Genomic DNA, 115343 nt, shown 5'->3' with positions numbered 1-115343 from the left:
GGACGAATACGTCCGCACCGCCGGTATCCGGCTGAATGAAACCAAAGCCCTTGGTCGTATTGAAGAATTTTACAACGCCGGTCGTCATGGCGATTTCCTTTCAAAGGTAACTTATAAATGCGCGCCGGAGCGCAGGGTCCGCCAAAGGCGGTTGAGTTCGATTTTGAAAGAGGAAGATCGCCGAGCGCGCATTCGCGCCAAAAACAAAGTCCGACAAGCAAGATCGATAGGCCCAATATAGGCCGTGAGCGCCTTCAGGACAAGCCATGGATGGAATCGGCATGGAGACGATGGAATGCGAGTGGCCGCGGTTCGTTTTCTCAGCCCGTTCCGTGCCCGCTCAGAGTACTGCGCAGTTCCGCGACGAATGCGTCCGACCGGGCCGTCATCAGCGTGTGCATTCCGCCCGAATGTGCCACGCGCAACTTTTCGGAGGCGAAACCGGGCGCGACCGTCAGATCGGTGATTTCACTGAGCGGAACCGACCATTCCTCCAGTACCGGTGCTTTCGTCTTGATCGCCTTCGACTGGATGAAATGCAGATTTCCATCAGTAAGAGTTAGCGTTCCGCCGATCCATGCGCCGCCGTCGCGCTTGAGCATGAGAGCGGTCGCGGGGATCAGGAGCCAGCGCCAGAGCGGAATCTGGTAGCCCTCGGGAAGGGGCTTCAGCCAGGCGGCCGGGATGGACGATGCGGACTGCTTGCGGTTCATCGAAGTTCCGTCGGGCGTCAGCCCGTCTGGCCGAGCTTCAGGCCGAGATAGCGGTCAAGCGTCGCGCTGTCGTTCAAAAGATCGACGGACGGCGCGCGATGGGTGATCTCGCCGCGCTCGATGATGACGGCATCGCTCGTCAGTCCAAGCGCGACCTGCGCGTGCTGTTCGACGAGGACGAGAGCGATACCTTCATCCTGCGCCATTTTCCGCACCGCTGCCGTCAGTTCCTCCACGATGATGGGGGCAAGACCTTCGAGCGGTTCGTCGAGAAGCAGGACGGACGGATTGGTCATCAGCGTGCGCGCGATGGTCAGCATCTGCTGCTCGCCGCCGGAAAGCTGATTGCCCATATTGGCGCGCCGTTCCTTCAGGCGCGGGAAGAGGCCATAGATGGCTCCGAGATCCCAGCGGCCGGGCCGTGCAGCGACGGTGAGGTTTTCCTCGACAGAAAGCGAGGGGAAGATGTCGCGCTCCTGCGGCACCCAGCCGAGACCAAGCCGCGCGCGCTTGTGTGGGGCAAGCTTCGATATATCCTGACCGCCGAGGAAGATCGAGCCGCGTATCAGCCGCACGAAGCCCATTGCCGTCAAAAGCAAAGTCGTCTTGCCGACGCCGTTGCGCCCGAGCAGGGCAAGGCTGCCATTCGCGGGCAGGGCAAGCGAGATGCCGTCGAGGACTACGGCATCGCCGTAGCCGGCACGAACGTCGCGGAATTCGAGAAGAGGTTCAGCCATGATGCGCCGCCTGTCCGAGATAAACCTCGCGCACGCGCGGATCGTTGCGCACCGCGTCCGGCTCCGCCTCGACGAGGATGCCGCCGGCGACCAGAACGATGATGCGCGTGGCAAAGCGGAACACGATGTCCATGTCGTGCTCGATGAACAGCACCGAGATATCGGACGGCAACGCGGCGATAACCTCGAACAATGCCGCGCTCTCATCCTTAGGGACGCCGGCTGCCGGTTCGTCCAGAAGCAGAACCTTCGGACGCGTCGCCAGCGCCAGTGCGATTTCGAGCAGGCGCTGCTGGCCATAGGCGAGCGTGCGGGTTTCGCGGGTCGCCACATCGGCAAGGCCGAGTTGCTTCAGAATCGCGAAGGCTTCGTCGATCGCTTCGGTATGGGAGTGCAGGCTTCGCCAGAACTGCCCTGACTTACCCTCGCGCTCGATGACGGCGAGCGTGGCGGATTCGATCGGCGTCAGGTCCGGAAACAACTGGTTGATCTGAAACGTGCGCGTCAACCCGCGCCGAACCCGATCGGCCGACGGCAGTCGCGTGATGTCTTCGCCTTCCAGCATGATGCGACCGGAGTCAGGCTTCAACTGGCCGTTGATCAGGTTGATCAGCGTGGTCTTGCCAGCACCGTTCGGGCCGATCAGCGCGTAGCGGCAGCCGCGCGGCAGCGAAATGGAGATGTCGCGCGCGACCTCCAGCTTGCCGAAGCTTTTTTTGAGCGCTTCCGTGCGCAAGGCGAATTCGGGATCAGCCATCAGCCGTTCCTGCCTGCAATGCGGGTAAGGAAGCCCAATATGCCTTTCGGCATGAACAGGACGACGACCATCAGGAGCATGCCGATCCAGAAATACCAGTATTGCGGGTTGACGCCCGAAAGCTGGTCGCGCGCGACGAGGAAGATGATTGCGCCGAGGATCGCGCCGTAAAGTCGGCCCGTACCGCCGAGGATCAGCATGACGACCACATCGGCCGAGCGCTGGAAGGAGAGCGAATCCAACGCGACCGTGTTGGTGGTTTGCGTGAGCAGAGCGCCGGCGACGCCCGCCATCGCGGCCGAGATCGTATAGACCTTGCGTAGATGGAACTTGTAGTCGGAGCCGATGGCCGGCATGCGGGTGACGTTTTCGCGAATGCCGCGCAGCGACAGGCCGAAGGACGAATTCACGATCCGCCGCGAGATCAAAAAGCCGACGAAAAGCGCGATCAGCGAATAGGAGTAGGCCGTATAGCCCCAAAGGTCGAAGCGGAACTGGTTGAAGATCGGCCAGGTGCTGACACCGCGCAGACCATCCGCGCCGCCCGTCAGCCACGACATCGAATTTGCCAGTTCGAGCGTTAGAAAGCCGAGCCCGAGCGTCACCATGATGAGCGCCAGATGCTGGACCCGTACGATCAGGAAGGAGGCGATGAAGCCGACCAAACCAGCAAACGCGCCCGCGAAGATGAGCCCGGTGATTGGTTCGCCCCAGCCATAAACGCTGATGATGCCGGCCGCATAGGCGCCGAGGCCGAAGAACATGGCATGGCCGAGCGTGACGATGCCGGCATAGCCGAGCACCAGATCAACCGAGATGGCGAAGAGCGCCACGATGGCCACCTGGCTTGCGAGCGTCAGATAGGTCGGGAAGAAGAAGAACGGGATCAGCGCGGCCAGCCAGAAGAGGATTTCGAACGGCGACCAGCGGCTTTGCCGTTTCAGCCAGACATGCGGATCGTTGAGCGTCGGGGTTGCAGCGGTCATGGCGATCACCGTTTGCCGAAGATGCCGCGCGGGCGCACCAGCAGGATCGCCACGAGAAGCAGGTAGATCTGGAACGATCCCAGATGCGGGAAATAGTACTTGCCGGCGACGTCTCCGATGCCGAGCAGGGCCGCGCCGACGAACGAGCCGGTGATAGAACCGAGCCCGCCAACCGACACCACGATCAGCACATAAACGAGGTAGTGAAACCCGAAGGACGGATCGAGACCGACGATCTCGATGGCCAGCGCACCGCCGAGGCCGGCGAGCCCGCTGCCGAGCGCGAAGGTGATCGCAAACGTGCGCTCGACATTCATGCCGAGACCCTGCGCCACGCGCTGGTTGTCGACCGAAGCGCGGATTTGCGCGCCGAGCCGGGTGCGCTCCAGTCCGAAGACGAGGATTGCGGTGACGGCAAGTGCGACCAGAATGATGAAGATGCGGTAGACGCCGAAGCGCATGCCGGCAAATTCGACCGAGCCGCGCAGCCACGACGGCAGGGGAATGACCTGCTGCACCGTGCCGAAGAAATAGGTGGCGAGCGCGGCGGCCACGAACACCAGACCAATGGTGAACAGCACCTGGTTGAGTTCGCCGGCCTTGTAGAGCCTGCGAAACAGCGTGCGTTCGAAGACCACCGAGACGAGCGCAGCCGCAAGGAAGGCGGCCGGCAGCGCGAGCAGGAAGGGCAGGCCGAGCTGGCGCATGGTCAGGACGGCGATATAGCCGCCCAACATGCCGAATGCGCCATGCGCCAGATTGATGAAATTCATCAATCCGAGCGTGACCGACAGGCCCACCGACAGGACGAACAATAGCATCCCGAAGGCGAAACCGTCGAACAGGACGATAACGATCTGGTTGATCACGATCCGGTTCTCACTCCTGCTCGGCCGTCAGTTTCAGTTCGCGCCGTGCAGCGGGTCTTTTACGTCCGGGATTTCCTCGATGATGACGTTCTGCAATTCGCCGTCCACCTCCTGAACTTCACGGATATAGACGGTCTGGATCACGTCACGCGTTTCGGGATCGATCGACATCGGCCCGCGTGGGCTTTCCCACGACATGCCCTTGGCAGCTTCGACGAGCGCGTCGCCCGACGCATCGCCATCGGTCGCCTTCAGCGCCTCGTAGATCAGGTGCATGCCGTCATAGCCGCCGATCGAAAAGAGGTCGGGCTCGCGGCCATTATTGGCGGCTTCATAACCCTCGACATATTCGTTGTTGAGCGGATCGTCGCGCTCGAGCGTGTAGTGGAAGGTCGTAATGATGCCGCGTGCCGTCTCGCCCATGCCTTGCAAAGCTTCGGGGTGGGTGAGTTCACCCTGCGCGAAAATTTTCGTGTCGGGCGGCGTCAGGCCGCGGTCGGAAAGCGCCTTGCCGATTGCCGCCGGCTGCGCACCACCGGGAACGAAGATGTAGACGGCTTCGGGGTTTGCATCGCGCACGCGCTGCACGTAAGCCGAGAAGTCGGGATTGGCGACCGGTGTACGGTCCGCGCCGATGATCTCGCCGCCTGCTTCCGTGAAGCCCTTGGCGAATGAGCTTTCCGCGTCGTGGCCGGGGCCGTAGTCGGAGACGAGCGTATAGGCTTGGCGGACGCCACTTTCGTAAGCCCACTGGCCGAAGGCGTAGTTCACCTGCGGGATGGTGAGCGAGGTGCGCACGATGTAGTCGGACTGCTCGGTGACCATCGAGGTCGCCGCATTCATCACGACCATCAGCTTTTGCGCTTCCTGCGCGATGGGAGCCGCGCCGAGGGCTTCGGGCGTCAGAGCGAAGCCGGCGAGGATGTCGACGCCTTCACGCACCACGAGTTCCTGCGCCATGCGCTGGGCGACGTCGGGCGCCGGGCCGCCCGTATCGCGGCGCACGATCTCGATCTTCTTGCCTGCGACTTCATCGCCATGCTTGGCGATGTAAAGATCGATGCCTGCCTGAAGCTGGTTGGCGGCGTCGGCGAACGGGCCCGAATAGGGCAGGATGACGCCGATCTTGACCGTTTCCTGCGCATATGCGCCGGTGGACAAGGCGGTGCCGAGTCCCAGAATTGCGATTGAAGCTGCTCGTGTGAACATGCGAATTCCTCCCGTTGCCTTTCGGCCTTGTTGCCACGGCGACGCAGGATACGCAATCACGCTTCGCAGGGCAGTTCCTCCAGGATCAAAGTGTATACATGGTTTTGCCATCCGCAAGAGGGTGCTGATCAATAAACGTCCTGATTTCAGAGATTCAGATTGAGCGGATGACGGGCATGCGTCTTTAGAATGTATACTTTCGTACCGCGCTGACATCGAGATTTCAGTTACTAGTGTCGGCGGACGCCACCATTCCTGCCTTCGGGGGATTGCACGAGGCGTGTGCTATAAAGGCGCGGCATAGCTTGTCAGCCTAAATGCTATTCGAAGAAACTGTATCGATACGGTAATCCTTGTCCGCACCAGCGACGAGGATCGTAAAAATGGCGAGTGCGAACGCGACGGCGGGCAACTGGCAGCGAGCGCTTGGCCTGAATTCAGGGTGAGGACGAACTCCCCCCGATCCTGCAGTCGGGCATCGATGCGCCATCGATGATGGCCTATCTTCTTAATGTCGCCATCGTTTTGAAAGGAAATATCAGGCGGATTCGCAAATTTTTATCGTTAGGGGGCGATTTGAAGTCATCAATGAATATAAATCAAGAAAAATCATATAATAATACATCATTTAAGCGTTCTGAAACTCATCAATTAGCGTTTGATGGACATAGCACTGTTCATCATACCAGTGAAAATGCGCTGTGGGACTTTGCGTATTTGTCACGCCAGTCGGAAAAGCCTTATCAGGGCCATTATTCGGCAGTGCCTCACCCGATGATTGGTCTGGTATTCGACAGCAGCGCCGCTGGCTCTCTTCAGACGGCGAACTGGTCCGGCAGCGGTGAGATCACGCCAGGTGCGTTTGCGATAATTCCAAAAGGTAGGGAATTTGAAGGAACGCTGGAGAGTTCTTCGGAAACGCTATTAATATACATACACTCTAGGATCATCGATCAAGTCGTCGAGGATTTTTCCATAAAGGGTTCGACGGCAACGGATCTCCTGCCCGTTTTCAACGCCAAGGATCCCTTTATCGAGTATAGCGCTCGTGCCCTGCTTGATGCATCTCTGCATCGAGGCCCTTTGAGTTCGCTTTACGCCGAGCAACTGACACGATCGCTGGCGGTGCACCTGGTCCATCACCACTCCGACTGCGATGTGCCAAGGCAGAATTCCGGCTATCGAACGCCGTTCGACCGTAGAAAGATGAACGCCCTTCGCGAGCATATCGAGTCCAATATCGGTGGACCGTTATCGATCGAGCAAATGGCGCGTGAAATGGCAATGTCGCCGGTTCAATTTCAAAGGGCTTTTAAGCGAGCTTTCGGACAAACTCCCTACCAGTATGTTCTCAAGCTGCGTGTCGAGCACGCCCAGCGCATGCTCGCCCAGATCAGCGCACCGATTTCCGTTATCGCCGACGAATGCGGATTTGCAAACCAGACGCATTTTTCAAGGGTCTTCAAGCAAATGCTTGGGGTCGCTCCCGCGGCCTATCGAAAAGCCAATTCGCCAAGATGAGCGGAGCATGTTGATCGGAAGCTCCGTCGTTGGCGGGAATTGGTTATTTCTAGGACAAAGATTGTCACAAATGGAGGAGATTTCAGAGTTTCATTATGCGTGAATGTGCTTGGATGAGTTGCTTTGTGTTGTTTCGACAAAAAGCTCGCTTGTTCCGGATATTTGGGGGTGCCGTGGTGTTTGTTGAGAGGCGATCGCTGCGAAGCATGAATTTCTGACCTGGCGAACTGTTGGCGGCAGCTTTCGCTAGATCTAACGGGGGCACGCATATGAACAGCACGGCTATACGGTCGAACCACCCATCATCGCGACGGAACTTCGTGGAGAACTGGCTTCGCTTTACAGATGATCGCCGCAATGTCCGGCGTCGTCTCATGGCCGTGCTTCGCAAAGCCCACATGTCACTTGGAATGGGTCGCAAGCGCTTGGGAATCGGCTTTTGTGGGGTCGCAACATCGAGTTCGCTCGCGCTTGGGCTTGCACTTCCCTTGGCAACCGTAACGGGTGCATCGGCGCAGACCTATAGCGCAGGCGGTGGCGTTGCCAATGAAAGCCGTTCAATCGCGATCGGGATAAATGGCGGAACTGCGCCAATTGCATATTATAACAGTATAGCGATCGGCAACGCGGCCAATGCCGATCCGACAGCCAGCACTGGCGCACAAAACGGGGCGATTGCGATTGGCGATACCGCCCGGGCGCAAGCAAACCAGGCCCTGGCACTGGGTGTGGTTTCAAATGCCACCGCTATCGGCTCCACCGCCATCGGCCACATGGCAAAAGCCACGAACATTTACGCTACGGGGATCGGCCACAACGCCAATGCGGCAGGTGAGTTCAGCTTCTCAGGCGGCGCCAATTCGGCCGCGGCAGGGAATTTCAGTACCGCTGTTGGCAACCTCGCGAATTCGGCAGGAGTTTCATCGTCCGCCTTTGGCCGACAGTCCCAGGCACTTGGAACCAGTTCCGTCGCAATCGGGCACGGGGCGGTTGCTTCGGCCGCGAACGGGATCGCCATTGGCCGTGGCGCGTCTTCCGGAGCCAATGCTCCAGGACAGACCGATGGCGGCATGGCTGTGGGTTACAACGCATCTGCCGTGGCCAACAGTACCGCACTGGGTGCTGGCGCGCGGACAACAGCGGCCAATGCGATCGCCATCGGAAGCCGGGATATCGGTGTGAGCCTTGCTTCCGGCGATGGTGCGATCACGCTGGGCAACAGCACGACCGCAACCGGACAAACCTCTATCGCGATCGGGCGGCAGACGACATCCACGGCAGACGGCGCCGTGGCTGTGGGGCAGAGCGCCCAAGCATCCGGGGTCGGGTCGGTTGCTCTGGGCGGCTCCATCGGTGGGTTCGACGGTACGGGAGGGGCGGTGGCATCGGGCCGTATCTCAGTGGCGATCGGCCCGAATGCGTCGGCGGTTGGAAGTAGTAGCGTCGCGATCGGCTCGGATGCCTCCTCGCTTGCCAGTGGTGGCACGGCTGTCGGCCCGGGAGCCAGGGCAGCTAACAACTCGTTTGCCGGGGCCTATTTGGCCAGCGCCGAGGGCCAGTTCGCCGTGGCGCTCGGTACGCGGTCGCAGGCGAACGCTGTGGACGCTTTGGCGTTCGGGCGGCAGGCCGAAGCGGGCACCTCGGCAATCGCGATCGGGTTCGCTGCCAGCGCGATGGAGGAGGATGCGATCGCGATCGGGCGAACGGCGACGGTCGATCATGCCGGTGGCATCGCTCTCGGTGCAGGATCTATGGCCAACGCACCGACCGGGATTGGTTACGGGACCGGCACGGCGGCACCGGCTTCGGCGGTTTCCATCGGAAGCGAGACGGCGCAACGGCGCATCCAGAACCTTTCGGCAGGTTCGGCAGCAACCGACGCCGTGAATGTATCCCAGCTCGACGCGATGGGACAGAACATCGTGGATTCGCTGGGCGGTGGTGCGCAGATCGATGCGGCGACGGGTGCCTATACCGGCCCGACCTATGTGATCGGCCAGAGCGACGGCACCACCTTATCCGTAACGAATGTCGGGGATGCTGTTACCGCGCTCGACGATCGGGTCAACACGCCGATCACCTTCGCCGGCAATTCCGGCTCCTCGGATCGCCTTCTCGGCGACACGCTGATCATCCAGGGCGCAGCGTCGCGCCCTGGCCCGTATTCCGGGCAGAACCTGTCCACCACGGTCGACAGTGCGGGCATTATCAACCTCGAAATGTCCGACCAGCCGCAGTTCGGCGACGTCATCATCAATGCTGGCGGAACGGGTCGGATCGCCGGTGTTGCGGCCGGTGTCGCTGGTACGGACGCGGTGAACAGGGACCAACTCGACGCCGTTGCCGATGCTGCGAATGCCGGCTGGAACCTTACTGCCCAAGGCGCGAACGGCTCGAACGTCGCGCCGGGCGACAGCGTCGATCTGGCCAATACGGACGGCAACATCGTCGTGTCGAAGGATGCGGCGGGCAACGACGTGACGTTCGATCTGGCCGACGACATCGCCGTGGATTCGGTTACGGCCGGAAACACCACGATCAACAATGACGGCCTGACCATCATCGGTGGTCCGAGCGTGACAGCAGGCGGCATCGATGCGGGCGGTGCGCCGATCACCAATGTCGCCGCCGGCACCGCGCCGACCGACGCCGCTAATCTCGGTCAGGTCAACGATCTGGTGGGCGGTGTGGCCAACACGCCGATCACCTTCGCCGGCAATTCCGGCTCCTCGGATCGCCTGCTCGGCGACACGCTGACCATACAGGGTGCGGCGTCACGTCCCGGGCCGTATTCCGGGCAGAACCTGTCGACCACGGTCGACAGTGCGGGGATCGTCAACCTCGAAATGTCCGATCAGCCGCAATTCGGCGACGTCATTATCAATGATGGCGGAACGGGTCGGATCGCGGGCGTCGCAGCCGGTGTTGCGGGCACCGATGCGGTGAACAGGGACCAACTCGATGCCGTTGCCGATGCTGCGAATGCCGGCTGGAACCTCAGCGCCCAGGGCGCGAACGGCTCGAACGTCGCGCCGGGCGACAGCGTCGATCTGGCCAATACGGACGGCAACATCGTCGTGTCGAAGGATGCGGCGGGCAACGACGTGACGTTCGATCTGGCCGACGACATCGCCGTGGATTCGGTCACCGCCGGAAACACCACGATCAACAATGACGGCCTGACCATCATCGGTGGTCCGAGCGTGACAGCAGGCGGGATCGACGCGGGCAATGCGCCGATCACCAACGTTGCAGACGGCACCGCGCCGACCGACGCTGCAAATCTCGGTCAGGTCAACGATCTGGTGGGTGGTGTGGCCAACACGCCGATCAGCTTCGCCGGCAATTCCGGCTCCTCGGATCGCCTGCTCGGCGACACGCTGACCATACAGGGTGCGGCGTCGCGCCCTGGCCCGTATTCCGGGCAAAACCTGTCCACTACGGTCGACAGTGCGGGCATCATCAACCTCGAAATGTCCGACCAGCCGCAGTTCGGTGATGTCATCATCAATGATGGCGGAACGGGTCGGATTGCAGGCGTGGCGGGCGGTGTCGCGGGCACGGATGCAGTCAATGTCAGCCAGTTGACCACGCTCGGCAATTCGATGGCGGACTCGTTTGGCGGCAATACGACTTATAATCCGGTAACGCAGACGATCATTGCCGACCTCAGCGTCGGAGGCACGAGCTACACCACCATTCAAGACGCTCTAGATGCCATCGATGCGAGCGCGATGGCCGGGTTCAGCCTGACGGCTCAAGGTGCCAATGCCACCAATGTCGGCCCCAATGACAGCATCGATCTCGCCAACGCCGACGGCAACATCGTCGTATCCAAGGACGCCGGCAGCAATGATGTCTCGTTCGATCTGGCCGACGATATCGCCGTCGATACGGTGACGGCAGGCAATTCGGTACTTTCGAACGCTGGCCTTACGATTGCCGACGGTACGAACACGACGACGATCGGTGCAGACGGCATGACCATCGCGAGCGGCCCGAGCGTCACGAGCACAGGCATCGATGCCGGTGGCAGCGTCATAGCGAATGTCGCCGCCGGTGTGGCGGCGACCGACGCGGTCAATGTCAGCCAGTTGAACCTCGCCGAAGAACAGATCGACCAGAACGCCGAGGACATCACGGAACTGGACGAGACGATCAACGACGTGGCCGGCGACACCTCCGACACTTACGTCACAATCAACGGGCGTGGCATCCGCTATGCCCGCACCAACGAAGAGGGCCTCGACGAGATCGATGCCTATGCGCAAGGCGTCGGTTCGACGGCGCTCGGCCACAACGCTGTCGCGGAGGCGGGCGACAGCGTTGCCATCGGCCGCGACAGCCGCTCGCTCATCGATACGGGCGTGGCGCTGGGCAGCGGCGCCGTCTCGGATCGCGCGATCGTGGGCGAACAGGGGGAACTTGCCGGCGGTCTTGTCACGTTCAATACCACGGATGCGACGCTTCTCGGTGCCGTTTCGCTCGGCAACTCGGAAGATGGAACACTCCGTCAGATCACCAATATGGCGGATGGCACCCAGCAGCAGGACGCGGTGACATTACGCCAGCTCGCAAACTCCATCGGCGCGGTTTCCGCAACGAGCACGATGTACTTCCATGCCAACCCAGGTGAAGACCCTCTCGATCCCGACGCGGATTCGGTTGCCGGGGGTTTGCGTTCGATCGCGGTCGGTCCGAACACGGTCGTCAATGCCGACAACGGCATCGGCATCGGCAACGGCGCCATCGTCAATCAGAATGCGCCAGGCGGGATCGCTATCGGCCATCTTGCGCAAATCCAGGGTGCGGAGGCGATGGCCTTCGGTTCCAACGCCGTCGCCAATGCCGGGGAAGCCATCGCAATCGGCGCAGGTGCAAGCGCAACGCAGGTTGCAAGCCTTGCGCTGGGTTCGAATGCGACCACGGAAAGGGGGCCACAATCTGGTTATTCGGCCTATGGTCTTGACGATCCGCAAAGCTCAGTCGGTGAAGTCTCGTTCGGCCGAGCCGGGCAAGAGCGTCAATTGACCAATGTCGCGGCAGGGTCGGCCGATACCGATGCTGTCAATGTCTCGCAGTTGCGCGCCGTGGATGAGGGATTGGAAGACCTCGCCGACCGTGCCGTGACCTATGACGGCGCGCCAGGCGATCCGCGTGACACCATCACGCTTGCCGGAGCGGATGGCACGACGATTACCAACCTCGCGGATGGCGCGATCAACGCCGGGTCTTCCGATGCGGTGAACGGGTCGCAGATCGCGGCGCTGTCGCAGAGCATCGCCGATAATCTTGGCGGTGACTCGACGGTCAATCCCGATGGTACGGTGAGCGCCCCGACCTATGTGATCCAGGGAAACACCTATAACAGCGTCGGCGGTGGCTTTACCGCGGTCGATCAGAGCCTGACCAATATCAACAACCAGCTGAACGACATCAGCACCGGCGGCGGCATCACGTATTTCCGTGCCAACTCGTCGCTTGCCGATGCGTCGGCGAACGGGTTGAACAGCGTGGCGATCGGGCCGGAAGCCGTCGCCAACGGCGAAAACAGCTTTGCCGCCGGCAACGGAGCTGCCGCCGGCGGCACCGGAGCGGTGGCACTGGGGCAGGGCGCACAAGCGAACAACGCCAACGACGTGGCTTTGGGAGCGGGCTCCGCTACCACGGAAGCGGTAGGCACCTCGGGCACCACCATTCTCGGTTCTAGCTACGACTTCGCCGGAACCACTCCGGTCGGCACGGTCAGTGTCGGCGCTTCGGGATCGGAACGCACGATCACGAACCTTGCCGCCGGCCGGGTTTCGGCCGACAGCACGGATGCTATCAACGGCTCCCAGCTTCACGCAACAAACGTGGCGCTTGAAGAACTGGCGACCGAACTCGGGAATGTCGGTGGCACCGCCCAGAACGCCGTGCTGTACGACACGAACGCGGATGGCAGCCGCGCCAACAGCATCACCCTGCAGGGAGGCGACCCGGACGCGGCCGTGCAGATTTCGAATGTCGGCCGGGGTGTGCGCGAAACCGATGCCGTCAACGTTGCGCAGCTCGACGAAGGGTTGACCGATGCAAGAACCTACACAGACACACGCGTCGATTTCGCCATAGAAACGTCGAACGCCTATACCGACCGAGTTGCAGAAACGACCTTGAATCAAGCCAATGCGTATACGGACCAGCGCTTCGACCAGCTTAATCAGGACATCGGCGGCATTCGGCGAGAGGCTCGTCAGGCCGCGGCCATCGGCATCGCGGCAGCGTCCCTGCGATATGACGACCGGCCGGGCAAGGCGAGCGTCGCGCTCGGCGGCGGGCTGTGGCAGGGCGAGGGCGCGTTCGCATTCGGCGCAGGCTACACAAGCGAGAACGGACGGTTTCGTACCAATTTGAGCGGTACCACTGCTGGAGGCGACTGGGGCGTCGGTGCCGGTCTCAGCTTCACGCTCAATTAGTGATGCCGTCCCTCAACGTAACCATGCTGACGCGCAGGATCGCTCTGTGCGTCGTCATGAGCTTCGTAACGCCGGCAAGCCTTGGGTCACAGGAATTGGCCGGGCCGCCATACACGGTTACCCCGTCCGACGTCAGGGTTCCGCAGGGCGTCGAAATCGGGCAGTTTCAAAGGACGATCCGTCCTTTCGGCGATTGGACGCTCATATGCGACGACAATCTCGCGGCGCAGTCGACCGTTTGCAATGTCAGGCAGACTATATCGGATCGAGACGGAACGCTCGTCTTCAGCTGGGCACTGGCGGTCACGACCGAAGGCGATCCATACATGCTTTTGCGCACATCGCCGGTTGCTGACAGCGAAGGCTTCATCTCGCTGAAATTCGAAGGCCGCGCCGAACCCGTCGATGTCTATTTCGACGGGTGCAATCAGGTCGTCTGCGTCGGGATGCTGCCGGTCGGCCCCATCATGCGCGGGCAGATCCAGAACGGGTCCTCCCCGACGATCTCCTACCCGACGCGCAATGGCGACGACGTGACCTTCAACGCGACCCTTGCCGGGCTCGCATCCGCGCTCGAAGCAATCGAATGACCTCGTTCCCAGAGACTGAAAATGACGCACGAAGATAAAACGATGACAAACTCCGAAGACACGTCCCGCAACCATCGTGCATCGCGTGGAGGGCGTTCCGGCCTTCTTGCGATCGGCACGCTCGGGCTTGCGGTAGGCATCGGCGCGGGTATCTACCACGGTGAGTTGGTCACGATTGCGAGCAACCTCTTCGGCGCCGGATCGACAAGCGCGCAGGAAGCGCAGACGATCGCTCCGCCTGAGCGCCCGGACGAACTTGCGCAAGACGGTGAGGTCGAAACGGGAGTCGCCCAGAGCGAGGGCATGAACTCACCGAGCATCTCGGATGCGTCGGCATCGCGAGGCACGACGAGCAGGCTTTCAACCAATCCGTTCGAACAGCACATCGAGCAATCCGGTATTCAGACCTGCTCGGCTCTGTATGCAGCTCTGGGAGACAGTCTGACCGGAGGGTCGAGCTACGGCATCCAGTCGTTCTGGAATGAGAGCAATCCCGACGCAAATGCGATCGAGGGCATCGTCGGCCTCGACTATCAAAGCGAGCATTATGCCGGCCCGGCCGCAGGTTACGTTTTCGCCAGTCCAAATGGAGCCGGCTGTAATGGAGCAATGGTTCGCGTCGCATCGTTCCAAGCACCTTGCAGCGAAATACCGAACATTCTTCCCGAGGGAAGCACGCCATTGAGCGATCTGGGGCAGGTTGGTGCATATCGGCTCTCGACCGGCGGCCAAGCGCTTCTGCTTCCCATCGGCAACGGCTGCGCGGTTGTTTCAGTCGTTTCGGGCGTCGATCAAGGCAACAATCGGGAGGGGCAGGAATGAACACGGTCAGAACGGCTCTGGTTGCTCTCGGTTGCCTGCTCGTCGGCCCTTCAATGGCAGCCGATCCAGTCGGCGTGCCGACGGCGCCACCCGCTATAGAGCAGTCCGGAATATGGGCCGCCATCGCCTATTCGGAACCGAAGTCCCGATATGGGTTCTTCTGGGGTGCCGACCAGCGCGAGGAAGCGGAGCGGAGCGCGATGGATCATTGCGAAAATGACGGCGGCGAAAATTGCGAGGTGGTTTCCACGTTTCGCAATCACCGTCACTGGGATGATGACGACCAAAGTGGATTTCCATACCATCCGTGCGGAGCTTTGGCGGTGGGGGAAAAATCCGCAACACTTATGACGCCATGGTCCGCGAAGTCTGCTCGGACACGCCGTGAGGCCGAAGACGCCGCGCTCGAGGCATGCGAGGCGAGCGGCGGGTCCTGCAAAATTCGCGAGTGGGTTTGCACATGAAAAAGAAACACGAAGCAGTAAACAGGGGCATTGGCTTGTTGACACCAAGGTTTGCGGCGGCGCTGTCGGGATTGATCTTGTCGAGTTCCCTTGCCTTCGCGCAGGAGGAAAATACCGGCGTCACCGAAGAGTTTCAGGATTGGCGATTGCAGTGCAGCCAGGCGGACAACGCTTCGCAGACCTGCCTGCTTCGCCAGGAGCAAACCCGCGAGAACGGTGAGCGATTGTTGGTCGTCGAAATCTCCAAACGCGAGGGCAGCACGATCCGCGGGACGGCACTTCTGCCCTTCGGCATATTGTTCGACCGCGGCGTCGTCCTGCAAATCGATGATCGGGCGGAAATGGACCCGCTATCGTTCCGAACGTGTCTGCCGACCGGTTGCATCGCCACCTTCGAGATCGACCAGTCCATGCTTGGTCAGTTGCGGATGGGAACCGCATTGGCCGTCAAGGTCATGACGGTCAACGGTCAGGAAATGAGCTTTCCGGTCTCGCTCAGCGGCTTTACGTCGGCGACAAACAGGCTCAGCCAATTGACCGGATTGTAGTCACTGCTGTTGCGCTGATGTATCTGGAGCATGCGACGAGCATCTCGCCGAGTTTTTGGCGTATGTCGTCGGGATTGCGATCAACCAAAGAAGAAGCCATTGCCGCCCTCGCTGTCAGTCCAACTGCTGCAAGGCAGATCGTTCTCATTCGCCCTAGCACGAATATTTCCGGACCAAACAACGTCACGGAAAACTTGTAGATCAAGGTTAAGGAGCAGGGCGTTTCTGTGGGGCGGTCGTGAATTGAAACTCACAAGCCCTTGAAAGTCTTGGTCGGAGTGGCAGGATTTGAACCTGCGACCCCCTCGTCCCGAACGAGGTGCGCTACCAGGCTGCGCTACACTCCGCGACCAGACGGCGGTGATATAACCGGCGATGCGGTGCCTCGCAAGGCCCACGCCCACCTTTCGCCGGAAAAGCTTGCGTCAGTAAGGTGACGCAACGTTCCCCGTTTCGACATAGACCGACTTGATCTGGCTGTAATGGCCGAGCGCGGCGAGCGCGTTCTCGCGGCCGACGCCGGATTTCTTGTAGCCGCCGAAAGGCATCTCGACCGGCGTGAGGTTGTAGGTGTTGATCCAGCAGGTGCCGGCCTGAAGCTTCGAGACGACGCGGTGGCCGCGCGCAAGATCGGCGGTGAAGACACCCGCGGCAAGTCCGAACTCGGTGTCGTTGGCGCGGGCGATGACCTCTTCTTCGCCCGAAAAGCGCAAGACGCTCATGACCGGGCCGAAAATCTCCTCGCGCGCGATGCGCATGTCGTCGGTCACGTCGGCGAAGACGGTCGGCTCGATGAAATTGCCGTTGTCGAAGCCCTGCATCTTCGGGGCACTGCCGCCTGTCACGAGACGCGCGCCGTCTTCCTCGCGGCCGATGCGGATATAATCCATGACCTTGTCGTGCTGCGCGCGGCTGACGATCGGTCCCATCTGGACATCCTCATCGAGCGGGTCGCCCATGCGGATCGTCTTGGTGCGCTCTGAAAGGCGGTCGAGGAAGCGGTCGTAGACGGCGTCCTCGACGAAGACGCGGGTGCCGTTGGAGCAGATCTGGCCTGACGAATAGAAATTGCCGAGCATCGCGCCGCCGATGGCGTTTTCGAGATCGGCATCGTCGAAGACGATCAGCGGCGACTTGCCGCCAAGCTCCATCGTCGCGTGCTTCATGTGCTGGCCGGCGAGCGCCATGACCTTCTGGCCGGTCGGGATGGAGCCGGTGAGCGAAACCTTGTCGACATGAGGATGGGCGGTCAGTGCCGCGCCGACATCGCCATAACCCTGCACGACATTGAACAGGCCGGCGGGAAGGCCCGCCTCGATGTAGATTTCGGCAAGGGCGAGGGCCGAAAGCGGCGTCGTTTCGGACGGCTTGAAGACCATCGCGTTGCCCATGGCGAGCGCCGGCGCGGATTTCCATGCAGCGATCTGGATCGGATAGTTCCACGCGCCGATGCCGACGCAAACGCCGAGCGCCTCGCGACGGGTGTATGCAAAGGGGCCGCCAAGCTCGATGAACTCGCCGTTGAAGCCAGCGACGACGGAGCCGAGATATTCGAGCGCGTCGGCAGCCGATGCCGCGTCGGCGACGAGCGTTTCCTGAATGGGCTTGCCGGTGTCGAGCGTTTCGAGGCGCGACAGCTCGTCATTACGCTCGCGCAGGAGATCGGCTGCGCGACGCAAAATGCGGCCGCGCTCGATGGGCTTGAGCGCGGCCCATTCGGCCTGTGCCCCGCGTGCGGCTTCCACCGCAAGCTCCACGATGTTGGGCGTTGCCGAATGGAGCTTTGCGATGGTCTCGCCGGTCGCGGGATAAAGCACGTCGATGGCGCGGCCCCCTTCGTCCTCGACGAATGAGCCGTTGATGAAATGGGATGCCTTCGGCTGTGCTTTCATGAGATCTTCCTTTGCCTAGTTTTCCTCGACCGAGACGCCGCTCTCGTTGATCTGGATTTCGACGCCCGATGGCTGGCTTTCTTCGCGGTAGATGTAGAGGCCCAAAACGAGGGCGACGACGGCGAGGCCGCCAATGATGATGTAGAGCTTGTCGCGGGTCATGATGTCCGTGCCTGAGTGGAATGACGATACGTTGCGTTTAGCGTTGTTCGTCTGCCGAGGCTAGCGGTCCGATGTTTCCCAGCGCGGGTTGATCCACGGTTCCTGATTGGAGGGACTGAGAGGCTGGCGACCGAGAATGTGATCGGCCGCCTTTTCGCCGACCATGATCGACGGCGCATTGAGATTACCGTTGGTGATGCGCGGAAAGATCGAGGAGTCGGCGACGCGCAGACCCTCGACACCGATGACGCGGCACTCGTGATCGACGACGGCCTGAATGTCATCCGCACGGCCCATTTTGCAAGTGCCGCAGGGATGATAGGCGCTTTCGGCATGCTCGCGAATGAAGGCGTCGAGCTGATCGTCGCTCGTCACATCCACGCCTGGCGAGATTTCCCGACCGCGATAATCGTCGAATGCGGACTGGCCGAAGATCTCGCGGGTCAGGCGGATGCAGTGGCGAAACTCTGCCCAGTCGTCGGGATGCGACATGTAGTTGAAGCGAATGACGGGCTTGTCCTTCGGATCGGGGGAGCGCAGCGAAATCTCTCCGCGCGATTTCGAACGCATGGGTCCGACATGCGCCTGAAAGCCGTGCGCCTTGGCGGCGGCCTTGCCGTCATAGCGGATCGCGACGGGCAGGAAATGATACTGGATGTCGGGATAGTCGATGCCGGCTTTGGATCGGACGAATGCCGCCGCCTCGAAATGGTTCGACGCGCCGAGGCCCGACTTGAAGAACAGCCACTCGGCGCCGATCAACGCCTTGGAGAACAAGTTGAGCTTGGAATAGAGCGTGATCGGCTTCGTCGATTCCTGCTGGATATAGAGCTCCATATGATCCTGCAGGTTCTGACCGACACCCGGCCGGTCCGCGACTACGTCGATGCCGTTGTCGTGAAGATGTGCGGCCGGACCGATGCCAGACAGCATCAAAAGCTTGGGCGAGTTGATCGAGGACGCGGCGAGGATGACTTCTCGCTTCGCCTTAACGAAGCGGATCTCGCCACGCGCTTCATATTCGACGCCGGTTGCGCGTTGATTCTCGATGACAATGCGGCGAACGAAGCCACTGATCAGATTCACGTTCTTGCGCTTGAGAGCAGGGCGCAGATAGGCGTTGGCGGTAGACCAGCGACGGCCTTGATGGATGGTCTGCTCCATCGCCCCGAAGCCTTCCTGCTTGGAGCCATTATAGTCGTCCGTCGTCTCGAACCCGGCCTGTTTGCCTGCATCGACAAAGGCCGCGTAAAGTGGATTGGCGCGCGGGCCGCGCTGGACGTGCATCGGGCCGTTCGTGCCGCGCCAGCCGGCCTCGCCGCCATGCGAGGTTTCGAGCCGCTTGAAGTAGGGCAGCACGTCGGCATAGGCCCAGCCCGCCGCGCCTTCTTCTGCCCAATGGTCGAAATCGCGCGCATGGCCGCGCACATAGACCATGCCGTTGATGGAGGACGACCCACCGATGACCTTGCCGCGCGGCGTGGCGAGGCGGCGACCGCCCAGATGCGGTTCCGGTTCGCTTTCAAAGCCCCAGTCGTAGCGGCTCATATTCATGGGAAAAGAGAGGGCCGCGGGCATCTGGATGAACGGCCCGATATCGGTGCCGCCGAATTCCACGACGGCGACGGAGTGCTTGCCGTCTTCCGACAGGCGATAGGCAAGCGCGCTGCCGGCCGAGCCGGACCCGACGATGACGTAATCGGCTTCGAGCATGATCATTCGCCTCGCGGGAAACGCTGGCGATCTTCCAGCACATTGAGGTCCATGTGGTTGCGCATGTAGCGCTCGGACGCCTTTTGCAGCGGCTGGAAATCCCACGGGTAATAGGAGCCGTTTCGCAGGGCGGGATAAACGACCCAGCGCCGCGCCTGGCTCTCGCGCACTTCGGCGTCGAAGCGCGCCATGTCCCAGCACTCGCGAACGCGCGAGGCAAAGCCGGCAACGAGTTGTTCGTTGGCCGGGTCTTCGGCAAGGTTGGTCAATTCGGCCGGATCGGATTCAAGATCAAAGAGTTGCGGCGGGTCGATCTCGCAATGCACGAACTTGAAGCGGCCGTGGCGGATGGCGACCAATGGCGTGTAGGAGCCTTCGGCGGCGTATTCCATCAACACCGGCTCGTGCCGCTCCGTCCCGTCGATCATGGGGCGAAGCGAGGTGCCGTCGGTCCATGGCATGATCGCTTCCATGTCGATGCCGGCAAGGTCGCAGAGTGTCGGGCAGATATCGAGATTGGAGGTCGGCGTCGCGTGGTTGCCGGCCTCGATGCCGCGTCCGGCGATCATCAGCGGAACGCGCGAGGAGCCATCGAAGAATGACATCTTGAACCAGAGGCCACGCTCGCCGAGCATCTCGCCATGATCGGAGCAGAAAACGATAATCGTATCGTCCGCCATGCGCGTGCGCTCAAGCGTGTCGAGAAGCTCGCCGACCTTGTCGTCGATATAGGAGATATTGGCGAAATAGGCGTGGCGCGATTTCCGAACGTCGTCCTCAGTGATGTCGAACGAGGCGTAATCGCTGGCGTGATAGAGCCGCTGCGAATGCGGGTCCTGCGCGTCGGCAGGGATGAAGCCGACTTCCGGCTGGAGCTTGTCGCAATCCTCGTAAAGATCCCAGTATTTGCGCCGAGCTACGAACGGGTCGTGCGGATGGGTGAACGAGACCGTCAGGCACCAGGGGCGACGGTCATCGTCCTCGCTTTCGCGGGAGAGCTGATAAAGCTTCTGGTTGGCGAGGAAGGCGACCTCGTCGTCATATTCCATCTGGTTGGTGATTTCGGCCACGCCCGCGCCGGTGACGGAGCCGAGATTGTGATACCACCAGTCGATGCGTTCGCCGGGTTTGCGGTAATCCGGCGTCCAGCCGAAATCGGCCGGATAGATGTCGGTCGTCAGCCGTTCCTCGAAACCGTGAAGCTGGTCCGGGCCGACGAAGTGCATCTTGCCGGACAAAGCCGTGTAGTAGCCGGCGGCGCGCAGATGATGCGCGAAAGTGGGGATCGACGAGGGAAATTCGGCCGCGTTGTCGTAGACACGCGTGCGCGATGGCAGCTGGCCGCTCATGAAGGACGCGCGGGCAGGCGCACACAGCGGCGAGGCGGTGTAGTTGGCTGCAAAGCGCGCAGAACGTGCAGCCAGCGCCTTGAGATGCGGGGCATGCAGGAAATCGGCCGGGCCGTCCGGAAACAGCGTTCCCGTCAACTGGTCGACCATGATGATGAGGATGTTCGGCTTCAATTCTTGTCCCCCCGGACGGAAAGCTGGAGATCGAGATAGTCGTTGACGAGCGCGATGGCGGACCCCGCATCCGGCGCGCCGTCTTTCAGCGCGCGGCGGATGTAGAGACCGTCGATCATGGCGGCGATGCCCTCGGCGGTCTTTTCGGCATCGCCGACGAGTGGGCGCAATCCGCTCATGAGGTTGGAATGAAGGCGGCGCGCATAAATGCGCAACAGGCGGCGCATCGGCTCGGAGCGCTGCGCGAAGACATAGAAGGTCAGCCACGCGGCGATCGTCTGCGAGGTGAACTGGGCCGGCGAGAAATTCACTGCGATGACGGCGCGGATGCGTGCTTCGGGCGTCGGAGCCCTGGCCAGCGCCTCGCGCGCGTCCCGGCCGAGTTCGGCGAGGATGTGGCGCATCGTGGCGTGGAGAAGGTCGTCCTTGGCACCAAAATAATGATGGGCGAGCGCGGACGACACGCCCGCGCGCTGCGCGATCTGCGCCATGGTGACGTCGAGCGAGCCGCGCTCGCCAATAGCGGCGATCGCAGCGTCGATCAGGGCCTTGCGGCGCAGCGGTTCCATTCCCAGCTTTGGCATGAAGATACGTCTATCTTTAATTGACTGGTCAATCAAGAACCTGTGCATGGCTGTTTTTCAATCCTGGCCCACCGTTTTCGGGTTCCGGCGCGCAATTGACGCATGGTAGGATCGGCCAGCTTATGGAGGATTTTCAGAAATGACTGCATGCATTGTCGGCTGGGCGCATTCGGCGTTCGGCAAGTTGCCCGACGAGACCGTCGAGAGCCTGATTACCAAGATTGCCATGGACGCGCTTGACCATGCCGGGATCGGTCCCGAGGACGTGGACGAGATCGTGCTCGGCCATTTCAATGCGGGCTTCACGGCACAGGATTTCACGGCCAGCCTGGTTCTTCAGGCTGACGACCGGCTGCGCTTCAAACCGGCGACGCGCGTGGAAAACGCTTGCGCGACCGGCTCGGCTGCGGTGCGGCAGGGCATTCGCGCGATCGACGCCAACGCTGCGAAGATCGTGCTCGTCGTCGGCGTTGAACAGATGACCACGACGCCGGGACCGGAGATCGGCAAGAACCTGTTGAAGGCGTCCTATCTGCCAGAGGAAGGCGACACGCCGGCCGGTTTCGCGGGCGTTTTCGGCGGCATCGCGCAGGCTTATTTCCAGCGCCATGGCGATCAGTCCGACGCGCTGGCGATGATCGCGGCGAAGAACCACAAGAACGGCGTCGAAAACCCTTACGCGCAGATGCGCAAGGATTTCGGCTTCGATTTCTGCCGGCACGAGAGTGAGAAGAACCCGTTCGTTGCCGGCCCCCTCAAGCGCACGGATTGCTCGCTTGTTTCGGATGGCGCTGCGGCGATCGTGCTCGCCGACACAAAGACCGCGCTGAAGATGAAGCGTGCCGTCGCTTTCCGCGCCAACGAGCATGTGCAGGATTTCCTGCCGTTGTCGAAGCGCGACATCCTGCTTTTCGAGGGCGCTGAAGAAGCATGGGCGCGTGCCTTGAAGACGGCTGGCGTATCGCTCGACGATCTCTCGCTGGTCGAGACGCATGACTGCTTCACCATCGCCGAACTGATCGAATACGAGGCGATGGGACTGGCCAAGCGTGGCGAGGGCGCGAAGATCGCGCTCGAAGGCCAGACCGAGAAGAACGGCCGCCTGCCGGTGAACCCGTCGGGAGGGCTGAAGTCGAAGGGCCATCCGATCGGCGCGACGGGCGTGTCGATGCATGCGCTTTCGGCCATGCAATTGACCGGCGAGGCGGGCGGCATACAGGTGCCAAACGCCAAGCTCGCGGGCATTTTCAACATGGGCGGCGCGGCGGTCGCGAACTACGTGTCGATCCTCGAGCGCATCAAGTGAAGCGCCCGGCCGTCGTCACCGGCGGCGCATCCGGCATCGGTCTCGCCGTTGCCGAGCGTCTGCTGGATGACGGTTGGCCGGTCGCGATCATGGATGCTGACGCGGAAGCGCTCGCCGAGGCGGAAGACCGTCTCGGCGACGAGGACGCGATCTTCATTCGCGTCGACCTGACCGACGAGGACGAACTCTCGGAAGCGTTCGACCAGTGCGTCGACGCACTTGGACCAGTCGCCGCACTGGTCAATGCCTTACCAGGCGATGGCGCTACTTCGCCGGAAGACGTTTCGGCCGAGACGCTGCGGCAATCTCTCGAATTCGGATTGATCGCGGTGCAAAGCACATGCCGGGAGGCCATCGAGCGGCGCGCAGACGAACTTGCCGTCGTCAACATGCTGGCCGAGAGCGAAGCGGGGATCGCCGCATCTGTGGCCCGCGCCGGGCTGAAGGCGCTGAGCGACGGGCTGGCGGTGGAACTTGGACCGAAGGGCGTGCGGGTAAACTGCGTGTCGTGGCGCCGTAACGCCGCGATCGAGAACGTTCCGCTGCGCCGCCCGTCCGAAGCGGATGAAGTTGCCGCAGCCGTCGCGTTTCTGCTGTCACCCGAGGCGAGTTATGTCAGCGGTCACACGCTGATGGTGGATGGTGGGCGTTCGAAGGCGGGTCAATAAAGCGACACCGTCCCGTATCCCGGTACCTTGATGCCCCAGCGTTGGATGTCGATACCGGCGACGAGGCCGAGCAGATGGAACTCGATGCCGCTCGATGCGCCGATGGTGACGCCCGCATAGCCGCCGAGATTGATGCGGAAATCGCGCCGGTCCGGCGTCAGGCCGAATGCGCCAAGACCCGCTACATAGTCGCGCCCCACCGCGTTGGACGGAAGGCGGCCGCCGAAATCTGGCACGGCATCGAGCACATTGGCGACGAAGCTGTTCGAGTTCGGCCCCGGCCAAATGCGATAGCCGCCCGGCTGCGAATAGGGGTAGGCGGCGATCGCGCTATCGAATTGCGGCAGCAGGCGCTCGGCAGCCTCACCCTCGACGGCGTGAACGACATAGGGCGGATTCGAGTACCAGTAGCCGTCCGCGTCGCGATGGTTGCGGCGGATCGGGGAGCCCCAGCCGACCTTGTCGTAACGCTCATAGCTCGTCTCTCCGGGGCGCTTCAGGACGATCCAGCTATGCACCGAAAGCGCGCCTTTCAGCCCTCCCGTGCGCGCCGCCAGCACATAGATTGCCGCGTTATCCGCTGAAGGCGGTGGCAAGAGGCCCGCCGAAGACCAGTTGGCGATCCGCCATGTCTGGGGGCGGTCGGCGAAGGTCCACCAGCCGAGCGTCGCCAGTGCCGGAAGGATGAAAACGAGAAAGACGAGGCCGGACAGACGCAGTGCGATCGACAATTGGCGAGCTTCCTTTCGGGGGCGGGACAGAGTATTGGCGGGCAGTTTCATGAGGACAGATAATGGCAAATCCGGTTCTGGTCGAAGTCACCCGCGCAAATGTGATCGAAAGCCGCCATCGCGGCGCGGTCAGCGTATTCGATGGCGATGGAGTCGAGGTGCTGTCGATCGGCGATGTCGCGCGGCCCGTCTTTCCACGCTCGGCGGTGAAGTCGATCCAGGCGCTGCCGCTGGTCGAGAGTGGCGCGGCCGATGCGTTCGGGTTTTCGAAGGCCGACCTCGCGCTCGCCTGCGCCTCGCATTCCGGCGAGGCCGCCCATGCCGAGCGATCGGCATCGATTCTGGCGCGAGCGGGATTGTCCGTTGCCGATCTGGAGTGTGGGACGCATTGGCCGACCCGTCAGGAAGCGACGATCGAACTGGCGCGCTCGGGTGCATGGCCAAGCGCGTTGCATAATAATTGTTCGGGGAAGCACTCTGGTTTCGTGTGCACCTGCCGGCATCTCGGCATCGACCATCATGGATATGTGAAGGCCGGGCATCGTTCGCAGGAGATGGTGCGCGAAGCGATGGAAGCGGTGACCGGCGCGGCCCATGGCGTGGACATGTGCGGTACGGACGGCTGTTCGATCCCCACCTATGCGGTGCCGCTGTCTAGCCTCGCGAGAGGCTTTGCCCGCATGGCGACGGGGCAGGGGCTGGGCACCGAACGCGCGAAAGCGGCCAAACGCATTTTCAAGGCATGTATGGCCGAGCCGTTCTATGTCGCCGGGACCGACCGGGTGGACACGAAGCTGATGACGCTCGGGGCGGGCCGGCTATTCGTGAAAGTCGGGGCCGAGGGTGTCTATTGCGGCGCGCTGCCGGAACTGGGACTTGGCTTTGCCCTGAAATGCGACGACGGCGCGGTGCGTGCGGCCGAAACGATGGTCGGCGCCCTGATCGGCCGCCTTGCGGACGATGCACTCGGCGAAGAAGTCGCCGCGCTTTCGCGGCAGGTGATGACGAACTGGAACGGGATCGACGTCGGTGTCGTGCGTCCTGCCGGCGAACTCGCGTAAAGATCGCGCGTTCATGCTATGCTGGATGAACCGGCATGAGCGGATGATATGGCGAAGCTTTTCTTCGGACTGAACCAGTCACTGGACGGATATGTCGATCACGACGGATTCGCACCGGATGCGGTCCTTTTTCGCCATTTCATCGAGGAAGTTGGCGGGCTGAGCGGCAGCCTTTACGGTCGCCGGCTCTACGAAGTGATGCGCTATTGGGACGAAGACCGACCCGAATGGACCGCCGACCTGCGGGAATTCGCCGGGGTCTGGCGCGGCCGGCGTAAATGGGTGGTTTCCCGAACACTGAAATCGGTCGGCCCGAACGCCGAACTCGTCGACGGTGATGTCGAGGTGTTCGCCCGGCGACTGAAAGACGAGTTCGATGGTGAGATTCAGGTCGGCGGGCCGGAATTGGCCCACGGCCTGACGAAAGCGGGCCTGATCGATGAATATCGGATTTGCCTGCATCCGGTCGTGCTTGGGTCCGGCAAGCCGTTCTTCGCCGGACCGCGCCCACTATTGCGTTTGACCGCGCATGACGAGGTCGGGAACGCGCTCAGATTGACCTACGTTCCGGCCGGGTAGCGAGCCGATCGCTTATCCGACAACATCCTGTTCCAGCCGTCGCGGCAGGAGCTTTTCGCAAAAGACAGTGCCGGTTTCGGGCAGCGGCTTGACCGGCGCGTCGAGCGTGGCCTGCGAAACGGGAACCGGCGGCTCGAACACGGTCGCACCGACGATGACGTTGTGTCCGCCGCGCACGCTTTCGATGCGCGCCTGCCGCGCCTCCAGAACGCGCTCCTGAAGTCGCCCATCGAGAAGCGAGCGCAAAAGCCCGCCTTCGTTTTCGATGCGGCGGAATTCCTCCCACGCCGTTTCGCACAAAGATGCAATGAGTTGATATTGAAGGTCGGGCGAAGGCGTCGGATTGGAGATCGGGCGCAACTGCACTTCGCGCTTCATCACCGTCTGGCACGACAGCGCCATGCGCCGCGCAGCCTTTTCGGGCAGGCCGGCCGGCACGGTGTGCGGCAGGATGGAAACCGAATTGGCCGTGCCGCCAATGGCGCCGGCTGCGGCGAGCGTGTTGCGGGTCAGGTTCGTTTCCGGATCGCGCCGGCTCATCATGCGAAACGAGGTTTCGGCATGGATCGTGGCAGGCTTCGGCGGAAGCGACGAATGCTCCTCGACCGCCGCCCACAATTTGCGAAGGGCACGGATCTTCACGATGGTCGACAGCGGGTCCTGACCGACCGCGAGTGCGAAGCCCATATGCGGCGCGGCATAGACGACCGGCTGGCGGGCTTCCTCGAACATGCGCAGATGGCTGACTGCCGCCGCGAGCATGACGCCGAGTTCCTGCGCGTCCGTCGCGCCGGCATTGTGGACGACGCGTCCGTCGGCCTCCAGAAGAACGGCCGGCGCGCCGACCGAGAAGAAGTGCGCAAGCGATTGCGGCATCGATGCCTGCAACGCCTCGATCGACATGTGAAGGCGGCCCGTCCCGGCGAAGATCGCGCCCGGATCGACGCCGAAGGCGAGGCTGAGCTTGGCCGGATCGACATTCGGCCAGCGCGCAAAGATGTCGACCATCCAATCGACCGACGTGCGGCTCATCGGATGGGCGTCGATGCGCAGGTGAATCTTGTCGAGCGGGACGCCCGCAAGCACGGTGCGCAACGCATCGGGCGAGGCCGGCAGCCCGTAGCCGAATGAATTGGGCGCGCCTTCGAAGACCAGTGCGAGGCCGTCCGCGCCGTTTTCCAGATCGGTCAGCGCCTGCGCGTTCGCGCGCACCGGATCGGGATCGTCGACGCGCTGCAGGATTTTCCAGTCTGCCGCGCCGCCCGCGCGCGCTTGGAGGCCCGACGCATCGACCTCGTAGTGGAGACGTTCCGTACGTGCCGGCTCCGCCGCCAGCCGTTCCAGCCAGGCTTCCCGCTTTATCGCGGAAAACGATCTGGTGCCGACACTTGCTGCTTCCATTTCAAACCTTCCTCCGGCCGCCTCGCCGCAGCCTTTGGGCAGAACTTAAGGCGGCTGGCAGGCGCACGCAACGCGCCGCTGGCCGCATGCGAACTTTTTGCATCATCTTGTTGCGTACACGCCTATTGACGCTGGCACAGGTTCGGTCGAATCTCGCACCAAATTTGGATAAGCGCAGGGGGCATCATGTGGCAGGCTGAGAGCATTTTTCTGGGCGCAAGCCGCAAACCGGACGACAGCTATCAGCGGCCCGAGGAACTGCTTCTCAAATACGGCAACCGCCACGGGCTGGTGACGGGCGCGACCGGCACCGGCAAGACGGTGACGTTGCAGATTCTTGCCGAAGGCTTCTCCGAAGCCGGCGTTCCGGTCTTTTGCGCCGATATCAAAGGCGACGTGGCCGGACTTGCCGCCAAGGGCGAGCCGAAGGACTTTCTGACGAAGCGCGCGGAACAGGTCGAACTGAAGGACTATCAGTTCACCGAGTTTCCGGTGGTGTTCTGGGATCTCTTCGGCGAGCAGGGGCATCCGATCCGCGCGACGGTTTCGGAGATGGGGCCACTTCTCCTGTCGCGGCTGCTGAACCTGACAGAGGCGCAGGAGGGCATCGTCAACATCGCTTTCCGCCTCGCCGACGAGGAAGGTCTGCTTCTTCTCGATATGAAGGATCTCCAGTCGATGCTCGCCAACATGTCGGAGCGGGCAAGCGAACTGTCCGGCCGCTACGGCAATGTGACGAAGGCGTCTGTCGGTGCGATCCAGCGTGCGCTTCTGGTGCTGGAACAACAGGGCGGCGACCATTTCTTCGGCGAGCCGGCGTTGCGGATTGCGGATCTGATGCGCACCTCGCGCGACGGACGCGGCGCGATCAACGTGCTTGCAGCCGACCGGCTGATGATGAACCCGCGCCTTTACGCGACATTCCTGCTTTGGCTGATGTCCGAACTTTTCGAGGAGCTTCCCGAGATCGGCGACCCGGACAAGCCGCGTCTCGTCTTCTTCTTCGACGAGGCGCATCTGCTTTTCTCCGACGCGCCGAAGGTGCTGGTCGAGCGGGTGGAGCAGGTGGTGCGCCTGATCCGTTCAAAGGGCGTCGGTGTCTATTTCGTGACGCAAAATCCGCTCGACGTGCCCGAAACCGTTCTGGCGCAACTCGGCAATCGCGTCCAGCATGCGCTCCGCGCGTATACGCCGCGCGAGCAGAAGGCGGTAAAGACGGCAGCGGAAACGTTCCGGCCGAACCCAGATTTCGATTGCGCCGTTGCGATTACCCAACTCGGCACGGGCGAGGCGCTGGTTTCGACGCTTGAGGACAAGGGTGTGCCATCGATGGTGCAGCGGACGCTGATCCGCCCGCCATCGTCGCGGCTAGGGCCGTTGACGCCCGAAGAACGGCGCGCGGTCATCGCGCAAAGCCCGGTCGCTGGCCAGTACGACACGGCGGTCGACCGCGAATCGGCGCATGAAATGCTGGGTAAGCAGGCCGAGGCGAAGATGCGCGCGGAAGAAGACCAGCGCCGCCGCGAATCCGAGCAGAAGGAAGCCGCAAAGCGTACGCGCTGGACGCTGCCGGACGGTATGGAAGAAGCGCCGCGCCAGCGCCGGCAGCCTGCGCCGCGCGCCTCGAACCGGCAGACGGTCACCGAGGCTGCGATGAAGTCGGTCGTCAGATCGGTGGGATCGTCGGTCGGCCGCGCACTCGTGCGTGGCATATTGGGAAGTTTGAAAGGCGGCCGCTAAAGAAATTCCAGCCGCCTTTTCAATCAGACGGTCGCGAGGCCCGACGTAACGAGGATCGGCGACTTGGCAGGCACGCGCTCGTAGAGATCCATCACGTCCTGATTGATGAGACGCACGCAGCCGGACGAGACCGACAGGCCGATCGACCACCATTCGGGCGAGCCGTGCAGGCGATAGAGCGTGTCCTTGCCGTCCTGATAGATGTAGAGCGCGCGCGCGCCGAGCGGATTGCCGAGGCCGGGCTGCATGCCGCCGTCCCAGGAGCGGGTCGAAGCGTTGTATTCGGCGCGATAGGGTTCGAGCTCGGGCTGCCGGTCGATCATCTCGTTCGGCGGGAACCAGCGCGGCCATGTCTGTTTCCAGTCGATCTCGCCGCGTCCCGACCATTCAAAGCCGGCACGACCGAGACCGACGCCATAGCGCATCGCGCGGCCACCGCCCTCGACGACGTAGAGGTAATGGTTGCCGACATCGACGACGACAGTGCCCGGCGCCTCACCTGTCGGGTCGGGCACGCTGCGGCGCAGAAGACGCGGATTGATGCGTTCGACCGGGACGGCGGGAATTTGGTAGCCTTCGTCGAAGACCGTCGCGTAGGCCTGCTGATAGTAGGCCATGGAGTAATCGGGTTCCGGCGGCATGGGAGCGAAACTCGTCGTCGTGGGCGATGAGCCACCGATGGTGTCGCGACGCGGAACGCTGGTGCAGGCCGAAAGCGCGACCGAAGCAGCGCCGGCGGCTGCCACGCCGAGAAACCGGCGGCGGGATACAGGCTCAATCATTTCAAAAATCGGGCTCCAATGCGGATCTTCGCGTCAAACGCAAGATCGTCCGGCTGGTTCCGACCAGTCAAGGACGGGTGATGTCCCCGAGTTACCCGATATGCCGTAAAGCGGGAAGTTTGAAGCCTGTTTTATGCCGACTTGCCGTCTTTCTGTGGCGTTGCGGCCACATTGGTCGCGAAGTCAAGAAGCTGTGATGAGACCTTCGAGCGAGGGAAGAACGAGCTTTGCGGGATGGTCGGCGTACTCGTTCGGCTGGCCCGTTCGGTTGATCCAGATGGTGCGAAAGCCGAATCGCGCCGCCCCGGCCGCGTCCCAGCGGTTCGACGACTGGAAGGAGACTGCACCCGGATAAAGCCGCCACTGCGTCGTGACCATGTCGTAGACATCCGGGTGAGGCTTGTAAAGACGGATGCGATCGACCGAGAAAATCTCGTCGATGACGGTATCGAGCGCGGCGTTCCTGACAGCCGATTCCAGCATTGCGGGCGAACCGTTCGACAGGATTGCAAGGCGCGCCCCGCTCGACTTCAGTTCGCGCAGCACCTTCGGCACTTCCGGGTAGCAGTCGAGCTTCCAATAGGCGTCGAGAAGAGGTTGTCGCAACGCCTTGTCGGCCGATGGCACAAGCGCGAAGGCGGCATCGAGCGCGCGTTCGGTCAGTTCCCAAAAATCGCGATAGTCTCCCATCAGCGATAGCGTCCACGAATATTCGAGCTGCTTCGCGCGCCAGATTTCCGAAAGCTTTTGACCTTCCGGGCCGATCTCGCCGGCATGGCGACGCACGGCGGCGTGTACGTCGAAAAGCGTACCGTAGGCGTCGAAGACGTAAGTTGCGTATTTCATTAACGAGCCTCTTTGGCCCGGACTTGACCGAAAAGGTGATTTCCGGTCAAGCAGAACCCGTGCTGGACCGATGGTTTGGCCGATCTGCCGGTTGACCCGGCGCTTCGGTCGATCTTGCATGCGCGCGATAAAAAGAAGAACAGGACGATCCCATGACCCTTTCCGTACCCGCTCAGTCTTTGACCTGGACCTTCGTCGATGGTGAATGGCACGAGGGCAACGTCGCGCTGATTGGACCGCGCAGCCACATCATGTGGCTCGGCTCCTCCGTATTCGACGGTGGCCGCTGGTTCGAGGGCGTTGCGCCCGATCTCGACCTTCACGCCGCCCGCGTCAACGCATCGGCAAGCGCGCTCGGGCTGAAGCCGACCAAGGAAGCCGGCGAGATCGTCGATCTGACCTGGGAAGGCCTGAAGAAGTTCGACGGCAAGACGGCCGTCTATATCCGTCCGATGTACTGGGCCGAACATGGCGGCTATATGGGCGTACCCGCCGATCCGGAATCGACGCGCTTTTGCCTTTGCCTTTACGAATCGCCGATGCAGACGCCGGAAGGCTTCTCCATCACGGTTTCGCCGTTTCGCCGCCCGACGATCGAGACGATGCCGACCAACGCCAAGGCCGGCTGCCTCTACCCGAACAACGGCCGCGCAATCCTCGAAGCCAAAAATCGCGGCTTCGACAACGCGCTGGTGCTGGACATGCTCGGCAACGTCGCCGAGACCGGTTCGTCCAACATCTTCATGGTCAAGGATGGCGAGGTGCTGACGCCCGTCAAGAACGGCACGTTCCTGCCGGGCATCACGCGCTCGCGCACAATGGGTCTTTTGAAGGATGCGGGCTATGCGGTCTCCGAGCGCACGCTGAGCGTGAAGGACTTCATGGAAGCCGACGAAATCTTTTCGACCGGCAACCATTCGAAGGTCATTCCCATTACCAAGATCGAAGACCGCAATCTGCAGCCCGGCCCGGTCGCCGCGAAGGCGCGAAAACTCTATTGGGATTGGGCGCACGCCTGAAAATGAGCGGAAATGTCCGGCCGCCCCGGTTGCGGGGCGCGGACGGTCGCCTATGTAAGCAACTATCGATTTTCATTTCTCGAGAGGGAGACAGACATGGCTTTCGAACTGCCCGCACTGCCTTATGATTATGAGGCGCTCCAGCCCTATATGTCCAAGGAGACGCTGGAATATCACCACGACAAGCACCACAAGGCGTATGTCGACAAGGGCAATGAACTCGCCAAGGAAGCCGGCATGGACGGTCTCTCGCTCGAAGAGATCGTCAAGCAGAGCTACGGCAAGAATCAGCCGCTCTTCAATAATGCCGGCCAGCACTACAACCACATCCATTTCTGGAAATGGATGAAGAAGGGCGGCGGCGGCAAGAGCCTGCCGGGCGCGCTGCAAAAGGCGATCGACAGCGATCTGGGCGGCTATGACAAATTCCGCACGGATTTCGTCAACGCAGGCGTCGGACAGTTCGGCTCGGGCTGGGCATGGCTTGCCGTCAAGAACGGCAAGATCGAGATCCAGAAGACACCGAACGGCGAGAACCCGCTCGTCCATGGTGCAAAGCCGATCCTCGGCGTCGATGTGTGGGAGCATTCCTATTATATCGACTACCGCAACGCGCGGCCGAAATATCTGGAGGCCTTCGTCGACAACCTCATCAACTGGGACCATGTCCTGGAAATGTACGAGGACGCGACGCGCTGAGCGACGCCAGATTTTCGAAAAGCCCGGCCTTCGCGCCGGGCTTTTCTTTTGCGCTGTCACGAAAGCTTTATCGCAATATGGTCGGAACGTCGTATCGCGCGGAACATTGATTGCTAATGTTCGCATCCCAGCCAGACAGCCCGGAGAGCCAGATGAAATTGATCCTTCCAGCCACCCTTGCCATCGCATTGTTTGCACCGGCCGCCTTTGCCCAGCCCATGGAGGAGCGTGAGCAGGTCATGAAGGAACGGTCGCAGATTCTGCGCACACTTGGGCCGATCGCGCAGGGCAGGGCGCCTTTCGATGCCGATACGGTTATGGCTGCGCTCGAAGAACTCAACGCCAATGCCGAGGCGCACGATATCGCGGCGCTCTACCCCGAAGGCAGCGAAGGCGGCGATGCGACCGAGGCTGTGTGGAGCGACCGTGACGGCTTCGTCGAACTCGATGCCGAATATCGCGCTGCAGTGCAGGCGGCAGTTGCTGCTGCGCCGGCGGACGAGCAGGTATTCCGGGCCGTGTTCCAGCCGATCGGCGCAAGCTGCGGGACCTGCCACGAGACCTATCGCGCGGACTGACCATTCATGGGCGCGCTGTCGAAAATCGCGATCGGCGCAACGCTGACGGTGGCAATCGGCGGCGCGGCATTCTGGTATTTCACCGAACCCGTTCGCCTCGATGCGGCCGAGATCGCTGCATTGCCGCAAGGAAATGCGGAGGCCGGCGAGCGCATCTTTTGGGCAGGCGGTTGCGCCTCTTGCCATGCAGCGCCGGGCGCGCAGGGCGATGCGATGCTCCAACTTGCAGGCGGCGTCGAACTGGAAAGCGAGTTCGGCACCTTCGTCGCGCCGAACATCTCGACCGATCCGCAGCACGGCATCGGTGGCTGGACGGTCGGCGATTTCGCCAACGCCGTGAAGCGAGGGGTGTCGCCCGGCGGGCGGCATTACTACCCGGCATTTCCCTATACGTCCTACAGCCGCATGCGCGACGAGGACGTCGCGGACCTGTTCGCCTTCATGCAGACGCTGCCGGCCGTCGCATCCGACGCGCCGGAACATCAGGTCTCGTTCCCTTTCAATTTGCGGCGCGGTCTCGGGCTCTGGAAACAGCTTTATCTGAACGATGATCCGCAGGTCGAAATCGCGGATGCGAGCGATCAGGTGCGCGCAGGACAATATCTCGTCGAGGCGCTCGGCCATTGCGGCGAATGCCACACGCCGCGCGCGATCACCGGCGGGCTGGAGACGGAACGCTGGCTCGGCGGACGACCCAACATCACGCCGGGCGGCGATATTGCGGGTTGGAGCGAAGACGACATCGCCTATTACCTCGAAAGCGGCTTCACGCCCGACTTCGATTCAGCAGGCGGGCGAATGGCGGCAGTTGTGCGCAACATGGCGCAACTGCCGGCCGAAGACCGGCAGTCGATCGCGGCCTATCTCAAGGCGGTACCGGCGGTCGAGTGACCGCCGGGAAACCGCTTCAAGCCTTGCTGACCGTCTTCAGCGCAAATGCGTAGACATAGGCGATCTCTTCCAGCCGCGAGAAGCGCCCCGATGCGCCGGCATGGCCTGCATCCATGTTGATCTTGAACAGGACCGGGTGGTCGTCGGTTTTCAATTCGCGCAGGCGTGCGACCCATTTGGCCGGTTCCCAATAGGTCACGCGCGGGTCGGTGAGGCCCGCAAGCGCCAGGATCGGCGGATAGTCCTGCGCGACGACATTGTCGTAGGGCGACCATGAAGCGATGCGCTCGTAATCCTCGGCTGAAGCCAGAGGATTACCCCATTCGGGCCATTCCGGCGGGGTGAGCGGTAAAGAGGCGTCAAGCATCGTGTTGAGAACGTCGACGAACGGCACTTCTGCGACGATGCCGGCAAATGCCTCCGACGCGATGTTGGCGACCGCGCCCATCAGCATGCCGCCAGCCGATCCGCCCTGAGCGATGATGCGGTCATGCGCGGTGTAGCCTTCCGCAACGAGATGGCGCGCGGCGGCGACGAAGTCGTTGAACGTGTTCGCTTTGTGCTCGCGTCGGCCCTGCTCGTACCAGGCAAAGCCCTTGTCCTTGCCGCCGCGCACATGAGCGATGGCGTAGACGAATCCGCGATCGGCGAGCGACAGGCAATTGGTGTTGAAAGACGCCGGAATGGTGATGCCGTAGGAACCGTAGCCGTAAAGAAGGCAGGGTGCCGAACCGTCGAGCTTCGTGTCCTTGTGATGAAACAGCGAGACGGGCACCAGTTCGCCATCCTCGGTGGGCGCCATCAGGCGACGGGTGACATAGTCGTCGGGATCGTGGCCTGACGGCACTTCCTGCGTTTTCAGGAGCGTGCGTTCGCGGGTTTTCATGTCGTAGTCGAAAAGCTGCGATGGCGTCGTCATCGACGAATAGGAAAAGCGAATGACATCCGTGTCGTATTCGAGCGAACCGCCAAGCCCGAGCGAATAGGCTTCCTCGTCGAATGCGATCACGTGTTCGTCGCCGGAAGCGCGCTCGCGAATGACAATGCGCGGCAGGCCGTCCTTGCGCTCCAAACGCACGAGATAGTCCTTGAAGCCCATGATCGACAGGATCAGCCGGCCGGGTTCGTGCGCGACGAGTTCGCTCCAGTTTTCAGGACGCGGATCGGCGACGGGCGCCGTCATGATCCGGAAATCCCTGGCACCTCCGGAATTGGTCAGGATGAAGAAGACATCGCCGCCTTCCTCCAGTTCATATTCGACGCCGGTCTGCCGGGCCGCGACGAGGCGCGGTTCGGCAGTCGGATCGTTGGCGGGCAGGATGCGATATTCGGTGGTCTCATGATCGTTGATGCCGATGAAGATCCAGTCGCCCGAACGCGTGCCGCCGACATTCATGAAGAAGCCCGGATCGGTTTCCTCGTAGATCAGGCGGTCGTCCGACTGGACGTCGCCAAGACGATGGTGGAAGATCTTCGAGGGGCGATGGTTGTCGTCGAGGCTCGTATAGAAAAAGCCTGTATTGGCGGCGTCCCAGTCACCCGACCCGCCGGTATTGGCGACGACGTCTGAAAGATCGTCGCCTGATGCGATGTCACGGACCTTGAGCGTGTAGAACTCCGAACCCTTGTCGTCGAAAGACCAGATCAGTCGCGCATGATCGCTGGAATGATCGACGCCGCCGAGGCGGAAATAGGCGATGCCTTCCGCTTCCCTGTCGCCGTCCAGCACGATCTCCTGTAAACCGCCAGCACGGGGCGTGCGGAAAAAGCGCGGCTGTTCACCGCCCTTTTTAAAGGATGAACCATAGGCGAAGGGGCCGTCCGGCATGGGCACGGACGAATCGTCTTCCTTGATGCGCCCTTTCATCTCGGCGAAGAGCGTGGCGCGCAGGTCTTTGGTGTCGGCCATCAATTCGGCCTGGTAGGTGTTCTCCACTTCGAGATGGACGCGGATATCGGACGCCAGCGTTGCCGGGTCCTTGAAGACTTCCTGCCAGTTGTCAGCGCGTAGCCAGTGATACGGATCGGAAACGGTGATGCCGTGATGGGTGTGCGAATGTTCGCGTTGCTCGGCGGTCGGAGCGGGCGAAGGGGAAAGCTTTGCGTCGGTCATGAAATCTCGAAATGCGAAACAGGAATGGTGCGGCCCGGGCGCAAGGACACCCGTGCCTGCGAAGGATTATCAATCGTGGTCGAAATTGAGCGCCACGCCGTTCATGCAGTAGCGCAGGCCAGTTGGAGCGGGACCGTCATCGAATACATGCCCCAGATGCGCGTCGCAGTCGGCACAGCGAATCTCCGTGCGCGTCATCATGAACGAGCGGTCGACATGCTGCTCGACGGCGTCCGGCTTGACCGGCGCGGTGAAGCTTGGCCAGCCCGAACCCGAATCGTATTTGGTTTCCGAACGAAAGAGTGGCTTGTCGCAGCACACGCAGCGATAGAGACCGGGTTCCTTGTTATCGACATAGGGGCCGGTGAATGCGCGCTCCGTCCCGTGCTTGCGGGTGACCTGATACTGCTCGGGGGTAAGCTGTTCGCGCCATTCGGTATCCGACTTTTGAACCTTCGGCATGATCGTTCTCACAATTATCTCGAAAAAGTTGACACACATGTAGGCAGCGATGGCGCGATTGTCATCCGCGAGACGTCGTCAAAGCCAGCAATCGAAACGACGTCAGAGCTCGTACGATCGAAAGTGATGCGTGAGTTTTCAGCAATGAATGCGGAAATTTGAAAAGAAATACATAAATGCAACCACCGATTACATTTCGTGAGGCAGCATAAACGTGTCGTCTACAGGGCCTGAAAGAGGCCCAATTGTGGCCTAGCTCAAAAAGTACCGTAGATACGTCTCTAGATTGATTGACTTGGCTAAATATTCGATCCATTTGTTGCGCAATCACATTGCCGCTGCTAACGGCGTGGTAAACGCCGACAGAATAAACCCGGCGTTAGAATTATGAACTTGAACTGGGGCCTGTAATGCAACTGTCCGATGACCTCCCGAAAAACAGTGATATGCTGATTGAACTGACGGCCGACGTGGTCGCAGCCTATGTCAGTAACAATCCGGTGCCGGTGGGTGAACTTCCAAATCTGATCGCCGATGTCCATATGGCACTTGGCCGCGTTGGAGCGGCGCCGGAGGCCGCGCCAGTTGACAAGCAGAAGCCGGCTGTCAATCCGAAGAAGTCGGTGCATGAAGATTACATCGTGTGTCTGGAAGACGGCAAGAAGTTCAAGTCCCTGAAGCGGCACCTGATGACCCATTACGGTCTGACGCCCGAACAGTACCGCGAGAAATGGGGCCTCGACGCGAACTATCCGATGGTTGCGCCAAACTATGCGGCGGCACGCTCGCAGCTTGCCAAGAAGATGGGCCTTGGCCGCAAGCGCAAGGCGCGCTGATTTTCCATCGACATTTTTCAGGACCGGCGCCGTAAAGGCGCCGGTTTTGTTTTGTGAGGCAGGCTGTTTCCGATGTCGAATTCATCGAGCGCCTGCTTCAGCGCGATATGCCTGTTGAGATCATAGCTCCAGTGCTGCGTTGCGCCGCGTATCCGTTCTCGCTCGAGCAGGCGTTTCAAGCGCCTGGCGATCAGCTTGCGTCTCGCATCGTCCGGTTGGCCGATGGTGTCGAGGTCGATTCCGCAATTGCATAGCAACGCGACCCGCTGCGCCGCGCGGCGCTGATCCATTTCCTTGGTCGCCTGAAAGGCGGCAGCTTCCATCCTGAGATTCACGTCGGTCTTCCCTGTTGTTCAGGGTCGCGATGGTGACGCGTCGGACGTCGACGTGGATAAGTTCATCTGCCTTACAAGCCTGTGGAGAGAAAATACCTAGCAAATTCCGTCTCTTGAGGTGAGCGGTAAATTTTTATGTTCGATATTTGTTCTCATTCGCCGCGATCCACGATAAAAGTATTTATTCCTATGTTGGAGGTGGATGTGGCGCGTGCGAGGAAAAAATGGGAAGTCGTCGACGATGACGGGCCGGACGAGCCTTCGTCATTTCCCGCGTCGAAGAAAACGGACGAAAGGTGGATGAGCGATTGCGAAGCGGTGATCGATATCGTTTCGGCCTTCTTCAACGTATCGAGCAAGGATCTTCGCAATTTGACGCGGTCGGTCGCGCCCGTTGCCCGAGTGCGCCAGATCGGCATGTACGTCGCGCATACGGTGTTGCAAGTGCCCATGAAGCATGTCGCGCGCTGCTTCGTTCGGGACCGTACGACGGTTCAACATGCGGTCGCGCTTATCGAGGATTTGCGCGAGGATTCCGATTTTGACGGGATAATGGATCAGGTCGACAGGCTCGCAAGAGTTCTGATCCGCCGCGAGCCGGTGTGAGGTCGAGATGACGGATCGGCATTTGATACGGCTTTTGAGTTTTCTCGCTCGCGGCGACGCGCGTTTGGAGCAGGCAGGCAAAAAGGGTTCTTGTTTGATACAGGCGGGCGATCGTGGAACGATCGCTATTCCCGACGAAACGCTGGCAGACGTCACGAAGCGCGGTCTTGCAACGATGAGCGGCGGCGAAATCGCCATCACCCCGGCCGGGCTTGCCTTTGTCGCGCGCGCTGGTGCGAGCGGAGATCGCTTTCAGGCTCAGCATCGCGAACGCGACGTCTGCTCGCTCGAAGTAGGTGGCGCAAATGAACTCGTGGAAATCAATCTTCGCGAAAGCCCGCTGGCTTCGCTGGGCCAGCGCAAGAGCCGGGACGGCAGCGCCTTTTTGTCCGCGTCCGAGTTGCAGGCCGGAGAAAGGCTGCGCGCAGACTACAATTTCGGCCAGATCATGCCGCGCATGAGCGCCAATTGGGAGGCGGCCGTGTCGGCCGGTCGTCGTGGAGGCGGCAACACGAAGGCCGAATTGTCCGACAACGCGCTTGCCGCCCGTCAGCGCGTCAACGCCGCGATCGAGGCGGTCGGTCCCGAGCTTTCGGGCGTGCTGGTCGACGTGTGCTGTTTCCTGAAAGGGCTGGAACAGGTCGAAACGGAACGGTCATGGCCAAGGCGGTCGGCCAAGCTGATGCTGAAAACGGCGCTCGGCATTCTCGATCGACATTATCGCCCGCGCTGGCGCGACAATGGGCGACACGGCGTTCTGCATTGGGGCACCGCGGACTACCGCCCGAACCTCAAGAACTGACAGGCAAGATCAGGTGGCCGGCGCGTTCTGACTAAGCGCGGCGGCCTCCATGCGGATACGCTTGATCATCGAGCGAAGGCCGTTGGCGCGCTGCGGGGTCAGGTGTTCGTCGAGGCCGAGGCGTCGCATGGATGCTTCCGCATCGACGCCGAGGATTTCAGATGCGGGCCGGCCTGAATAAAGCGCCAGCACGATCGCCACCAGCCCTTTGACGATATGCGAATCCGAATCGCCCTCATAGGAAATGACCGGGTCGGCATCTTCGCTGATGGTGGAGTTCAGCCAGACCTGACTGACGCAGCCGGGCACCTTGTGCATGGCGTCACGTGCTGCCTCGGGGTAGGGAGGCAGATCGCCGCCCAACTCGATGATGTACCGGTAACGGTCGTCCCAGGCATCGAGAAAGGCGAAGTCGTCAAATATCTGGTCGATTGTCGCTGTCATGAGACGGCATATAGGGTTTCACGCCGTCGCCGTCACCTCAAAAGGTGGTTTCGGGCGCGTTCGGGACGCTGCCGGTGAGCACCGTCTCATCGAAGACATTTGCGGACGGCGTCGGGGTAGGGGCGGCAAGCCGGCTTGCCTTGCCCGTGTCGCTTCCGAACTGGCCGTCGAGCGCTTCATAAGCCATACGGGCACCTTCGCGCGCCCGCATTCCCAAGGAGCCGACCAGCGCGCCCCCGACTTCGCAGACATCGGGTCTGCGCTCGCAGATACCGGACACGTCGCCGATCGCATCGCGCGCGGCAAAGAAGGCGTCGACGGCACCGACCTGCGGTTCGTTCGTATCGCCCGATGGTGCGAGCGGGATGAAGAGAAGAGCGATGGAGAGCCAGAACGCGCTCTTGAACAGAAATCCGATCATAGTCTTTCCCCGTCGCCAGCGTTTGGTGCCGGCTTCCAGACCATCAAAGCATGAGCACGAAAAAGGCTGCTTGAAGGTGCCGGGGCAATTTTCGACAGTTTCGATTCAAATTGTAACGATCGGCGCTCGTCGGCTGCGAGGTCGGGGCGTGAGCGCAATTTTAAATATATAATTTTCAATAACTTACGAGAATCGAGGTGATGGATTTACAGGCAAGAAAGCGTGCTTACGGTCGGTTTACCACGTCGCCAATCAATCGAAACGACAGGGATGGCGATGGCTTCCGGGTACCTGGAAATGGCATGCTTTATCCTTTCCTTAAACGCTGGATGCGACTGTGCTGCCAATGATGTCGACCCGCGAAAAGCGGGCCCCGTGTGCGAGTGCGTTGCGTTGAAATCAAGCGAAAGCCGTTCCTTCGAATGGATGGGTCGAATACTCGGCTCTTGCGACCGGCTGGTCGCCGGAGGGGTAACGGACGCCGTCGCGCGCGAACGGCATGCCAGACTGCTTGCCACACAGCTAGCCGCGCCATTTTTTCTTGCCGCCATCGCTGCACCCGCCGCATTTGCGGCATGGGGTGCAAACATGGCCGCTGCCGCGATCGCGGCGATTTTTGCCGTATGCCTTGCCAACGTCCTTCTTGTCGCGAGCGGCACACATTTCCGGCTCGCGGCGTGGGTGGGCAGCCTCCACGCTTTTGCCATCGGCACGATGACGGTTCTGGGAGGGGCGCAGGTGGCGGTTCTGCTGCTTCTCGCGCTCGCGATTGCGGGGCTGGCGAGCTGGGTCGCAGGTCCCGGCAAAGCGTCACGGACCGAGAGTGAGCCGGACTTGGCCGCACGCATGAATGCAGTTGTCCTGCGCATGACCAACGAAGGCGAGGTGCTGTCGGCATCGCATCAGGCGCGGTCCATCCTGCGGCTCGATCCGGATATTCTCACGGGCGCGGGCCTGTTCGGCCGGGTGCGCGTCAGCGACCGGGTCAAGCTCCTGTGCGCACTGGCAAATGATGGCGACACGGCGCAAAGCCTGCTGGTCACGCTTCGCATACCCGGCGACGTGCCGGGGGACGTCGCCTATCTTCACGTCAGCCTCGAACTGCTGCGCGATGCGACTGACTGGACGGTGATCCTGCGCGACGCAAGCGATGTCGGCGAATTGCAGGTCGCTCTCGACGACGCCATGGATGAAGCGGCGGCGCTCGACGCGGCCAAGAGTCGTTTCCTGGCGGCCGTCAGCCACGAATTGCGCACGCCGCTCAACGCCATCATCGGCTTTTCCGAGATGCTGCTCCATCAGGAGGTGTCGGGTCCGCTGCCGGCCAAGCAGGCCGAACATGTGACGCTCATTCGCGAGGCCGGGAGCCACCTTCTTTCGATCGTGAACTCGATCCTCGATGTCTCCAAGATCGAGGCAGGCGCTTATGCGATCCATCCCGAGCCGTTCGAAATGACAGACGCGATCGACCGTGCGCTGGCATTGCTGGATGGGCAGGCGGCGGAACGGGGCGTGACGCTGGCCAACACCGCAGGCGATAATGTCGGAGAACTGAATGCCGATCAGCGCGCGGTGCATCAGATTCTGTTGAACCTCGTTTCGAACGCCATCAAGTTCACGCCTCAGGGCGGCAGTGTCTCCGTTTCGGCATCGCGCATGGGCGAGCGGATGTCGCTCGTTGTCGCCGATACGGGCATCGGAATCGCGGCGGCTGATCTGGATGGGCTCTGCAAGCCGTTCGCGCAGGTCCACAACGACTATACGCGCAAGTTCGAGGGGACGGGCCTCGGCCTGTCGCTCGTCAAGGGCCTCGTCGCGCTTCACGACGGTGATCTTTCGATCGAAAGCGCGCCGGGGCAAGGCACGACCGTGACCGTCCAGCTGCCGCTGGCACGCGACAGCGGGGACGTGACGAAACTGACCACCACGATTGCTGGAAATGGACTGAAGACACATGGCACGTACCGCAAAATCGCGTAAGCGCAAGCAGCGTCCCGGCCTGCTCGCCACGGGATTGGCGGTCACCGGCCAGACGATCGCCGCCAATCCCGTGGCGGTGGGAGGCGTTACCGCCTTCGCAATCACATTCGCCTTCGTCGCGGCCAACGCGATCTGGTATCAGCCGCATCCGCATGCGAGCGCGTTTTTTCAAACGCGTCATCTGCAACCGCGCGGGACCGCCGAGCCAATCGATGTGACGCGACTGGAAATTGCGCCGGATGCGCCTGCTGCTCCCAAGCTCGACCTTCCGGCCGAAGCGGTTCAGCCGCCTGTGGCCCCACGGCCCGAGGCAGGCGAGATTAGAAGCGATCCCCGGTTCGAGGAGGCCGCGCCCGATGCGCGTGCGGCAGTCGTTGCCGAAGTACAGCGGATTCTCGCCGAACTCGATCTCTACAAAGGGTCAATCGACGGGCTGACCGGCCCGCAGACGAATGCCGCCGTGGCAGCCCATCGGCGCAGCCTCGGCCTGCCCGAGGAAGGCGGCATCGATTCCGAGCTTCTACGGCATTTGGGAACCGGGCCGGCTACCGGTGGGCCGACCGCGAATACCGATGCTGCGCGCGGCGAGACGGATCAAATCCGCACGGCGTCCGCGGCCGCGTCCGGCGAACAGCGTGTCATGCGCATACAGGCCGGATTGCGCGCCTTCGGTAATCAGGGCATCGATCTAGACGGGCAGGTCGGCCCGCGCACCGAAACTGCGATACTGGAGTTTCAAAGTCTGTTCGGACTGCCCGAAACGGGCATGCCCGACGAAGCGACCTATGAGAAGATGAGGGAAATAGGCCTCACGAGCTAAGGTCTTTCCCATGCGTGTTACGACCGATTTTTGGGTTTCCGCCGCCTTGAGGCGGGTCTTCGCCGCCGGCGGCTATGGTGCCGTTATCAAGCGTGGGGCAAGCGAGGCCGGCGCGGCTTTCGTCATCGTTCGCTCGCGCTTCGGCCTTGCCACGCTTTATGCACCGAGCGCGCAATCGGACTATTCCGACGCGCGGCCGGACGAGCGGATGTTTTCCGCTGTCCTGACCGATGCCGACGACGAGGCAATCGATGCTCGACTGGAAAAGGAAAGGCGCTTCGACCCAGATCTTTGGATCGTGGAGATCGAGGCCGATGCCGATCTGGTCGAAGAATTGCTGTGATCAGCCGGCGCTGCGCGCCATCGTGATTGGCGTCGATGCCTGTCCGGTAACGTCGTAATTATCGATGAAGGCGCGGATCGAGGCGGCCGTGCTGAACCGGTATGGTTGCGATGCCGAGACCACCAGATAGGCTTCCTCCACCGAAAGGCCGAATTGCTTGAATATGCGGCTCAGTGCTGTGCGATCCGGATCGGCCATCAGCCCGGCGGCCTCATGTTCGTCGATGCCTGCAAGGGCGGCAAGCGTGCGGCGCAGGATCGACGGGTTGCCGGTGAGGGCTGCGGCACGCAGCTTGAGATAGGCCGAGGGCGCTTCCTGCCAGCGCGCTATCTTTTCCCGTTGCGGCGTGTCGGCCATCATCGCACGCAGGCGATCGAGCATGGCGGGTTGTGACGGTTCCGTCTGGGCCTTTGCGCTTGGCTTCAAGGTTGCGATCAGGCGCGCGATGCGTGGGTCGAGGTTGGGCCGGCGTTCGATCGCAAGCGCATGGCCAAGCCCATGACGACCGATGAGCGACAAAAGGTCGATGTCGCGAAGCGCATTAGAGCGCACCAGAAGCGGGGCGCAGATATCGACGGGTTCGTCGCAAAGCCGACGGACCAAAGTGGCGGGCGGGTAGATGCATTCGGAAAGAGCGGCGCATACGAAGCGCAAGGTCGTGCGCGATGCGCAGGCAAGGAGCGGATCGGCGAGATCCTCGATCTGAGCTATTTCCTGACGCGATGGGCGGGGGATCGAACAGAAGGCCGAAACGGCCGCACGAAGAAGCCTGTCCGACTTCGTGTTTTCCGAACTGGAAGCAAACTGCCTGAACTCGACGCTGGACACTTGGTACGCCCGATCTGCGGATACTCGAAACTGACGGGCAGACAAGAACATGTCGCCCTTCGTTCAACTTAGCGCAAATGCGTTATGCACTTATTAACCGTGCCGGCCGCATACGGGATTTGGAGGCGTTGCGTAGGCTCCCCGATAGATTCGAGCATCGGGCCATCTTGCGTAAAAATGGCCGGTTCGATGCTCCCTAGATTTGCGAGCAACGACCATGACGACCATCATTAAATTTCCGACCATACCCAGGCAGCGCTCTTTGCAGGACAAGGGTCTCGGCGCAAAGATCATCCTGTTTCCCGGTGTCCGTTACGAGCGACTTGAACCCACATTTCCCAAGTAAGGCGCTGATTTCGCTGTCCTGACCATTATATTTCCTATATAAAACATGGTGTTGAAGGCTGCGAGGGGCGCGTTTCATGGATCACCCAGAGGGTGCGGGCTTGCAACGGGCAGATCGGGTGGATTTCGACCCTCGCGTGCGGCTGGAATTTCGCGGCACGCAGCTCAGTTCCGACGGCGGCCTTCTGGTGATGCGCGAGCTTGATGACGCGCTCGGGTTGTCCGATTTGGCGTCAGCGGCGCTGCGCGATACTCGCTCTGGCAAGAACACGGTCCATCGGCTCGACGGCCTGTTCCGGCAATCAGTCTTTGGGCGGCTGGCCGGATACGAGGATGTCAACGACGCCAACCGTCTCGCCTGCGATCCGGTCATGCGCCAAGTTGTCGGCGGCAGAGCGGTCGATGCACAAGCGGCCTCGGCATCGCAGATGGGACGGTTCGAGACCGAGACGCTGGCTCTGGCCGGGAACCGTGCCGCGCTGGCCGACCTGAACGGGCAATGGATCGACCGGTTCCATGACCGTAACGGGCTGAAGTACATCGTTCTGGACATGGACAGCTCGGTCAGCCCGACCCATGGCGACCAGGAAGGGTCTGCCTGGAATGGCCATTTCGACTGTAGCTGCTATCACCCCAACTTTCTGTTCAACCAGTTCGGGATGCTGGAACGCTGCGCCCTGCGCCATGGCAACGTCCACAGCGCCGATGGCTGGCGTGATGTTCTCGACCCCGTCATTGCGCGCTACGCGGAGCGCGACCTTGGTGGCAGGTTCTTCCGGGCCGATGCTGCCTACGCGATCCCGGCGATCTATGAGCGATTGGAAGAAGCGCGGTTCTTCTACGCCATCCGGCTGCCCGCAAACGCGGTCCTCAAGGACAAGATCGCGCATCGGCTAACGCGCCCTGTCGGGCGGCCGTCACTGACCAAGGTCAAGCGGTTCTTCGAGGAATTCGAGTATCAGGCGGCGTCCTGGGACAAGGAACGCCGGGTGATCGCCAAGATCGAATGGCATCCGGGCGAACTGTTCCCGCGTGTCGGCTTCATCGTCACCAACCTGCCGATGGAGCCGGACTGGGTGGTGCGGTTCTACAACCAGCGCGGCACCGCCGAGCAGCACATCAAAGAGGGCAAATACGCCTTTCGCTGGACGCGGCTGTCGTGCCGGAAGTTCCGCGACAATGAGGTGCGGCTGCAACTGCACGCCCTGGCGTACAACCTGGCCACCTTCTTGCGCTGCATCGAGCTGCCCGAGGCCATGGCCGACTGGTCGTTGACCAGCCTGCAACTGAAGCTGATCAAGATCGGGGCACGTGTGGTCCGTCACGCCCGCACCATCACCTTCCAGCTGGCCGAGGTCGCTGTCACCGGCACGATGGTACGCGCCATCCTCGCCGCTATCCGCCGATTGCGAGCGCCACCGCTATGCGCATGATCGCGATCCACGCTCAAACTGAACGAAAGCGGCTGGACAGATCTGTCCGCTGCGCTGAAAAACGCCGCCCCTGGGCAAGGAAACAGCGGCTTCGCGGTCTGATCCGTCCAGATCCAGCAGTCTGCGCGACCGCAGGTGCCGCTTGCGGCAGAAAATCCTTGTCTAGCGCTCGGATACAGGCGATCTTCACCTCAAACGACACGCCACTTGGGGAATGCAGGTCAAGGGCTCTTCATCTGTGCAGGAGTCGCGTTGCCCCCGGAAAAACAGCTGAAACTCTGAGCATTGGAAAGGTTGAGTCTTCCTGGCAGCACCTTGATTGGGTCCACATATCGCGACTGCGTCCCGCTGCTTCGACTTTTTCCGAACACCAGACGCTGCGCTTGACTAGGCACATAGCTGGGCAGGCTCCTGTGACATTTTCCGTTCAAAACCGGCCATGCCATCTGGCGACGATCCATGCACGAAGGCTACTTTTATGAAATTCAATATCTCTGCGGTCATTTCCCTGACGCTTCTGGCGTCTTTGTCTCCAGCATTCGCACAGGTGGGCGATCCGGGCGAAAGCCTGCGCCCGGCCAAATTGATGGTCCTGGAAGAGGCCGCCGACTTCGTCGAGCGGCGGTTTTTCGGGCGAATCGCGGCCAGATCGACCGTTGATCTGTCCTTTCGGGCGGGCGGCCAGATTGAGGAACTGCCTATCCGACAAGGCCAGTTTGTCGAAGCGGGCACTCTTCTGGGACGACTTGATCGCGGTCCCTTCGAACGCGCCGTGAATGAGGCGCAGGTACAGCTTAATCAGGCCGAACGGCAGTTGGCACGTCTCAGTAAATTGGGGGCGGGCGTCGTAGCCCTAGCTGAAATCGAGAATGCCCAGAGCACACGTGACGTGGCACAGGTGGCCTATGAGGATGCATTGGACAGCCTGAACTATGCCACGATGCAAGCTCCCTTCGACGCGCTCATCTCGCAGCGACTGGCGGATCAATATGCGACAGTTGCGGCGGGCGAACCCGTCGTTCGAGCACATGACATGAGCGAAATCCAGGTTCACATTCAGGTGCCGGAAATCCTGTTCCGCCAGTTCGGCGGCCAGCTGGAGTTTCAGGCCAGCGCGCAGATGGTCGTCGACGGCCCTCTTTATCCATTGGAATACCGCGAGCTGACCGCCGAGGCTGCCGAAGCGGGCCAGACCTATCGCGTAGCCTTCGCGTTCGGCGAGGATCAGCCCGAAAATCTGTTGCCGGGGGCCTCGGCCACGGTTCAGGTCACCGTCCAGCGCCCGGGCTCGGACAGCGTCGTGACGCTGCCGGCCAGTGCGCTGCGCTATGCGCCCGATGGCCGCCCTCAGGTGCTGGTTTATCGCCCCGATGACGCCGACCCCGATCGCGGCACGCTGGCCAGTCGCAGCGTCACGATCGAACCCGCCGGGGGCACCAGGTTTTACATGCTGGACGGTCCCGAGCCGGGCGTGACCATCGTCGCCTCGGGCGCGGCGATGCTGGCTGACGGGACGCGGGTAGGCCGCTTTACTGGTCTGTCCAACGACAATGGTCCTACGCCCGAGGCGTCGCAATGAACCTAGCACGTAAGGCGATCGACGCGCCGCTTCTGACTTGGCTTTTGATTCTCGGCTGCCTTCTGGGCGGCCTGTGGGGGTATGCGACCGTAGGCCGGCTGGAGGACCCGAGCTTTACCATCAAGCAGGCGGTGGTGATCACCTCCTATCCCGGGGCCTCGGCGGAACAGGTCGCCCGCGAGGTCAGCGAGCCCCTAGAATCCGCGATCCAGCAGATGGCCTCGCTGGACACGGTGACCTCGTCGAACAAGCCCGGCTCATCGCGCATCGATGTCGAAATCCTGTCTACGGTCAGTGGGGCCGAGCTGCCGCAGGTCTGGGACGAGCTGCGCAACCGCGTGGCCGATGCCGGTGCCCAATTGCCCGAAGGCGCGAACCTGCCGGTCGTAAACGACGATTTCGGCGATGTGTTCGGGATCTTCATGGCGGTGACCGCGCCCGGGTTTTCGGATGCCGAGATCCACGAGATCTCGACCTATCTGCGGCGCGAGATCCTAACGGTCGAGGGCGTGTCGAATGTGGCCATCGCCGGTTTGCCGGAAGAGGCGGTCTATGTCATGCCAGACATGGCCATCGCATCCAATCTGGGTGTCCCGCCCGGCGCTTTGATCGACCAGATCAGCGCGGCGGCAGCCGTGTCACCCTCGGGGTCTTTGGCGGCGGACGGCAACCGCTTCGGGATCGACGTGCCGCGCGGCACCAACAGCGTCGATGCGCTGCGCGAGCTGACCGTGAACGTGGGAACCTCGGTATTTCAGATGACCGACATCGCCACGGTCGAACGCGGTCGCGTTCCCACCCCGCGCGAAATCATCCGCTTTGACGGGCAAGAGGCGTTCACGCTTGGCATAGCGGGTGTGTCGTCGCAGAACATCGTCGATATCGGCATGCGCGTCGATGCCAAGATAGCCGAACTGTTGCGGGAGCTGCCCCATGGCGTGCAGCTCCACCCCATTTATCAGCAACATCTGGTCGTGGACGAATCCTCGTCCGCATTTCTGGTCAATTTGGCGATGTCGGTGGCGCTGGTGGTGGTGGTGCTGGCGCTCTTTATGGGATGGCGGTCGGCGGTCGTCATCGGATCGACGCTGTTTCTGAACGTGATCGGAACGTTCTTCTTCATGTCGCTTGGCGGGATAGAAATGGAGCGGATCTCGCTTGGCGCGCTGATCATTGCGATGGGGATGCTGGTCGACAATTCGATTGTCTTGGCCGAATCGATGCAGATCAAGATGGCCTCGGGCAGCTCGTCCCGCGACGCCGCCGAGGATGGCGCGAAGCGGGTCCAGCTGCCGCTGCTGGGCGCGACGGTGATCGGCATCATGGCCTTTGCCGGCATCGGCCTGTCGCCGGATGCGACGGGCGAGTTCATGTTCTCGCTGTTCGCGGTGGTGGGGATCTCGCTGCTGCTGTCCTGGGTACTGGCGCTCACCGTCACGCCGCTTCTGGCCCATTACGTCTTCAAGCGCGGCAAGGGCGACGGTGAGGGTGGCGATTACAATGGCCCAGTCTTTCGGGCCTATCGCACGGTACTGGGTGGGGCGCTGAGGGCGCGCTGGCTGTTTCTGGCGGCGATGATCGTCATCACCGTGCTGTGCTTTCGCGGCTTTGCCTCGGTGCCCCAGCAGTTCTTTCCCGACAGCAGCACGCCGGTCTTTTATGCGCATTACAAACTGCCGCAGGGCAGCGACATCCACAGCGTGTCGGACGACATGCGCAAGGCCGAGGAATGGTTGCTGCAGCGCGACGAGGTGACGTCGGTCGCGACCTTCGTAGGCTCGGGGGCGACGCGCTTCATGCTGACCTATTCCCCAGAAGAGGCGCTGCCCAGCTATGGCCATCTGATCATCCGTACCGCCACGACCGAAACGATCCCGCGGCTGTTGGAGGATCTGAACGAATTTGGTCGCGAAACGCTGCTTGAGGGCGAGTTCCGGACCGAACGTCTGGCCTTTGGTCCCGGCGGCGGCGCGCCCATTCAGGCGCGGATTTCGGGGCCCGATCCAAAGGTTCTGCGCGCGCTGGCCGATCTGGTCAGCACCACGCTGACCCGGCAGGATGCGGGATTGATTGATATCCGGACTGACTGGCGCGAATACGAGCCCGTGCTGATCCCAGAATATGCCACGCAGCGCGCGCAGACGGCCGGGATTTCGCGCGCCGATCTGTCAGATGCCGCGCTGATGGCGACCGAGGGCCTGCCCGTCGCGATCTATCAGGAAGCCGACAGGCAGATCCCGATCCGCCTGCGCGGCAGCGGCGCCAATCCCGATCTCGCCCAGCAGATCGTCTATTCCGAGGCTGCCGAGGATTACGTCAGCATGGAGCAGCTGATCGAACGCGTTGGATGGGAGCCCCGCGACACCCTTATCCAGCGCCGCGACCGGGTTCCGACGATCACGGTCGAGGCGGGGATCCCCACAGGGGGCAATGCATCCGATGTCTTTTCTACCATCCGCGCCCCGGTCGAGGCAATCACCATGCCCGATAGTTATGTCCTCGAATGGGGAGGGGAATATGAAAACAGCACCGACGCGCAACGCAGTCTGGGCCAGCAATTGCCGGCTTCACTTCTGATCATGGTGCTGATCTCGATCCTTTTGTTTGGCAAGCTGCGCCAGCCGCTGATCGTGTGGCTTCTGGTGCCCATGGCCGTCAACGGAGTGGTGATCGGTCTTCTCATCACCGGCCTGCCATTCTCCTTCACCGCGCTTCTGGGGCTGCTGTCACTGTCGGGGATGTTGCTGAAGAACGGCATCGTATTGGTCGAGGAGATCGATCTGGTTCGGGCAGAGGGCATGCCCTTCCGAAAGGCGATCATTGAAGCATCGACATCAAGGCTGCGCCCGGTCGTGCTGGCGGCGGTCACCACAATCCTGGGGATGGCTCCGCTGTTGTGGGATCCATTCTTTGCCTCGATGTCGGTGACCATCATGGGCGGTCTGGCCTTCGCAACTATCCTGACCCTGATCGCCGCGCCGGTCCTCTATTACGTGTTGTTTAGCAAGGAAAGAAAAATGGAGGAAGGCGGGAGTGCTAATCCGGTCGGGGCAAGCGGATGATGCGCGGCCTTGCGGCGAATGGGGCTGCCTTCAGGTCACCCATGACAGCACCTGCTGAGAGGCTTCGTGGCGCTAGCAGACTCCGGCAGCAATGCGCGTCCCGCAAATCGGGTGCAGATCAGCGGTAACGGCCTGCGGGACGTGTTTGATAGACAGCCAGCGGCGGCTGGAACAATGGATAATGGGAGAACTGGAATGACCAACGCTCAAGGGTGCTTGCACGCGAACAGGGCATCCTGCCTTTTGATTATGGCCATCACCCTGTTCCTTGGCGGGTGCGCTGCCAGACCCGGTCCTGAGGTTCTGCGAACGATCGAGGCGCGCGTTCCCGGCGCGCAGACCGTCACCATCTATGCCGCCACGACCCGTGAGCGGGCGGCTGAGAACGCTAATGTCTTCACCTCGGGGCGTGCCAGCCAGCCGAACTACTCGTCCTTCGATATCTCGGTGCCGCCCAACCATCAGCCAGGCGTGATCGAATGGCCGGACGAAGAGATCGACCCGCAGACCAGCTTTGCCACGGTCGGGCAAAGCATCCTGACCCGGCAGGGCTTCCTGCAAAAGGTCGCCGCATCGCAAGACAGCAGAAAGGACGTGCTCATCTTCGTGCACGGCTATAACTACAACTTTCCCGAGGCGCTGTACCGGCTGACCCAAATGACGGTCGATGCCGATCTGGACAACACTCCGATCCTGTTCGCCTGGCCTTCTCAGGCTGCCATTGCGGGCTATGTGGCCGACAAGGAATCCGTTACCTATTCGCGCGATGCGCTGGCCGATCTGCTGGCGGCGCTGGCGCGGGACCAGCGCATCGGCACGATCACCGTCTTTGCCCACTCGATGGGCGGCTGGCTGACGGTCGAGGCGTTGCGCCAGCTGCGCCTGTCGGGGCAAAATGACATCCTTGACCGCCTGACCGTCGTGCTTGCGGCGCCCGATATCGACGTCGATGTGTTCCGCGCGCAGATGCAGGTCCTCGGCCCGATGACGCAGCCGATGGCAGTGCTGGTCTCGCCCGATGACCAAGCCCTGCGCGTCAGCAACCGGCTGAGCCGCACCCGCATGCGCGTCGGCGCGCTGGACATCACCGACCCGGCCGTGCAGCAGGCCGCGCGAGAGGCTCGCTTGGCGATCATCGACATCTCCAGCCTCGAGGCTTCGGACGGCCTGAACCATGACCGGTACGTCAGGCTGGCCTCCTTCTACGCCAATCGGGGGCGGGAGGAGGAGACGGCCCTGGCCCTAGTCTTCGCCGCACAGGGGCCTTTGTATTCAACACGGTCGGCGCCACCCTTTCCAGCCCATTCTCGATCGTGGGCGAGGCTTTGGCGGGTGAGTAGGACCATCCCGCAGACCCGGCGTGGACGACGGTGGCTTGCCGGGGCTGCCTTCACGCTTGTCGTGCTGATCGCCGCAGCCCTGGTGGGGCTGGCCCTGAGGTATCAGCTGGATGGATTCGCGCGCTGGTTCTGGATCCTTGCCGTCGGCGTGACGGCCCTTGCCATTCTGGCGCTTCGGGCCGCCGGGCGACGCGGCGCGAGCCGGGCGGTGCTGCTGCCCCTCGTCGCCGTGGCTTTGGGATGGTGGCTGACGATCCGGCCCTCGGGCGATCGGGACTGGGCGCCAGATGTCGCCCATGGCGTGACCGCGCGGATCGAGGGGCAGACCGCCATTCTGGAGAATGTCCGCAATTTCGAGTGGCGCAGCGAACAGCATTTTACCCCGCACTGGGAAACGCGCCGCTATGATATCGGCGCGTTGTCCTCAGTCGATCTAGCAACATCGACATGGGGCAATCCAGCCATCGCCCATACGCTGATCAGCTTCGGCTTTTCTGACGGCGCCTTCCTGACCTTTTCAGCCGAGATCCGGCGAGAGCGGCACGAATCCTTTTCCGAGATCGGCGGCTTCTTCAAGAAATTCGAACTGGTGATGATTGCCGCCGACGAAGCGGACATCCTTCGGCTGCGGACCACCATGCGCCGCGAGGATGTCGCCCTGTACCCGTTGGACCTGACAGCGTCGCAACGCCGGGCGCTGTTCCTGACCTATCTGGACAAGGCGAACCAGCTGGCCGCGCAGCCCGCCTTCTATCATACGATTACCGCCAACTGCACCACGATCATCTTTCAACTGGCCCGGGTGGTCGAGCCGGGCATCCCGATGGACTGGCGCATCCTTCTATCCGGCTATCTGCCAGATTACCTGCATGACCATAGGGTGACCGGCGCCGGGCTGCCGCTAGAGGAGGTCAGGACTGACGCCCGTATCAGCGCCAAAGCACAGCAGGCCGACCCCGCCATTCCCTATTCCATTGCCATCCGTGCCGAGGATCCCCCCCGGCGCTGACCGTCGCCTTGCTTCCGCCGTTATCCTCGACTTTTCTTTCCTTCGCAAAACATAGAGGGTGTCATCCCCGGATTTCGTACGCCCGAGGGAAAGAGCGGCTATAACGTCCTGATTTGGTCCGCCGTTGGCGAATTCTTCAATTATGAGCGGATTTCGAAACCCATCCGGAAGCGTGGTAATATAGCTGTTTTCCGGGTTATCCTCATTGAAAACGCGCCATCGCAAAAGGCGCGCGCCGCACGTCGCCGCAAGAAGGCCTGACGATCAGGACCTGAGGCCGCATTCAAGGCCGGCGAGATAGGCCGATACGCCGGGCTCGAATGTCGCGTCGGGTACGAAGGCGCGGACGACAACGATGCCTTCGGAGATGTTTGTCTCGACGAAGACGGCGGTTCCCAGATCATCCGCCGGCGTGTTGCGCAATTCGGTGAGCTGGGCGGATGTCGCAACGAGGAAATCGAGCCGGTTATCGCTCGATGTGCGATCATTGATCGAAAAGATATTCTGTCCCGAACGATCATAAATCGACATCGACCAGTAGGGCACCGTGCCTTCCGCATGAAGATGGACAATCCCTTCCGACAGATCGATGCGACATGCGGCGGCTTCGAATAGCGGGTCGGGCAGATGCAACATGTTGACGCCGGACGCCGGATCGATCCGAACCGCTTCGTAAAAATCGGCCCGCGCTTCCAGTCGGGTCCAGACATCCGCCTCCGTCACATGCGGAATGAGAAGGAGGATCGCCCCATGGACGATGCCCGCACCGACGATGCCTACGAGCAGCGCGCGCAGGAAGCTACCCATCGCAGCGCTCCCTTCGGATGCCGGGCAACGAGACGTCGGCGAAATCGGCGGTGCCGATCATGGCCGTGTCGTAGACGGCGAGGATCAGGCGATAGGGCGTATCCGTTTCGATGCGCAGCCAGTTTCCAGGTGAGGGGTGGCGCGAAACCGTGATCGTGAACGCTCCGTCCGCATCGCGAAGAAGAGCCTGCGAATGGATGGCGTATGGTTGTGGCTGCCTGTCCGGTCCGACTGCGTGCAGGGTCCAGAAACGCGATACGGGCACGCCCCCGGTCACGACATAGTCGCAGCCGCCGCGAAGGACTTCGCCTGTGGAATCGCGGGTCGCGACCAGTTGCGCGCCTTCCGACGAGCCGAGCGCCAGCTTTCCCTCACGCGCGAACCTCGCCTTGGCATAAGGATCGGCATCCGGCGTGCCCTCGGTCGGGTTGACGGTCCATCCATCGACCGTCATGGCACCGAAATCCTGCACGTCTTCCATCATCCACCAGACGCTGCCCGCACCACCGCCTATGGCGATGACGAGCGTGAACACGATGAGGGTGAGCGATTTCAGCATTGCGGCCGGGTTTTCGATGATGCGCCGAATCGAAGGGCAAAGAGCGCGGACCGCCCGCCTTTACACCACGCGCCACCAAAAATCATGCGAGGGTTCAAAGCGACGAAAGCGTTTCCGGACGGCCGGGCAGACGCACGACCGGTGCCTGACGGAAGGCGTCCGACATGTCGACGAGAACGCGGGTCGTCCGGTTGGAGAGGAGGGCGGGTCGCTCTTCCTGCTCGTCCTGCTGCCCCTCGGTGCCGTCACTTGGCGCAGCCGCGATCTGGCTCTGGTCGACGAACGGATTGTCGATGCCGGGAATAGGCTTCAGTTCGACGTTTTGATGCGCGTAGGTCATCAGGCGCTGCCAGACCATCGCGGGCAGAGAGCCGCCCGTCATATTGTTGGTCTGGGAAAAGTCGTCATTGCCCATCCAGACGGCGGCCGTGTAGTTGCCGGTGAAGCCGACATACCAGGCATCGCGATATCCTTGGGTTGTGCCGGTCTTGCCGGCCGACCTGATCCCTTGCAGCGCTGCACGGCGCGCGGTTCCCCATTCGGGAATCTGGACGAGGATGGAATTGAGCGAGCCGAGCGCCTCAGCAGAAATCGCGCGATGCGGGGCCGGCGCATCGCGGCCGAAATCGTAAACAATGTCGCCGGCATGCGTCAGAAGCTGGCTGACGCCGTGGCGTGTGCCCGCATAGCCGCCATCGGCGAGCGTGTTATAGGCGGTCGCCTGATCCATGACCGTGATACTGGACGTGCCGAGCACCATGGTCTTGTGCGTGCTGACCTCGGATTCGACGCCCATCGCGTGTGCGATGTCGCGGATCGGCTCGGTACCGATATGCTCGCGCGCAAGGCGAACCGGAACGGTGTTGATGGAACGCACGAGCGCTTCGGTGAGCGTCATGCGCCCGGAAAAGCGGCGCGCATAATTTTGCGGCGACCAGCCGTTCCAGTTGATCGGACCGTCTGAAATGACCGATTGCGGCGTGAAACCAGCTTCCATCGCCGCAGCATAGACGTAGGTCTTGAAGGATGAGCCGGTCTGGCGCAGCGCGCGGGTGGCACGGTTGAACTGGCTACGGCCATAATCGCGTCCGCCAACCATGGCGCGAACCGCGCCGTTGTTCTCGATCAGGACGATTGCGCCTTCGGTGACGCGATATTCCGATCCGTGCTGGCGAAGATGGAATTCCAGCGATTCCTCGGCCGCGCGCTGCATGCCGAGATCGATCGTCGTGCGTGCGACGAGCGCATGAGGGCCACCGCGCGGCACGACCTTCTTGACCTCCTCGAACGCCCAGTCGAGGAAATAGTCGGGGCTATCCTGGCTGCCGCGATCAACCGGCGTCGCCGGGCGCAGACGGGCGGAAAGGACCTCGCCCTCGGACATCATGCCGCTGTCGACCATATTGTTCAAAACGACATTGGCGCGGCCGCGCGCGGCGGGAAGGTTGATGTGCGGGGCGTAATTTCCGGGCGCCTTGAACAGGCCAGCCAGCATGGCGGCTTCAGCAAGCGTCACGTCTTTCAACGGCTTGTCGAAATAGAAATCTGCCGCCGCCGCGACACCGAACGTGCCGCCGCCCATATAGCCGCGGTCGAGATAAAGCTGGAGGATCTCCTTCTTCGAAAGGTTGGCCTCGAGCCAAAGCGCCAGGAAGGCTTCCTTGATCTTGCGCTCCATGGAGCGCTCGTTTGTCAGGAACAGGTTCTTGGCGAGCTGCTGGGTGAGCGTGGAGCCGCCCTGCACGACCGAATTGGCGCGCACGTTTTGCGACATCGCGCGGCCAAGGCCGATGACATCGATGCCGAAATGCTCGAAAAAGCGACGGTCCTCGGTCGCCAGAACGGCCTTGATGAGATGGTCCGGCATTTCGTCGACCGGGACGGAGTCGCGCTGGATGATGCCGCGCTGGCCGATCTCCGTGCCGTAGCGGTCGAGGAAGGTGACGGCATATTCGCCCTGGCTTCGCCAGTCGCGCGCCGTTTCCTCGAAGGCAGGCATGGCGAGCGCCAAGATGACGATGGAGCCTACCGTGCCGAGGGTAAACGCTTCGCTCGACAACTCGACTATACCGCGTCGCCAGCCGGTGACCTTGAAGCGGCGGAAGAAGATCGTGACGTTTTCCCAGCGCTCGCGGGCACGAAAGCCTGCTTCGTAAAGCGACGAATCGATCCATGCGTCGAACGCGAGGAGACGGCCGGGCCGTCCTCTCTTCCTGTCGCGTCCCTCAAACGGATTTTTCATCGACCCACTACGCCCACGCCAAACCGCGCTCTTAGATCCTGCAACCAGGAGATGAGCGCGACATACCCCTTCGAAGGCCGAGTGTCGTTCAAATCCGCCTTTCTCACAAGGGAGGCTAGGGCACTTGCCACGCCATCGTGAATGGAACGCGATGCGTGCGTCGCGTTCGGGCAACACTCATCCCGCTTCAAATCAATCGCTAAAAAATAGGAATTTATTCTTGACACCGTGACGGTCCCGATGTAGTGTTCATGCATGGTCGCAAAATTGCGGCTGCGGCGGACGGATCGATCTGCCGCGCATCATCTCACGACAATTCATACGAGGGATTAATGAGCGGCGCTGACGGCGTTTACGCAGCGATGCGTCATATCCACGAAGGCGGAGAGGCGACGCTGGAAAGGCTTGCGACGATCGCCGGACGCTCGGCACGTTTCGTGGAGGCACGGGCAATTGCGGAAGGCTGGCGTGCGGCGACCAAGAGCGATCGGCCCTCGCGGCGCAAGCGCGTTGAGGCGCAATATGACCGGCTCATCGAAGAGATCGAGCGGCTGACGCTCGGCGGCGATGATGGGGAGGGGCTGACATTCGACAAGCCGCGCGTCGACACCATCATGGCGATGGTGAAGGCGCTCGAAAAAATCGGCGAAACCATGCGTTCCGACGAGGACGCAAAGGATAAACAGATAAAAGACGATGCCGAACTTGCCGCCGCTCTCAAGCGGATCGACGACAGAATTCACGAAATCGCCCGATATCACGGAGCACGACTGGGCAACGAAGAATCTGGGTGCCCATAGCGAGGCGCTGACGCGGGACGAATGGTATGCGACGGCGCATCCCGCGCAGTACCCGGTATCCACGCCGAAGCCGACCTGGCTGGTGCTGGGCGGGCGCGGTGCGGGAAAGACGCGGCTCGGCACTGAATGGGTGAACGCCGTGGTGCGTGGCCTGCCGCCCTTCGGACAGGAAAACCGGGACATGCGCATCGCGCTGATCGGCGAGACGCTCGGCGATGTGCGCGAGGTGATGATCGAGGGGCCGTCCGGCCTGATGGCGCAGGCGCGGCAGAACCGGCCGCGTTTCGAAGCGGGGCGGCGTCGGCTCGTGTGGGATTCGGGTGCAGTCGCTTACGCGTTTTCATCGGAAGATCCCGAAAGCCTGCGCGGGCCGCAGTTTCACGCCGCATGGTGCGATGAACTTGCCAAGTGGCGTCACCCGCAGGCCTGTTTCGACATGCTGCAATTCGGATTGCGGCTGGGTGAGCGGCCAGCTCAGATCATCACCACGACGCCGCGCCCGCTGCCACTGGTCAAGGCGCTGATCGCCGACCCGGATGTGACGGTGACGCGGCTGAAGACGAGCGATAACCGCGCCAATCTGGCGGCGGGGTTCATCGATGCGATCCGCAAGCGTTATGCGGGCACGCGGCTCGAACGTCAGGAACTCGACGGTGAACTGATCGAGGATCGCGACGGCGCCTTGTGGTCGCGTGCGCAGATCGAGACGGCAAAGCCGGATACGCGGCTGGAATTGATGCGGATCGTCGTGGCGGTCGATCCACCGGCAAGCTCGGGAAAATCGGCTGACGCCTGCGGGATCGTGGTCGCCGGGCTTGCGGGAGACGGGCGGGCGGTGGTGCTCGAAGACGCGACGGTGCAGGGGCTGAAACCGCAAGGCTGGGCCGCGCGTATTGTCGAAACCTTCCATCGGCATGAAGCCGATTGCGTGGTCGCCGAGGTCAACCAGGGCGGCGACATGGTCGGCGCTGTGCTCGCCGCGATCGACGCAAGCTTGCCGGTGAAACCGGTTCGGGCCTCGCGCGGAAAGTGGCTGCGCGCCGAGCCGGTCGCGGCCCTCTACCATCAGGGAAAAGTGGTACATGCGCGGCGCTTTCCCGAACTGGAGGACGAGATGTGCGATTTCGGGCCTGAGGGTCTGTCGAACGGGCGCTCGCCGGACCGGCTCGATGCGCTCGTCTGGGCGCTGAACGAACTTCTTCTTGGACGCGGCCGCGAGCCGCGTATCCGCAAACTCACCTGAAGGACATGCATATGGGATGGAACTGGCCTTGGGCGGCACGCTCCGGGAACGATGGCGCGCGCCTGGAAACGCGCTCGGCGGGCAGTTCGCCGGGTCTCATCGCGCTGCATCTGAATGGCGACGCGGTGTGGACACGGGGAGACTACGCTGCGCTCTCGCGCGAAGGCTTCATGCGCAATCCGGTGGTTCACCGATCGGTGCGCATGATCGCGCAGGCGGCTTCCGCGATCCCTTTCCTGCTCTACGAGGACGGGGAGGAACTGACCGACCATCCGCTGCTCGATCTCGTCGCGCGGCCGAATACGCGCCAGTCGGGACCGAGTTTTCTCGAAAGCCTCTACGGTCATCTTTTGATGGCGGGCAACGCTTATGCGGAGTTCGTCGAAACGGAAAGCGGCGCACGCGAACTGCATCTCCTGCGCCCCGACCGGGTGACGGTCGCGGCCGATGCGTCAGGCTGGCCGGTAGCGCTGGAAGAGCGGCAGGGTGCCGGTGTGCGACGTGTCGCATTGGGTGCAGGCGAGGGCGGTGGGGCGCATCACTTCGCGCTCTTCCATCCGCTCGACGATCATTACGGATTTCCGCCGCTCAAGGCGGCGCTGATGGCGCTCGATATCCACAATTCCACGGGGCGCTGGAACAAGGCGCTGCTCGACAATTCCGCGCGGCCGTCCGGTGCGCTCGTCTATGCGCCGAAAGACGGCGGCAACCTGACGGACGAGCAGTATGAACGGCTGAAGAACGAACTGGAGGAGGGCTATTCCGGCGCGGTGCGGGCTGGGCGACCGCTGCTTCTGGAGGGCGGACTTGACTGGAAGGCGATGGGCCTGACGCCGAAGGACATGGATTTCATCGAGGCGAAGAACGCGGCGAGCCGCGACATCGCGCTCGCTTTCGGCATCCCGCCGATGATCCTCGGCATTCCCGGCGACAGTACCTATGCGAACTATCAAGAAGCGAACCGTGCCTTTTATCGCCTGACCGTTCTGCCGCTGGTCGAGCGCATCGCGCAGGACCTCGGCGGCTGGCTCGGCCCGCGCTTCGGGCGGCGGCTTAAGCTTGGCTACGACGCCGACCGGATCGAGGGCCTGTCGGTCGAGCGCGAGGCGCTGTGGGCGCGGGTCGGCGATGCGGAGTTCCTGACGGACGACGAAAAGCGCGAAGCGGTCGGCTACGGGCCGCGCGCGATTGGCTGAGGAGGCTGACATGACACAGGGTTTCGAAGCGACCTGGCTATGGGTCGCCAAGTTTGCCGGCGCTGTCGCCGGATCGGCGATCTCGGTCGCCTACGTGCTGCCGCGCGGACCGCGCGAGGCGGCGCTGCGCTTCACGGTCGGCGTCGTTTCCGGCCTGATATTCGGCGGCGCAGCGGGCCTGAAGATCGCATCCGAACTCGATGTCGGCAGCACGCTCGGCGCATTCGAGATCATGCTGATGGGGTCGGCGGCGGCGAGCCTCAGCGCCTGGTGGGCGCTCGGTCTCGTTATGCGGATATTCGACCGGGCCGACGCCGGCGCGAAGGAGAAAACGCGACATGAGTGAGGGTGCCAAGGTGATGTTGGAACGCAAGCTGGTCGATGTCGCCATCGAGGGCGTCGAGGATGACGGGACGTTCGAAGGCTATGCGAGCCTGTTCGACCGGGTGGATATGAGCCGCGACATCGTCGAGCGCGGCGCTTTTTCCAGCGCGATCGCGCGGCGTGGCGCGGGCGGTATCCGCATGCTCTTCCAGCACGATCCGGCGCAGCCGATCGGCGCGTGGACATCGATTGCGGAAGACGAATACGGGCTGAAGGTTCGTGGTCGCCTGTCGCCGGGCTCGGAAAAGGCGCGCGAAGTGCGTGCGCTGATCCGCGACGGCGCGCTCGATGGATTGTCTATCGGCTTCAAGGTGGTGCGTGGCCGGACCGATCCGAAGACCGGCATCCGCCATATCCGGCAGGCCGATCTTTGGGAAATCTCCGTCGTGACCTTTCCCATGCAGGAGGGCGCGCGGATTTCGCTGAAAGGCAACGGACTGCCCACTACCCGGCAATTCGAGCGCTGGCTGACGCGGGACGCGCAGCTCACGCGAAAGGAGGCGAGGCATGTGGTGGCCCACGGCTTTGCCAGTTTGCGACGCGAGCGGGACGCCGCGCCGGAAGGAACAGCGGCGCTGGCGGAGGCGATCCGCAGGGCCGCACATCAGATCAACGAAAGGACCATTCTTCGATGAACCATTCCATCGAGACCAAGGCAGTCGGCGCGGATGTCGCGGATGCCTTCGACGAGTTCATGACGACGTTCGGCGCGTTTCGCGAAGCCAATGACGGTCGCCTGGCGCAGATCGAAAAGCGCATGAGCGCGGACGTGTTGTCGACCGACAAGGTCGAACGCCTGTCGAATGCACTCGATCAGCAGAAGCGCGCACTGGACGAACTGACGCTGAAAAAGGCGCGGCCTCATCTGGGTGGCGCTGGCGTCACGGGCGTTTGCCTCGAACACAAGCACGCTTTCGAAGCCTATGTGCGCGGCGGTGAGGATCGCAATCTGCGCTCGCTGGAACTCAAAGCCATGAACTACGGTTCGGGCCAGGACGGCGGCTACCTTGTCCCCGACGAGATCGAAGCGGCCATCGGTGTGCGGCTGCGCGATCTGTCTCCGATCCGCTCCATCGCGACCGTTCGGCAGGTTTCCGGCGCGGTGTTGAAAAAGCCTTTCGCGGTCAACGGGCCGGCCGTAGGCTGGGTCGGAGAGACGGCGGCGCGTCCGCAGACGGATACCGCGGCGTTGCAGGAACTGCAGTTCCCGACGATGGAGCTCTACGCGATGCCGGCGGCGACGGCGGCTTTGCTGGAGGATTCGGTCGTCGATCTCGACGCCTGGATCACGGCAGAGGTGGAGACGGCGTTTGCCGAGCAGGAGGGCGCTGCCTTCGTGACCGGTGACGGCGTCAGCAAGCCGCGCGGCTTCCTCGACTATGGCAGCGTCGCGGAGGCGAACTGGCAGTGGGGCAGCCTTGGCCACGTGGCGACCGGTGTCGATGGCGCGCTGCCGGCCGACGATGCCTCCGATGTTTTGATCGACACGATCTATGCGCTGAAGAGCGGCTACCGCCAGAATGCGAACTGGGTCATGAACAGGCGCACGCAGGCCGCGATCCGAAAGCTGAAGGACGCCGACGGCAACTATCTTTGGCAGCCGCCCGCCACGGTTGGCGGCCGCGCGATGCTGATGGGCTTCTCGGTTGTCGAGGCCGAGGATATGCCCGATATCGGCAGCGTCGCAACGCCGATCGCTTTCGGCGATTTCGCACGCGGCTATCTGGTCGTCGACCGGGCGGGCGTCCGGGTCCTGCGCGATCCCTATTCCGCCAAGCCGTATGTGCTGTTCTACGTAACCAAGCGCGTCGGCGGCGGCGTGCAGGACTTCGACGCGATCAAGCTGGTAAAGTTCGCCGCTTAAGGCGGATCATCGAGCAAGCAGGCCCCGGCAACGAATTGCCGGGGCCTTTTCATTTTCGACAATCGAGGTGGCGATGACCGCATTTCGAACGACCGGCCCCGAGGCCGAGCCGGTGACGCTGGCCGAGGCAAAAGCACATCTTCGCTTGCAGCATGACAGCGAAGATGAATTGGTGTCCGGCCTGATCCGTGCCGCGCGTGAGGAAGTGGAGCGTGCGACAGGGCTGGCGTTGCTCAACCAGACATGGCGGAAGGTGCTGGATGCGCTGCCGCGCGACCGCATGGTGCGCCTGAGGCCTTCGCCGGTAAGGGAAGTGCTGTCCGTTACCGTGTTCGGCGCAGATGGCGAAGGCACGCTCGTCGATCCGGCGCATTATACGGCCGACGGCGTATCGCGACCCGCACGCATCGTGTTTCGCCGACCGCCGACGCCGGGCGCGGCGCTGAACGGCATCGAGATCGACTATATCGCAGGACATGGCGAAGCGGGCGCGGACGTTCCCGACCTGTTGAAACGTGCGATGTTGATGCTGGTCGCGCACTGGTACGAGTTTCGCGGTGTCGTCGGCGCGTCGGGACAGCCGGTTTCCTATCCGGCCGGCTACGATCGGCTGATCGCGCCGTTTAGGCAAAGGCGGATCGCATGAGAACCGAATTCATCGATCCGGGCAGGCTGCGAACGGAACTGATCGTCGAAGACGTGATCGTCGCCGGTGACGGTGCAGGAGGGGTGACGGAGAACTGGGTGGAGGTTGCGACACTCTTCGCTCATGTCGAGCCGAAACGGGCCAATATGCGCTTTGGCGCGGACCAGCATCAGATTGACGTCACGCATCGCATCACGCTCCGCTACCGGCAGGATATTTTTCGGCGCATGCGGTTTCGAAACCGGGAGCGTGTGTTCGAGATCAGGTCGCTTGTCGATCCCGACGAAACGCAGCGCTATCTCGTCTGCGAAGTGCGCGAGGCGGGCCGATGAAGACCGCAATCCGCGTTACCACCAACGACCTGATCCGCAGCCTGCGCTCATATCTTCACGGTATGGCAGACGATCTGGCGACGGGATATCGTCGCGGCGGGGATCGCCGCGAACGCGAGCGGGAGGAGGCAGACGATGAGCGCCGCCGCATTTGAACTGCAAAAGGCAATCTTTGCCAGACTGACGCAAAGCGAAACGCTTTCCGCGCTCATGAACGGCGTGCGCCTTTATGATCAGGCACCCGCGAACGCGGTCTTTCCCTATCTGACGTTCGGGCGGACCAGCGCCTATGACTGGTCGACCGACACCGAAAGCGGCAGCGAGCATCTGGTCACAATCCACGTCTGGTCGAAAGAGCGCGGCAAGTCGCAATGCCATGCGGTTATCGAAGCCGTGCGGGGCGAACTGGATGACGCGGCGCTTATGCTCGGCGGTCATGCGCTCGTGAGGATCGGTGCCGAGTTCGTCGAGGTCCGATATGAGGACGAGCATGACGTGCATCACGGCCTGGCGCGCTTTCGCGCCCTGATCGACGCGGCCTGATCTCTCACCACATCGTCAATTTCTTCACCTGGAGACCATCATGGTTGCTCAAAAGGGCAAGGACCTATTGCTGAAGCTCGACCCGAACGGGCAGGGCGTGTTCGTCACGATCGCCGGTCTTCGGACCAAGCGGCTCGCTTTCAACTCCGAAACGGTCGACGTGACCAATGCGGATTCGGCGGGCCGCTGGCGCGAACTTCTGGCCGGCGCGGGCGTCCAGCGCGCTTCGGTAAGCGGCTCGGGCATCTTCAAAGACCAGAATTCGGATGCGCTCTTGCGCGAACGCTTCTTTCAAAGCGCAATCTCGACCTGGCAACTCGCGATCCCCAGCTTCGGCGTGATAGAGGGCGCATTTCAGATCACCGCACTGGAATATGCAGGCAGCCATGACGGCGAAGTGACCTTCGAGGCCGCGCTGGAATCGGCCGGGGCACTGACCTTTTCGGAGGCCGCATGAACGCGAACCATCGAAGAGGTGAGATCGTCGGGAAGCTCGATGGACGCGATTGGCGACTTTGCCTGACGCTCGGGGCGCTTGCCGAACTGGAAACGCGCTTCGAAGCGCGCGATCTTGGCGCGCTTGTGGAACGTTTCACAGAAGGGCGGCTCTCGGCGGGCGATATGGCGACGGTCATCGGCGCGGGGCTGCGCGGGGCGGGCAGCGGCGTATCCGACGACGATGTGCTTGCCATGCGGCATGATGACGGAGTGACCGGTTTCGCTACCATCGTCTCGGAGCTTCTGACGGCCACGTTCGGCGGGGAGCAGGCCGCCGCAAACCCTTGACCGCCGCAGCAGAGCCGACGAGCTGGTTTCCCTGGGACGATGTTCTGGAAACCGGCCTTGGCCTGCTGCGGCTGGACCCGGCGCAATTCTGGGCGATGACGCCGCGCGAATTCGCCTTTTGCGCGGGGATCGCACGCAAGCGGACCCCGACGCTGGAACGTGACGATCTGCGGGCTCTGATGGCCCGGTTTCCTGATATTTGAGGAGTGCTTCATCGATGGACGACAAGTTCACCGTGTCGATCGACGCCGATACGGCGCCGTTCGCTGCGGCTCTTTCCAATCTCGAAAAGCTGTCGTCCCGCTTCGGCGACCAGTTGAGCGGGGCTCTGCGCTCGGCGACGGTCAGCGGGCGATCGCTCGACGATATATTGCGCCGGATCGGCCTCAACCTTGCCGGCATGGCGCTAAGCCAAGGCCTGAAGCCGCTGGGCGGGATCGCGTCGGGCGCACTGTCGGGCATTTTGGGCGGACTGCGCGGCATCATGCCGTTCGCCAAAGGCGGTGTGCCGGGATCAATCACGCCGTTCGCGCAGGGAGGTGTCGTTTCCAGCCCGACCCTTTTTCCAATGGGACGGCAGACCGGATTGATGGGCGAGGCCGGCGCAGAGGCGATCTTGCCCTTGCAGCGATCCGCCGACGGACGGCTGGGGGTGGCCGCAAGCGGCGGTGGCGGCGGCGTGAATGTCGTCTTTAACGTGACGGCAAACGACGCAGCGTCGTTCCGCAAATCGGAAGCGCAGATCACCGGCATGCTGGCGAGGGCCGTCACGCGCGGCGCGCGGGGCATGTGAGGTGATGATGGAAAGCTTTCACGACGTGCGGTTTCCAACCGCGATTTCGTTCGGCGCGACGGGCGGGCCGGAACGCCGCGTCGAAATCGTGACGATGACATCGGGGCAGGAACGCCGAAACCTGCGGCAAAGCCGCTCGCGCCGCCGTTTCGATGCAGGAACGGGTGTGCGCGCGCTTGACGATCTTTCCGAGATCGTCGCGTTCTTCGAAGCGCGGCGCGGTGCGTTTCATGCTTTCCGGTTTCGAGACCCGTTCGATCACCGCTCCTGCGGACCAGGCATCGAACCGTCAGCGAACGACCAGACGATCGGCATCAGTGACGGCGAGGAAACGCGGTTCCAATTGACCAAGGCATATGGAGAGGGAGCGGACGCCTATCTCCGCGACATCGTGCTTCCCGTTGCAGGATCGGTAAGCGTTGCTGTCAATGGGTTTGCGCTCGATCCGAATGCATTCGAGGTGGACGTATTGATGGGTGAGGTCAGCTTGGCCGAACCGCCGGCGGTGAATGCCGTCGTCTCGGCCGGGTATCTGTTCGACATCGCCGCCCGCTTCGACGCCGAGAGGCTCGAAATCAGCCTGTCGTCCTTCAAGGCCGGGCAGATCCCGACAATCCCGATCGTGGAGGTGTTTCCATGACGGACGTTGCGACCACGCTGTGCTTTTGTTGGCGCGTGACTTTGAAGAGCGGTGACGTTCTCGGATTTACCGACCACGACAAGGCGGTTGATTTTCAGGGCACCCGTTTCGAGCCGCAGTCGGGCTTCACGCAAAGCGAGGCGCAGGCATCGCTTGGGCTCGCGGTCGATACGGCGGAAATCGAGGGCGCGCTTTCGTCCGCCCGTTTGTCCGAAGAGGATATCGATGCCGGGCTGTTCGACGGCGCGAAGGTGGAGACGTTTCGTGCCGACTGGCGCGATGCGTCGGCTGCGAAGCTGATCCGCGTTTCCGCGATCGGCAAGATCATTCGCCGCGACGGAACGCTCGTTGCCGAACTCGAAAGCCTGACCCGAAATCTCGACCGTCCAGCCGGACGTTATCTGCGGCGAAGCTGCGATGCCGAACTCGGTGACGCACGATGCAGGGCAAATCTTTCCGGAGCGATGATGGCGAACGGCACGATCGTCTCACGGCAAGGCGACAGGACATTCATTGTCGCCGGGCTGGATGGTTTCGCTGAGGGCTGGTTTGTGGCCGGTCGCCTGACAGTCGGCGACATATCGGCCAAGGTCGTTGCGCATCGCAAGGGAACCGCAGGCGTCCTGCTTGGCCTCGGCGAGGATCGCGAATTCGAAATCGGTACGGCGTTCACCATCATTGCAGGGTGCGACAAAACCTTTGCGACGTGCGCGGCAAAATTCGGCAACACGCAGAACTTTCGCGGATTCCCGCATCTGCCTGGCAACGACGCGGCTTATGGTTACGTCAGCGAAGACGGCGTCTTCGATGGCGGAGCGCTCGTGCCATGAGGCGCGACGACGTGCTCGCCGAGGCCGCGCGCTGGATCGGCACGCCCTACCGGCATCAAGGCTCGCGGCTGGGCGTCGGATGCGATTGTCTCGGGCTCGTGCGTGGAATATGGCGCGCTTTGTACGGATGCGAACCGGAAACCCTGCCTGTCTATTCGGCTCACTGGGCGGAAACGCGGACTGACGACCCGCTGGTAGAGGCGGCACGGCGTCACATGACCGAGATCGAACCGGGCGAGGCGTCTCCAGGAGACCTTCTCGTCTTTCGCTGGCGACATCATCTGCCGGCGAAGCATCTGGGCATTGCAGCTGAAAACGACATGCTGATTCATGCTTACGAGGGCCACTCGGTTGCGGCCTCGCCGCTGGTGCCTGCATGGCGATCGCGGATCGCTGCCGCCTTCATTTTTCCATCCTGATCGAGGGTTTCGATGGCGACTATCGTTCTTCAGGCTGCCGGGACGTTCCTCGGCGGTTATCTCGGTGCGTTCGGCGCTGCGATCGGTTCGGCAGCCGGTGCGATGGGCGGCTATCTCATCGACCGTGCACTGATCAGCGGCACGCAGCGGCTCGAAGGTCCGCGCCTTTCGGCCCTGCGACCCTTCCAGGCCGAGGAGGGCGTGCCGCTGCCGCAGGTCTACGGCGCCGCGCGCATCAGCGGAAACCTGATCTGGGCGACCCGGTTCGAGGAAGAAAGCCGCACCGAGCGGCAGGGAGGAAAAGGCAGCGGGCCGAAAACGACGACCTACAGCTATTTCGCCAACGCCGCATTCGCGCTTTGCGAGGGGGAGATTGCGGGCGTGCGGCGTATCTGGGCGGACGGGCGCGAGATCGATCGCGAACGGTTCGACATACGCATCCACACCGGAGGCGAAGACCAGTTGCCCGATCCGCTGATTGCCGCAAGGCAGGAGCATGCGCCTGCCTATCGCGGGGTCGCCTATGTCGTGTTCGATCGGTTCCCGGTCGCAGATTTCGGCAACCGGCTTCCGCAGTTCCAGTTCGAGGTGATCCGGCCGGTCGGAAGCTACCAGAAGGATGTGCGCGCCATCTGTCTTATTCCGGGATCGACGGAATACGGGTTGTCACCGTCGGAAATCACGCGCAGGGGCCTTCCCGGGCAGACGGACCCGGTCAATCGGCATGTGCTCCATGCCGGCAGCGATATCGCAGCTTCGCTCGACGAGTTGCAGGCCGTGTTTCCAAACCTGAAGCATGTCGCGCTGGTCGTGACATGGTTCGGCGACGATCTGCGCGCGGAAAACTGCCGTGTGCGGCCGGGCGTGACTCAGAACAATCCGGCCGGGTTTTCGCAGGACTGGAACGTGTCGGGCGTGTCCCGCCAATCGGCCTATCGTGTTTCCACGGTCGGAACCGCAGCCGCATACGGCGGCACGCCGAGCGACAAATCCGTCATCGACGCAATTGCGGAAATCAGGCGACGTGGGCTGAACGTCACGCTTTATCCGTTCATTATGATGGACGTTCCGGCAGGCAATACGTTGCCGGACCCATATGGGAGCGCGTCGCAGCCGCCTTATCCCTGGCGTGGACGCATTACCTGCCGTCCGGCACCTGGATTGCCGCAATCGCCCGATAAATCGGACCTAATACGCCCGACGGTCGCAGATTTCGTCGGCGCAGTCGCACCCGGTGACGTCGTAGCCACACCTCAGGGAGCGCGTTGCCTGAGGCCAGATGATTGGGGGTATCGCCGGCTCGTTCTGCATTATGCGCGACTGGCGCAGCGGGCCGGCGGCGTCGATGCATTTCTGCTCGGCTCCGAGCTGAGGGGACTGACGACGCTGCGCGACGACGCGAACCGGTTTCCGTTCGTCGAAACTTTGTGCGAGCTTGCCGGCGAGGTCGCATCGATGCTGCCTGCGGCGCGTATCAGTTATGGCGCGGACTGGAGCGAATATTTCGGTCACCAGCCGGCAGATGGATCGGGCGACGTGTTTTTCCATCTCGATCCGCTTTGGGCGCATCCGGCCATCTCGGCAGTCGGTATCGACAACTACATGCCATTGTCGGACTGGCGCGATGGGGACGAAGTCGGAAGCAATCCTGACGGTTTTACAGCGTCTTGTGACAGAAATGGCTTAGCTGCCGGCGTCATGCGCGGCGAGGGGTACGACTACTATTACGCTTCGATCGAGGATCGCATAGCGCGCAGCCGCACGCCGATCAACGATGGCACTTATGGCAAAGGTTGGGTGTTCCGATACAAAGATATCCGATCCTGGTGGGGAAACCGCCATTTCAATCGGATCGGCGGCGTCGAGATGGAAGAGCCCACCGCATGGGTGCCGCGCTCGAAGCCCATATGGATGACCGAGATCGGTTGTCCGGCGATCGACAAGGGGGCGAACCAGCCGAACGTCTTCCCCGATCCGAAAAGCTCAGAGAACGCCGCACCCTATTTCTCAAACGGCTTTCGCGACGATGTCGCGCCGGCGCGTTATCTGGAGGCGCATCACGCGGTCTGGCAGCCGGGCAACGCCCGTTTCGATGACATGCATAATCCGGCAGCCGAACTTGAAGGGAGCCGTATGGTCGATCCCGACAGGCTCTATGTATGGGCTTGGGATGCACGGCCGTTTCCGGCATTCCCCGGCCTTGGGTCCGTGTGGGCCGATGGTGCGAATTGGCTTTTGGGCCATTGGCTGAACGGGCGCGCAAGCGGTGTCGATGTCGCGACATTGATCGAAACCGTTATGGCTCGGCACGGCCTGCCACTGCCGGATATCTCGGATGTTCATCATACGCTTGCGGGCTATGTAGTCGATGAACCCGGTACGGCGCGCGCTGCCTTACAGCCGCTTGTCGATCTTTTCGGCTTGTCGGTGATCGAGCGAAACGGCGTCGTCACGTTTCAAGATGCGCGGATTGCCCTGCCACAAACCGATCTGCTCGAACTCGTCGACGATGGTGGAGTCGTGGTCGAAACGACGCTGGAAGCTGCAACGCAGGTACCTGGGGAGGTCGAACTCGCCTATCGCGATCCGTTTCTTGATTATCAGGCTGCGCAACAGCGCGCGACCGCCGGTGAGCGGGGTAGCGACCATCGCGCCCGGCTCGGCTTTCCAGGTGCTTTGGAAGAAGGGCAGGCGCAAGGGCTTGCAAGCCAATGGCTTGACCGTCAACGACGCGGCCGCGAAACCGTCAGCTTTTCGGCCGAGCCGGGCAAGGTCGATGCAGGCAGCATCATTCGATTGCCGGACCGTCGCGGCAACCGTCTCTACCGCGTCGAGGCGGTGGAAGAGGGGCTGACGGCGCGCGTCGTTGCGCGGCGGATCGGCGTGAAGGCCAGTGGGGGCTGGCAGCCCGTTGCGCTGCCGCAACGCCAGCCACCGCTCGTTCCGGGACCGCCCGACGCGGTTTTGCTCGATCTGCCGATGGGGCCGGAAAGCGAGGACGCATCGGCGCAGTTGCACGTTGCGGCGACAGCGCGGCCATGGCGCACGCAAATACTGCATCTGGATGCTGGCGGCAGCGGGTTCGCGCCACGGGCGCGGATCGACAGCCCGGCACGCATCGGCCGGCTTGTCGAAGCCGCGCCGCCAGGTAGGAGCGGGTTGATCGATCGTACAGGGACGTTGCGCGTGCAACTGGGTGCCGGCGCGCTCCAGTCCGTGACGACGGTCGACATGCTGGACGGTGCAAACGCCGCGGCGCTGGAAAGCGCCAGCGGCCAGTGGGAGGTCTTCCAGTTTGCTTCGGCAGATGAGATCCAGCCCGGCATCTGGAACCTGTCGCAACTGCTGCGCGGCCAACTCGGCACCGAAGACGCGCTTGCTGCCGGAGTAGATGTGGGCGCGAGATTCGTCCTGCTCGATGGGACGGTCGTGCCTGCCGGATTGCGGCCCGGCGAGATCGGTCGCGAACTTGACTGGAGATGCGGCCCGACCGGTTACGATTTGTCCGATCGCTACGCCACTTCCTTTATGCAGGCTGGCGGCATTCGTGCCCTTCTTCCGCTCTCGCCGGTTCATCTGCGCTGTCGATCGAAAAGCGGCGGTTTCGAGTTCGCCTGGACCCGGCGTGGGCGCATCGATGCGGATAGCTGGCTGGCAGTTGAAATTCCACTGGGCGAAGACGAAGAGCGCTACGCCGCGCAACTGAGCGACGCTGATGGCGTGTTCGCATCGGCTGAACTTGCCGCGCCACGATGGGAAGTTCCGACCGCCGAAATCGCCGGTCGCGGGGAGATCGTCCTACAGGTCAGCCAGATGAGCCGCGCCGTGGGATCTGGCATTCCCGCTTCGCGTACCTTCCAACTCAACAACTAAAGGAGAAACAAATGGATATCATGAAGCCCTGGTATGCGTCGCGAACGATCTGGGCATCCATCGTGACGGTTGCAAGTGCAGGCGCGGCTGCTCTCGGCGTTCCGGTCGATCCCGCCGAAACTACCTTATTGACCGATACCATTCTTCAGACGGTCGCGGCCGTGTCGGGACTGGTCGCGATCTTTGGCAGACTGGCGGCGAAAACCCGGCTAAGCTGATCGTAGCCGCAATTCGCGTAGCATCGTTCATTTCATGTTCAGCCGTGCTGTAATAAAACGTCATCCATGAAACACACGCACATCCTCACTCTGGCACTGGCTGCCCTGATGACCTGGGGCGCTGTCGCTCCGGCGTCTTCCCTGCCGTCGCTTCCTGCGATCCCGGCAACGCCTGAGCGCGCGCAACTCGTGCAGGGCGACTGTTACGCCATCGGTCAGCAGATCGCTGCGCAAAATGGCGGGACGCTTGCCATGGCGACACCGGAGGAACGCGGCGGGCAAAGGGTGTGCGTGATCGTGGTACTTGTGCCCGGTCAGGACGGCCAACGCCCCCGTCGTGCCGAATTCGTCGTGCCCATGTAACTTCACTTCGATTCGCCAGGGACGGGACGTACAAAATGCGCATACTGGTCGTTGAAGACGACAAGGACTTGAACCGGCAGGTCAGCGAGGCGCTGGTCGATGCCGGCTATGTCGTCGATCTTGCATATGATGGCGAGGAAGGGCATTTTCTCGGCGATACCGAGCCTTATGACGCCGTAATCCTCGATATCGGACTGCCGCAGATGGACGGCATCAGCGTCATCGAACGGTGGCGGCGCGACGGGCGCAAGATGCCCGTTCTGATGCTCACCGCACGCGATCGCTGGAGCGACAAGGTCGCCGGGATCGATGCGGGCGCGGACGACTATGTCGCCAAGCCGTTTCACATCGAGGAAGTGCTGGCGCGTCTTCGCGCTCTCATTCGGCGCGCGGCCGGGCACGCATCTTCGGAGATTTCTTGCGGGCCGCTGCGTCTCGACACGAAATCCTCCAAAGCCGATCTCGACGGCGTGCCGCTACGCCTGACCTCGCACGAATTTCGGCTGCTTGCATATTTGATGCACCACATGGACGAGGTGGTCTCGCGCACCGAACTTGTCGAGCATCTTTACGATCAGGATTTCGACCGGGATTCCAATACGATCGAAGTCTTCGTCGGGCGGCTACGAAAGAAGCTCGGCGTCGACATGATCGAGACGGTGCGCGGCATGGGATATCGCATGCGCGAACCCGCATCGTGACAGGGCGATGGCAACGACCGCCTCGATGATCCCGCGCCGTCTGCGCCTTGGCTCGCTCACCGTACGCGTCATCGCGTTCTCGACATTGTGGGCGTTGCTGACGCTCATCATTATCGCGACCGTCATCTCCACTTTGTTTCGTCAGGCGAGCGAACGCGGCTTTGAAAGCCTATTGTCGGCGCATTTGTTCAATCTCATCAGCACCGTGAGCGTAACGGATGATGGCTGGCTTCAGGGTGCGCCAAACCTGGGCGATCTGCGTTTTACGATTCCGCGTTCGGGCTGGTACTGGTCCGTCGAGCCGATTTCGGAAGGACTGCGCGGATCTCTTCAGTCGATTTCCATGGTCCAGGCGATTGAAGCGCCTTCGACGGACGCGGTGCCTTTCGACCGTGACTTTCAGCGCCGCTACACAACGGTCGGGCTGAACGGTGAATTGCTCGACGTTTTTGAAAGCGAGTTCGTGCTCGACGACGCCGACCGCGTCGGCCGGTTTCGTGTCATGGGAAACCGATCGGAACTTGAGGAGGAAATCGCCGATTTCGAGCGCCAGCTTTATTTTTATCTGGCTTTGTTCGGGGTCGGCATGATCGCCATCAATGCCATCGCCATCTGGCTTGGACTGCGGCCTTTGTCACGCGTGCGCCGTGCACTTGCCGATATAAGGTCGGGCAGCGCAACGCGGCTTGATGGGCGTTTTCCCGCAGAGATCGCGCCGCTTGCCGATGAAACGAACGCTCTGATCGAAAGCAACCGGCGCATCGTCGAGCGCTCAAGGACGCAGGTCGGAAATCTTGCGCACTCACTCAAGACGCCACTGGCAGTGCTTCTCAATGAAGGATCGGCGATGGGCGGGCAGAAAGGCGATCTGATAGTCGGTCAGGCAACTGCGATGCAGTCGCAGGTGGAACATTACCTGCAGCGCGCGCGCGTCGCCGCGCAACGTGACAGTATTCTTTTCCGCACACCCGTCGTTGCCACGCTGGAAAGGCTCGTTCGGGTGCTGGCCAAGCTGAATCGGCATCTCGACATTTCGCTCGAGGCTCCCGACGAGGAGATCATATTCAGCGGCGAGAAAGAGGATTTCGAGGAACTCGTCGGCAACCTTCTCGAAAACGCGACGAAATGGGGGCTTTCGGCCGTATCTGTTTCGGTTCGGCGCACGGATGCTGACGAACGGCAGGAATTCATCGTCAAAATCGAGGATGATGGGCCGGGCATTCCCGACGATCAGGCGAAGCTGGCAATGAAGCGCGGGCAACGGCTGGATGAAACGAAACCTGGAACGGGCCTCGGACTGGCGATCGTTTCCGACCTCGTCAGGGAATATGGCGGCGATTTCGAACTGTCGCGTTCGGAGCTTGGAGGTCTCAAGGCCGTGATCCGTTTGCAACGCCAGCACCATGAACGCGGCGATCTATGATGTCGCCCCGATGACAAAGTTCGGCCAAGACCCTAGCTTAAAGGCACGCGCAAGCACTTTTTAAACAGGATCTTGTTTCGTCGATGATCTTTCGATTTGCAGGAGTAGCGGTCGCAACGCTGTTGCTGGCCGGATGCATGTCTTCCGCCTCGGGCGGCGGGTCGGCGCTGGTCGGGGCCTTTACCGGTCCCTTGGGCACACGCGCGGCTCAGCCAATGTCGGCCGATATCGCGGAAGCGATGGCTGGCGGACTGATCGGGCGGTCGCTGGGCAGAGACCTCGATCACTCGGATAGCCAGCGGGCGCTGGAAGCGGAGTATCGCGCGCTCGAATACACGGCATCCGGACAACCGGTGGCGTGGCAGGGCAGCGGGCGTCTGTCGGGGCAGGTTATCGCCGCGGCTCCTTACCGTGTCGGCTCTCAGAACTGCCGCCAATACACGCACACCGTGAATCAAAACGGTGCCGAGCGGGTCGCCAGAGGTACTGCGTGCCGTAATGACGACGGAAGCTGGACCCCGCTTGTGTGACCTTCGGCCGGCGTAAGGCCGATACGAAAGGCCGCATCGCCTCGCGATTGGCATTCGGCATGACAGCCGATAGGAACGGGCATGCTTTTCTGGATCGTCGTCGCGGCCATGACATTTGCCGTCTGCCTGTTGCTGCTCGCGCCTCTGGCGCGGGATCGCGCAGGCGTGCTCAGCAGCCGCGACTATGAACTCGAGGTTTACAAGGATCAGCTTCGCGAGATCGACAGGGATCGTGCGCGCGGTCTGATCGAGGACGGCGAAGCCGACATGGCGCGCGCGGAAATCGGGCGCAAGATTATCCGCGTGTCCGAAACTTCCGACAATGAAGCCGAGGCAAATTCTTCCCGGGCGCTTGGAAGGTGGGTCGGCGCGATTGCCGTGCTCTCCCTGCCGCTGGTCAGTTGGGGGCTTTATGCTGCCACCGGTTCGCCGGACTATCCCGGTCAGCCCTTGCAGGCGCGGCTCGATCGCGATCCTTCCCAGCAATCTCCCGAAGAGCTCATCGCACGTGCAGAAACGCATCTGGCCGCCAATCCCGATGATGCACGTGGCTGGGATGTTCTGGCACCCATTTATCTGCGATTTGGCCGCTTCGACGACGCGGCGGCGGCATTCGCGAACGCTATTCGTCTCGATGCACCGACGGCTGGACGGCTGACGGGGCAGGGCGAGGCGCTGACGGCTGCGGCAAGCGGGCGTGTGACGGAGGAGGCGCAGAGCCTCTTTTCACAGGCGATCGAGATCGAGCCGGCAAATATTCGCAGTCGCTATTTTACCGGGCTCGCTCTGGCACAGGCCGGCGAACGGCAAAGGGCCGAGGAACTCTGGCGTCAGATCGTAGGAGACCTGCCTGAGGAATCACCCTGGCGCAGCGTAATCGCGCAGGCGATGAACGAAGTGGAGGCGGCACCGCAGGTCGAAGCTGATCAGGCGCAAATGATCGAAGGTATGGTAGGCGGGCTGGCGGCGCGCCTTGCTGCCAATCACGATGATGTCGATGGCTGGCAACGGCTGATCCATTCATACATGGTTCTCGAGCGCGAAAACGACGCGCAGGATGCGCTGGATCGTGCGCGGGCGGCGTTCGGAGCAAATTCGCCAGAGGCTGGTCATCTGGCCGCTTACGGGCTTTCGCTCGGACTGAATGTGGAAGACTGATATGGCGATGACACGAAAGAAGAAGCGACTGGCGATGATCGGAGGGGCATTGGCCTTTCTGACGTTGGCGACGACGCTGACGCTTTTCGCACTCGGCCAAAAGGCGTCCTATTTCTACACCCCGGCTGATCTGGTAGAGCGCGGCGGCGTTGCGCCGGGCGAGCGTATCCGGCTCGGTGGTCTCGTCGCAACGGGGTCTATCGATCGGGCCGGCGGCACGGATGTCAGCTTCACGGTGACCGACCAGATCGAAACCGTAACCGTGTCGTATAGTGGCATTCTGCCGGACCTTTTCCGGGAAGAGCAGGGTGTGATCACCGAAGGCGCATTCGATGCATCCGGTCGTTTCGTGGCCGACACGGTTCTTGCTCGCCACGATGAAAACTACATGCCGCGCGAGGTTGCTGACAGCATGAAGGCGCGTGGCATCTGGCAAGACGAGAATTGAGGCGCGCATGATCGTCGAAATCGGACATTTCGCGCTTGTTCTGGCTTTTGCGCTTTCGCTGGTGCTGTCGATCGTACCGATCATCGGCGCGCGCATCGGCGATCAGCGCCTGATGTCGGTTGCCGAACCTGCGTCACTCGCGATCTTCGGCCTGGTCGCACTCTCCTTCGCCGCGCTGACGGTCGCATATGTGCAGTCCGATTTTTCGGTGGCGAATGTCTGGGAGAACTCCCATTCGCTGAAGCCAATGCTGTTCAAGATCACCGGCGTCTGGGGCAATCACGAAGGCTCGATGCTCCTGTGGATCTTGATACTCGCGACGTTCGCGGCCCTCGTGGCGCTTTTCGGATCGAACCTTCCTGCCACGTTGCGCGCGAACGTCCTCGCCGTGCAGGGCATGATTGCAGCAGCCTTCCTGCTCTTCGTCCTGGCGTCGTCGAACCCGTTCGTTCGCATCACGCCGCCGCCGATCGAGGGACGCGACCTCAACCCGATCCTTCAGGACATCGGCCTCGCGATCCATCCGCCGCTGCTTTATCTGGGTTATGTCGGCTTTTCGATCTGCTTTTCATTTGCGGTCGCGGCATTGATCGAGGGGCGGATCGACGCGGCGTGGGCGCGGTGGGTGCGCCCGTGGACGCTCGCCGCCTGGGCCACGCTCACGGGCGGCATCGCGATGGGTTCCTACTGGGCTTATTACGAACTCGGTTGGGGTGGCTGGTGGTTCTGGGACCCGGTCGAAAACGCCTCCTTCCTTCCCTGGCTCTCCGGTACCGCACTTCTGCATTCCGCAATCGTGATGGAAAAGCGTTCCGCCTTGAAGATCTGGACGGTGCTACTCGCCATCCTGACCTTCTCTCTGTCGCTGCTGGGTACGTTCCTTGTGCGTTCGGGCGTGCTGACCTCGGTGCATGCGTTTGCGACCGATCCGACGCGCGGCGTTTTCATCCTGATGATCCTGATCGCCTTCATCGGCGGATCGCTCACCCTGTTCGCCTTCCGGGCGTCGTCGCTGGCATCCGGCGGCATTTTCCACCCCATCTCGCGCGAAGGCGGGCTGGTTCTCAACAATCTGTTCCTGACGACCGCTGCCGCGACGGTGCTACTCGGCACGCTCTGGCCGCTGCTCGTCGAGGCTGTTACCGGCGAGAAGGTTTCGGTCGGACCGCCCTTCTTCAATATGACATTCGGGCCGCTGATCGTTCCGCTGCTTCTGGCTGTTCCGTTCGGGCCGCTTTTGGCATGGAAACGCGGCGATCTTTATGCGGTGAGTCAACGTTTGTTCGTCGCGTTCGCGCTTGCGCTTCTGATCGCTCTCGTCACGCTTTTCATGGTCGATCGGATCAGCATCGTCGCTGCCTTTGGTGTCGCGGTCGCGTTCTGGCTGATCTTCGGTGCGCTGACGGATCTCGCTCTGAAGGCAGGCATCGGCAAGGCGTCGCCATCAGTCATGTTCCGGCGTTTCATCGGCCTTCCACGCTCGGTCTTCGGCACTGCGCTCGCCCATGCGGGACTTGGCCTGACGACGCTCGGCATCGTGACGGTCAGTACGCTGGAAATCGAGCGGATCGCGGTCATGCAGCCCGGCGATACGATGGAAGTCGGTGGTTACGAACTGCGCTTTGACGGGCTCGCGCCGTTTGAGGGGCCGAATTTCACTGAGGAACAGGGCCGGTTCACCTATACCGACCGTTCGGGCCGTGAGCGCGGCGAGGTTGTATCGTCCAAGCGCTTCTATCCCGCGCGGCAGATGCCGACGACAGAGGCGGGCATCGCCTCGCGCGGCTTCAGCCAGCTTTATATCGCGCTTGGCGATCGCGCCCCGGACGGCGGTGTCGTCGTTCGCGCCTGGTGGAAGCCGCAGGTGCTGTTCATCTGGATCGGCTGCGTGTTCATGATGCTTGGCGGCGGTGTCTCGCTGCTCGACCGGCGACTGCGGGTTGGCGCGCCTTCTGCCAAGCGGGCAAAGCCGATCCAACCGGTCGAGGTGGCGACGTGATTGTCCGGCTGATCGGGATGATGTGCCTGCTTCTGTCGGTCACGACCGCACAAGCGGTCATGGCTCCGCACGAAATGCTGGACGATCCTGCGCTCGAGGCGCGTGCCCGCGCGCTGTCTGCAGAACTACGCTGCATGGTTTGCCAGAACCAGTCGATCGACGATTCCGACGCCGAGCTCGCGCGCGACCTGCGCGTTCTCGTGCGCGAGCGCATCGCGGCGGGCGACAGCGACGAAGCCGTCATGGACTACGTCGTTTCGCGTTACGGCGAATTCGTTTTGTTGCGACCGACGCTCACAGCGCGCAATGCGCTCTTGTGGGCAACACCCGTTCTGCTTTTAGGTGTCGGCGGTGGGTTCCTCATTTTGTCCGCAAGGCGCCGCAAGGCGAGCGGGGCCGCGTTGAGCGACGCCGAAGCGCGCAAGCTCGACGATATTCTCAAGCGCTCCGAATAAGCGATCGAGGCGTAGGATCCGGCGGGTTACGAAAGTTTCATGCGCCGGAAAGAGCGCCGTAATGTGGGTAGCCTTATCTCTTGTGAGAACGGTGCAATCACGCACCGAGAAATTTTCACAAGGGTTTGCAAAAATGGAAACCACCCGCAATTCTCCCCTCAAGACGAGCAAGCGCCGACTTGCCGCTGCGGCAGCGTCCTTGGCGATTGCTGGTGCGATCGGCTTCGGCGCAGTTGCAACCGGAACGCTTCCCGTCAACGCCGAAGCTGTCCATCTCAGCCAGGCGCAGCAAAATCCCGGCTTCGCCGATGTCGTCGAGCAGGTCTCGCCCGCCGTCGTTTCGGTGCGCGTCTCGTCCGATCTGGCTCCTGTCGCCAACAACCAGTTCGGCGGCCAGTCCAACATTCCTGGCCTCGATAATCTGCCTCCCGACCATCCGCTGAGCCGCTTCCTGCGTCAGTTCGGTGAACGTCAAATCCCGAACGGTGGCGAACAGCGCGATCATACCGAACGCATGCATCCGGCTGCGCAGGGGTCCGGCTTCTTCATCTCCGAAGATGGCTATGTGGTCACCAACAATCACGTCGTTTCGGCCGGCACTTCCTATACCGTCGTTCTCAATGACGGAACCGAACTGCCCGCCGATCTCGTCGGCACCGACCCGCGCACCGATCTTGCGGTTCTCAAGGTCAACGAACCCGATCACAAGTTCACCTATGTGTCCTTCGCGGACGATAACAACGTACGCGTCGGCGAGTGGGTGGTCGCGGTCGGCAATCCGTTCGGCCTTGGCGGCAGCGTGACTGCCGGCATCGTCTCGGCTCGCGGTCGCGATATCGGCGCCGGCCCCTATGACGACTTCCTCCAAATCGATGCTGCCGTCAACAGCGGCAACTCGGGCGGCCCTGCCTTCAACCTCAACGGTCAGGTCGTCGGCATCAACACCGCGATCTTCTCGCCGTCGGGCGGCAATGTCGGCATCGCCTTCGCGATCCCGTCTACGACTGCCGAAACCGTCGTAAAGAGCCTGATCGACAATGGCTCCGTCACGCGCGGCTGGCTTGGCGTGCAGATTCAGCCCGTGACGCAGGAGATCGCCGAATCTCTCGGTCTCAAGGACGCGCATGGCGCCCTCATCAGCGAAGCGCAGGCCAACGGTCCTGCTTTGGCTGCCGGCATCAAGGCTGGCGACGTTGTCACCTCGGTCAATGGCACGAACGTCACCTCGCCGCGTGAACTTGCCCGCGCGGTCGGCGATCTGACGCCCGGAGACACAGCAACGGTCGATGTCTGGCGTAACGGCGAAACGCAGGAGATGAAGGTCACTCTCGGCACATTGCCGGGCGATGATCAGGTCGCCTCGATCGATCCGTCGCAATCCCAGCAGTCGCCGTCCGGCGAAGTCGGCCTTGCCGATCTCGGCCTGACGGTGGTTCCGGCCGAAGACGGCAACGGACTACTTGTCACCAACGTCGATCCCGATAGTTCGGCAGCCGACCGCGGTATTCAGCCCGGCGATGTCATCTCTGCCGTGAATTCGCAGGAGGTGCATTCCCAGCAGGATGTCGCCAAGGCCGTCGCATCTGCCGAACAGGCCGGCCGCAATGCCGTTCTGATACAGGTCAGCCGTGATAACACGAACCACTTCGTGGCGCTGCCGATCGCGCAGGGCTGACCGGTAAGGCCTCGCGGATTTCGGTACTCCGTTTGACGCGGATGGCTGGACGAGGGACCGGCAGACGTTCAAGTTAGAGCCGGTTCCGGCGACGGCGGGGTCCCAACACCCGCCGTCGCCTTTCCATTAAGGGATGGGCATTCAAATGAAACTGCTGGTCATCGAAGACGATCGGGAAGCCGCCGAATATCTGGAAAAGGCGTTCGACGAGGCGGGGCATCAGGCGCATGTCGCCGCCGATGGCGAGACGGGTTTTGCACTGGCAAGCTCCGGTGACTATGACGTTCTCGTGGTCGACCGGATGTTACCGCGCCGCGACGGTCTGTCTGTCGTTGCCGGCCTGCGTGCCAGAGGCAATGACACCCCGGTCCTGATCCTTTCGGCGCTGGGCGAGGTGGATGATCGCGTGACGGGTCTGCGAGCAGGCGGCGACGACTACCTGACCAAACCTTATGCGTTTTCCGAACTTCTCGCGCGCGTCGAGGTCCTGAAACGTCGGGGTGGGGCGAAAGATGTCGAAACGGTCTACCGCGCCGGCGATCTGGAACTCGACAGGCTCTCGCATTCCGTACGCCGCGCAGGCAAGGAGATCGTACTTCAACCACGTGAGTTCCGGCTGCTCGAATATCTGATGCGCCATGCGGGGCAGGTCGTCACTCGCACCATGCTGCTTGAAAATGTGTGGGACTATCATTTCGACCCGCAGACGAACGTCATCGACGTGCATATCTCCCGGCTGCGCTCGAAGATCGAAAAGGGTTTCGACAGCGCCGTTCTCCACACGATCCGGGGCGCCGGCTACATGTTGAAGGCCTGATGCTGTCATCCATTTCGGCCCTGATGAAGACGACCGCAGCTCGGCTTTCCGCGCTGTACCTGCTGCTGTTCGCGATCTGCGCGATTGGGCTCGTCTTCTATATGGGCTCGCTCACCATGCGCATGCTGGAAGGCCAGATTCAGGATACCGTTTCGGAGGAAGTGCAAAGCCTCGGGCGTGCCTATCAGCGCGGCGGGTTGACGACGCTCGTGCGCGTCGTCGAGGGCCGCTCGCGCCAGCCGGGCGCATATCTTTATCTCATCGCCGATCCGACCGGGCGCATTTTGGGCGGCAATGTCGAAAGCATCGAGGCAAGCACGCTCGCGCAGGAAGGCTGGACGGCACGCCCTTTCACCTACCAACGCTATGGCGAGCTTGAAAGCGCGCGTGGCGGCGACGTTCCCAGCGCACGCGAGGGGCCTCATATGGCGATGGCGCTCGTCGGCCGATTGCCCAACCAGATGATTCTTCTGGTCGGGCGCGATCTGGGCGAGCCGGAGCGCTTTGGAACCGTCATTCGCCGCGCGCTTGCCGTAGCGTTTGGAATGATGGGGTTCGGCGCGCTTGTCATCTGGTTCTTCGTCGGGCGCGCTGCGCTGCGACGTATCGACAATATTTCCGATGCGAGTCGGCGCATCATGGGCGGCGACCTGTCGCGCCGCCTTCCCGTGACGGGAGCGGAAGACGAGTTCGATCGCCTCTCGCAAAATCTCAACGCGATGCTGGCGCGCATCGCGGTTTTGAACGAGGGGCTGAAGCAGGTCTCCGACAATATCGCGCACGATCTGAAAACGCCGCTGACGCGCCTTCGCAATCGCGCCGAAGCCGCGCTCTCGAAGGATAATGACAATCAGCATCGCGAGGCGCTCGAGGCGACCATCGCCGAATCGGATCAGCTTATCCGTACCTTCAACGCGATCCTGATGATCAGCCGGCTCGAAGCCGGGTACTCGGCCGAACACACCGAAACTGTGGACCTTGCCGCGATCGCGCGTGACGTCGTGGAGCTCTACGAGCCGGCGGCCGAAGAAGTCGGCGTTGTGCTTTCCGCCGATGTCGAAGGCGAACTCGGCATTGGCGGAAATCGCGAACTGATCGGGCAGGCGTTGTCGAATGTCGTCGACAACGCGATCAAATATTCTGCCGGCTTTGGTAAAGAGCCGCGCGTAAAGGTGTCTGCAGCGCGTGAGGGCCAAACGATTGCCGTGCGCGTCATCGATAGCGGGCCGGGCATCTCCGTCGAAGATCGCGGCCGCGCGACGGAGCGTTTCGTGCGTCTGGAGCAAAGCCGGACGCAGCCGGGATCGGGCCTCGGCCTCAGTCTCGCCAAGGCTGTGATGACATTTCATGGCGGTCGGCTTGAACTCTCCGACCAAAAACCCGGATTATGCGTGTCGATGATCTTTCCGACAGGCGATTCTCCGGCTCGATGAACAAAAACGAACCAAAGCGCTCCACAACTCTGGCCGAACTTGCAAAGTCGTCTCTGACGCCCTTGCGGCCGGATAATGCCATCGAGCTCGCAGCGGACTTTCTGGAAACGGCAAAGCAGGATGGCTGCGCCCAACTGGCGGAAACTCTTGGTGGCAATGCGCGGTTGCAGGCCTTTCTGGGCGCTGCCTTCGATCTGTCGCCGTTCCTGCGCGATGTCGCCCGACGGCGACCGGAAATCCTGCAAAACCTGATCGATCGATCCATCGAAGAAAGGCTGACGGCCATTCTCGCCGAGATCGGCGACACCCCGCGAACAGCCGAAAGTGAAGGCGAATTGATGCGTGCGCTGCGGCTCCTCAAGGGCGAGGCGCACGCTCTTTTGGCGTTCATGGAGTTTGCGGACCGCGCTTCGGCCGAAACCACCGTGGTCAATTTGAGCGATCTTGCCGATGCCTGCATCGCCGCTGCGGTCGATTTCCTGCTCGTCGAAACGCATGACAAGGGCAAGATCAAGCTGCCCGATCGGGCCGATCCGGGAAAAGGGTCCGGGCTGGTTGTGCTCGGCATGGGCAAGCTTGGCGCGCACGAACTGAACTTTTCATCGGATATCGATCTTATCCTGTTCGTCGATGTCGAAGCGCCTGCCATCCTCGACCCGATGGACGCGACCGACCTTTTCTCGCGCCTTGCGCGCCGCCTGGTTCGCATCCTTCAGGATCGCACGGAGCATGGCTATGTCTTCCGCACCGATCTGCGCCTGCGCCCCGATCCCGGCTCGACACCGCTTGCGATCCCGACCGAGGCTGCGCTGAACTACTATGAAAGCCGTGGCCAGAACTGGGAACGTGCGGCCATGATCAAAGCGCGTCCGGTTGCTGGCGATATCGACGCAGGCAAGGCGTTTCTCGCTGAACTCACCCCCTATATCTGGCGCAAATATATGGACTTTGCGGCGATCGCCGACGTCCACTCCATCAAACGCCAGATTCATGCGCATAAGGGCCATGGCGAGATCGCGGTGAGGGGCCACAATGTGAAGCTCGGACGCGGCGGCATTCGTGAGATCGAATTCTTCGTCCAGACGCAGCAACTGATCGCGGGTGGACGGTTTCGCGAATTGCGTGGTCGCCAGACCGTCGCGATGCTCGGCGCGCTTGCCGAGCGTGGCTGGATTTCGACCGAGGCTCGTGATGCGCTGACGCGGCAATACTGGTTCCTGCGCGATGTCGAGCACGCTATCCAGATGGTAGCGGACGAGCAGACGCACACGCTGCCGGACGACGAAGGTCTGCGGCGGATTGCGCTGATGCTCGGGTTCAAGGATGAGTTGGAGTTTTCGGAAAAATTCCGCGCCTCGCTTCAGCTTGTCGAAAGCCATTACGCGGCCTTGTTTGAGACTGCGCCGGAACTGTCGCGGGGCGTAGGCAATCTCGTCTTCACTGGCGATGTCGACGATCCCGACACCTTGCAGACGCTTTCCAATCTCGGTTTCGAGCGCCCGAGCGATATCGCACGGATTATCCGCACCTGGCATTTCGGGCGTTATCGCGCCACGCAATCGGCCGAAGCGCGCGAGCGCCTGACGGAACTGACGCCGGCGCTGCTGGAAGCGTTCGGCCAGACACGCCGCGCGGACGAGGCGATTTTGCGCTTCGACGAATTTCTGAAGGGATTGCCCTCAGGCATCCAGCTTTTCTCGCTTTTCCAGTCGAACCCCTCGCTGCTCAAGCTGCTCGTCACCATCATGGGTGCAGCGCCGCGTCTGGCGCAGATCATCACCCGTAGGCCCCATGTATTCGACGGGCTCCTCGATCCGGGTCTTCTCTCGGAACTGCCCAACAAGGCCTATCTTGCCGAACGCCTCGAAGGTTTTATTGCCGGCGTGGACCTGCACGAGGAATTGCTCGACCGGCTGCGCATCTTCGCCGCCGAGCAGAAATTCCTCATCGGTATTCGTCTGCTTTCCGGCGCGATCGATCACCGGCGGGCAGGCAAGGCGTTTTCCGATCTTGCGGATTTGGCGATAGACGCGGCCTTGAAGGCGGTGGAAGATGAATTCGCGCTGCGCCATGGCCACGTTCCCGGCGGGCGCGTCAGTATCGTTGGTATGGGCAAACTCGGCAGCCGGGAACTGACGGCGGGGTCCGATGTCGACCTGATCCTCCTTTACGATCATGACGGCGATGCGGAGGAATCCGATGGTGAAAAGCCGCTTGCGCCCGCACACTATTTCGCGCGGCTGACGCAACGCCTGATCGCTGCGGTTTCTGCCCCGACCGCCGAAGGCGTGCTCTACGAACTCGACCTTCGCCTGCGTCCGTCCGGCAACAAGGGGCCGGTCGCAACGCATATCGACGCGTTCCGGAAGTATCAGCGCACGGAAGCCTGGACTTGGGAGCACATGGCACTTACCCGCGCACGCGTCGTTGCCGGTGACGATACGCTCGGCCGTGCGATCGAGGACGACATCGCCATCGTTCTGGGCAGTGCGCACGATGCGAAAAAGGTCCGCACTGACGCGGCGGAGATGCGCACGCTGATCGCGACAGAAAAGCCGCCGCACGATCTTTGGGACGTCAAGCTGGTGCTCGGTGGGTTGATCGATCTGGAGTTCATCGCGCAAGTCGCCACCTTGACCGGCGGCACGGAGCGGGAGGCGCTCACCTCATCGACCGTCGAGACCCTTCAGCGCCTTTCACCCGATTTCTGCGACGGTCAGACGCGCGATGAGCTTGTCGCCGCGCATGACCTGTACACCAGCCTGACGCAGATCATCCGGCTTTGCCTCACCGGGGCATTCGAGCCGGATGACGTGCCGCCGGGTCTGGCTGATCTTCTCTTGCGCACGACCGACCTGCCGGACCTGAAGGTACTCGAAGCGCATTTGAAGGAGACGGCAAATTCAGTTTCCGCGCATTTCGGGGAAATCGTGCGGCCGTAGGCTTTATGCCGCGACTTTCACCGGAAGCTGGTTGCCGGCTGGAATGCGCACCGACACGATCGTGCCATGGCCTTCGTTGGAGCGGATTTTCAGCGCGCCGCCGTGCAGTTCGGCCAGCGAGCGCGAGATCGCAAGTCCGAGACCCGATCCCGTATGGTTCTTCGAAAACTGGTTTTGCACCTGCTCGAAGGGGCGTCCGAGCTTCTTCAGCGCATCCTTCGGGATGCCGCAACCCGTATCCTCGATGCTGATCACCATCGAGCCGCCGAGCTTGCGCGCGCGCATCGAGATGCGTCCGCCTTCGCCGGTGAACTTCACGGCATTCGACAGGAGGTTGAGCATGATCTGCTTGATCGCGCGGCGGTCGGCGAAAAGCTCCATCGTGTTGGAGATTTTCGTCTCGACATTGATCTGCTTTTTGGCCGCCTGCAGGGCGACGACACGGATCGCCTCGTCGATGAGCGGGTTGAGGTCGATGCCCTCACGATCGATCGAGAACTGGCCGGCTTCGATCTTCGACATGTCGAGAATGTCGTTGATGACGCCCAACAGGTAGGTGCCCGAGCCGTGGATGTCGCGCGTGTATTCTTCGTACTTGTCCGAGCCGAGCGGGCCGAAGAGCTTGGATGACATGAGCTCCGAAAAGCCAATGATCGCGTTTAACGGCGTGCGCAATTCGTGTGACATATTGGCGAGGAATTCCGATTTTGCGCGATTGGCTGCTTCCGCCCGCTCGGTTTCCTTCATGTATTCGCGGTTGAGTTCGGTCAGTTCGCGCGTGCGCTCGCCTTCCGCCTTGCGGGCGAGTGACAGGTCGTGGATCGTCGCCATCAGGCGGCGTTCCGAATCGACCAGCTTTTCCTGGTTCTGCTTGATCGGCGTGATGTCCGTGCCGACCGACACCGTGCCGCCGTCGCGCGTGCGCAATTCGTTGACCTGAAGCCAGCGCCCGTCGGACAATTGCCGTTCATAAGTGACGCCGCCAGCCGGACCGTTGGCGTTGGCCAGCTTGCGCTCATAGGCAAAGGCCGCCATGCGCTTCTGGATCGTCTCGCGGCTGGTGCCGGGAAAAACATCCGCGTCCGAAAGACCGTGATCTTTCTGGAACTTCGAATTGCACATAACGAGGTTCTGGTTCGCATCCCAAAGAACGAAGGATTCGTTGATGTTCTCGATGGCGGTGCGCAGCCGCAAATCCGCTGTTTCGGAGCGCTGGGCAAGGTGGCGCTGTTCGGTGATGTCGACCGCGATACCGACGAGGTGGATGTCGGCGGCGTCCGGGTCGTTGACCTGCGCCTTGGCCCTGATCCAGACCCACCCGCCATTGGCATGCCGCATCCGGAAAATCTGGTCGAACTGGTCGGTTTCGCCTTCTGCGACGCGCTGGGCGATGGCCATCAGGTCGCCGTCCTCGGGATGAATGATCTGCGAGATAGAGCCGAAGGACAGCATGCCTTCGCACGGCTCGTAGCCGAGCATCTCATACATCGAGCGCGACCAGTGCATGCGCCCGCGCACCAGGTCCCAGTCCCATATGCCGCAGCGCCCGCGCGTCAATGCCATGTCGTTGCGCATCTTGGCGTCGTCATAGATGCGGTCGGCAGCCTCGGCGCGTGCCGCCTGCGTGAAATAGGCGTAGAGGACGAGCAAAAGGACGCCGGCGGTCAGCACGAATAAAGTGACGTTGAGCGCCAGCGACTTGCGCCATTCCTCCAGGACCGTGTCACGCGAAATCAGCGTCACCACGGCGCCCACGCGGCCTTCGAGCAGTTCGGCTGCCGCATACCAGCTCGCACCGCCGATCGTCACTTCCTGGATGCCGGCCCGCTGACCGAACATGAAAAGCGGCTGCCCGCCGGTGATGAGATTGTCGAGCGCCTCGCCGATGAGATTTTGCTGTCCGGTCGTCGCGACGATCTCGAAATCTGCGTCGGCGATGATCAGTACCTGCTCGTCGGCGATGACGGAGTGGCGGGTCGCATCACGCAGCACTGCTTCGGAGATGAGACGGTCTGGCGATGCCTCACCATGGCTCGTGCGCATGGCATGGTAGATTTGGCTGGCGGAAAGGCCGAGCAGCCCTTTTGCGGTCGCTTCAAGCTCGGCTCGTTCCGAAAGGAGCGTCGTGGCGCGCATGGCCGCAATCAGAATCAGGAAGCAGACGATCAGCGTGGGGATCGAACGGCGCAGATAGGGCTCGGCGGCCAGCAGCCGGCGATAGGCAGGCGCGGCAAGGAAACGCGCATGTCCGGCAAGGCGCACCTCGCGCCGGCGCGGCTTCGTGCGCCAGGCAAAGAACTGTCCTGCGGTCGCGCCCCACGCGTCCGTTAATGCCATGAATGGCTCCCCAAAACCTCTACTTGACGAATCGACCCGGCAACGCCGCACTCCCGAATCGTCTATAAAGAATCAGAGCGGATTCGTGCTGTCCAGAGGCTGAGGCCAAATCTTGATAAATTATTGACGCGGCTATGGCGACAATCAGGCAAGAGTTCGTTCCACGATGTCCCTGAGATCGGTCGAAAGGGCAGGTGTGGCAACGATCCGTTCCAGTTCGCCGCGCGCCAGTACCCGGCGACTTTCTTCCAGAGAGCGCCAAGAGCGGAAAGCGGTAGCGAGCCGTGCGGCAAGCTGCGGATTGCGCTTTTCGGCATCGAGTATCGCGTCAGCCACGAAGGCATAGCCCGCACCGTCCGCCCGGTGAAAGCCGGTCTGGTTGCCGCTGGCAAATGTTCCGATCAAGGAACGGACCCGGTTGGGATTGTTCATCGAAAAGCCCTTGTGGCCGGTCAGTTCGATGACCTTGGCCAAAGTATTTTCGCCGGGTGCGGTCGCCTGCACCTGAAACCATTTGTCGAGGACGAGCGGGTCATCGCCATGGCGGGTCTCGAAATCGGCAAGGGCGGTAATCGTCGCGTCCGATCCCGTGAAACGGTGCGCGAGAACGCTCAGCGCCGCCGCACGCTCCGTCATGTTGGTGGCGTTGCGGTATTGGTCGACCGCCTTGTCGGGCGTTTCCGCCGCCGCAGATACATAATCGAGCAGCACGTTGCGCAGGGCGCGGCGGCCGGCGCTCTCGGCATCGGGAGAAAATGAATCGCGGTCTTCAAAACCTGCGTAAAGGTCTTGGAATGATTCACGATTGGTTGTCGCGACGGTGTCGATCAAGGCGTTGCGCGCTGCGTGAATCGCGTCTGGATCGATGCTTGAGCCGATCTCGCGTGCGATGTCGGCTTCGCCAGGCAGCGTTAGCGCCAGAGCCCGGTAGGCCGGTTCCAGCGCGTTGTCGGCGGCGATGACGCCGAGCACTTCGGCAAGGCGACCGGCCATGTTGCTGCGCGTCGGCTGTGACGTGCTGGCGTCGATCAGGTGATCGGTCAGAAGACCGGTCAGCGCCTGCCATCGTGCAACTTCGTCAGCGTCATGACGGGCAAGGAACAGACGGTCGTCGACGCTTTGCTCGCATGACAGTGTGATCGGTGCCGAAAAGCCGCGATTGAGCGAAAGCGCCGGCCGCTGCGAAAGTCCCGAGAAACGAATGCTGTGCTTGCGCTTTTTCAGATGGATAACGCCGTCTTCGACCACCGCACCATCGCTCGGCTGCGCCTGCATATCGGTGCCGTCCGCGCCCACGAGCGCGAAGGTCAGCGGAATATGCATCAGCCGTTTGCGGCTCTCCGATGGGGTTGGCGGCACCGATTGCTCGATCTCGAGCGAAAGCTCGCCGCGCGCATCGTCGAAGCTTGCGGATACGCCGACATGCGGCGTGCCGGCCTGATGATACCAGAGCGCGAATTGCGACAGATCGCGGCCGGACGCGTCCTCGAACACCTTCAGGAAATCCTCGATCGTCGCGGCGTCGCCGTCGTGGCGCTCGAAATAAAGATCCATGCCTTTCCGAAACAAGTCCGGCCCGAGGATTGTGCGGATCATGCGCACGACTTCCGAACCTTTCTCGTAGACGGTCGCCGTATAGAAATTGTTGATCTCGCGATAGCGGCGCGGTCGCACGGGATGGGCGAGGGGGCCTTGGTCCTCAGGGAACTGCAGCGCCTTCAAGGTGCGCACTTCCGCAATGCGCTTAACGGGCCGCGAACGCATGTCGGCGGAGAATTCGTGATCGCGGAAGACCGTCAGCCCTTCCTTAAGGCAAAGCTGGAACCAGTCTCGGCAAGTGATTCTGTTGCCTGTCCAATTGTGGAAATATTCATGCGCGATGATCGCCTCGATATTGGCGAAATCCGCATCGGTAGCGGTCGTCTCGTCGGCCAGGACGTATTTGTCGTTGAAGACGTTCAGGCCCTTGTTTTCCATCGCGCCCATGTTGAAATCGGAGACGGCGACGATATTGAAAACGTCAAGGTCATATTCGAGGCCGAACACCTCCTCGTCCCAGCGCATCGACCTTTTCAAAGCATCCATTGCATAGGCCGCGCGCGCTTCCTTGCCCCGTTCGACATAGATGCCGAGCGCAACGTTACGGCCCGAACGCGTCGTGAAGCGATCCGGTACGAGGCCGAGGTCGCCGGCAACCAGCGCAAACAGATAAGACGGCTTCGGGTGCGGATCGTGCCAGACGGCATAGTGCCAGCCATCGGCCAGATCGCCACTCTCGACGGGATTGCCGTTCGACAGCAAGATCGGAGCGCTGTCCTTCGGAGCCTCGATGCGCACCGCATAGACTGACATGACGTCCGGCCGATCGAGGAAATAGGTGATGCGGCGAAAACCTTCGGCCTCGCATTGCGTGCAGTAAACGCCGTTCGACAGGTACAGCCCCATCAGCGCGCCATTCGCGCTCGGAGAAAGCTCGGTCTCGATCGTCAGTGTGAACGGGCCACCCGGCAGCCGTTCGATTTTCAGTTCGTCCGCCGAGGCTTGGTATCGGTCCGCCGTAAGCGGGTTCCCGTCGAGCGAAACCGAAATCAGTTTCAGCCCGTCGCCGTCGAGCGCCAGCGGGGCATCGAGCGCCGCGTCCTCGCGTCGTGAAATGTCGAGCGTTGCGGTCACGCGCGTACGCTCCGGATCGAGCCGGAAGGACAGCATCGTTTTCTCGATCCGGTAGTCGCTGGCGCGGTAATCTTCCAGGCGGTAGACCTTGCCGGTATCGATGCTCATGACATGCCTCTTGATCTGCGCGAAGAGCGCAGCGCTTTGCGCTTTAAATGACAGGCTGGTCTTTACACGATGGTGGCAGTCGACAACACTGCCCCCTCACGCACTTCGCGAACGCTCCCATCAAAAGCTCCGGATATTTTCATGAATGTCATCACCCTAAAATTCGGCATGGGTGCTTCCATACGTCGTCTCGAGGATGACGCCTTCATTACGGGCAAGGGGCGCTACACGGACGATCTCGCTCGCGAGGGCGAGTTGCATGGCTACGTCCTTCGCTCACCGATCGCCAGCGGCACGTTCTCGATCGGGCCGCTCGACGACGCGCTTGCATCGCCCGGCGTTCGCACCATCCTGACGGGCAGCGATCTTTCCTATCTGGGCGCGCTCAAGACGATGGCGATGCAAAAGCAGCCGGATGGAACGCGAGCGCCTTCCCACGACATTCCGATCCTGTGCAAAAAACGCGTGTCCTATGTTGGCGATGCGGTGGCGTTCATCGTTGCTGAAACCCGCGCGCAGGCGCAGGACGCGGCCGACCTGATCGAAGTCGACTACGATGCCGAAGAGGCGGTGGCGACGATCGACGCGGCGCTGGCCGACGATGCTTCGCTCGTGTGGGAAAAGCGCGGCTCCAACACCGCGTTCACCTATCGGCTGGGAGACCGCGAAAAGGCCGAAGCGGCCTTCGCGAAAGCCGCTCATATCTCGCGTATCGACTTTCGCAACAATCGCCTCGTCTCGAACTATATGGAACCGCGCGCGGCGCTCGGCGAATGGATCGAGGCGGAGGATCGCTACACATTGACGACGGGCTCGCAGGGAGTGCATTCCATGCGCCGCATCCTGTGCGATCAGGTCTTCAGAATCGATCACGCGAAGCTGCGCGTTGTGACGCCCGACGTAGGCGGCGGCTTCGGCACCAAGATGTTCACCTATCGCGAGCATGCTCTGGTGTTGGAGGCGGCAAAGCGTCTCGGCGCGCCGGTCAGGTGGACGAGCGATCGCACAGAACATTTTCTGACCGATGCGCATGGGCGCGACAATTTCGCGACCGCCGAAATGGCGATTGATGAAAACGGACGATTTCTGGCGCTGCGCGTCGATACGAAGGCCAATATCGGCGCTTATTGCTCGCAGGCCGGGCCGTTCATTCCCTGGGTCGGCGCGACCATGTCGACGGGCGTCTATGACATTGCGGCGCTCGATGTCGAAATCGCGGGTGTGTACACGCACACGGTTCCGGTGGACGCCTATCGCGGCGCCGGTCGCCCGGAAGCGGCGTTCCAGCTCGAAAAGCTCGTCGACCAGTGCGCGCGAGACATGAACCTGTCTGCGCCTGAAATCCGGCGGCGCAATTTCATCCGGCCGGACCAGTTTCCTTATACGACGCCGACCGGTCGAAAATACGATGTCGGCGAATTCGACGGCCACATGACGACCGCGCTCGAAAGGGCCGATTGGGACGGTTTCGAGGCGCGCGCCAAAGAGGCGCGATCGCGCGGACACATCAGGGGCGTCGGCATGGCGACCTATGTCGAGGCCTGCGCTTTTGCCGGCTCCGAACCGGCTCATGTCGAACTCGGCACGGATGGCACGGTAACGCTGTCTATTGGCACCCAGTCCAACGGGCAGGGGCATGCAACGGCCTATGCGCAGTTCGTTGCTGACAAGCTCAATCTCGATCCGGCAAAGGTCAAGGTGCATCAGGGTGACACCGACAGGCTGGAAAAGGGCGGCGGTACGGGCGGTTCGCGTTCCATCCCGCTTGGCGGCGTATCGGCCGCGCGTGCCGGCGAAGAGCTTGCCGAAAAGCTGAAGCGCATCGCAGCCGACGAACTCGAAGCCTCACCGCACGATATCGAGCTTGCGGACGGCACCGCGCGCATCGTCGGCACCGATCGTGTAATCGACTTCGCTGCATTGGCCGGCGCAGCCAAAAACGAGTCTGATTTGAAGGGGTTCGGAGAATTCGTTCAGGACGAGGCGACATATCCGAACGGCACGCATATCTGCGAAGTGGAGATCGATCCGGCGACCGGCGAAACGCAGATCGTTCGCTATACGATCGTCGACGATTTCGGCGCGACGGTGAACCCGCTGCTTCTGGCCGGGCAGGTTCATGGCGGTGTCGTGCAGGGCGTCGGTCAGGCGCTTTGCGAAGAGGCAGTCTATAGCGAAGATGGCCAGTTGATCACGGCAAGCTTCATGGACTACGCCGTGCCGCGCGCCGAAGATATTCCCAATTTCCATTTCGAAACGCGCAACGTCCCGTCCACAACCAATGCGCTCGGCATCAAGGGTGCGGGCGAGGCGGGCACCATCGGCGCGACACCGGCAGCGCTCAATGCGGTGACGGACGCGTTGTGGCGTGCCTACGGCATCGGCCACATCGACATGCCTGCTACGCCACAGCGCATCTGGCAGGCGATTCAGGCGGCGAAATAGGCTAACCGGGTAGCAGACCGCGATTCGAACGGGGAGGGGTCGCGGCTTGTCGCGGCGAAGACATTCATGACCAGAGACGAGCAGGAAGCCTTATATGCGGGTCGCAATCCGCTGACGGGCATCATGTTCAAGGTCGTGTCGGTCACAGCATTCGTCGGCATGGCCTCGCTGATCAAGGCGGCAGGGCGCGTTCCTGCGGGCGAGATCGTGTTCTTTCGTTCGGCCTTCGCCATCCTGCCGATCCTCATTCTTCTGGCGTGGCGGCGCGAGCTTCGAACCGCTTTGCACACGTCGCGTCCGCTCAGCCACATCGCGCGCGGACTGGTCGGCGTGACGTCCATGGGTCTCGGCTTCTTTGCACTCACGCGTCTGCCGCTTCCGGAGGCGATCACGCTGAATTACGCGCAGCCACTGCTCGTCGTCGTCTTTTCCGCGGTTTTCTTCGGTGAGGTCGTGCGCCTTTATCGCTGGAGCGCGGTCGTGATCGGCCTCGTCGGCGTCATCGTCATTTCATGGCCGAACCTGACGCTTTTCACCAGCGGGCAAGGTCTCGAAAACGATCAGGTGCTCGGTGTCACCGCAGCGCTTATGGCAGCGGCCGTTTCGGCTGTCGCGATGCTGCTCGTGCGCCGGCTCGTCCACTCCGAGCAGACTGCGACGATCGTTTTGTGGTTTACGCTGACGTCCACGGTCGCGGCGCTTTTGACCATCCCGTTCGGCTGGGTCGCCCTGTCGCCGACGCAGGCGGCCTGCCTTATCGGCGCGGGGATTTGCGGCGGCGTCGGCCAGATATTGATGACCGAGAGCTATCGTCACGCACCGCTTTCGACCATCGCGCCGTTCGAATACACCTCGATGATCTTCGCCATTCTTGTCGGTTTCTTCGCGTTCGGTGACGTGCCGACGGGCTATACCCTCGTCGGCGGCACGATCGTCGTCGCGGCGGGCCTCTTCATCATCTGGCGCGAGCAGCGGCTTGGTCTTCCGCGGGGCAAGGCCCGCAAGGTCACGCCGCCGCAATAAACTGCCGCTGCAGGATCGCGCGCGTGGCCGCATCTGCCGGGAAGAACGATTCGATCGCCAGTTCCGACAGCAAGATGTCGAGCGGTGTACCGAAGACGGTAATGGTCGAGATGAACGACAGGATTTCGCCGTTGATGCGGATTTGTAGCGGCACGGCGATATCCTGTCCCTCATGAGGCTTGGATTTCGAAATCCCCGGCTGGCCGGGATAGGCGGACAATTCGGCCAACAATATTTCCAGTCCCTCGTCGCCGGATGTCTCGACCTGTCGTTGCAAGCGTTCGAGAAGGTGGGCGCGCCAGGAACCAAGATTGAGGATGCGCGGGGCAAGACCCTTCGGATGCAGGCTGAGGCGCAGCACGTTGACGGGAGCCTTAAGAAGCTCGAGGTCTTCCACATCCGCCAGAAATGGCCCGATCGCCCCGTTTCCCGCGATGAGATTCCACTGCCTGTCGACCGCGATCGCCGGGTTCGGTTCGTGCCCCTTCAGCACTTGCTCGACCGCCATCATGGCCGGCGCGAGCGCTTGGTCGTCCAGCTTGCGCTCTGCAAAGCCGGGTGCGAAACCGGCGGCGAGCAGCATTTCGTTACGGCGGCGAAGCGGCATGTCGAGCCCTTCCGCAAGGCGCAGCACCATCTCGCGCGATGGTTTGGCGCGTCCGCTTTCCATGAAGCTCAAATGTCGCTGCGAAATCTCGGCTTCCATCGCAAGATCGAGCTGGCTTACCCGGCGGCGGGCGCGCCATTCCTTGAGGAGGTGGCTGAATGACGGATCGGTAAGTTGAGTCTGCATGGATCGTTTTCTAGCTTCCCACTTTTTGTGCGGCCATTACCTGCGAGGTAATCGCGAAGATGCAAGGGACAGGGCATCGTTGGTGCATTCAATCACCAATGAAAGGACGCAAAAATGCCGATCGAAAACACGCCTTTTCTCCGCACTACGCTTCGGTCCGACGCTGCCATGGGCGTCGCAGCCGCCGTTCCGACAATCTTCGCGGCAGGGTTTCTTTCCTCACTTCTCGATCTGCCCCAAGGTCTGATTTTCTGGGCTGGGGTGGCGCTCTTGCCGATCGCCGCCTTTCTGATCGTGATGGCGCGCAAGCCCGTCATTCCGGCCGGCTGGTTGCGCGAGATTGTTTTCATCAACGGTGCATGGGTCGTGGCGAGTTTTGCGATCCTGCTGTCGGGCGTGGTCGAGCCGAACCTTTTCGGCATCGTTTTTATGGTTGCGCAGGCACTTGCCGTCGCCGCCTTCGCGGTGCTCCAATTTGGCGCACTACGTGGCGGACGACACGCCGCTGCCTAAGCCGCGAAGCCGCACCTTGATCTCCAGAAGGTCGCGCCATGCGAGCTTCTTGTGGGCAGGGTTTCGCAGCAGATAGGCCGGATGGAGCAGGGGCATTGTCGGTATCGACACATCGCCCGGCGTCCTGTGTTCCTTCCAGTTCCCGCGAAGACGCATGATGCCTTCGGTGGTGTTGAGCAGAATTTTCGAGGAAGGCCCGCCAAGCGCCACCAGCATCTTTGGTTTCACCAGTTCGATCTGCCGCTCGATGAACGGGCGGCAGATTTCCGTTTCGATCGGGGTCGGCGTCCGGTTGCCGGGCGGTCGCCACGGAATGACGTTCGTGATGTAGGCACTCGTCCGGTCGAGCTCGATCGCGGCCAGCATCCGGTCCAGCAACTGCCCGGACCGCCCGACGAAGGGCCGTCCCTCGATATCCTCGTCGCGGCCGGGTGCTTCACCGACGAACATGATGTCGGCTTGCGGATTGCCGTCGCCGAAGACGAGGTTCTTGGCGGTGAATTTCAAATTGCAGCCGTCGAACTGCTCGAGGCAGGCGCGCAAATCCTCCAGCGAGTCCGCTTCGCGCGCCATCAACCGTGCGCGTTCGCTCTGGCCCTCGTCCGGGACCGTCGCTTGCGGGCGAGCGGGCGCCGCGCGAGTAACCGTCGCCTGTGGCAGCGGCGGCTTGTCCCGCTCGTTTGCACTTACTGATGCAACAGGCGCCTGGGCTTCCACCGGCGCGAATCTATCGACCGGCGCGTCGAGCAACGCTTCGTCGACGCCGCTGTCGGCGTAGAAAAGAAGGAGTTCGCGCAAATTGATCGGCTCGGTCATCGCCTCCTCTATATCGATGCATGGCCGTACGGCCAAGCGCATGAATATTTGACGTTTACGTCAACGGAATATAATTTCCCCTGAAGCAGCCGTGTTGGACGTGCAGTTAAGGTTTCGCACCGGAAACTGATGCGATAAGCACGGCATGATGAAGGTCGCGCCGGCGGCCGTAAGCCAGCATATAGCCAGCGGGCGGGAGAGTCAGATGAGTGAAGAGATTGAACGCGAGAGCATGGAATTCGACGTGGTCATCGTCGGCGCTGGGCCTGCCGGCCTTGCCGCTGCGATCCGCCTGAAACAGCTCGATCCCGAACTCTCCGTCGTCGTTCTGGAAAAAGGTGCCGAAGTCGGCGCGCACATTTTGTCAGGCGCAGTCGTCGATCCGATCGGCATCGATCGTCTTTTACCTGAATGGCGCTCGGAAAGCGATCATCCCTTCAAGACGCCGGTTACCGACGACCAGTTCCTGCTTCTTGGCCCGGCCGGCTCCGTGCGCATTCCCAATTTCCTGATGCCGCCGCTGATGAACAATCACGGCAATTATGCCGTTTCTCTTGGCAACGCATGCCGCTGGCTCGCCGGCCATGCCGAAGCGCTGGGCGTCGAAATCTATCCCGGTTTCGCCGCCGCCGACCTGATTTACAATGAAGCTGGCGCCGTGACCGGCGTCGTCACCGGCGACATGGGCGTCGAGCGTGACGGCAGCCACGGCCCCGCTTACGCACCGGGCATGGCGCTCCTCGGCAAGTATGTGCTGATCGGCGAAGGCGTGCGCGGTTCGCTCGCCAAGAAGCTCATCGAGAAATTCGATCTCGCAAAAAACTCCCAGCCGCAGAAATTCGGCATCGGCTTGAAGGAACTGTGGCAGGTCGCACCGGAAAAGCACAAGCCCGGCCTCGTCCAGCACTCGTTTGGTTGGCCGTTGAATGCGAAGACAGGCGGCGGCTCGTTCCTCTACCATCTGGAAGACAATCAGGTCGCGGTCGGCTTCGTCGTCCATCTGAACTACAAGAACCCCTATCTCGCACCTTTCGAAGAGTTCCAGCGGTTCAAGACGCATCCCGCCATCGCCGATACGTTCGAAGGCGGCAAGCGTCTTTCCTATGGCGCGCGTGCGATCACCGAAGGCGGCTGGCAGTCGGTGCCGAAGCTGATCTTCCCCGGCGGCGCGCTGATCGGCTGCTCGGCCGGCTTCGTCAACGTCCCGCGCATCAAGGGATCGCACAATGCGGTGCTGTCGGGCATGCTCGCGGCCGAAAAGGTCGCTGAGGCGTTGGGCGAGGGGCGTTTTGCCGACGAACTGACGGCTTATGAGGCCGAATGGCGCGCAAGCGACATCGGCAAGGATCTGAAGCGGGTGCGCAACGTCAAGCCGCTCTGGTCGCGCTTCGGCACGTGGATCGGTGTCGGTCTCGGCGGCCTCGACATGTGGACGAACCAGCTTTTAGGCTTCTCCTTCTTCGGTACGCAAAAGCACGGCAAGACCGACGCGGCGTCGCTGGAGCCGGCATCGCAGCACAAGAAGATCGACTATCCGAAGCCCGATGGCGTCCTCACCTTCGACCGGCTGTCCTCGGTGTTCCTGTCGAACACGAATCACGAAGAAGACCAGCCGATCCACCTTCAGGTGAAGGATATGGATCTCCAGAAGCGGTCCGAGCATGACGTCTATGCCGGTCCGTCCTCTCGGTATTGCCCGGCAGGCGTTTACGAATGGGTAGATGCGGACGGCAATGCGGCCGCCGACAAAATGGGCGTTGACGTCACTTTCGTCATCAACGCGCAGAACTGCGTCCACTGCAAGACATGCGACATCAAGGACCCGAACCAGAACATCAACTGGGTGCCGCCACAAGGCGGCGAAGGGCCGGTCTACCCGAACATGTAATGTTCGGCCGGGCTGCACGGACCGCCGTCCAAGAAAATGCCGGCGAAGGGCCGGTCTATCCGAACATGTAATGTTCGACCGGCCCGCACGGACCGCCGCCCGAGAGAAATGCCGGCGAAGGGCCGGTTTACCCGAACATGTAGCGTCTGGTTGATCTCCTGAACCTGTCAGGAGATCGCAGGCGCAATGCGAAATGCGTGTTGCCGCCGGCAGGCGCTGGGATATTTTCGTTGGTGGGGTGCGATCGACCACCGGCCCACGAAAGGTTCTCCCATGTCGCGCATGAAGTTCTTCTATAATCCGCGCAGCCGCGCCTCCACTGTCCGCTGGATGCTCGAGGAGGTCGGTGCCGACTACGAGATCGTCGATATCGAGTTTGGCGACGATCAGGGTCGCGACGCGCGATTGCTCGCGGTCAATCCGATGGGAAAGATCCCGACAATCGTGCTCGAAGACGGCACGGTGATTACGGAATCGGCTGCGATCTGCACATGGCTGGCCGATGCCTATCCGGATGCGGGCCTCGCGCCGGCTCTCGGCAGTTCCGAACGCGGCACATGGTATCGGTGGCTGTTTTTCGGCGGTTCGGTGTTCGAACCGGCGCTGCTCGAAAAGATGATGCGCAAGGATGTCGAGCCGCTGCCGAAAACGGCGGCAGGTTGGGGATCGTATGACGAGGCCGTACACGCGGTGGAAACCGGGCTTGCAAACGGCCCCTATCTTCTCGGCGAGAAATTTTCCGGCGCCGACGTCTATATCGGCGCGATGATGGCATGGGCGATGAGTTTCGGTGCGCCAGGGCTGAAGGAAAGCAACCTGATCAATACCTATGTCGCGCGCGTAAGCGAGCGGCCGGCGTTCAGGCGCACCATAAAATTCTGATCAGCGCCGTGCCGCGAATTCGACCAATTGCCGCGGCGACTGCGCGGCGAGCGAGAACTCGACGAGGATCGGCAAATGGTCCGATCCCACAGGCGCAAGCGTTTTTGCCGAGCGAACCTCGACGCCGCCTTTGACCAGCACATGATCGATGGGCAGCCCGATCCATTGCAACCATGAAGAAGGCAGGCGTCGGTCGAGATAAGTTGCGCCGATGCCGCGCAGGATGTCGAGCCCGCCCGCTTCGGCGACACGTCGGACAGTGCGGCTCCACGGTACGGCGTTGAAATCGCCTGCAAGGAGCGCCGTGTCGTCAAGCGTGGAAACGGCCTCTTCCACGAATGGCAGGTGCCTGTCCTGACCGAACGGCCACGGCCAGCCGAGATGAAGGGCGGCAACACTGGCCTGCCTGCCGGCGAAATCGATGTCGACGCGTGCATAGGAGCCGCGATCGCCGCACGCTTCGGCCGGGTCCGACACTAGCGGACGGCGCGAAAGGATCGCCACGCCGCCGATGCGCGATGGCGGCGGGCAGACGATCTGATAGGGATACGTGCCTTCCAGAACCCTCAGCCATCCACGCCAGTTCTCCGACACTTCGGTCAGCGTCACGACATCGGGCCTTTGCTCCCCGATCGCCGACAGGACGAGGTCGGGCCGCTCGCTGTCATAGCGCAAATTGAGATGGAACAGCCGGAATATGGCGGTTTGTTCGCCTGCCTCGGCGACATGTTCTGACGGCGGCGGTTCGAGCGTGCTCCAGAGCGCGCCGATGCCGAGCAGCGCGGCAAATATCGCTTCGGGCCAGTAGCGAAAGAGCGCCAGCGGCAGCACCGCTATGATAAGCAGCGCCGCCAGATGAACCCGAAAATGCGAGAAGGAATCGAAGCCCGGATGCAGCCAGCCAAGATAGCCAAGGCTGATCGCTCCAGCGGTGCCGGCCACAAGACAAAGTGCGCCAAGGCGCAAAAGAAGTGATCCTCGCATCTGGCGCTCTATTGAAACGCCGTTTCGGAGAAGCTGCGCAATTTGCGCGAATGGAGCCGGTCCGGCGCCATCTCCGCAAGCTTTTCGAGCGCGCGAATGCCGATCGTCAGATGCTGGGCGACTTGCGTCTTGTAAAACTCGGTCGCCATGCCAGGCAGTTTCAGTTCGCCATGCAACGGCTTATCGGAAACGCATAGCAATGTGCCGTAGGGGACGCGGAAGCGAAAACCGTTCGCCGCGATCGTGGCCGATTCCATGTCGAGCGCGATGGCGCGGCTTTGCGACAGGCGCTGCACCGGCCCGCGCTGCTCACGCAGTTCCCAGTTGCGGTTGTCGATGGTGGCGACAGTCCCCGTCCGCATGATGCGTTTCAGTTCATAGCCCGAAAGACCGGTGACTTCCGCAACGGCTTCCTGAAGCGCGACCTGGATTTCGGCCAGCGCCGGGATCGGCACCCAGACCGGAAGATCGTCGTCCAGCACGTGGTCCTCGCGCACATAGGCATGCGCGAGCACATAGTCGCCGAGCGCCTGCGTGTTGCGAAGACCCGCGCAATGGCCAAGCATCAGCCAGGCATGCGGTCGCAGGACCGCGACGTGGTCCGTGATCGTCTTGGCGTTGGAAGGACCGACGCCGATATTGACCATGGTGATGCCGCCATGGCCCTTCCGCGTCAGGTGATAAGCAGGCATCTGCGGCATCCGGGTCGGCGTCGTTCCGTCATGCGGCATTGTTTCGCCCGCCTTGGTGATGACGTTTCCCGGCTCGACAAAGCTTTCATATCCGCCGCCGCCGTCCGCCATCAGCTTGCGGGCATGGACGCAGAATTCGTCGATATAGAACTGGTAATTGGTGAAGAGCACGTAGTTCTGGAAATGCTGCGGGCTGGTCGCTGTATAATGCGTCATGCGGTGCAGCGAATAGTCGATCCGCTGTGCGGTGAAAGGCGCCAGCGGCATCGGGTCGCCGGCCAGCGGCTCATAGGTGCCGTTGGCGATGTGGTCGTCGGTCGCGTTCAAATCCGGAACGTCGAAAAGGTCGCGCAGCGGGCGCTTGATCCCGTCGGCGACAGACGCCTCGACATAGGTGCCTTCCAGAAATGCGAAATGCAGCGGGATCGGCGTCTCCGATTCGCCCACGATGATCGGCACGCCGTGATTCTTGATCAAAAGCGTAAGCTGGTCGACGAGGTAACTTTCGAAGAGATCGGGCCGGGTAATCGTGGTCGTGTAGTGGCCCGGCTGCGGCATGTGGCCATAGGCGAGGCGGCTGTCGACCAGCGAGAAGGACGACGTCGTCACCCCGACCTCGGGATAGTAGGCGCGGAAACGCTTGTGCTCGGTGTTGCCCTTGGCAAGGCTCGCGAAACTGTCACGCAGGAACTGGGTATTGCGCTCGTAAAGCGCCTTCAACTCGGCGATCGCCTCGCCGACATCGGTGAAGCTTTTCGGCGCGTAGAGCGGGGGGCTCGAAACATGTTCGATGGCGGTCGGGTAGATTCTCTTTTCCATGGCCCATTATAAGGGCTCTTGGTGTCGGTTGCGAGACGGACACGCTTTTGTCCGGTTCAGAATCTGGGAATGCCGGCGCAAAAAACGGACTGCTCGAAAACGCATGAAGACGGCGAAGAGAAGTCCAGACTGCTCGACGGCCTGCTGGCCTCCGCGACAAGCACGGACAATCCCATGCCGAACAGCACCACCATGATGCAGACGATCGAAAACCTGCGTGCCAACATTTCAGAACCCTTGCTTTGTCACCGCGTCGAATGTTGACCGGATCATGGCAAGGGGGCGCTGAACGTGTCCTGAGACGTCCGTTCATCGCGGCTTCATCTGCGTTAAGAATTGGTTGCGATCCGTAGATCAGAGCTTGGCCGACATCTGCGTCAGCGCTGCGATCGCGCGCGCGAGTGCCGCGTCGTCGCTCGCCTCGGGGCGTGACGAGACCTTGGCGATCGTGATCTTGCGCACCGGATCGGTCCAGACCCACTGGCCGTGAATGCCGACGCCGCAGAACGAGCTGTTCGCATCGCCGACCTGATACCAGCACGAGCGATAGCGGCCATCGGCGAACATGTCGGCGAAATTGCCGTCGACCCATGCCTGCCGGTTTCCATTCGTCAGAAGATCATCGATCCATGCGGCGGGAGCGATCCGCGTGCCGTCGGGACCGCATCCCCCATTGCGCACGACTTCGCCGAGGCGGGCGAGATCGGCGACGGTGATGCAAACGCCGCCGGCCGCGCGCGCTGTCCCGGCCCGGTCAACGGTTACGTAGGATGCGCCGGTCGCGCCCATTGGCCTCAGCAGGCGCTCGGCGAGGAATTCGTGATAGCGCCGCCCGGCCGCGCGCTCGACGACGAGGCCGAGAAGATCGGTGTTCGGCGAGGCGTAATAGAAGCGCTTCCCATGTTCGCCATCTGCGCGCGGGGGCAGGGTTGCGAGAAATTCCTCCATCGTCTGCGCGGTCGTGTCTGCGCGCTCCGGGTTCCAAAGCATGGCGCGACGATAGCGGTCGAAAGCGCTGTCCCGGTCGGTATATTCCTCGTCGAAATCGAGATCGACCGTCATGTCGAGAAGGTCGCGCACGCGCGCCGTTCCATAGGCGCTCGATTGCGGCATCGGCACGTAGCGGGTGATCGGCGCGTCAGGATTTAGCAATCCGTCGCCTGCTGCGATGCCGGCGAGAAGGCCCGTTACCGATTTGGAAATCGAGAAGATGACGTGCGGGCGCTCGAGGTCGCAATGCGGCGCATGCCAGTCCGCGACGCGTTTCCCGTCGCGCAGAACGACGAGGGCATCCGTGTAGGACGAGCGCAGATAGTCGATGGGCGACAGGGAGACGCCGTCGATCTCAAGCTTCAATGCCTCCAGCGCGGCGCTTCCGACGATGCCGTCGGGGCGCTCCTTTGCCGTTGTCATCGGCGCGACCGGCACGAACTCGCTGACAGACTGGAAGCTGAGCGTCGAAAACGGATGCTCGCGCCAGTTGGAAAGATTTACGTCGCCGCGGGATACGATCTGGTCCGTCATCGATGCCTCCTTTGTCGGGAGACACCGTCAAACCTGCTTCGCACCTCGTCCGTCAAGGTCCAGAACCTATTCGGCTGCCTGTGCCAGCGATGTCGGCATGTAGTTGAGGATCGGGGAAAGCCAGCGCTCGACCTCGGCAACGTCCATCCTCTTACGCACAGCATAATCCTCGACCTGATCGCGCTCGACCTTGCCGACCCCGAAATAGTAGCTGTCGGGATGCGCAATATAGAGGCCTGACACGGACGAGCCGGGCCACATGGCATAGCTTTCCGTCAGCTTCACGCCGGCCACTTTTTCTGCATCGAGCAGGCGAAAGAGCGTTTCCTTTTCCGTATGGTCGGGCTGGGCGGGGTAGCCCGGCGCGGGGCGGATGCCGTCATAGGCTTCGGTGATCAGGTCTTCATTGGCGAACGCCTCGGTCGGCGCGTAGCCCCAATATTCGGTGCGCACTTTCTGGTGCATGCGCTCGGCGAACGCTTCGGCGATACGGTCGGCGAGCGCCTTGACCATGATCGACGAATAATCGTCATTCGCGCGCTCGAACCGTTCGGCAATGGCGACCTCCTCGATGCCGGCCGTGACGACGAAGCCGCCGACATAGTCGGGCTGTCCCTCGGGCGCGACGAAATCCGACAGGGCTACGTTCGGGCGGCCTTCGCGCTTGGCGAGTTGCTGTCGAAGCGTGAAGAATGTGGCGAGTTCGTTCGTGCGTGCTTCATCGGTGTAGAGACGAATATCGTCCCCGACAGAATTGGCGGGCCAGAAGCCGATGACGGCGCGCGGGCGGAACCAGTTTTCCTCCACGATCTGCTTCAGCATGGATTGCGCGTCTTCGAAGAGCTGGCGCGCTGCTTCGCCTTGAGCCTCGTCATCGAGGATTTGCGGATAGCGGCCTTTCAGTTCCCATGTCTGGAAAAAGGGCGTCCAATCGATGTAGCGCGCAAGTTCGGCAACGTCCCAGTCGTCGAACACCTTGGTGCCGAGAACAGACGGTTTCATCGCCCGGTAGCTGTTCCAGTCAACCTTGCATGCATTGGCGCGTGCCGCCGCCAGCGGCAGGCGCTGCTTTTCCAGTTCACGGCGCGCATGCGCGTCGGCGACCTTGGCGTATTCTGTGCGCGTATCGGAGACAAACCCGGCCTTCTGCCGGTCCGACAGCAGCGATGAGACCACGCCGACGGCACGGCTGGCGTCGGTCACGTAGACGGCCTGCCCGCGTTCATATTGCGGATGGATTTTCACCGCCGTGTGGACCCGGCTCGTCGTCGCTCCGCCGATCAGGAGCGGAATGTCGAAGCCCTCGCGCTCGAGTTCGGAGGCCACATGGACCATCTCGTCCAGCGACGGCGTGATGAGGCCGGACAGGCCGATAATGTCCGCGCCTTGCTCGCGTGCCGTTTGGAGGATTTTCGTCGATGGCACCATGACGCCGAGGTCGATCACCTCGTAATTGTTGCAGGCAAGAACGACGCCGACGATGTTCTTGCCGATGTCGTGGACGTCGCCCTTGACCGTCGCCATGACGATGCGACCGGCGGACCTGCGCTCCGATCCGCCATTGGCCGCTTTTTCAGCTTCCATATAGGGCAGGAGCACCGCGACCGCCTGCTTCATGACGCGAGCGGACTTGACGACCTGTGGCAGGAACATCTTGCCCGCGCCGAAAAGGTCGCCGACGACGTTCATGCCTGCCATCAGCGGACCTTCGATGACGTGAAGGGGGCGCTCGGCAGCCTGCCGGGCTTCTTCGGTATCTGCTTCGATATAGTCGGTGATGCCGTTGACAAGCGCGTGTTCCAGCCGCTTTTCGACCGGCCATTCGCGCCACCTCAAATCCTTCTCGCGCGCTTCACGGCCGCCTGTGCCCTTGTAGCGCTCGGCAAGGTCGAGCAGGCGCTCGGTTCCGTCGGCGCGTCGATTGAGGACCACATCCTCGCAGGCTTCGCGCAGTTCGGGATCGATCGTCTCGTAAACAGCGAGCTGGCCGGCATTGACGATGCCCACATCCATCCCCGCCTGAATGGCGTGGTAAAGAAAGACGGCGTGCATCGCCTCGCGCACCGGCTCGTTGCCTCGGAACGAGAAGGAAAGGTTCGATACGCCGCCGGAAATGTGGATGCCGGGAAGCGTTTGCGTCAGTTCTCGCGCCGCTTCGATGAAATCGACGCCGTAATTGTCGTGCTCCTCGATGCCGGTTGCAACGGCGAAGATGTTGGGATCGAAGATGATGTCTTCGGCGGCGAAGCCTGCCTGTTGGGTCAGGAGCTTGTAGGCGCGCGTGCAGATTTCGACCTTGCGTTCGCGGCTGTCAGCTTGCCCAGCCTCGTCGAATGCCATGACGACGACGGCCGCGCCGTATGCGCGGCAAAGGCGCGCGTGATTAAGAAACGCCTCCTCGCCCTCCTTCATGGAGATGGAATTGACGACGGCCTTGCCCTGCACGCATTTCAGCCCGGCCTCGATGATCTCCCATTTGGAACTGTCGATCATGACCGGTACGCGGGCGATGTCCGGCTCGGCGGCGATAAGATTCAGGAACTCGACCATCGCGGCCTTCGAATCGATCAGGCCCTCATCCATGTTGACGTCAATGATCTGCGCGCCGTTCTCGACCTGATCGCGCGCGATGTCGAGCGCCGTGGCGTAGTCCCCATTGGTGATCAGCTTGCGGAATTTCGCCGAGCCGGTGACATTGGTTCGTTCGCCGACATTGACGAACGGAATGTCCGAGGTAAGCGTGAACGGCTCAAGCCCGGAAAGGCGCATCAACGGCTTTTTCCGCAGGATCGCGCGGGGCGGATATTTCGCAACTTCGGCTGCAATGGCCGCGATATGCTCGGGCGTCGAGCCACAGCAGCCGCCGACGATGTTGACCAGCCCTTCCTTCGCAAACCGCCCGATCTGAGCGGCCATCTCGGCGGGCGTTTCGTCATACTGGCCGAACTCGTTTGGGAGCCCGGCATTGGGATAGGCGCATGTCAGCGTGCCTGCCACGCTGGATATTTCGGCGAGATGCGCACGCATCTGGTCCGCGCCGAGCGCGCAATTGAGACCGACCGAGAAGGGGTCAGCATGGCGGATCGAATGCCAGAAGGCGGTCGGTGTCTGGCCGGACAATGTGCGGCCTGAAAGGTCGGTGATCGTGCCGGAAATCATGATCGGCAGATCGACGTTCTTTTCCGCGAACACCTCGCGGCAAGCGAAGATCGCCGCCTTGGCGTTGAGCGTGTCGAAGATCGTCTCGATCAGGATCAGATCCGCGCCGCCGTCGATCAGACCGGCGAGTTGCTCGGCATAGGCGACGCGCAGATCGTCGAAGGAGACGGCGCGGTAGCCGGGATTGTTCACGTCGGGCGAGATGGAGGCGGTCCGGTTGGTCGGTCCCAGTGCGCCGGCAACGAAACGGCGTTTGCTGTCCTGCTTTTCCGAGCGGATCGCCGCGCGCTTGGCCAGCCGTGCACCGTCACGGTTCAACTCGTAAACCTGATCCTCCATGCCGTAATCGGCCTGCGCGATGGAGGTGGACGAAAAGGTGTTGGTTTCGAGAATGTCCGCGCCGGCCAGCGCGTAACGATAGTGGATGTCCTCGATTGCCGCCGGCTGGGTCAGGATCAGAAGATCGTTGTTGCCCTGCTGATGGCAGGCGCAGCCGCCGAACCTGCCGCCGCGGAAATGATCCTCGTCGAAACCGAGCCCCTGGATTTGCGTGCCCATCGCACCGTCGATGATAAGAATACGCTCGCTTGCCGCCTGTCGCAGCAGCGCTGCCACATCGTCTTTTTCGCGGGTGGCTCCGAACAGTTCGTCGATCACGGCAATCTCCATTATGAGCAACGATCGATCACATAAAGATATGTTTATGTCAACATTACATGAGTTTTCTTGAATTAAATGAACGTTCGTTTTATTGTGTTTCGGGAGAAGAATTTGGCACGCACGATCGGATCGGATGGCGAGAAAACGCTGGCCACGTTGCGCGATGCGGCAACGCGCCTGATCGCGCGCCATGGCTATGAAGCCGTCTCGATGCGCAGGCTTGCCGATGAGGTGGGTGTCCAGGCCGCCGCGCTCTACCGCTATTTTCCGACCAAGGAAGATCTGCTTTTCACGCTGATGCGCGAGCATATGGATGCGCTGATAAAAAGCCGGGACACGCTAGACGACAGCGGCGATCCGCGGGACCAACTGGCCGCGTTCGTGCGCAACCACATCGCGTTTCACCTGGCGCGCCGCGATGCCACCCATGTCAGCAATCTGGAACTGCGCAGCCTTTCGCCGGACCGTTTGAAGACGGTCGTCGTGCTGCGCGAAACCTATGAGCGCGAATTGCGCGCGATCCTGCAGCACGGCGCATCGCAAGGCGTTTTCGATGTCGAGGACGCAGCGCTCGTTTCCATGGCGATTATCCAAATGATCACCGGCGTCATTGTCTGGTTCCGGCCCGATGAGCGTCTGTCGATCGACGAAATCACGGACCGCTATTTGACCATGACGCTGCGCCTTGCCGGTGCGAAGCCCCATATTGAGGGAGACTGAAAATGTACGACCACACGATGAAGTTCGGCCATGGTGAGGATATCGACGCGCTGCGCGAAACCGTACGCCGTTTTTCGCAGGATCGCATCGCGCCGCTTGCCGCCGAGATCGACGCGTCGAACGAGTTTCCGAACCAACTCTGGCAGGAAATGGGTGCACTCGGCCTTTTGGGCATGACCGCCGATCCCGATCATGGCGGTTCCGGTATGGGCTATCTCGCCCATGTCATCGCGATGGAGGAGATCAGTCGCGCCTCGGCGTCGGTAGGACTTTCGTACGGCGCGCATTCGAATCTCTGCGTCAACCAGATCAGCCGCTGGGGCACGGACGAGCAGAAGGCGAAATACCTGCCAACGCTTTGCTCAGGCGAGGCGGTGGGGGCGCTTGCCATGTCGGAATCCGGCTCAGGCTCGGATGTCGTCTCCATGCGCATTCGCGCCGACAGGAAGAACGACCGCTACATCCTCAACGGCACTAAGATGTGGATCACCAATGGCCCGGACGCCGACACGATGGTCATCTACGCCAAGACCGACCCGGAGAAAAAATCGCGTGGCATCACGGCCTTCATCGTCGAGAAGAGTTTCAAGGGCTTTTCAGTGGCGCAAAAGCTGGACAAGCTCGGCATGCGCGGATCGAACACGGGCGAACTCGTCTTCGAGGATGTGGAAGTCCCGTTCGAGAACGTGCTTCACGAGGAAGGGCGCGGCGTTGAGGTGCTGATGTCCGGCCTCGATTATGAGCGCACGGTTCTGGCCGGCGGGCCGCTCGGCATCATGGCGGCGTGCCTTGATGTGGCAGTGCCTTATGTCCATGAGCGCAAGCAGTTCGGCCAGCCGATCGGCGAATTCCAGCTCGTACAGGGCAAACTGGCGGACATGTATTCGACGCTCTCGGCCTGCCGCGCCTATGTCTATGCCGTGGCGAGTGCCTGCGACCGTGGCGAGACGACGCGCAAGGACGCTGCCGGATGCATTCTCTATGCCGCCGAAAAGGCGACGCAGACGGCGCTCGACGCCATCCAGCTTCTTGGCGGCAACGGCTATATCAACGAATATCCAACCGGACGCCTGCTGCGCGACGCCAAGCTTTACGAGATCGGCGCGGGCACCAGCGAAATCCGCCGCTGGCTGATCGGCCGCGAAATGATGTCGGAAAGCGCATAGTTCAAAGCTTGCCATCCGGCGCATGAGCGGTTTGGATCGCATGCTTCGAATCCGTCGCTGAACAACCGAGCGAAAGACACTGAGATGCCCGTCATCAACTCGCAGATTTCCACCTCGTCCGACGCGTTCAAATCGAACGCGGAAGCCATGCGCGATCTCGTCGAACAGATGCGCGACAAGGCCGAAGAGATCGCGCTTGGCGGTTCGGAAGAGGCGCGCGACCGGCATGTTTCGCGGGGCAAGCTTCTTCCGCGCGACCGGCTTGCGCAACTGCTCGATACCGGCGCGCCGTTTCTCGAAATCGGCCAGTTCGCGGCCAACGACATGTATGGCGGCGATATCGCGTCGGCCGGTCTGATCGCCGGCATCGGGCGCGTCGAGGGGCGCGAGGTTGTGATCGTCGTCAACGATGCGACGGTGAAGGGCGGAACCTATTATCCGCTGACGGTGAAGAAGCATCTGCGCGCGCAGGAGATCGCACTCGAAAACAACCTGCCCTGCATCTACCTCGTCGATTCAGGCGGCGCGAACCTACCCAATCAGGATGAGGTGTTTCCCGACAAGGAGCATTTCGGCCGCATCTTCTACAATCAGGCCAACATGTCGGCCGCCGGTATTCCGCAGATCGCCTGCGTCATGGGATCGTGTACGGCGGGCGGAGCCTATGTGCCCGCGATGTCGGACGAAACGGTGATGGTCGGCAAGCAGGCGACCATTTTTCTGGGCGGTCCGCCGCTGGTAAAGGCGGCGACGGGCGAGGTCGTGTCAGCCGAAGACCTCGGCGGCGCGGACCTTCACACACGCGAATCCGGCGTGGCGGACCACTACGCGGTCGACGATGCACACGCGCTCGCGATCGTTCGCCGGATCGTGAAAAACCTCAATCGGAAGAAGAACGTCGCGCTCGACATTCGCGATGCGCGGCCACCGCTCCATTCGCCGGATGAAATTCACGGCATCGTCCCGCAGGACACGCGCCAGCCCTATGACGTGCGCGAGATCATCACCCGCGTCGTCGACGGTTCCGAGTTCGACGAGTTCAAGACCAATTATGGCACGACGCTGGTGACGGGTTTCGCCCATCTCTACGGAATGCCCGTCGGCATCATCGCGAATAATGGCGTCCTTTTCTCCGAAAGCGCGCAAAAGGGCGCGCATTTCATCGAATTGTGCTGCCAGCGCAAAATCCCGCTCGTTTTCCTGCAAAACATCACCGGCTTCATGGTCGGGCGCAAATATGAGGCGGGCGGCATCGCCAAGGATGGGGCCAAGCTCGTCACGGCCGTTGCCACGGCGAAAGTGCCGAAAGTCACGATGATCATCGGCGGCTCGTTCGGTGCGGGCAATTACGGCATGTGCGGGCGGGCCTATTCGCCGCGCTTCCTGTGGATGTGGCCGAACGCGCGCATTTCCGTCATGGGCGGCGAGCAAGCCGCAACGGTTCTCGCCATCGTCAAGCGCGAAGGCATTGAGCGGCGCGGGGGCACATGGAGCGCCGAGGAGGAGGCCGCGTTCAAAAAACCGGTTCTCGACAAGTTCGAAGCCGAGGGGCATCCGCTTTATTCGTCTGCCCGTCTCTGGGATGACGGTATTATCGATCCCACCAAAACACGCGAGGTGTTGGCCTTGTCGCTGTCTGCGGCGCTCAATGCACCGATACCCGAAACGAAATTCGGCGTTTTTCGCATGTGACCGCATTTTTTTGCGGAACCGGAACGCCGGTTGCCCGTTCCCGATTTGCGTGGACTCATCGCCAGCCCGCGCGAGGGTGCCGACAGGCACTCAAAGGGGAGCCTGCTTGACCGTGGGCTTTGTATTTTCATTGCTCATCGGGGCCGGCAATGTACCGCATCATCATTTCTACGATCATTCTTCTGATCGGTGTCGTTCTTGCCGGTCAGGGGGCTTGGCTCGCCTCGCTCGGCGGCTCATGGTTTTACGTCGTCATGGGTGTCGGCCTGATCATTTCGGCCGGGCTGTTGTGGGACCGAAGGCCAACCGGGCTTTCGGTCTACGCGCTGACGCTTCTGTTGACGCTCGGCTGGGCGCTGTGGGAAGCCGGTTTCGACTGGTGGGCGCTTTCGGCGCGCGGCAGCCTGCTTGTGGCACTTGGCGTGCTGCTTCTCCTGCCCCCGATGGTGCGCGCGATGCATCCGCCCGGTCTGCCACAGGCTGTCTACGGACCGAACAGCGCGACGCTTGCTTTCGCTCTTGTCGTCAGCGGCTTGGTCGCCGCCGGATCGATCTGGATGGAGCCGCGCGATCAGGACGGAACGTTTTCGGCCCAGCAGATGGCCGGTCTGACCGCCCCGGTCGATAACGGTGTCGACGATGGCGAATGGCGGGCCTATGGCCGCACTGCCGCCGGACAGCGCTATTCGCCGCTGACCGACATCACACCGCAGAACGTCGCCAATCTCGAGGTCGCATGGACCTACCGGACTGGTCAGGAGCGCAGCGGTTCGGACCCGGAGGAGACGACTTATCAGGTGACGCCGCTGGTCGTCCGCGACATCATGTATATCTGCACGCCGTTCGGAACGGTGATCGCGCTCGATCCGGTGACGGGTCAGGAACGCTGGCGCTTCGATCCGCAACTGCAACAGCCGCCGACGCCGACGACGCAGCACATGACGTGCCGTGGCGTATCCTATTTCGACGGCACCGATCTGGTTCCCGCAGCGCCCGAGCAGGCGCAGGCTACTGCCCCGGAAGCACCCGTCGTGGAAGGCGAGGAGCCTGCGACGGAAGAACAGGCCGCAACGCCCCCGGAAGATGCGCAGGAACGTCCGACGCTCTCGAACGACGAGCGCTTGGCGCTGTCCGTCGAATCCGTCACGCGGCAGGCTGCCGGCGTCGCTCAGAACGTCGTCACCGGCGAAGCCGAGCCGGGTGCACAAAACCCGACCGTTACGCGCGATGAAGACGGATACGTCAATCGGGACGAGGCGTGCCTTCGCCGTATCTTTGCGCCGACTTCCGACGGGCGCGTCATCTCGCTGTCCGCAGAGACGGGCCAGATCTGCGCCGGTTTCGGCGGCGAGGACGGGACGATCAACCTTTGGGCCAACATGCCCAATGTGACGCCGGGCTCCACCTATACGACATCCCCGCCGGTCGTGACCGATTCGGTCATCATCATCGGCGGCGCGGTCAACGACAACGATTCGACGACGTCTCCTTCGGGCGTCATTCGTGGGTATGATATCTGGACGGGCGAACTCGTCTGGAACTTCGATTCCAAGAACCCCGATGCCACGCAGCCGATCGCCGAAGGCGAGACCTATATGGAAAACTCGCCCAACATGTGGAGCGTGGCGAGCTATGATCCCGATCGCGACCTTGTCTATCTGCCGATGGGCAATGAATCGCCCGACCAGTATGGCGCGAACCGCAGCGAGGAAACCGAGCGGTTCTCGTCGTCCGTAACTGCGTTGAACGCTTCGACGGGCGAAGTCGCCTGGGTCTTCCAGACCGTCCATCATGATCTTTGGGATTACGATGTTCCCGCGCAACCGGCACTGATCGACCTGACCATCGACGGCGAGACCGTGCCCGCACTGGTGCAGCCGACCAAACAGGGCGACATCTTCGTCCTGAACCGCGAAACGGGCGAGCCGGTGCATCCGGTTGCCGAGGAGCCGGCGCCGCAGGGCGCGGTTGGCGACGACTGGACCGCACCGACGCAGCCGCATTCCTCTGTCAGCTTCCGGCCCGATATGCTTCGCGAAAGCGACATGTGGGGCGCGACGCCCCTCGACCAGGCCGCCTGCCGCATCGCCTATCGCCAGATGCGCTACGAGGGCGCGTTCACGCCTCCATCGGAAGAAGGAACGATCGTCTATCCGGGCAATTTCGGCACGTTCAACTGGGGCTCGGTCGCAGTCGATCCCGAACGGCAGATCATGTTCGGCATGCCGGTCTATCTGGCGTTCACGTCAACGATGGTTCCGCGCGAGGACGATGAGACGCGCGTCGTCACGGATGATGGCGGCCCTGTCTTTAATGAGAATTTCGGTGCGCCTTATGCCGCCCGAATGGGCCCGTTCATGTCGCCGATCGGTCTTCCGTGTCAGCAGCCCTCGTGGGGCTACATCGCAGGCGTCGATCTGACGAGCGGCGAGACGATCTACAAGCGCGTCAACGGCACGGTGCGCGACCTAGCGCCGGTTCCGCTGCCCTTCAAGATGGGCGTTCCGGGCATCGGCGGGCCGATCGTGACGAAAGGCGGGGTGGCGTTCCTTTCTGGAACGCTCGACTACTTCGTCCGTGCCTATGATCTTCAGACCGGCGAGGAACTCTGGCAGGACCGCCTGCCGGCCGGTGGGCAGGCAACGCCGTCCACATATCGCGGCGCGGATGGAAACCAGTATCTTGTCGTCGTCGCGGGCGGACATGGCTCCACGGGAACGACGGCTGGCGACTACATTATCGCATATCGGCTGGGCACGGCTTCGCCTTCCCGATGACGTGACGCTTTCGCAGCAGGAAGCTATAAAGCGGCGAGGCTCATGCTTCGCCGCTTTTGCATTGGAGGAATGATGTTCACCAAAATCCTGATCGCCAATCGCGGCGAGATCGCATGCCGTGTTATCGAGACTGCGCGGCGCATGGGCGTTGCGACGGTTGCCGTCTATTCGGATGCGGACCGCAATGCGCGGCATGTGGCGATGGCCGATGAAGCAATTCACATCGGAGCGTCGCCGGTTGGCGAAAGCTATCTCGTCGGTGAGCGGATCATCGCGGCGGCGAAGGAAACGGGCGCGCAAGGCATTCATCCAGGCTACGGCTTTCTTTCGGAAAATCCGGATTTCGTCGATCAGGTGGAGCGTGCCGGCCTCGTCTTCATCGGTCCGTCGTCGGCCTCGATCCGCGCGATGGGCCTGAAGGACGCGGCTAAACGCCTGATGGAAAAGGCCGGCGTGCCGGTCGTGCCCGGGTATCACGGCGAAGCGCAGGAACTGGTCGTGCTGTCGTCGAAGGCGCAGGAGATCGGCTTCCCGGTATTGATCAAGGCCCGCGCAGGTGGCGGCGGCAAGGGAATGCGCCTCGTTGAGGACCAGGCGTCGTTTCCCGAAGCGTTGGCGGCAGCGAAGCGCGAGGCCAAGGCGTCGTTCGGCGACGACCGTGTGCTGGTCGAAAAATACGTTTCCAAGCCGCGCCATATCGAAGTTCAGGTCTTCGGCGACAATCACGGCAATGTCGTTCATCTGTTCGAGCGCGATTGCTCCGCCCAGCGCCGCCATCAAAAGGTGATCGAGGAAGCGCCAGCACCCGGCATGGACGAGGGCATGCGCGCGGCCATGACGTCTGCGGCCGTAAAGGCCGCAAAGGCTATCCGCTACTCCGGTGCGGGCACGATCGAATTTATCGTCGACGCCTCAGACGGCCTTCGTGCCGACCGCTTCTGGTTCATGGAGATGAACACACGTCTTCAGGTCGAACATCCCGTGACGGAGATGATCACCGGGATCGACCTTGTGGAATGGCAGTTGCGTGCCGCATCCGACGAGGCGCTGCCGATGAGGCAGGAGGAAATCGGTATCGAGGGTCATGCGGTCGAAGCGCGCCTCTACGCCGAGGATGCGAGCCGCGATTTCCTGCCGGCCATCGGCACGCTTCATCATCTGAAGTTTCCCGAACGGCTCGAAACACAGGCCGAACTGCGCATCGATACGGGCGTGCGATCCGGCGATACGATCAGTCCATTCTACGACCCGATGATCGCAAAAGTCGTTGTCCATGCGAAGGACCGCACTACTGCGCTTGCCGGGTTGGTGGAAGCGCTCGACGCAACGCAGGTCGCCGGGTCGATCGTCAATGCGCAATTCCTTGCCGCTCTTGCATCGGATGTGGATTTCGCTGCCGGCAATGTCGATACGGGCCTCATCGGACGCAAGCAGGCCGAACTCACCCGTCCCGGCAAGGCGACGGCGCGCGCGGCTGCCATCGCTGCGCTGGCTGCTGCCGGCGCTCCGGCAAAGCGCGACGGCGACCCGTGGTCCGAACTGATCGGCTATGGGCATTTCGGCGGTCTTGCGAAATCGGTTCGGCTCGAAGCTGGCGACACCATAAGAACCGCTAATGTGACCGCGCGGCCGGATGGGCGCTTCGAGGCCGATCTGGAGGGCGAGAGGTTCGTCCTGTCCGAAGCCGACCGCGCGAAGGCTGCGTTGTGGCAGGGGCACGTCACCGTTTTCGACGAGGCGGGCAGCCATGATTTCGTTCTCGACGATCCGTTTGCGCGGGCAGAACACGCGGCAGCCGGCGGCGATGCGCTGCGCGCGCCGATGCCCGGCCTCGTCAAGATGGTGCGGGTGGAAAGCGGCGCGTCCGTAACAAAGGGGCAGGCGCTGCTGGTGCTGGAAGCCATGAAGATGGAGCACACGATCTCCGCACCGCATGACGGCGTCGTTGCGGACATCGTGTCGGAAGGCACGCAGGTCACGGACGGAACCGTGCTCGTGCGGTTCGAGGAAGAGGCGCAGGCGGTCGAGCCGGCCTGACGCTGCATAAATGTGATCCGCTCGTTCGCTTTTTGCGGAACACCTCGATTCCGTCATCCGTTGTAGCGTTGGTTCCAACGGAGGATTTTCTATGCGCACCTTGTTGCTGACGGCCTCGGCCGTCGCTCTTTCCTGTTCCATCGCTCTCGCCCAGACGCCGCCCCCGCCACCGGACGCGCCGGAACCGCCGCCGCCGGGCGAGGAAATGGACGCGGGCGGGATGAATCCTGACGCAGCCGCCAATCCGGAAGAAAATGCCCGTGGAGCCGGCGGCCCGCGCCATGAAATGCGCGAAGGCGGTCCGCGTCATCACATGCGCCCCGGCGGTCCGCGCGGCGGACCGGGCTGGCGCGCGATGCGCAGCGGGCCTGAGTTCAAGGTCGAAATCGACGAAGACGGCGCGGTGAAGGTCGAGGCGAAATGCAGCCCGCGCGAAGAGACGCGTGCCTGCGCCGACATCACCATGGAATTGCTCGATCGCGCCCTCGGCAACTGATCGTGACGATCGTGTAAAGAAAAAGGGCCGCTGCTTGTCGCAGCGGCCCTTTTTCGTCGCGTCCCTGTACGCGCGGCCCGGCGGGTGATCCCGCTCTGTTGCCGTAATTCAGATCAGTGTGTCGTCATCCATTCGCGTGCTTCGCGAAGCGCCTTGGCGATATCGCCCTTCGACATGGAGTCGGACAGTTCCTGGCGAAGAAGCGCTGCGCGGTTGCTGCCTTTGATGGCGGCGATGTTGAACCATTTATGCGCGGCGATGACGTCGACATCGCAGTCGCGGCCGGTGGCGTACATCATGCCGAGTTCGAAAAGAATGTCGGCCTGGGCAGTGGAGCCGATGCCGGCTTCGATCATTTCGTAGCGTGCCATTTCAAGTCCCCTGTTTCGTCCCGAGAGCCGGATTTTTCCGTGCCG

General features: G+C 62.0%; 103 protein-coding genes, 1 tRNA gene and 1 pseudogene (1 of these 105 running past the window's edge). 70 read left to right on the top strand and 35 right to left on the bottom strand.

Features of this window, described 5'->3' with window-relative positions; all coding sequences use genetic code 11:
* From ACX82Z_RS12075 to ACX82Z_RS12045, 7 genes are all read right to left on the bottom strand, one after another.
* On the bottom strand, nt 1–88 hold the 5' portion of the coding sequence (locus tag ACX82Z_RS12075; protein ID WP_459589060.1) for a cold-shock protein. The gene continues 122 nt to the left of window position 1, outside the view; 88 of the gene's 210 nt are visible here — the first part of the coding sequence; the start codon lies at nt 86–88; its stop codon lies beyond the left edge, outside the window.
* 232 nt (nt 89–320) lie between these two features.
* Nucleotides 321–713 (bottom strand): hypothetical protein, encoded by a 393-nt coding sequence (locus ACX82Z_RS12070; RefSeq protein ID WP_459589058.1) that lies wholly within the window; start codon nt 711–713, stop codon nt 321–323.
* Between the two features lie 17 nt (nt 714–730).
* On the bottom strand, nt 731–1450 hold the full coding sequence (locus ACX82Z_RS12065; protein WP_459589056.1) for an ABC transporter ATP-binding protein: 720 nt from the start codon (nt 1448–1450) through the stop codon (nt 731–733).
* Nucleotides 1443–2207 (bottom strand): ABC transporter ATP-binding protein, encoded by a 765-nt coding sequence (locus ACX82Z_RS12060; protein ID WP_459589054.1) that lies wholly within the window; start codon nt 2205–2207, stop codon nt 1443–1445. Before ACX82Z_RS12060 ends, ACX82Z_RS12065 begins: the two co-directional genes overlap by 8 nt.
* Nucleotides 2207–3193, bottom strand: a complete 987-nt coding sequence (locus tag ACX82Z_RS12055) for a branched-chain amino acid ABC transporter permease (RefSeq protein WP_459589052.1) — start codon at nt 3191–3193, stop codon at nt 2207–2209. The genes ACX82Z_RS12060 and ACX82Z_RS12055 overlap by 1 nt, the downstream gene beginning before the upstream one ends.
* Before the next feature lie 5 nt (nt 3194–3198).
* Nucleotides 3199–4050 (bottom strand): branched-chain amino acid ABC transporter permease, encoded by an 852-nt coding sequence (locus ACX82Z_RS12050; RefSeq protein ID WP_459911719.1) that lies wholly within the window; start codon nt 4048–4050, stop codon nt 3199–3201.
* Nucleotides 4051–4095: 45 nt separating this feature from the next.
* Nucleotides 4096–5271 carry an ABC transporter substrate-binding protein gene (locus ACX82Z_RS12045; protein ID WP_459589050.1) on the bottom strand — a complete coding sequence of 392 codons (1176 nt, stop codon included), beginning with the start codon at nt 5269–5271 and terminating at the stop codon, nt 4096–4098.
* A gap of 492 nt (nt 5272–5763) precedes the next feature.
* Between ACX82Z_RS12045 and ACX82Z_RS12040 the strand changes: the two genes are divergently transcribed.
* The 7 genes and pseudogenes from ACX82Z_RS12040 to ACX82Z_RS12010 all read left to right on the top strand — a co-directional run bounded on the left by ACX82Z_RS12040 (nt 5764) and on the right by ACX82Z_RS12010 (nt 15671).
* On the top strand, nt 5764–6792 hold the full coding sequence (locus tag ACX82Z_RS12040) for a helix-turn-helix domain-containing protein (RefSeq protein WP_459589048.1): 1029 nt from the start codon (nt 5764–5766) through the stop codon (nt 6790–6792).
* A 269-nt stretch (nt 6793–7061) separates the two neighbouring features.
* A pseudogene (locus tag ACX82Z_RS12035) lies at nt 7062–7811 on the top strand (hypothetical protein); the annotation flags it as partial.
* A gap of 51 nt (nt 7812–7862) precedes the next feature.
* Entirely contained in the window at nt 7863–13247 is a 5385-nt protein-coding gene (locus tag ACX82Z_RS12030) for a YadA-like family protein (protein ID WP_459911717.1), read from the top strand.
* A 2-nt stretch (nt 13248–13249) separates the two neighbouring features.
* Entirely contained in the window at nt 13250–13837 is a 588-nt protein-coding gene (locus ACX82Z_RS12025) for an invasion associated locus B family protein (protein ID WP_459589047.1), read from the top strand.
* Between the two features lie 42 nt (nt 13838–13879).
* Complete coding sequence (locus tag ACX82Z_RS12020) at nt 13880–14659, top strand: hypothetical protein (protein WP_459589045.1); 780 nt, start codon at nt 13880–13882, stop codon at nt 14657–14659.
* Nucleotides 14656–15123 carry a DUF4189 domain-containing protein gene (locus ACX82Z_RS12015; protein WP_459589044.1) on the top strand — a complete coding sequence of 156 codons (468 nt, stop codon included), beginning with the start codon at nt 14656–14658 and terminating at the stop codon, nt 15121–15123. Before ACX82Z_RS12020 ends, ACX82Z_RS12015 begins: the two co-directional genes overlap by 4 nt.
* A 77-nt stretch (nt 15124–15200) precedes the next feature.
* The gene (locus ACX82Z_RS12010; protein WP_459589042.1) at nt 15201–15671 is read left to right on the top strand and encodes an invasion associated locus B family protein; all 471 of its coding nucleotides are present in this window, start codon (nt 15201–15203) and stop codon (nt 15669–15671) included.
* 270 nt (nt 15672–15941) lie between these two features.
* Here ACX82Z_RS12010 and ACX82Z_RS12005 read toward each other — a convergent pair.
* The 6 genes from ACX82Z_RS12005 to betI form a co-directional block, all read right to left on the bottom strand.
* Nucleotides 15942–16018: transfer RNA gene (locus ACX82Z_RS12005), tRNA-Pro, on the bottom strand.
* A gap of 78 nt (nt 16019–16096) precedes the next feature.
* Nucleotides 16097–17563, bottom strand: a complete 1467-nt coding sequence (gene betB, locus ACX82Z_RS12000; RefSeq protein ID WP_459589040.1) for a betaine-aldehyde dehydrogenase — start codon at nt 17561–17563, stop codon at nt 16097–16099.
* Nucleotides 17564–17578: 15 nt separating this feature from the next.
* Complete coding sequence (locus tag ACX82Z_RS11995) at nt 17579–17725, bottom strand: hypothetical protein (RefSeq protein WP_459589038.1); 147 nt, start codon at nt 17723–17725, stop codon at nt 17579–17581.
* Nucleotides 17726–17785: 60 nt separating this feature from the next.
* On the bottom strand, nt 17786–19438 hold the full coding sequence (gene betA / locus ACX82Z_RS11990; RefSeq protein ID WP_459589036.1) for a choline dehydrogenase: 1653 nt from the start codon (nt 19436–19438) through the stop codon (nt 17786–17788).
* A 2-nt stretch (nt 19439–19440) separates the two neighbouring features.
* Nucleotides 19441–20937: a choline-sulfatase gene (betC, locus tag ACX82Z_RS11985; protein ID WP_459911715.1), complete on the bottom strand. Its 1497-nt coding sequence runs from the start codon at nt 20935–20937 to the stop codon at nt 19441–19443.
* 20 nt (nt 20938–20957) lie between these two features.
* Nucleotides 20958–21545, bottom strand: coding sequence for a choline-binding transcriptional repressor BetI (gene betI, locus ACX82Z_RS11980; protein WP_459589034.1), 588 nt, complete (start codon nt 21543–21545; stop codon nt 20958–20960).
* 139 nt (nt 21546–21684) lie between these two features.
* Here betI and ACX82Z_RS11975 point away from each other — a divergent pair, with 139 nt between their 5' ends.
* Both ACX82Z_RS11975 and ACX82Z_RS11970 read left to right on the top strand, forming a co-directional pair.
* A complete protein-coding gene (locus ACX82Z_RS11975) occupies nt 21685–22851 on the top strand; it encodes an acetyl-CoA acetyltransferase (protein WP_459589032.1) in 1167 nt (388 codons plus the stop codon).
* Nucleotides 22848–23519: an SDR family NAD(P)-dependent oxidoreductase gene (locus ACX82Z_RS11970; RefSeq protein WP_459589031.1), complete on the top strand. Its 672-nt coding sequence runs from the start codon at nt 22848–22850 to the stop codon at nt 23517–23519. Before ACX82Z_RS11975 ends, ACX82Z_RS11970 begins: the two co-directional genes overlap by 4 nt.
* Here ACX82Z_RS11970 and ACX82Z_RS11965 read toward each other — a convergent pair.
* The gene (locus tag ACX82Z_RS11965) at nt 23513–24250 is read right to left on the bottom strand and encodes a DUF3750 domain-containing protein (protein ID WP_459589029.1); all 738 of its coding nucleotides are present in this window, start codon (nt 24248–24250) and stop codon (nt 23513–23515) included. The two genes, ACX82Z_RS11970 and ACX82Z_RS11965, sit on opposite strands and share 7 nt — an antisense overlap.
* Nucleotides 24251–24312: 62 nt before the next feature.
* On the opposite strand from ACX82Z_RS11965, the gene ACX82Z_RS11960 reads away from it, so the two are divergent.
* A complete protein-coding gene (locus ACX82Z_RS11960; RefSeq protein ID WP_459589027.1) occupies nt 24313–25311 on the top strand; it encodes an asparaginase in 999 nt (332 codons plus the stop codon).
* A gap of 48 nt (nt 25312–25359) precedes the next feature.
* The gene (locus tag ACX82Z_RS11955; RefSeq protein WP_459589025.1) at nt 25360–25890 is read left to right on the top strand and encodes a dihydrofolate reductase family protein; all 531 of its coding nucleotides are present in this window, start codon (nt 25360–25362) and stop codon (nt 25888–25890) included.
* A gap of 12 nt (nt 25891–25902) precedes the next feature.
* On the opposite strand, the gene ACX82Z_RS11950 is transcribed toward ACX82Z_RS11955, so the two are convergent.
* On the bottom strand, nt 25903–27291 hold the full coding sequence (locus ACX82Z_RS11950) for a methylmalonyl-CoA mutase family protein (RefSeq protein ID WP_459589024.1): 1389 nt from the start codon (nt 27289–27291) through the stop codon (nt 25903–25905).
* A 186-nt stretch (nt 27292–27477) separates the two neighbouring features.
* Between ACX82Z_RS11950 and ACX82Z_RS11945 the strand changes: the two genes are divergently transcribed.
* Nucleotides 27478–29031: a helicase HerA-like C-terminal domain-containing protein gene (locus ACX82Z_RS11945; protein ID WP_459589022.1), complete on the top strand. Its 1554-nt coding sequence runs from the start codon at nt 27478–27480 to the stop codon at nt 29029–29031.
* 23 nt (nt 29032–29054) lie between these two features.
* On the opposite strand, the gene ACX82Z_RS11940 is transcribed toward ACX82Z_RS11945, so the two are convergent.
* Entirely contained in the window at nt 29055–29813 is a 759-nt protein-coding gene (locus ACX82Z_RS11940) for a L,D-transpeptidase (protein ID WP_459589021.1), read from the bottom strand.
* A 183-nt stretch (nt 29814–29996) separates the two neighbouring features.
* Complete coding sequence (locus ACX82Z_RS11935) at nt 29997–30659, bottom strand: haloacid dehalogenase type II (protein WP_459589019.1); 663 nt, start codon at nt 30657–30659, stop codon at nt 29997–29999.
* A gap of 152 nt (nt 30660–30811) precedes the next feature.
* On the opposite strand from ACX82Z_RS11935, the gene ACX82Z_RS11930 reads away from it, so the two are divergent.
* From ACX82Z_RS11930 to ACX82Z_RS11915, 4 genes are all read left to right on the top strand, one after another.
* A complete protein-coding gene (locus ACX82Z_RS11930; RefSeq protein ID WP_459589017.1) occupies nt 30812–31678 on the top strand; it encodes a branched-chain amino acid aminotransferase in 867 nt (288 codons plus the stop codon).
* 96 nt (nt 31679–31774) lie between these two features.
* A complete protein-coding gene (locus ACX82Z_RS11925; protein ID WP_459589015.1) occupies nt 31775–32377 on the top strand; it encodes a superoxide dismutase in 603 nt (200 codons plus the stop codon).
* A 152-nt stretch (nt 32378–32529) separates the two neighbouring features.
* The gene (locus ACX82Z_RS11920; RefSeq protein ID WP_459589013.1) at nt 32530–32955 is read left to right on the top strand and encodes a c-type cytochrome; all 426 of its coding nucleotides are present in this window, start codon (nt 32530–32532) and stop codon (nt 32953–32955) included.
* Between the two features lie 6 nt (nt 32956–32961).
* On the top strand, nt 32962–33846 hold the full coding sequence (locus ACX82Z_RS11915; protein WP_459589011.1) for a c-type cytochrome: 885 nt from the start codon (nt 32962–32964) through the stop codon (nt 33844–33846).
* Between the two features lie 16 nt (nt 33847–33862).
* Here ACX82Z_RS11915 and ACX82Z_RS11910 read toward each other — a convergent pair whose 3' ends face one another.
* Together ACX82Z_RS11910 and msrB are read right to left on the bottom strand one after the other, a co-directional pair.
* On the bottom strand, nt 33863–35959 hold the full coding sequence (locus tag ACX82Z_RS11910) for a S9 family peptidase (protein WP_459589009.1): 2097 nt from the start codon (nt 35957–35959) through the stop codon (nt 33863–33865).
* A gap of 69 nt (nt 35960–36028) precedes the next feature.
* Entirely contained in the window at nt 36029–36421 is a 393-nt protein-coding gene (msrB, locus tag ACX82Z_RS11905; RefSeq protein ID WP_459589007.1) for a peptide-methionine (R)-S-oxide reductase MsrB, read from the bottom strand.
* Between the two features lie 410 nt (nt 36422–36831).
* Here msrB and ACX82Z_RS11900 point away from each other — a divergent pair, with 410 nt between their 5' ends.
* Complete coding sequence (locus tag ACX82Z_RS11900; RefSeq protein ID WP_459589005.1) at nt 36832–37257, top strand: Ros/MucR family transcriptional regulator; 426 nt, start codon at nt 36832–36834, stop codon at nt 37255–37257.
* A 17-nt stretch (nt 37258–37274) separates the two neighbouring features.
* Here ACX82Z_RS11900 and ACX82Z_RS11895 read toward each other — a convergent pair whose 3' ends face one another.
* The gene (locus ACX82Z_RS11895; RefSeq protein WP_459589003.1) at nt 37275–37547 is read right to left on the bottom strand and encodes a cytoplasmic protein; all 273 of its coding nucleotides are present in this window, start codon (nt 37545–37547) and stop codon (nt 37275–37277) included.
* Nucleotides 37548–37796: 249 nt separating this feature from the next.
* On the opposite strand from ACX82Z_RS11895, the gene ACX82Z_RS11890 reads away from it, so the two are divergent.
* Together ACX82Z_RS11890 and ACX82Z_RS11885 are read left to right on the top strand one after the other, a co-directional pair.
* Nucleotides 37797–38198 (top strand): helix-turn-helix domain-containing protein, encoded by a 402-nt coding sequence (locus tag ACX82Z_RS11890; protein WP_459589001.1) that lies wholly within the window; start codon nt 37797–37799, stop codon nt 38196–38198.
* 7 nt (nt 38199–38205) lie between these two features.
* Nucleotides 38206–39000: a DUF6456 domain-containing protein gene (locus tag ACX82Z_RS11885; RefSeq protein ID WP_459588999.1), complete on the top strand. Its 795-nt coding sequence runs from the start codon at nt 38206–38208 to the stop codon at nt 38998–39000.
* Nucleotides 39001–39009: 9 nt separating this feature from the next.
* On the opposite strand, the gene ACX82Z_RS11880 is transcribed toward ACX82Z_RS11885, so the two are convergent.
* On the bottom strand, nt 39010–39444 hold the full coding sequence (locus tag ACX82Z_RS11880; RefSeq protein WP_459588997.1) for a SufE family protein: 435 nt from the start codon (nt 39442–39444) through the stop codon (nt 39010–39012).
* Between the two features lie 37 nt (nt 39445–39481).
* Nucleotides 39482–39865, bottom strand: a complete 384-nt coding sequence (locus ACX82Z_RS11875) for a DUF5330 domain-containing protein (protein WP_459588995.1) — start codon at nt 39863–39865, stop codon at nt 39482–39484.
* A gap of 393 nt (nt 39866–40258) precedes the next feature.
* Between ACX82Z_RS11875 and ACX82Z_RS11870 the strand changes: the two genes are divergently transcribed.
* Genes ACX82Z_RS11870 through ACX82Z_RS11860 form a run of 3 tightly spaced genes read left to right on the top strand, consistent with a single transcriptional unit; the run spans nt 40259 to nt 43008 of the window.
* Nucleotides 40259–41845, top strand: coding sequence for a sensor histidine kinase (locus ACX82Z_RS11870; protein ID WP_459588993.1), 1587 nt, complete (start codon nt 40259–40261; stop codon nt 41843–41845).
* Nucleotides 41820–42665, top strand: a complete 846-nt coding sequence (locus ACX82Z_RS11865) for a peptidoglycan-binding domain-containing protein (RefSeq protein WP_459588991.1) — start codon at nt 41820–41822, stop codon at nt 42663–42665. The genes ACX82Z_RS11870 and ACX82Z_RS11865 overlap by 26 nt, the downstream gene beginning before the upstream one ends.
* Before the next feature lie 10 nt (nt 42666–42675).
* Complete coding sequence (locus ACX82Z_RS11860; RefSeq protein WP_459588989.1) at nt 42676–43008, top strand: DUF1491 family protein; 333 nt, start codon at nt 42676–42678, stop codon at nt 43006–43008.
* Here the strand turns inward: ACX82Z_RS11860 and ACX82Z_RS11855 are convergent, their stop codons facing one another.
* The gene (locus tag ACX82Z_RS11855) at nt 43009–43836 is read right to left on the bottom strand and encodes a hypothetical protein (protein ID WP_459588987.1); all 828 of its coding nucleotides are present in this window, start codon (nt 43834–43836) and stop codon (nt 43009–43011) included. It abuts the gene before it with no gap.
* A gap of 217 nt (nt 43837–44053) precedes the next feature.
* On the opposite strand from ACX82Z_RS11855, the gene ACX82Z_RS11850 reads away from it, so the two are divergent.
* From ACX82Z_RS11850 to ACX82Z_RS11830, 5 genes are all read left to right on the top strand, one after another.
* On the top strand, nt 44054–44182 hold the full coding sequence (locus ACX82Z_RS11850) for a hypothetical protein (protein ID WP_459588985.1): 129 nt from the start codon (nt 44054–44056) through the stop codon (nt 44180–44182).
* Nucleotides 44183–44258: 76 nt separating this feature from the next.
* On the top strand, nt 44259–45614 hold the full coding sequence (locus ACX82Z_RS11845) for an IS1380-like element IS1247 family transposase (protein WP_006473457.1): 1356 nt from the start codon (nt 44259–44261) through the stop codon (nt 45612–45614).
* Between the two features lie 439 nt (nt 45615–46053).
* Nucleotides 46054–47193: an efflux RND transporter periplasmic adaptor subunit gene (locus tag ACX82Z_RS11840; RefSeq protein ID WP_271886716.1), complete on the top strand. Its 1140-nt coding sequence runs from the start codon at nt 46054–46056 to the stop codon at nt 47191–47193.
* Nucleotides 47190–50255 (top strand): efflux RND transporter permease subunit, encoded by a 3066-nt coding sequence (locus ACX82Z_RS11835; protein WP_127898212.1) that lies wholly within the window; start codon nt 47190–47192, stop codon nt 50253–50255. Before ACX82Z_RS11840 ends, ACX82Z_RS11835 begins: the two co-directional genes overlap by 4 nt.
* Nucleotides 50256–50450: 195 nt before the next feature.
* Nucleotides 50451–52604, top strand: coding sequence for an alpha/beta hydrolase (locus tag ACX82Z_RS11830; protein ID WP_459588983.1), 2154 nt, complete (start codon nt 50451–50453; stop codon nt 52602–52604).
* Between the two features lie 264 nt (nt 52605–52868).
* Here the strand turns inward: ACX82Z_RS11830 and ACX82Z_RS11825 are convergent, their stop codons facing one another.
* The 3 genes from ACX82Z_RS11825 to ACX82Z_RS11815 all read right to left on the bottom strand — a co-directional run bounded on the left by ACX82Z_RS11825 (nt 52869) and on the right by ACX82Z_RS11815 (nt 56212).
* Nucleotides 52869–53411, bottom strand: a complete 543-nt coding sequence (locus ACX82Z_RS11825) for a DUF1254 domain-containing protein (RefSeq protein ID WP_459588981.1) — start codon at nt 53409–53411, stop codon at nt 52869–52871.
* On the bottom strand, nt 53404–53970 hold the full coding sequence (locus ACX82Z_RS11820) for a DUF1214 domain-containing protein (RefSeq protein ID WP_459588979.1): 567 nt from the start codon (nt 53968–53970) through the stop codon (nt 53404–53406). Before ACX82Z_RS11820 ends, ACX82Z_RS11825 begins: the two co-directional genes overlap by 8 nt.
* A 94-nt stretch (nt 53971–54064) precedes the next feature.
* Complete coding sequence (locus ACX82Z_RS11815; protein WP_459588977.1) at nt 54065–56212, bottom strand: transglycosylase domain-containing protein; 2148 nt, start codon at nt 56210–56212, stop codon at nt 54065–54067.
* 332 nt (nt 56213–56544) lie between these two features.
* Between ACX82Z_RS11815 and ACX82Z_RS11810 the strand changes: the two genes are divergently transcribed.
* The 31 genes from ACX82Z_RS11810 to ACX82Z_RS11660 all read left to right on the top strand — a co-directional run bounded on the left by ACX82Z_RS11810 (nt 56545) and on the right by ACX82Z_RS11660 (nt 84723).
* Nucleotides 56545–57012, top strand: coding sequence for a hypothetical protein (locus tag ACX82Z_RS11810; protein ID WP_459588975.1), 468 nt, complete (start codon nt 56545–56547; stop codon nt 57010–57012).
* Nucleotides 56909–58255, top strand: a complete 1347-nt coding sequence (locus ACX82Z_RS11805) for a DNA-packaging protein (RefSeq protein ID WP_459588973.1) — start codon at nt 56909–56911, stop codon at nt 58253–58255. Before ACX82Z_RS11810 ends, ACX82Z_RS11805 begins: the two co-directional genes overlap by 104 nt.
* Before the next feature lie 11 nt (nt 58256–58266).
* Entirely contained in the window at nt 58267–59451 is a 1185-nt protein-coding gene (locus ACX82Z_RS11800) for a phage portal protein (protein ID WP_459588971.1), read from the top strand.
* A 10-nt stretch (nt 59452–59461) separates the two neighbouring features.
* Nucleotides 59462–59797, top strand: a complete 336-nt coding sequence (locus ACX82Z_RS11795) for a DUF6107 family protein (protein WP_459588969.1) — start codon at nt 59462–59464, stop codon at nt 59795–59797.
* Nucleotides 59790–60470, top strand: a complete 681-nt coding sequence (locus ACX82Z_RS11790; RefSeq protein WP_459588968.1) for an HK97 family phage prohead protease — start codon at nt 59790–59792, stop codon at nt 60468–60470. The genes ACX82Z_RS11795 and ACX82Z_RS11790 overlap by 8 nt, the downstream gene beginning before the upstream one ends.
* Nucleotides 60467–61699 carry a phage major capsid protein gene (locus ACX82Z_RS11785; RefSeq protein WP_459588966.1) on the top strand — a complete coding sequence of 411 codons (1233 nt, stop codon included), beginning with the start codon at nt 60467–60469 and terminating at the stop codon, nt 61697–61699. Before ACX82Z_RS11790 ends, ACX82Z_RS11785 begins: the two co-directional genes overlap by 4 nt.
* A gap of 73 nt (nt 61700–61772) precedes the next feature.
* On the top strand, nt 61773–62345 hold the full coding sequence (locus tag ACX82Z_RS11780; protein ID WP_459588964.1) for a head-tail connector protein: 573 nt from the start codon (nt 61773–61775) through the stop codon (nt 62343–62345).
* Entirely contained in the window at nt 62342–62677 is a 336-nt protein-coding gene (locus ACX82Z_RS11775) for a phage head closure protein (RefSeq protein ID WP_459588963.1), read from the top strand. Before ACX82Z_RS11780 ends, ACX82Z_RS11775 begins: the two co-directional genes overlap by 4 nt.
* Nucleotides 62674–62832, top strand: coding sequence for a hypothetical protein (locus tag ACX82Z_RS11770; RefSeq protein ID WP_459588962.1), 159 nt, complete (start codon nt 62674–62676; stop codon nt 62830–62832). The genes ACX82Z_RS11775 and ACX82Z_RS11770 overlap by 4 nt, the downstream gene beginning before the upstream one ends.
* Nucleotides 62813–63220, top strand: a complete 408-nt coding sequence (locus tag ACX82Z_RS11765) for a DUF3168 domain-containing protein (RefSeq protein WP_459588960.1) — start codon at nt 62813–62815, stop codon at nt 63218–63220. The genes ACX82Z_RS11770 and ACX82Z_RS11765 overlap by 20 nt, the downstream gene beginning before the upstream one ends.
* Nucleotides 63221–63260: 40 nt before the next feature.
* On the top strand, nt 63261–63677 hold the full coding sequence (locus ACX82Z_RS11760) for a phage major tail protein, TP901-1 family (protein WP_459588958.1): 417 nt from the start codon (nt 63261–63263) through the stop codon (nt 63675–63677).
* Nucleotides 63674–64006 (top strand): gene transfer agent family protein, encoded by a 333-nt coding sequence (locus ACX82Z_RS11755; protein ID WP_459588956.1) that lies wholly within the window; start codon nt 63674–63676, stop codon nt 64004–64006. The genes ACX82Z_RS11760 and ACX82Z_RS11755 overlap by 4 nt, the downstream gene beginning before the upstream one ends.
* Complete coding sequence (locus ACX82Z_RS11750) at nt 64003–64209, top strand: rcc01693 family protein (protein ID WP_459588955.1); 207 nt, start codon at nt 64003–64005, stop codon at nt 64207–64209. Before ACX82Z_RS11755 ends, ACX82Z_RS11750 begins: the two co-directional genes overlap by 4 nt.
* Before the next feature lie 14 nt (nt 64210–64223).
* Nucleotides 64224–64799 (top strand): phage tail tape measure protein, encoded by a 576-nt coding sequence (locus ACX82Z_RS11745; RefSeq protein WP_459588953.1) that lies wholly within the window; start codon nt 64224–64226, stop codon nt 64797–64799.
* A 4-nt stretch (nt 64800–64803) separates the two neighbouring features.
* Nucleotides 64804–65439, top strand: a complete 636-nt coding sequence (locus ACX82Z_RS11740; RefSeq protein WP_459588952.1) for a phage distal tail protein, Rcc01695 family — start codon at nt 64804–64806, stop codon at nt 65437–65439.
* A complete protein-coding gene (locus tag ACX82Z_RS11735) occupies nt 65436–66269 on the top strand; it encodes a DUF2163 domain-containing protein (RefSeq protein WP_459588951.1) in 834 nt (277 codons plus the stop codon). Before ACX82Z_RS11740 ends, ACX82Z_RS11735 begins: the two co-directional genes overlap by 4 nt.
* Entirely contained in the window at nt 66266–66688 is a 423-nt protein-coding gene (locus ACX82Z_RS11730; RefSeq protein WP_459588949.1) for an NlpC/P60 family protein, read from the top strand. Before ACX82Z_RS11735 ends, ACX82Z_RS11730 begins: the two co-directional genes overlap by 4 nt.
* 12 nt (nt 66689–66700) lie before the next feature.
* On the top strand, nt 66701–70561 hold the full coding sequence (locus tag ACX82Z_RS11725) for a baseplate multidomain protein megatron (RefSeq protein WP_459588948.1): 3861 nt from the start codon (nt 66701–66703) through the stop codon (nt 70559–70561).
* A gap of 11 nt (nt 70562–70572) precedes the next feature.
* Nucleotides 70573–70779, top strand: a complete 207-nt coding sequence (locus ACX82Z_RS11720; protein ID WP_459588946.1) for a hypothetical protein — start codon at nt 70573–70575, stop codon at nt 70777–70779.
* Nucleotides 70780–70845: 66 nt separating this feature from the next.
* Nucleotides 70846–71142 carry a hypothetical protein gene (locus ACX82Z_RS11715; protein ID WP_459588945.1) on the top strand — a complete coding sequence of 99 codons (297 nt, stop codon included), beginning with the start codon at nt 70846–70848 and terminating at the stop codon, nt 71140–71142.
* Between the two features lie 35 nt (nt 71143–71177).
* Entirely contained in the window at nt 71178–71843 is a 666-nt protein-coding gene (locus ACX82Z_RS11710) for a response regulator transcription factor (RefSeq protein WP_459588943.1), read from the top strand.
* Between the two features lie 7 nt (nt 71844–71850).
* Entirely contained in the window at nt 71851–73266 is a 1416-nt protein-coding gene (locus ACX82Z_RS11705) for an ATP-binding protein (protein ID WP_459588941.1), read from the top strand.
* 83 nt (nt 73267–73349) lie between these two features.
* Nucleotides 73350–73796: a hypothetical protein gene (locus tag ACX82Z_RS11700; protein WP_459588940.1), complete on the top strand. Its 447-nt coding sequence runs from the start codon at nt 73350–73352 to the stop codon at nt 73794–73796.
* 81 nt (nt 73797–73877) lie between these two features.
* Entirely contained in the window at nt 73878–74954 is a 1077-nt protein-coding gene (gene ccmI / locus ACX82Z_RS11695) for a c-type cytochrome biogenesis protein CcmI (protein WP_459588938.1), read from the top strand.
* A gap of 7 nt (nt 74955–74961) precedes the next feature.
* Nucleotides 74962–75402, top strand: a complete 441-nt coding sequence (gene ccmE / locus ACX82Z_RS11690) for a cytochrome c maturation protein CcmE (RefSeq protein ID WP_459911713.1) — start codon at nt 74962–74964, stop codon at nt 75400–75402.
* A 7-nt stretch (nt 75403–75409) separates the two neighbouring features.
* Complete coding sequence (locus tag ACX82Z_RS11685; RefSeq protein ID WP_459588936.1) at nt 75410–77401, top strand: heme lyase CcmF/NrfE family subunit; 1992 nt, start codon at nt 75410–75412, stop codon at nt 77399–77401.
* A gap of 17 nt (nt 77402–77418) precedes the next feature.
* On the top strand, nt 77419–77856 hold the full coding sequence (locus ACX82Z_RS11680; RefSeq protein ID WP_459911711.1) for a cytochrome c-type biogenesis protein: 438 nt from the start codon (nt 77419–77421) through the stop codon (nt 77854–77856).
* A 133-nt stretch (nt 77857–77989) separates the two neighbouring features.
* Nucleotides 77990–79531 carry a Do family serine endopeptidase gene (locus tag ACX82Z_RS11675; protein WP_459588934.1) on the top strand — a complete coding sequence of 514 codons (1542 nt, stop codon included), beginning with the start codon at nt 77990–77992 and terminating at the stop codon, nt 79529–79531.
* 145 nt (nt 79532–79676) lie between these two features.
* Nucleotides 79677–80348 (top strand): response regulator transcription factor, encoded by a 672-nt coding sequence (locus ACX82Z_RS11670; protein WP_459588933.1) that lies wholly within the window; start codon nt 79677–79679, stop codon nt 80346–80348.
* Nucleotides 80348–81781 carry a sensor histidine kinase gene (locus tag ACX82Z_RS11665; RefSeq protein WP_459588931.1) on the top strand — a complete coding sequence of 478 codons (1434 nt, stop codon included), beginning with the start codon at nt 80348–80350 and terminating at the stop codon, nt 81779–81781. The genes ACX82Z_RS11670 and ACX82Z_RS11665 overlap by 1 nt, the downstream gene beginning before the upstream one ends.
* A complete protein-coding gene (locus ACX82Z_RS11660; RefSeq protein WP_459588929.1) occupies nt 81778–84723 on the top strand; it encodes a bifunctional [glutamine synthetase] adenylyltransferase/[glutamine synthetase]-adenylyl-L-tyrosine phosphorylase in 2946 nt (981 codons plus the stop codon). Before ACX82Z_RS11665 ends, ACX82Z_RS11660 begins: the two co-directional genes overlap by 4 nt.
* A gap of 3 nt (nt 84724–84726) precedes the next feature.
* On the opposite strand, the gene ACX82Z_RS11655 is transcribed toward ACX82Z_RS11660, so the two are convergent.
* Together ACX82Z_RS11655 and pepN are read right to left on the bottom strand one after the other, a co-directional pair.
* Complete coding sequence (locus ACX82Z_RS11655) at nt 84727–87060, bottom strand: PAS domain-containing sensor histidine kinase (protein WP_459588927.1); 2334 nt, start codon at nt 87058–87060, stop codon at nt 84727–84729.
* Between the two features lie 144 nt (nt 87061–87204).
* On the bottom strand, nt 87205–89841 hold the full coding sequence (gene pepN / locus ACX82Z_RS11650) for an aminopeptidase N (RefSeq protein WP_459588925.1): 2637 nt from the start codon (nt 89839–89841) through the stop codon (nt 87205–87207).
* Between the two features lie 141 nt (nt 89842–89982).
* Between pepN and ACX82Z_RS11645 the strand changes: the two genes are divergently transcribed.
* Together ACX82Z_RS11645 and ACX82Z_RS11640 are read left to right on the top strand one after the other, a co-directional pair.
* Nucleotides 89983–92286: a xanthine dehydrogenase family protein molybdopterin-binding subunit gene (locus ACX82Z_RS11645; protein WP_459588923.1), complete on the top strand. Its 2304-nt coding sequence runs from the start codon at nt 89983–89985 to the stop codon at nt 92284–92286.
* Between the two features lie 66 nt (nt 92287–92352).
* On the top strand, nt 92353–93309 hold the full coding sequence (locus ACX82Z_RS11640; RefSeq protein ID WP_459588921.1) for a DMT family transporter: 957 nt from the start codon (nt 92353–92355) through the stop codon (nt 93307–93309).
* Here the strand turns inward: ACX82Z_RS11640 and ACX82Z_RS11635 are convergent.
* Complete coding sequence (locus ACX82Z_RS11635; RefSeq protein WP_459588920.1) at nt 93293–94102, bottom strand: helix-turn-helix domain-containing protein; 810 nt, start codon at nt 94100–94102, stop codon at nt 93293–93295. The genes ACX82Z_RS11640 and ACX82Z_RS11635 overlap by 17 nt on opposite strands.
* A gap of 114 nt (nt 94103–94216) precedes the next feature.
* Between ACX82Z_RS11635 and ACX82Z_RS11630 the strand changes: the two genes are divergently transcribed.
* Nucleotides 94217–94615, top strand: a complete 399-nt coding sequence (locus ACX82Z_RS11630; protein WP_459588919.1) for a hypothetical protein — start codon at nt 94217–94219, stop codon at nt 94613–94615.
* Here the strand turns inward: ACX82Z_RS11630 and ACX82Z_RS11625 are convergent.
* Nucleotides 94586–95431: a uracil-DNA glycosylase gene (locus ACX82Z_RS11625; RefSeq protein WP_459588917.1), complete on the bottom strand. Its 846-nt coding sequence runs from the start codon at nt 95429–95431 to the stop codon at nt 94586–94588. The genes ACX82Z_RS11630 and ACX82Z_RS11625 overlap by 30 nt on opposite strands.
* 205 nt (nt 95432–95636) lie before the next feature.
* Between ACX82Z_RS11625 and ACX82Z_RS11620 the strand changes: the two genes are divergently transcribed.
* Nucleotides 95637–97319, top strand: a complete 1683-nt coding sequence (locus ACX82Z_RS11620; RefSeq protein ID WP_459588915.1) for an electron transfer flavoprotein-ubiquinone oxidoreductase — start codon at nt 95637–95639, stop codon at nt 97317–97319.
* Nucleotides 97320–97592: 273 nt separating this feature from the next.
* Nucleotides 97593–98201, top strand: coding sequence for a glutathione S-transferase family protein (locus ACX82Z_RS11615; RefSeq protein WP_459588913.1), 609 nt, complete (start codon nt 97593–97595; stop codon nt 98199–98201).
* Here ACX82Z_RS11615 and ACX82Z_RS11610 read toward each other — a convergent pair whose 3' ends face one another.
* Together ACX82Z_RS11610 and ACX82Z_RS11605 are read right to left on the bottom strand one after the other, a co-directional pair.
* Nucleotides 98202–99185, bottom strand: a complete 984-nt coding sequence (locus ACX82Z_RS11610; protein ID WP_459588911.1) for an endonuclease/exonuclease/phosphatase family protein — start codon at nt 99183–99185, stop codon at nt 98202–98204.
* 8 nt (nt 99186–99193) lie between these two features.
* The gene (locus ACX82Z_RS11605; RefSeq protein WP_459588909.1) at nt 99194–100696 is read right to left on the bottom strand and encodes an AMP nucleosidase; all 1503 of its coding nucleotides are present in this window, start codon (nt 100694–100696) and stop codon (nt 99194–99196) included.
* A 69-nt stretch (nt 100697–100765) separates the two neighbouring features.
* Between ACX82Z_RS11605 and ACX82Z_RS11600 the strand changes: the two genes are divergently transcribed.
* Nucleotides 100766–100960: a hypothetical protein gene (locus ACX82Z_RS11600; RefSeq protein WP_459588907.1), complete on the top strand. Its 195-nt coding sequence runs from the start codon at nt 100766–100768 to the stop codon at nt 100958–100960.
* Nucleotides 100961–101050: 90 nt separating this feature from the next.
* Here ACX82Z_RS11600 and ACX82Z_RS11595 read toward each other — a convergent pair whose 3' ends face one another.
* Nucleotides 101051–102220, bottom strand: coding sequence for a serine hydrolase domain-containing protein (locus ACX82Z_RS11595; protein ID WP_459588905.1), 1170 nt, complete (start codon nt 102218–102220; stop codon nt 101051–101053).
* A gap of 66 nt (nt 102221–102286) precedes the next feature.
* Nucleotides 102287–106048 carry a methionine synthase gene (gene metH, locus ACX82Z_RS11590; RefSeq protein WP_459588903.1) on the bottom strand — a complete coding sequence of 1254 codons (3762 nt, stop codon included), beginning with the start codon at nt 106046–106048 and terminating at the stop codon, nt 102287–102289.
* A 102-nt stretch (nt 106049–106150) separates the two neighbouring features.
* Between metH and ACX82Z_RS11585 the strand changes: the two genes are divergently transcribed.
* From ACX82Z_RS11585 to ACX82Z_RS11560, 6 genes are all read left to right on the top strand, one after another.
* Nucleotides 106151–106759, top strand: coding sequence for a TetR/AcrR family transcriptional regulator (locus ACX82Z_RS11585; RefSeq protein WP_459588901.1), 609 nt, complete (start codon nt 106151–106153; stop codon nt 106757–106759).
* A gap of 2 nt (nt 106760–106761) precedes the next feature.
* Nucleotides 106762–107925: an isovaleryl-CoA dehydrogenase gene (locus ACX82Z_RS11580; protein WP_459588899.1), complete on the top strand. Its 1164-nt coding sequence runs from the start codon at nt 106762–106764 to the stop codon at nt 107923–107925.
* 84 nt (nt 107926–108009) lie between these two features.
* Nucleotides 108010–109617: a carboxyl transferase domain-containing protein gene (locus ACX82Z_RS11575; RefSeq protein WP_459588898.1), complete on the top strand. Its 1608-nt coding sequence runs from the start codon at nt 108010–108012 to the stop codon at nt 109615–109617.
* A 149-nt stretch (nt 109618–109766) separates the two neighbouring features.
* Nucleotides 109767–112394: a PQQ-binding-like beta-propeller repeat protein gene (locus ACX82Z_RS11570; protein ID WP_459588897.1), complete on the top strand. Its 2628-nt coding sequence runs from the start codon at nt 109767–109769 to the stop codon at nt 112392–112394.
* 72 nt (nt 112395–112466) lie between these two features.
* Nucleotides 112467–114431, top strand: coding sequence for an acetyl/propionyl/methylcrotonyl-CoA carboxylase subunit alpha (locus tag ACX82Z_RS11565; RefSeq protein WP_459588895.1), 1965 nt, complete (start codon nt 112467–112469; stop codon nt 114429–114431).
* Between the two features lie 91 nt (nt 114432–114522).
* Entirely contained in the window at nt 114523–114927 is a 405-nt protein-coding gene (locus tag ACX82Z_RS11560; protein WP_459588894.1) for a hypothetical protein, read from the top strand.
* A gap of 113 nt (nt 114928–115040) precedes the next feature.
* Here ACX82Z_RS11560 and ACX82Z_RS11555 read toward each other — a convergent pair whose 3' ends face one another.
* On the bottom strand, nt 115041–115298 hold the full coding sequence (locus ACX82Z_RS11555; RefSeq protein ID WP_459588892.1) for a sel1 repeat family protein: 258 nt from the start codon (nt 115296–115298) through the stop codon (nt 115041–115043).
* Nucleotides 115299–115343 lie beyond the last annotated feature (45 nt).

The sequence above is a fragment of the Aliihoeflea sp. PC F10.4 genome (assembly GCF_054612275.1).
This window is presented reverse-complemented; position numbering and strand designations above follow the sequence as displayed.

Coding starts and splice junctions, on each gene's coding strand:
- ACX82Z_RS12070 (WP_459589058.1), bottom strand. CDS start 713: ATGAACCGCAAGCAGTCCGCATCGTCCATCCCGGCCGCCTGGCTGAAG.
- ACX82Z_RS12065 (WP_459589056.1), bottom strand. CDS start 1,450: ATGGCTGAACCTCTTCTCGAATTCCGCGACGTTCGTGCCGGCTACGGC.
- ACX82Z_RS12060 (WP_459589054.1), bottom strand. CDS start 2,207: ATGGCTGATCCCGAATTCGCCTTGCGCACGGAAGCGCTCAAAAAAAGC.
- ACX82Z_RS12055 (WP_459589052.1), bottom strand. CDS start 3,193: ATGACCGCTGCAACCCCGACGCTCAACGATCCGCATGTCTGGCTGAAA.
- ACX82Z_RS12045 (WP_459589050.1), bottom strand. CDS start 5,271: ATGTTCACACGAGCAGCTTCAATCGCAATTCTGGGACTCGGCACCGCC.
- ACX82Z_RS12040 (WP_459589048.1), top strand. CDS start 5,764: ATGATGGCCTATCTTCTTAATGTCGCCATCGTTTTGAAAGGAAATATC.
- ACX82Z_RS12030 (WP_459911717.1), top strand. CDS start 7,863: ATGGCTGTGGGTTACAACGCATCTGCCGTGGCCAACAGTACCGCACTG.
- ACX82Z_RS12025 (WP_459589047.1), top strand. CDS start 13,250: ATGCCGTCCCTCAACGTAACCATGCTGACGCGCAGGATCGCTCTGTGC.
- ACX82Z_RS12020 (WP_459589045.1), top strand. CDS start 13,880: ATGACAAACTCCGAAGACACGTCCCGCAACCATCGTGCATCGCGTGGA.
- ACX82Z_RS12015 (WP_459589044.1), top strand. CDS start 14,656: ATGAACACGGTCAGAACGGCTCTGGTTGCTCTCGGTTGCCTGCTCGTC.
- betB (WP_459589040.1), bottom strand. CDS start 17,563: ATGAAAGCACAGCCGAAGGCATCCCATTTCATCAACGGCTCATTCGTC.
- ACX82Z_RS11995 (WP_459589038.1), bottom strand. CDS start 17,725: ATGACCCGCGACAAGCTCTACATCATCATTGGCGGCCTCGCCGTCGTC.
- betA (WP_459589036.1), bottom strand. CDS start 19,438: ATGCTCGAAGCCGATTACGTCATCGTCGGGTCCGGCTCGGCCGGCAGC.
- betC (WP_459911715.1), bottom strand. CDS start 20,937: ATGGTCGACCAGTTGACGGGAACGCTGTTTCCGGACGGCCCGGCCGAT.
- betI (WP_459589034.1), bottom strand. CDS start 21,545: ATGCCAAAGCTGGGAATGGAACCGCTGCGCCGCAAGGCCCTGATCGAC.
- ACX82Z_RS11975 (WP_459589032.1), top strand. CDS start 21,685: ATGACTGCATGCATTGTCGGCTGGGCGCATTCGGCGTTCGGCAAGTTG.
- ACX82Z_RS11960 (WP_459589027.1), top strand. CDS start 24,313: ATGGCAAATCCGGTTCTGGTCGAAGTCACCCGCGCAAATGTGATCGAA.
- ACX82Z_RS11955 (WP_459589025.1), top strand. CDS start 25,360: ATGGCGAAGCTTTTCTTCGGACTGAACCAGTCACTGGACGGATATGTC.
- ACX82Z_RS11950 (WP_459589024.1), bottom strand. CDS start 27,291: ATGGAAGCAGCAAGTGTCGGCACCAGATCGTTTTCCGCGATAAAGCGG.
- ACX82Z_RS11945 (WP_459589022.1), top strand. CDS start 27,478: ATGTGGCAGGCTGAGAGCATTTTTCTGGGCGCAAGCCGCAAACCGGAC.
- ACX82Z_RS11940 (WP_459589021.1), bottom strand. CDS start 29,813: ATGATTGAGCCTGTATCCCGCCGCCGGTTTCTCGGCGTGGCAGCCGCC.
- ACX82Z_RS11935 (WP_459589019.1), bottom strand. CDS start 30,659: ATGAAATACGCAACTTACGTCTTCGACGCCTACGGTACGCTTTTCGAC.
- ACX82Z_RS11930 (WP_459589017.1), top strand. CDS start 30,812: ATGACCCTTTCCGTACCCGCTCAGTCTTTGACCTGGACCTTCGTCGAT.
- ACX82Z_RS11925 (WP_459589015.1), top strand. CDS start 31,775: ATGGCTTTCGAACTGCCCGCACTGCCTTATGATTATGAGGCGCTCCAG.
- ACX82Z_RS11920 (WP_459589013.1), top strand. CDS start 32,530: ATGAAATTGATCCTTCCAGCCACCCTTGCCATCGCATTGTTTGCACCG.
- ACX82Z_RS11915 (WP_459589011.1), top strand. CDS start 32,962: ATGGGCGCGCTGTCGAAAATCGCGATCGGCGCAACGCTGACGGTGGCA.
- ACX82Z_RS11910 (WP_459589009.1), bottom strand. CDS start 35,959: ATGACCGACGCAAAGCTTTCCCCTTCGCCCGCTCCGACCGCCGAGCAA.
- msrB (WP_459589007.1), bottom strand. CDS start 36,421: ATGCCGAAGGTTCAAAAGTCGGATACCGAATGGCGCGAACAGCTTACC.
- ACX82Z_RS11900 (WP_459589005.1), top strand. CDS start 36,832: ATGCAACTGTCCGATGACCTCCCGAAAAACAGTGATATGCTGATTGAA.
- ACX82Z_RS11895 (WP_459589003.1), bottom strand. CDS start 37,547: ATGGATCAGCGCCGCGCGGCGCAGCGGGTCGCGTTGCTATGCAATTGC.
- ACX82Z_RS11885 (WP_459588999.1), top strand. CDS start 38,206: ATGACGGATCGGCATTTGATACGGCTTTTGAGTTTTCTCGCTCGCGGC.
- ACX82Z_RS11880 (WP_459588997.1), bottom strand. CDS start 39,444: ATGACAGCGACAATCGACCAGATATTTGACGACTTCGCCTTTCTCGAT.
- ACX82Z_RS11875 (WP_459588995.1), bottom strand. CDS start 39,865: ATGATCGGATTTCTGTTCAAGAGCGCGTTCTGGCTCTCCATCGCTCTT.
- ACX82Z_RS11865 (WP_459588991.1), top strand. CDS start 41,820: ATGGCACGTACCGCAAAATCGCGTAAGCGCAAGCAGCGTCCCGGCCTG.
- ACX82Z_RS11860 (WP_459588989.1), top strand. CDS start 42,676: ATGCGTGTTACGACCGATTTTTGGGTTTCCGCCGCCTTGAGGCGGGTC.
- ACX82Z_RS11850 (WP_459588985.1), top strand. CDS start 44,054: ATGACGACCATCATTAAATTTCCGACCATACCCAGGCAGCGCTCTTTG.
- ACX82Z_RS11845 (WP_006473457.1), top strand. CDS start 44,259: ATGGATCACCCAGAGGGTGCGGGCTTGCAACGGGCAGATCGGGTGGAT.
- ACX82Z_RS11840 (WP_271886716.1), top strand. CDS start 46,054: ATGCCATCTGGCGACGATCCATGCACGAAGGCTACTTTTATGAAATTC.
- ACX82Z_RS11835 (WP_127898212.1), top strand. CDS start 47,190: ATGAACCTAGCACGTAAGGCGATCGACGCGCCGCTTCTGACTTGGCTT.
- ACX82Z_RS11830 (WP_459588983.1), top strand. CDS start 50,451: ATGACCAACGCTCAAGGGTGCTTGCACGCGAACAGGGCATCCTGCCTT.
- ACX82Z_RS11825 (WP_459588981.1), bottom strand. CDS start 53,411: ATGGGTAGCTTCCTGCGCGCGCTGCTCGTAGGCATCGTCGGTGCGGGC.
- ACX82Z_RS11820 (WP_459588979.1), bottom strand. CDS start 53,970: ATGCTGAAATCGCTCACCCTCATCGTGTTCACGCTCGTCATCGCCATA.
- ACX82Z_RS11815 (WP_459588977.1), bottom strand. CDS start 56,212: ATGAAAAATCCGTTTGAGGGACGCGACAGGAAGAGAGGACGGCCCGGC.
- ACX82Z_RS11810 (WP_459588975.1), top strand. CDS start 56,545: ATGAGCGGCGCTGACGGCGTTTACGCAGCGATGCGTCATATCCACGAA.
- ACX82Z_RS11805 (WP_459588973.1), top strand. CDS start 56,909: ATGCCGAACTTGCCGCCGCTCTCAAGCGGATCGACGACAGAATTCACG.
- ACX82Z_RS11800 (WP_459588971.1), top strand. CDS start 58,267: ATGGGATGGAACTGGCCTTGGGCGGCACGCTCCGGGAACGATGGCGCG.
- ACX82Z_RS11795 (WP_459588969.1), top strand. CDS start 59,462: ATGACACAGGGTTTCGAAGCGACCTGGCTATGGGTCGCCAAGTTTGCC.
- ACX82Z_RS11790 (WP_459588968.1), top strand. CDS start 59,790: ATGAGTGAGGGTGCCAAGGTGATGTTGGAACGCAAGCTGGTCGATGTC.
- ACX82Z_RS11785 (WP_459588966.1), top strand. CDS start 60,467: ATGAACCATTCCATCGAGACCAAGGCAGTCGGCGCGGATGTCGCGGAT.
- ACX82Z_RS11780 (WP_459588964.1), top strand. CDS start 61,773: ATGACCGCATTTCGAACGACCGGCCCCGAGGCCGAGCCGGTGACGCTG.
- ACX82Z_RS11775 (WP_459588963.1), top strand. CDS start 62,342: ATGAGAACCGAATTCATCGATCCGGGCAGGCTGCGAACGGAACTGATC.
- ACX82Z_RS11770 (WP_459588962.1), top strand. CDS start 62,674: ATGAAGACCGCAATCCGCGTTACCACCAACGACCTGATCCGCAGCCTG.
- ACX82Z_RS11765 (WP_459588960.1), top strand. CDS start 62,813: ATGAGCGCCGCCGCATTTGAACTGCAAAAGGCAATCTTTGCCAGACTG.
- ACX82Z_RS11760 (WP_459588958.1), top strand. CDS start 63,261: ATGGTTGCTCAAAAGGGCAAGGACCTATTGCTGAAGCTCGACCCGAAC.
- ACX82Z_RS11755 (WP_459588956.1), top strand. CDS start 63,674: ATGAACGCGAACCATCGAAGAGGTGAGATCGTCGGGAAGCTCGATGGA.
- ACX82Z_RS11745 (WP_459588953.1), top strand. CDS start 64,224: ATGGACGACAAGTTCACCGTGTCGATCGACGCCGATACGGCGCCGTTC.
- ACX82Z_RS11740 (WP_459588952.1), top strand. CDS start 64,804: ATGATGGAAAGCTTTCACGACGTGCGGTTTCCAACCGCGATTTCGTTC.
- ACX82Z_RS11735 (WP_459588951.1), top strand. CDS start 65,436: ATGACGGACGTTGCGACCACGCTGTGCTTTTGTTGGCGCGTGACTTTG.
- ACX82Z_RS11730 (WP_459588949.1), top strand. CDS start 66,266: ATGAGGCGCGACGACGTGCTCGCCGAGGCCGCGCGCTGGATCGGCACG.
- ACX82Z_RS11725 (WP_459588948.1), top strand. CDS start 66,701: ATGGCGACTATCGTTCTTCAGGCTGCCGGGACGTTCCTCGGCGGTTAT.
- ACX82Z_RS11720 (WP_459588946.1), top strand. CDS start 70,573: ATGGATATCATGAAGCCCTGGTATGCGTCGCGAACGATCTGGGCATCC.
- ACX82Z_RS11715 (WP_459588945.1), top strand. CDS start 70,846: ATGAAACACACGCACATCCTCACTCTGGCACTGGCTGCCCTGATGACC.
- ACX82Z_RS11710 (WP_459588943.1), top strand. CDS start 71,178: ATGCGCATACTGGTCGTTGAAGACGACAAGGACTTGAACCGGCAGGTC.
- ACX82Z_RS11705 (WP_459588941.1), top strand. CDS start 71,851: ATGGCAACGACCGCCTCGATGATCCCGCGCCGTCTGCGCCTTGGCTCG.
- ACX82Z_RS11700 (WP_459588940.1), top strand. CDS start 73,350: ATGATCTTTCGATTTGCAGGAGTAGCGGTCGCAACGCTGTTGCTGGCC.
- ccmI (WP_459588938.1), top strand. CDS start 73,878: ATGCTTTTCTGGATCGTCGTCGCGGCCATGACATTTGCCGTCTGCCTG.
- ccmE (WP_459911713.1), top strand. CDS start 74,962: ATGACACGAAAGAAGAAGCGACTGGCGATGATCGGAGGGGCATTGGCC.
- ACX82Z_RS11685 (WP_459588936.1), top strand. CDS start 75,410: ATGATCGTCGAAATCGGACATTTCGCGCTTGTTCTGGCTTTTGCGCTT.
- ACX82Z_RS11680 (WP_459911711.1), top strand. CDS start 77,419: ATGATGTGCCTGCTTCTGTCGGTCACGACCGCACAAGCGGTCATGGCT.
- ACX82Z_RS11675 (WP_459588934.1), top strand. CDS start 77,990: ATGGAAACCACCCGCAATTCTCCCCTCAAGACGAGCAAGCGCCGACTT.
- ACX82Z_RS11670 (WP_459588933.1), top strand. CDS start 79,677: ATGAAACTGCTGGTCATCGAAGACGATCGGGAAGCCGCCGAATATCTG.
- ACX82Z_RS11665 (WP_459588931.1), top strand. CDS start 80,348: ATGCTGTCATCCATTTCGGCCCTGATGAAGACGACCGCAGCTCGGCTT.
- ACX82Z_RS11660 (WP_459588929.1), top strand. CDS start 81,778: ATGAACAAAAACGAACCAAAGCGCTCCACAACTCTGGCCGAACTTGCA.
- ACX82Z_RS11655 (WP_459588927.1), bottom strand. CDS start 87,060: ATGGCATTAACGGACGCGTGGGGCGCGACCGCAGGACAGTTCTTTGCC.
- pepN (WP_459588925.1), bottom strand. CDS start 89,841: ATGAGCATCGATACCGGCAAGGTCTACCGCCTGGAAGATTACCGCGCC.
- ACX82Z_RS11645 (WP_459588923.1), top strand. CDS start 89,983: ATGAATGTCATCACCCTAAAATTCGGCATGGGTGCTTCCATACGTCGT.
- ACX82Z_RS11640 (WP_459588921.1), top strand. CDS start 92,353: ATGACCAGAGACGAGCAGGAAGCCTTATATGCGGGTCGCAATCCGCTG.
- ACX82Z_RS11635 (WP_459588920.1), bottom strand. CDS start 94,102: ATGCAGACTCAACTTACCGATCCGTCATTCAGCCACCTCCTCAAGGAA.
- ACX82Z_RS11630 (WP_459588919.1), top strand. CDS start 94,217: ATGCCGATCGAAAACACGCCTTTTCTCCGCACTACGCTTCGGTCCGAC.
- ACX82Z_RS11625 (WP_459588917.1), bottom strand. CDS start 95,431: ATGACCGAGCCGATCAATTTGCGCGAACTCCTTCTTTTCTACGCCGAC.
- ACX82Z_RS11620 (WP_459588915.1), top strand. CDS start 95,637: ATGAGTGAAGAGATTGAACGCGAGAGCATGGAATTCGACGTGGTCATC.
- ACX82Z_RS11615 (WP_459588913.1), top strand. CDS start 97,593: ATGTCGCGCATGAAGTTCTTCTATAATCCGCGCAGCCGCGCCTCCACT.
- ACX82Z_RS11610 (WP_459588911.1), bottom strand. CDS start 99,185: ATGCGAGGATCACTTCTTTTGCGCCTTGGCGCACTTTGTCTTGTGGCC.
- ACX82Z_RS11605 (WP_459588909.1), bottom strand. CDS start 100,696: ATGGAAAAGAGAATCTACCCGACCGCCATCGAACATGTTTCGAGCCCC.
- ACX82Z_RS11600 (WP_459588907.1), top strand. CDS start 100,766: ATGCCGGCGCAAAAAACGGACTGCTCGAAAACGCATGAAGACGGCGAA.
- ACX82Z_RS11595 (WP_459588905.1), bottom strand. CDS start 102,220: ATGACGGACCAGATCGTATCCCGCGGCGACGTAAATCTTTCCAACTGG.
- metH (WP_459588903.1), bottom strand. CDS start 106,048: ATGGAGATTGCCGTGATCGACGAACTGTTCGGAGCCACCCGCGAAAAA.
- ACX82Z_RS11580 (WP_459588899.1), top strand. CDS start 106,762: ATGTACGACCACACGATGAAGTTCGGCCATGGTGAGGATATCGACGCG.
- ACX82Z_RS11575 (WP_459588898.1), top strand. CDS start 108,010: ATGCCCGTCATCAACTCGCAGATTTCCACCTCGTCCGACGCGTTCAAA.
- ACX82Z_RS11570 (WP_459588897.1), top strand. CDS start 109,767: ATGTACCGCATCATCATTTCTACGATCATTCTTCTGATCGGTGTCGTT.
- ACX82Z_RS11565 (WP_459588895.1), top strand. CDS start 112,467: ATGTTCACCAAAATCCTGATCGCCAATCGCGGCGAGATCGCATGCCGT.
- ACX82Z_RS11560 (WP_459588894.1), top strand. CDS start 114,523: ATGCGCACCTTGTTGCTGACGGCCTCGGCCGTCGCTCTTTCCTGTTCC.
- ACX82Z_RS11555 (WP_459588892.1), bottom strand. CDS start 115,298: ATGGCACGCTACGAAATGATCGAAGCCGGCATCGGCTCCACTGCCCAG.